The organism is Rhizobium sp. TRM95796 (assembly GCF_025779995.1).
Lineage (GTDB): Bacteria > Pseudomonadota > Alphaproteobacteria > Rhizobiales > Rhizobiaceae > Rhizobium_E.
Genome location: NZ_JAOXHE010000002.1, coordinates 284840 through 395643, shown reverse-complemented (window position 1 = coordinate 395643; position 110804 = coordinate 284840). Strand labels below are relative to the sequence as shown.

118 protein-coding genes and 1 tRNA gene (1 of these 119 cut by a window edge) are annotated in these 110804 nt (G+C 62.3%); 62 read left to right on the top strand and 57 right to left on the bottom strand.

What is annotated here, in order from left to right:
• From OCK01_RS08030 to OCK01_RS08015, 4 genes are all read right to left on the bottom strand, one after another.
• Window positions 1–1096: the 5' portion of a calcium:proton antiporter gene (locus OCK01_RS08030; RefSeq protein WP_263823295.1), read on the bottom strand. It extends 5 nt beyond the left edge of the window; the window shows 1096 of its 1101 coding nt (coding positions 1–1096); it begins with the start codon at window positions 1094–1096; the stop codon falls past the left edge of the window.
• A 106-nt stretch (window positions 1097–1202) separates the two neighbouring features.
• Window positions 1203–3011, bottom strand: a complete 1809-nt coding sequence (locus tag OCK01_RS08025; protein WP_263823294.1) for an EAL domain-containing protein — start codon at window positions 3009–3011, stop codon at window positions 1203–1205.
• Between the two features lie 337 nt (window positions 3012–3348).
• The gene (locus OCK01_RS08020; protein WP_263823293.1) at window positions 3349–4413 is read right to left on the bottom strand and encodes an AI-2E family transporter; all 1065 of its coding nucleotides are present in this window, start codon (window positions 4411–4413) and stop codon (window positions 3349–3351) included.
• 149 nt (window positions 4414–4562) lie between these two features.
• Window positions 4563–4652: transfer RNA gene (locus tag OCK01_RS08015), tRNA-Ser, on the bottom strand.
• A gap of 610 nt (window positions 4653–5262) precedes the next feature.
• Here OCK01_RS08015 and OCK01_RS08010 point away from each other — a divergent pair.
• Complete coding sequence (locus OCK01_RS08010; RefSeq protein ID WP_182826771.1) at window positions 5263–6318, top strand: porin; 1056 nt, start codon at window positions 5263–5265, stop codon at window positions 6316–6318.
• Between the two features lie 365 nt (window positions 6319–6683).
• On the opposite strand, the gene OCK01_RS08005 is transcribed toward OCK01_RS08010, so the two are convergent.
• Window positions 6684–8807: a lytic transglycosylase domain-containing protein gene (locus OCK01_RS08005; protein ID WP_263823292.1), complete on the bottom strand. Its 2124-nt coding sequence runs from the start codon at window positions 8805–8807 to the stop codon at window positions 6684–6686.
• Between the two features lie 234 nt (window positions 8808–9041).
• Here OCK01_RS08005 and dapA point away from each other — a divergent pair, with 234 nt between their 5' ends.
• Together dapA and smpB are read left to right on the top strand one after the other, a co-directional pair.
• A complete protein-coding gene (gene dapA, locus OCK01_RS08000) occupies window positions 9042–9926 on the top strand; it encodes a 4-hydroxy-tetrahydrodipicolinate synthase (protein ID WP_263823291.1) in 885 nt (294 codons plus the stop codon).
• Window position 9927: 1 nt separating this feature from the next.
• On the top strand, window positions 9928–10407 hold the full coding sequence (smpB, locus tag OCK01_RS07995) for an SsrA-binding protein SmpB (protein WP_182826768.1): 480 nt from the start codon (window positions 9928–9930) through the stop codon (window positions 10405–10407).
• Window positions 10408–10503: 96 nt separating this feature from the next.
• Here smpB and OCK01_RS07990 read toward each other — a convergent pair whose 3' ends face one another.
• Window positions 10504–11085, bottom strand: coding sequence for an NYN domain-containing protein (locus tag OCK01_RS07990; protein ID WP_182826767.1), 582 nt, complete (start codon window positions 11083–11085; stop codon window positions 10504–10506).
• 656 nt (window positions 11086–11741) lie between these two features.
• Between OCK01_RS07990 and rpoZ the strand changes: the two genes are divergently transcribed.
• The 9 genes from rpoZ (at window position 11742) to OCK01_RS07945 (ending at window position 19719) form a co-directional block, all read left to right on the top strand.
• Window positions 11742–12143, top strand: a complete 402-nt coding sequence (gene rpoZ / locus OCK01_RS07985) for a DNA-directed RNA polymerase subunit omega (RefSeq protein ID WP_182826766.1) — start codon at window positions 11742–11744, stop codon at window positions 12141–12143.
• Between the two features lie 116 nt (window positions 12144–12259).
• Entirely contained in the window at window positions 12260–14485 is a 2226-nt protein-coding gene (locus OCK01_RS07980; RefSeq protein WP_263823290.1) for a RelA/SpoT family protein, read from the top strand.
• Between the two features lie 194 nt (window positions 14486–14679).
• Entirely contained in the window at window positions 14680–14844 is a 165-nt protein-coding gene (locus OCK01_RS07975) for a DUF3563 family protein (RefSeq protein ID WP_182826765.1), read from the top strand.
• A gap of 192 nt (window positions 14845–15036) precedes the next feature.
• Window positions 15037–15441, top strand: a complete 405-nt coding sequence (acpS, locus tag OCK01_RS07970; protein WP_263823289.1) for a holo-ACP synthase — start codon at window positions 15037–15039, stop codon at window positions 15439–15441.
• 102 nt (window positions 15442–15543) lie between these two features.
• Complete coding sequence (gene lepB, locus OCK01_RS07965) at window positions 15544–16326, top strand: signal peptidase I (RefSeq protein ID WP_263823288.1); 783 nt, start codon at window positions 15544–15546, stop codon at window positions 16324–16326.
• Window positions 16323–17054 (top strand): ribonuclease III, encoded by a 732-nt coding sequence (gene rnc, locus OCK01_RS07960; protein ID WP_182826763.1) that lies wholly within the window; start codon window positions 16323–16325, stop codon window positions 17052–17054. Before lepB ends, rnc begins: the two co-directional genes overlap by 4 nt.
• Entirely contained in the window at window positions 17054–17980 is a 927-nt protein-coding gene (gene era, locus OCK01_RS07955; RefSeq protein WP_263823287.1) for a GTPase Era, read from the top strand. Before rnc ends, era begins: the two co-directional genes overlap by 1 nt.
• Before the next feature lie 72 nt (window positions 17981–18052).
• Window positions 18053–18307, top strand: a complete 255-nt coding sequence (locus tag OCK01_RS07950; RefSeq protein ID WP_263823286.1) for a hypothetical protein — start codon at window positions 18053–18055, stop codon at window positions 18305–18307.
• Window positions 18308–18720: 413 nt separating this feature from the next.
• Window positions 18721–19719 (top strand): glutathione S-transferase family protein, encoded by a 999-nt coding sequence (locus OCK01_RS07945; protein WP_263823285.1) that lies wholly within the window; start codon window positions 18721–18723, stop codon window positions 19717–19719.
• A gap of 67 nt (window positions 19720–19786) precedes the next feature.
• On the opposite strand, the gene OCK01_RS07940 is transcribed toward OCK01_RS07945, so the two are convergent.
• Both OCK01_RS07940 and OCK01_RS07935 read right to left on the bottom strand, forming a co-directional pair.
• On the bottom strand, window positions 19787–20695 hold the full coding sequence (locus OCK01_RS07940; RefSeq protein ID WP_263823284.1) for a PhnA-like protein: 909 nt from the start codon (window positions 20693–20695) through the stop codon (window positions 19787–19789).
• 178 nt (window positions 20696–20873) lie between these two features.
• Window positions 20874–23180, bottom strand: a complete 2307-nt coding sequence (locus OCK01_RS07935) for a Tex family protein (RefSeq protein WP_263823283.1) — start codon at window positions 23178–23180, stop codon at window positions 20874–20876.
• A gap of 208 nt (window positions 23181–23388) precedes the next feature.
• Here OCK01_RS07935 and OCK01_RS07930 point away from each other — a divergent pair, with 208 nt between their 5' ends.
• Both OCK01_RS07930 and OCK01_RS07925 read left to right on the top strand, forming a co-directional pair.
• Window positions 23389–24354 carry a flagellin gene (locus OCK01_RS07930; protein ID WP_263823282.1) on the top strand — a complete coding sequence of 322 codons (966 nt, stop codon included), beginning with the start codon at window positions 23389–23391 and terminating at the stop codon, window positions 24352–24354.
• A gap of 199 nt (window positions 24355–24553) precedes the next feature.
• Entirely contained in the window at window positions 24554–25039 is a 486-nt protein-coding gene (locus OCK01_RS07925; RefSeq protein ID WP_263823281.1) for a hypothetical protein, read from the top strand.
• Window positions 25040–25153: 114 nt separating this feature from the next.
• Here OCK01_RS07925 and OCK01_RS07920 read toward each other — a convergent pair whose 3' ends face one another.
• From OCK01_RS07920 to OCK01_RS07880, 9 genes are all read right to left on the bottom strand, one after another.
• A complete protein-coding gene (locus OCK01_RS07920) occupies window positions 25154–25849 on the bottom strand; it encodes a hypothetical protein (protein ID WP_263823280.1) in 696 nt (231 codons plus the stop codon).
• A complete protein-coding gene (locus tag OCK01_RS07915) occupies window positions 25846–26898 on the bottom strand; it encodes a GSCFA domain-containing protein (protein ID WP_263823279.1) in 1053 nt (350 codons plus the stop codon). Before OCK01_RS07915 ends, OCK01_RS07920 begins: the two co-directional genes overlap by 4 nt.
• A gap of 53 nt (window positions 26899–26951) precedes the next feature.
• The gene (locus OCK01_RS07910) at window positions 26952–27473 is read right to left on the bottom strand and encodes a tyrosine phosphatase family protein (protein ID WP_263823278.1); all 522 of its coding nucleotides are present in this window, start codon (window positions 27471–27473) and stop codon (window positions 26952–26954) included.
• Window positions 27473–28084 (bottom strand): HD domain-containing protein, encoded by a 612-nt coding sequence (locus OCK01_RS07905; RefSeq protein WP_263823277.1) that lies wholly within the window; start codon window positions 28082–28084, stop codon window positions 27473–27475. Before OCK01_RS07905 ends, OCK01_RS07910 begins: the two co-directional genes overlap by 1 nt.
• Window positions 28081–28920, bottom strand: a complete 840-nt coding sequence (locus OCK01_RS07900) for a YgfZ/GcvT domain-containing protein (protein ID WP_263823276.1) — start codon at window positions 28918–28920, stop codon at window positions 28081–28083. Before OCK01_RS07900 ends, OCK01_RS07905 begins: the two co-directional genes overlap by 4 nt.
• A 71-nt stretch (window positions 28921–28991) precedes the next feature.
• The gene (locus tag OCK01_RS07895) at window positions 28992–29726 is read right to left on the bottom strand and encodes a hypothetical protein (protein WP_263823275.1); all 735 of its coding nucleotides are present in this window, start codon (window positions 29724–29726) and stop codon (window positions 28992–28994) included.
• A gap of 10 nt (window positions 29727–29736) precedes the next feature.
• Window positions 29737–29994 (bottom strand): hypothetical protein, encoded by a 258-nt coding sequence (locus OCK01_RS07890; RefSeq protein ID WP_182826749.1) that lies wholly within the window; start codon window positions 29992–29994, stop codon window positions 29737–29739.
• Between the two features lie 104 nt (window positions 29995–30098).
• The gene (locus OCK01_RS07885) at window positions 30099–30512 is read right to left on the bottom strand and encodes a TIGR02301 family protein (RefSeq protein WP_263823274.1); all 414 of its coding nucleotides are present in this window, start codon (window positions 30510–30512) and stop codon (window positions 30099–30101) included.
• Between the two features lie 35 nt (window positions 30513–30547).
• Complete coding sequence (locus tag OCK01_RS07880; RefSeq protein WP_263823542.1) at window positions 30548–30955, bottom strand: NUDIX hydrolase; 408 nt, start codon at window positions 30953–30955, stop codon at window positions 30548–30550.
• 67 nt (window positions 30956–31022) lie between these two features.
• Here OCK01_RS07880 and OCK01_RS07875 point away from each other — a divergent pair, with 67 nt between their 5' ends.
• The 3 genes from OCK01_RS07875 to OCK01_RS07865 are packed head-to-tail and all read left to right on the top strand — an operon-like array spanning window position 31023 to window position 32402.
• A complete protein-coding gene (locus tag OCK01_RS07875; RefSeq protein ID WP_263823273.1) occupies window positions 31023–31805 on the top strand; it encodes an SOS response-associated peptidase in 783 nt (260 codons plus the stop codon).
• Between the two features lie 41 nt (window positions 31806–31846).
• Window positions 31847–32125, top strand: a complete 279-nt coding sequence (locus OCK01_RS07870) for a type II toxin-antitoxin system ParD family antitoxin (RefSeq protein ID WP_263823272.1) — start codon at window positions 31847–31849, stop codon at window positions 32123–32125.
• Between the two features lie 40 nt (window positions 32126–32165).
• Window positions 32166–32402 carry a type II toxin-antitoxin system RelE/ParE family toxin gene (locus OCK01_RS07865; protein WP_263823271.1) on the top strand — a complete coding sequence of 79 codons (237 nt, stop codon included), beginning with the start codon at window positions 32166–32168 and terminating at the stop codon, window positions 32400–32402.
• Window positions 32403–32442: 40 nt separating this feature from the next.
• On the opposite strand, the gene OCK01_RS07860 is transcribed toward OCK01_RS07865, so the two are convergent.
• Window positions 32443–32598, bottom strand: coding sequence for a hypothetical protein (locus OCK01_RS07860; RefSeq protein WP_263823270.1), 156 nt, complete (start codon window positions 32596–32598; stop codon window positions 32443–32445).
• A 323-nt stretch (window positions 32599–32921) separates the two neighbouring features.
• Between OCK01_RS07860 and cysS the strand changes: the two genes are divergently transcribed.
• The 9 genes from cysS to OCK01_RS07815 all read left to right on the top strand — a co-directional run bounded on the left by cysS (window position 32922) and on the right by OCK01_RS07815 (window position 39858).
• A complete protein-coding gene (gene cysS, locus OCK01_RS07855; protein WP_263823269.1) occupies window positions 32922–34358 on the top strand; it encodes a cysteine--tRNA ligase in 1437 nt (478 codons plus the stop codon).
• Between the two features lie 60 nt (window positions 34359–34418).
• The gene (locus tag OCK01_RS07850) at window positions 34419–34661 is read left to right on the top strand and encodes an antitoxin (RefSeq protein ID WP_263823268.1); all 243 of its coding nucleotides are present in this window, start codon (window positions 34419–34421) and stop codon (window positions 34659–34661) included.
• Between the two features lie 14 nt (window positions 34662–34675).
• A complete protein-coding gene (locus OCK01_RS07845; RefSeq protein WP_263823267.1) occupies window positions 34676–35077 on the top strand; it encodes a type II toxin-antitoxin system VapC family toxin in 402 nt (133 codons plus the stop codon).
• The gene (locus tag OCK01_RS07840; protein ID WP_263823266.1) at window positions 35074–35538 is read left to right on the top strand and encodes a GFA family protein; all 465 of its coding nucleotides are present in this window, start codon (window positions 35074–35076) and stop codon (window positions 35536–35538) included. The genes OCK01_RS07845 and OCK01_RS07840 overlap by 4 nt, the downstream gene beginning before the upstream one ends.
• Window positions 35523–35660, top strand: a complete 138-nt coding sequence (locus OCK01_RS07835) for a hypothetical protein (RefSeq protein WP_263823265.1) — start codon at window positions 35523–35525, stop codon at window positions 35658–35660. Before OCK01_RS07840 ends, OCK01_RS07835 begins: the two co-directional genes overlap by 16 nt.
• Window positions 35657–36169, top strand: coding sequence for a GFA family protein (locus OCK01_RS07830; protein WP_263823264.1), 513 nt, complete (start codon window positions 35657–35659; stop codon window positions 36167–36169). Before OCK01_RS07835 ends, OCK01_RS07830 begins: the two co-directional genes overlap by 4 nt.
• Before the next feature lie 235 nt (window positions 36170–36404).
• A complete protein-coding gene (gene pip / locus OCK01_RS07825; protein WP_263823263.1) occupies window positions 36405–37355 on the top strand; it encodes a prolyl aminopeptidase in 951 nt (316 codons plus the stop codon).
• Between the two features lie 219 nt (window positions 37356–37574).
• On the top strand, window positions 37575–39191 hold the full coding sequence (gene cimA / locus OCK01_RS07820) for a citramalate synthase (RefSeq protein ID WP_263823262.1): 1617 nt from the start codon (window positions 37575–37577) through the stop codon (window positions 39189–39191).
• Window positions 39192–39195: 4 nt separating this feature from the next.
• Window positions 39196–39858 (top strand): hypothetical protein, encoded by a 663-nt coding sequence (locus OCK01_RS07815; RefSeq protein WP_263823261.1) that lies wholly within the window; start codon window positions 39196–39198, stop codon window positions 39856–39858.
• 102 nt (window positions 39859–39960) lie between these two features.
• Here OCK01_RS07815 and OCK01_RS07810 read toward each other — a convergent pair whose 3' ends face one another.
• From OCK01_RS07810 to OCK01_RS07795, 4 genes are read right to left on the bottom strand one after another with little or no spacing between them, the layout of a single operon-like run.
• Window positions 39961–40533, bottom strand: coding sequence for a DUF2076 domain-containing protein (locus OCK01_RS07810; protein WP_263823260.1), 573 nt, complete (start codon window positions 40531–40533; stop codon window positions 39961–39963).
• A gap of 39 nt (window positions 40534–40572) precedes the next feature.
• Window positions 40573–41289: a Bax inhibitor-1/YccA family protein gene (locus OCK01_RS07805; protein ID WP_182826732.1), complete on the bottom strand. Its 717-nt coding sequence runs from the start codon at window positions 41287–41289 to the stop codon at window positions 40573–40575.
• A gap of 23 nt (window positions 41290–41312) precedes the next feature.
• Window positions 41313–42080, bottom strand: a complete 768-nt coding sequence (locus OCK01_RS07800) for an anti-sigma factor family protein (RefSeq protein ID WP_182826731.1) — start codon at window positions 42078–42080, stop codon at window positions 41313–41315.
• Window positions 42073–42609, bottom strand: coding sequence for a sigma-70 family RNA polymerase sigma factor (locus tag OCK01_RS07795; RefSeq protein WP_263823259.1), 537 nt, complete (start codon window positions 42607–42609; stop codon window positions 42073–42075). Before OCK01_RS07795 ends, OCK01_RS07800 begins: the two co-directional genes overlap by 8 nt.
• Before the next feature lie 117 nt (window positions 42610–42726).
• Between OCK01_RS07795 and OCK01_RS07790 the strand changes: the two genes are divergently transcribed.
• The gene (locus OCK01_RS07790) at window positions 42727–43047 is read left to right on the top strand and encodes a YnfA family protein (protein WP_263823258.1); all 321 of its coding nucleotides are present in this window, start codon (window positions 42727–42729) and stop codon (window positions 43045–43047) included.
• Window positions 43048–43152: 105 nt separating this feature from the next.
• Window positions 43153–44073 (top strand): EamA family transporter RarD, encoded by a 921-nt coding sequence (gene rarD, locus OCK01_RS07785; protein ID WP_263823257.1) that lies wholly within the window; start codon window positions 43153–43155, stop codon window positions 44071–44073.
• 21 nt (window positions 44074–44094) lie between these two features.
• Here rarD and OCK01_RS07780 read toward each other — a convergent pair whose 3' ends face one another.
• Window positions 44095–44895, bottom strand: coding sequence for an endonuclease/exonuclease/phosphatase family protein (locus OCK01_RS07780; RefSeq protein ID WP_263823256.1), 801 nt, complete (start codon window positions 44893–44895; stop codon window positions 44095–44097).
• 68 nt (window positions 44896–44963) lie between these two features.
• Window positions 44964–45578, bottom strand: a complete 615-nt coding sequence (locus tag OCK01_RS07775; protein WP_263823255.1) for a TIGR00730 family Rossman fold protein — start codon at window positions 45576–45578, stop codon at window positions 44964–44966.
• Between the two features lie 161 nt (window positions 45579–45739).
• Here OCK01_RS07775 and OCK01_RS07770 point away from each other — a divergent pair, with 161 nt between their 5' ends.
• The 9 genes from OCK01_RS07770 (at window position 45740) to OCK01_RS07730 (ending at window position 57151) form a co-directional block, all read left to right on the top strand.
• On the top strand, window positions 45740–47656 hold the full coding sequence (locus OCK01_RS07770; protein WP_263823254.1) for a LysM peptidoglycan-binding domain-containing protein: 1917 nt from the start codon (window positions 45740–45742) through the stop codon (window positions 47654–47656).
• A 108-nt stretch (window positions 47657–47764) separates the two neighbouring features.
• Window positions 47765–49654, top strand: a complete 1890-nt coding sequence (locus OCK01_RS07765; protein WP_263823253.1) for an ABCB family ABC transporter ATP-binding protein/permease — start codon at window positions 47765–47767, stop codon at window positions 49652–49654.
• Window positions 49655–49710: 56 nt separating this feature from the next.
• A complete protein-coding gene (locus tag OCK01_RS07760) occupies window positions 49711–49974 on the top strand; it encodes a type II toxin-antitoxin system ParD family antitoxin (RefSeq protein ID WP_263823252.1) in 264 nt (87 codons plus the stop codon).
• Window positions 49971–50291, top strand: a complete 321-nt coding sequence (locus OCK01_RS07755; protein ID WP_182826725.1) for a type II toxin-antitoxin system RelE/ParE family toxin — start codon at window positions 49971–49973, stop codon at window positions 50289–50291. Before OCK01_RS07760 ends, OCK01_RS07755 begins: the two co-directional genes overlap by 4 nt.
• Entirely contained in the window at window positions 50291–51694 is a 1404-nt protein-coding gene (gene radA / locus OCK01_RS07750; RefSeq protein ID WP_182826724.1) for a DNA repair protein RadA, read from the top strand. Before OCK01_RS07755 ends, radA begins: the two co-directional genes overlap by 1 nt.
• A gap of 85 nt (window positions 51695–51779) precedes the next feature.
• A complete protein-coding gene (locus tag OCK01_RS07745) occupies window positions 51780–52397 on the top strand; it encodes a CvpA family protein (protein ID WP_263823251.1) in 618 nt (205 codons plus the stop codon).
• A gap of 225 nt (window positions 52398–52622) precedes the next feature.
• Window positions 52623–54113, top strand: a complete 1491-nt coding sequence (gene purF, locus OCK01_RS07740) for an amidophosphoribosyltransferase (protein ID WP_263823250.1) — start codon at window positions 52623–52625, stop codon at window positions 54111–54113.
• 62 nt (window positions 54114–54175) lie between these two features.
• Complete coding sequence (locus OCK01_RS07735; RefSeq protein ID WP_263823249.1) at window positions 54176–54913, top strand: SDR family NAD(P)-dependent oxidoreductase; 738 nt, start codon at window positions 54176–54178, stop codon at window positions 54911–54913.
• Window positions 54914–54997: 84 nt separating this feature from the next.
• Window positions 54998–57151, top strand: a complete 2154-nt coding sequence (locus OCK01_RS07730) for an AMP-binding protein (RefSeq protein ID WP_263823248.1) — start codon at window positions 54998–55000, stop codon at window positions 57149–57151.
• Here OCK01_RS07730 and pssA read toward each other — a convergent pair whose 3' ends face one another.
• The 3 genes from pssA to alr form a co-directional block, all read right to left on the bottom strand.
• Complete coding sequence (pssA, locus tag OCK01_RS07725) at window positions 57152–58048, bottom strand: CDP-diacylglycerol--serine O-phosphatidyltransferase (protein ID WP_263823247.1); 897 nt, start codon at window positions 58046–58048, stop codon at window positions 57152–57154.
• A gap of 11 nt (window positions 58049–58059) precedes the next feature.
• Window positions 58060–58758 (bottom strand): phosphatidylserine decarboxylase, encoded by a 699-nt coding sequence (locus tag OCK01_RS07720; protein WP_182826720.1) that lies wholly within the window; start codon window positions 58756–58758, stop codon window positions 58060–58062.
• Between the two features lie 130 nt (window positions 58759–58888).
• Entirely contained in the window at window positions 58889–60001 is a 1113-nt protein-coding gene (gene alr, locus OCK01_RS07715) for an alanine racemase (protein ID WP_263823246.1), read from the bottom strand.
• A gap of 103 nt (window positions 60002–60104) precedes the next feature.
• On the opposite strand from alr, the gene OCK01_RS07710 reads away from it, so the two are divergent.
• The 5 genes from OCK01_RS07710 to OCK01_RS07690 all read left to right on the top strand — a co-directional run bounded on the left by OCK01_RS07710 (window position 60105) and on the right by OCK01_RS07690 (window position 62652).
• Window positions 60105–60965 (top strand): AraC family transcriptional regulator, encoded by an 861-nt coding sequence (locus OCK01_RS07710; RefSeq protein ID WP_263823245.1) that lies wholly within the window; start codon window positions 60105–60107, stop codon window positions 60963–60965.
• Between the two features lie 64 nt (window positions 60966–61029).
• The gene (locus OCK01_RS07705) at window positions 61030–61722 is read left to right on the top strand and encodes an AzlC family ABC transporter permease (RefSeq protein WP_263823244.1); all 693 of its coding nucleotides are present in this window, start codon (window positions 61030–61032) and stop codon (window positions 61720–61722) included.
• The gene (locus OCK01_RS07700) at window positions 61719–62021 is read left to right on the top strand and encodes an AzlD family protein (protein ID WP_263823243.1); all 303 of its coding nucleotides are present in this window, start codon (window positions 61719–61721) and stop codon (window positions 62019–62021) included. Before OCK01_RS07705 ends, OCK01_RS07700 begins: the two co-directional genes overlap by 4 nt.
• Window positions 62022–62171: 150 nt before the next feature.
• Window positions 62172–62399, top strand: a complete 228-nt coding sequence (locus tag OCK01_RS07695; protein WP_263823242.1) for a hypothetical protein — start codon at window positions 62172–62174, stop codon at window positions 62397–62399.
• Window positions 62383–62652, top strand: coding sequence for a type II toxin-antitoxin system RelE family toxin (locus OCK01_RS07690; RefSeq protein ID WP_263823241.1), 270 nt, complete (start codon window positions 62383–62385; stop codon window positions 62650–62652). Before OCK01_RS07695 ends, OCK01_RS07690 begins: the two co-directional genes overlap by 17 nt.
• A 29-nt stretch (window positions 62653–62681) precedes the next feature.
• On the opposite strand, the gene OCK01_RS07685 is transcribed toward OCK01_RS07690, so the two are convergent.
• The 8 genes from OCK01_RS07685 to OCK01_RS07650 all read right to left on the bottom strand — a co-directional run bounded on the left by OCK01_RS07685 (window position 62682) and on the right by OCK01_RS07650 (window position 71666).
• Window positions 62682–64184, bottom strand: coding sequence for a replicative DNA helicase (locus tag OCK01_RS07685; protein WP_263823541.1), 1503 nt, complete (start codon window positions 64182–64184; stop codon window positions 62682–62684).
• Window positions 64185–64414: 230 nt separating this feature from the next.
• Window positions 64415–65692, bottom strand: coding sequence for an SAM-dependent methyltransferase (locus OCK01_RS07680; protein ID WP_263823540.1), 1278 nt, complete (start codon window positions 65690–65692; stop codon window positions 64415–64417).
• 266 nt (window positions 65693–65958) lie between these two features.
• On the bottom strand, window positions 65959–66534 hold the full coding sequence (rplI, locus tag OCK01_RS07675) for a 50S ribosomal protein L9 (protein WP_182826712.1): 576 nt from the start codon (window positions 66532–66534) through the stop codon (window positions 65959–65961).
• A gap of 18 nt (window positions 66535–66552) precedes the next feature.
• Window positions 66553–67527, bottom strand: a complete 975-nt coding sequence (locus OCK01_RS07670; RefSeq protein ID WP_263823240.1) for a YybS family protein — start codon at window positions 67525–67527, stop codon at window positions 66553–66555.
• A gap of 191 nt (window positions 67528–67718) precedes the next feature.
• The gene (gene rpsR / locus OCK01_RS07665; RefSeq protein WP_137154006.1) at window positions 67719–67967 is read right to left on the bottom strand and encodes a 30S ribosomal protein S18; all 249 of its coding nucleotides are present in this window, start codon (window positions 67965–67967) and stop codon (window positions 67719–67721) included.
• A gap of 12 nt (window positions 67968–67979) precedes the next feature.
• A complete protein-coding gene (rpsF, locus tag OCK01_RS07660; protein ID WP_182826710.1) occupies window positions 67980–68420 on the bottom strand; it encodes a 30S ribosomal protein S6 in 441 nt (146 codons plus the stop codon).
• A 266-nt stretch (window positions 68421–68686) separates the two neighbouring features.
• Entirely contained in the window at window positions 68687–70114 is a 1428-nt protein-coding gene (locus OCK01_RS07655) for an ArnT family glycosyltransferase (protein ID WP_263823239.1), read from the bottom strand.
• Window positions 70115–70157: 43 nt separating this feature from the next.
• Window positions 70158–71666, bottom strand: a complete 1509-nt coding sequence (locus OCK01_RS07650; RefSeq protein WP_263823238.1) for a hypothetical protein — start codon at window positions 71664–71666, stop codon at window positions 70158–70160.
• Window positions 71667–71898: 232 nt separating this feature from the next.
• Here OCK01_RS07650 and OCK01_RS07645 point away from each other — a divergent pair, with 232 nt between their 5' ends.
• Window positions 71899–72366 (top strand): TspO/MBR family protein, encoded by a 468-nt coding sequence (locus OCK01_RS07645; RefSeq protein WP_263823237.1) that lies wholly within the window; start codon window positions 71899–71901, stop codon window positions 72364–72366.
• Window positions 72367–72381: 15 nt separating this feature from the next.
• Complete coding sequence (locus OCK01_RS07640) at window positions 72382–72798, top strand: hypothetical protein (protein ID WP_263823236.1); 417 nt, start codon at window positions 72382–72384, stop codon at window positions 72796–72798.
• Here OCK01_RS07640 and OCK01_RS07635 read toward each other — a convergent pair.
• Together OCK01_RS07635 and OCK01_RS07630 are read right to left on the bottom strand one after the other, a co-directional pair.
• Window positions 72788–74032, bottom strand: a complete 1245-nt coding sequence (locus OCK01_RS07635; protein ID WP_263823235.1) for a TadE/TadG family type IV pilus assembly protein — start codon at window positions 74030–74032, stop codon at window positions 72788–72790. The two genes, OCK01_RS07640 and OCK01_RS07635, sit on opposite strands and share 11 nt — an antisense overlap.
• Window positions 74033–74133: 101 nt before the next feature.
• A complete protein-coding gene (locus OCK01_RS07630; RefSeq protein ID WP_263823234.1) occupies window positions 74134–75183 on the bottom strand; it encodes an aldo/keto reductase in 1050 nt (349 codons plus the stop codon).
• 173 nt (window positions 75184–75356) lie between these two features.
• Between OCK01_RS07630 and fabD the strand changes: the two genes are divergently transcribed.
• The 7 genes from fabD to gmk all read left to right on the top strand — a co-directional run bounded on the left by fabD (window position 75357) and on the right by gmk (window position 81826).
• The gene (gene fabD, locus OCK01_RS07625) at window positions 75357–76304 is read left to right on the top strand and encodes an ACP S-malonyltransferase (RefSeq protein ID WP_263823233.1); all 948 of its coding nucleotides are present in this window, start codon (window positions 75357–75359) and stop codon (window positions 76302–76304) included.
• A gap of 29 nt (window positions 76305–76333) precedes the next feature.
• Window positions 76334–77071: a 3-oxoacyl-[acyl-carrier-protein] reductase gene (fabG, locus tag OCK01_RS07620; RefSeq protein WP_263823232.1), complete on the top strand. Its 738-nt coding sequence runs from the start codon at window positions 76334–76336 to the stop codon at window positions 77069–77071.
• 285 nt (window positions 77072–77356) lie between these two features.
• The gene (locus tag OCK01_RS07615; RefSeq protein ID WP_137153999.1) at window positions 77357–77593 is read left to right on the top strand and encodes an acyl carrier protein; all 237 of its coding nucleotides are present in this window, start codon (window positions 77357–77359) and stop codon (window positions 77591–77593) included.
• Window positions 77594–77691: 98 nt separating this feature from the next.
• On the top strand, window positions 77692–78954 hold the full coding sequence (gene fabF, locus OCK01_RS07610) for a beta-ketoacyl-ACP synthase II (RefSeq protein WP_263823231.1): 1263 nt from the start codon (window positions 77692–77694) through the stop codon (window positions 78952–78954).
• A gap of 113 nt (window positions 78955–79067) precedes the next feature.
• The gene (gene mltG, locus OCK01_RS07605; RefSeq protein WP_263823230.1) at window positions 79068–80267 is read left to right on the top strand and encodes an endolytic transglycosylase MltG; all 1200 of its coding nucleotides are present in this window, start codon (window positions 79068–79070) and stop codon (window positions 80265–80267) included.
• A 20-nt stretch (window positions 80268–80287) separates the two neighbouring features.
• Window positions 80288–81175, top strand: coding sequence for a YicC/YloC family endoribonuclease (locus OCK01_RS07600; RefSeq protein ID WP_263823229.1), 888 nt, complete (start codon window positions 80288–80290; stop codon window positions 81173–81175).
• Window positions 81176–81178: 3 nt separating this feature from the next.
• Window positions 81179–81826, top strand: coding sequence for a guanylate kinase (gene gmk, locus OCK01_RS07595; protein WP_182826698.1), 648 nt, complete (start codon window positions 81179–81181; stop codon window positions 81824–81826).
• Between the two features lie 150 nt (window positions 81827–81976).
• Here the strand turns inward: gmk and OCK01_RS07590 are convergent, their stop codons facing one another.
• The 8 genes from OCK01_RS07590 to OCK01_RS07555 all read right to left on the bottom strand — a co-directional run bounded on the left by OCK01_RS07590 (window position 81977) and on the right by OCK01_RS07555 (window position 91394).
• On the bottom strand, window positions 81977–82798 hold the full coding sequence (locus OCK01_RS07590) for an LON peptidase substrate-binding domain-containing protein (protein WP_263823228.1): 822 nt from the start codon (window positions 82796–82798) through the stop codon (window positions 81977–81979).
• Window positions 82799–83117: 319 nt separating this feature from the next.
• A complete protein-coding gene (rsmA, locus tag OCK01_RS07585; protein ID WP_263823227.1) occupies window positions 83118–83945 on the bottom strand; it encodes a 16S rRNA (adenine(1518)-N(6)/adenine(1519)-N(6))-dimethyltransferase RsmA in 828 nt (275 codons plus the stop codon).
• On the bottom strand, window positions 83932–84963 hold the full coding sequence (pdxA, locus tag OCK01_RS07580; protein WP_263823226.1) for a 4-hydroxythreonine-4-phosphate dehydrogenase PdxA: 1032 nt from the start codon (window positions 84961–84963) through the stop codon (window positions 83932–83934). The genes rsmA and pdxA overlap by 14 nt, the downstream gene beginning before the upstream one ends.
• A 1-nt stretch (window position 84964) precedes the next feature.
• The gene (locus OCK01_RS07575; protein ID WP_412178980.1) at window positions 84965–85909 is read right to left on the bottom strand and encodes a peptidylprolyl isomerase; all 945 of its coding nucleotides are present in this window, start codon (window positions 85907–85909) and stop codon (window positions 84965–84967) included.
• Between the two features lie 83 nt (window positions 85910–85992).
• Window positions 85993–88320 carry an LPS-assembly protein LptD gene (locus OCK01_RS07570; protein ID WP_412178979.1) on the bottom strand — a complete coding sequence of 776 codons (2328 nt, stop codon included), beginning with the start codon at window positions 88318–88320 and terminating at the stop codon, window positions 85993–85995.
• Window positions 88320–89408, bottom strand: coding sequence for an LPS export ABC transporter permease LptG (gene lptG, locus OCK01_RS07565; protein WP_263823224.1), 1089 nt, complete (start codon window positions 89406–89408; stop codon window positions 88320–88322). Before lptG ends, OCK01_RS07570 begins: the two co-directional genes overlap by 1 nt.
• Complete coding sequence (locus tag OCK01_RS07560; RefSeq protein ID WP_263823223.1) at window positions 89405–90568, bottom strand: LptF/LptG family permease; 1164 nt, start codon at window positions 90566–90568, stop codon at window positions 89405–89407. Before OCK01_RS07560 ends, lptG begins: the two co-directional genes overlap by 4 nt.
• Window positions 90569–90644: 76 nt before the next feature.
• Entirely contained in the window at window positions 90645–91394 is a 750-nt protein-coding gene (locus OCK01_RS07555) for a phosphatase PAP2 family protein (protein ID WP_263823222.1), read from the bottom strand.
• 138 nt (window positions 91395–91532) lie between these two features.
• On the opposite strand from OCK01_RS07555, the gene OCK01_RS07550 reads away from it, so the two are divergent.
• Together OCK01_RS07550 and OCK01_RS07545 are read left to right on the top strand one after the other, a co-directional pair.
• On the top strand, window positions 91533–93032 hold the full coding sequence (locus OCK01_RS07550) for a leucyl aminopeptidase (RefSeq protein ID WP_263823221.1): 1500 nt from the start codon (window positions 91533–91535) through the stop codon (window positions 93030–93032).
• A gap of 59 nt (window positions 93033–93091) precedes the next feature.
• The gene (locus tag OCK01_RS07545) at window positions 93092–93502 is read left to right on the top strand and encodes a DNA polymerase III subunit chi (RefSeq protein WP_263823538.1); all 411 of its coding nucleotides are present in this window, start codon (window positions 93092–93094) and stop codon (window positions 93500–93502) included.
• A 12-nt stretch (window positions 93503–93514) separates the two neighbouring features.
• On the opposite strand, the gene OCK01_RS07540 is transcribed toward OCK01_RS07545, so the two are convergent.
• The 4 genes from OCK01_RS07540 to OCK01_RS07525 form a co-directional block, all read right to left on the bottom strand.
• A complete protein-coding gene (locus OCK01_RS07540) occupies window positions 93515–94090 on the bottom strand; it encodes a TadE/TadG family type IV pilus assembly protein (protein ID WP_182826693.1) in 576 nt (191 codons plus the stop codon).
• On the bottom strand, window positions 94090–94599 hold the full coding sequence (locus tag OCK01_RS07535) for a TadE/TadG family type IV pilus assembly protein (protein WP_182826692.1): 510 nt from the start codon (window positions 94597–94599) through the stop codon (window positions 94090–94092). Before OCK01_RS07535 ends, OCK01_RS07540 begins: the two co-directional genes overlap by 1 nt.
• A 7-nt stretch (window positions 94600–94606) precedes the next feature.
• On the bottom strand, window positions 94607–95938 hold the full coding sequence (locus tag OCK01_RS07530; RefSeq protein WP_263823220.1) for a hypothetical protein: 1332 nt from the start codon (window positions 95936–95938) through the stop codon (window positions 94607–94609).
• Window positions 95939–96155: 217 nt separating this feature from the next.
• Window positions 96156–97082, bottom strand: a complete 927-nt coding sequence (locus tag OCK01_RS07525; protein ID WP_263823219.1) for a Gfo/Idh/MocA family protein — start codon at window positions 97080–97082, stop codon at window positions 96156–96158.
• Window positions 97083–97231: 149 nt separating this feature from the next.
• On the opposite strand from OCK01_RS07525, the gene OCK01_RS07520 reads away from it, so the two are divergent.
• Complete coding sequence (locus OCK01_RS07520; protein WP_263823218.1) at window positions 97232–98077, top strand: GNAT family N-acetyltransferase; 846 nt, start codon at window positions 97232–97234, stop codon at window positions 98075–98077.
• A 96-nt stretch (window positions 98078–98173) separates the two neighbouring features.
• Window positions 98174–98734 carry a DUF1269 domain-containing protein gene (locus OCK01_RS07515; RefSeq protein ID WP_263823217.1) on the top strand — a complete coding sequence of 187 codons (561 nt, stop codon included), beginning with the start codon at window positions 98174–98176 and terminating at the stop codon, window positions 98732–98734.
• A gap of 15 nt (window positions 98735–98749) precedes the next feature.
• On the opposite strand, the gene OCK01_RS07510 is transcribed toward OCK01_RS07515, so the two are convergent.
• Entirely contained in the window at window positions 98750–100618 is a 1869-nt protein-coding gene (locus OCK01_RS07510) for an ABC-F family ATP-binding cassette domain-containing protein (protein ID WP_263823216.1), read from the bottom strand.
• Between the two features lie 274 nt (window positions 100619–100892).
• On the opposite strand from OCK01_RS07510, the gene OCK01_RS07505 reads away from it, so the two are divergent.
• Window positions 100893–101210 (top strand): hypothetical protein, encoded by a 318-nt coding sequence (locus tag OCK01_RS07505; RefSeq protein ID WP_263823215.1) that lies wholly within the window; start codon window positions 100893–100895, stop codon window positions 101208–101210.
• A gap of 1 nt (window position 101211) precedes the next feature.
• Window positions 101212–102807: a methyl-accepting chemotaxis protein gene (locus OCK01_RS07500; RefSeq protein WP_263823214.1), complete on the top strand. Its 1596-nt coding sequence runs from the start codon at window positions 101212–101214 to the stop codon at window positions 102805–102807.
• Between the two features lie 30 nt (window positions 102808–102837).
• On the opposite strand, the gene OCK01_RS07495 is transcribed toward OCK01_RS07500, so the two are convergent.
• Window positions 102838–103353 carry a DinB family protein gene (locus OCK01_RS07495; protein ID WP_263823213.1) on the bottom strand — a complete coding sequence of 172 codons (516 nt, stop codon included), beginning with the start codon at window positions 103351–103353 and terminating at the stop codon, window positions 102838–102840.
• A 135-nt stretch (window positions 103354–103488) separates the two neighbouring features.
• Here OCK01_RS07495 and OCK01_RS07490 point away from each other — a divergent pair, with 135 nt between their 5' ends.
• From OCK01_RS07490 to OCK01_RS07475, 4 genes are all read left to right on the top strand, one after another.
• Window positions 103489–104175, top strand: a complete 687-nt coding sequence (locus OCK01_RS07490) for a glutathione S-transferase family protein (protein WP_263823212.1) — start codon at window positions 103489–103491, stop codon at window positions 104173–104175.
• A gap of 82 nt (window positions 104176–104257) precedes the next feature.
• Window positions 104258–105481, top strand: a complete 1224-nt coding sequence (locus OCK01_RS07485; RefSeq protein ID WP_263823211.1) for a hypothetical protein — start codon at window positions 104258–104260, stop codon at window positions 105479–105481.
• Between the two features lie 90 nt (window positions 105482–105571).
• Window positions 105572–105994: a nucleoside-diphosphate kinase gene (gene ndk, locus OCK01_RS07480; RefSeq protein WP_137153977.1), complete on the top strand. Its 423-nt coding sequence runs from the start codon at window positions 105572–105574 to the stop codon at window positions 105992–105994.
• 148 nt (window positions 105995–106142) lie between these two features.
• Window positions 106143–106850 (top strand): cysteine hydrolase family protein, encoded by a 708-nt coding sequence (locus tag OCK01_RS07475; protein ID WP_263823210.1) that lies wholly within the window; start codon window positions 106143–106145, stop codon window positions 106848–106850.
• Here the strand turns inward: OCK01_RS07475 and OCK01_RS07470 are convergent.
• Both OCK01_RS07470 and OCK01_RS07465 read right to left on the bottom strand, forming a co-directional pair.
• Window positions 106822–107319, bottom strand: coding sequence for a hypothetical protein (locus tag OCK01_RS07470; RefSeq protein ID WP_263823209.1), 498 nt, complete (start codon window positions 107317–107319; stop codon window positions 106822–106824). The two genes, OCK01_RS07475 and OCK01_RS07470, sit on opposite strands and share 29 nt — an antisense overlap.
• Window positions 107316–107876, bottom strand: coding sequence for a CGNR zinc finger domain-containing protein (locus OCK01_RS07465; protein ID WP_263823208.1), 561 nt, complete (start codon window positions 107874–107876; stop codon window positions 107316–107318). Before OCK01_RS07465 ends, OCK01_RS07470 begins: the two co-directional genes overlap by 4 nt.
• Window positions 107877–107942: 66 nt before the next feature.
• On the opposite strand from OCK01_RS07465, the gene OCK01_RS07460 reads away from it, so the two are divergent.
• Window positions 107943–108836: a branched-chain amino acid ABC transporter permease gene (locus OCK01_RS07460; RefSeq protein ID WP_263823537.1), complete on the top strand. Its 894-nt coding sequence runs from the start codon at window positions 107943–107945 to the stop codon at window positions 108834–108836.
• Here the strand turns inward: OCK01_RS07460 and OCK01_RS07455 are convergent.
• The 4 genes from OCK01_RS07455 to pgsA are packed head-to-tail and all read right to left on the bottom strand — an operon-like array spanning window position 108831 to window position 110577.
• Window positions 108831–109208, bottom strand: a complete 378-nt coding sequence (locus OCK01_RS07455) for a GFA family protein (protein ID WP_263823207.1) — start codon at window positions 109206–109208, stop codon at window positions 108831–108833. The genes OCK01_RS07460 and OCK01_RS07455 overlap by 6 nt on opposite strands.
• A gap of 58 nt (window positions 109209–109266) precedes the next feature.
• Window positions 109267–109734, bottom strand: coding sequence for a molybdenum cofactor biosynthesis protein MoaE (locus OCK01_RS07450; protein ID WP_263823206.1), 468 nt, complete (start codon window positions 109732–109734; stop codon window positions 109267–109269).
• Window position 109735: 1 nt separating this feature from the next.
• Window positions 109736–109993, bottom strand: a complete 258-nt coding sequence (moaD, locus tag OCK01_RS07445) for a molybdopterin converting factor subunit 1 (RefSeq protein WP_263823205.1) — start codon at window positions 109991–109993, stop codon at window positions 109736–109738.
• Window positions 109990–110577, bottom strand: a complete 588-nt coding sequence (pgsA, locus tag OCK01_RS07440) for a CDP-diacylglycerol--glycerol-3-phosphate 3-phosphatidyltransferase (protein ID WP_263823204.1) — start codon at window positions 110575–110577, stop codon at window positions 109990–109992. The genes moaD and pgsA overlap by 4 nt, the downstream gene beginning before the upstream one ends.
• Window positions 110578–110804 lie beyond the last annotated feature (227 nt).

Below are 110804 nucleotides of genomic sequence, written 5' to 3'. Positions count from 1 at the left end.
GCCCCAGCATGGTCAGCATCACGAAAGCGCCGAACAGCACGAAATGCGTCATGCCCTCGATGGCGTTGGTCTCGCCGTCATTGAGATTGATGGCGGCGGCGATCAGCGTGATCGCCACCATCACCGTCTGCACCGGCGTCATCGCCATGGTCAGCGGCTGGCCGTTGATGAGCGCGATCGCTTCCATGACCGGGACGGTGAGAATGACGGTGGAGAGCGAGGCGCCCATGGCGATGTTCACCACCGCCTGCATCCGGTTGCGCAGCGCCGCCCGCAGCGCGGTGAGGATTTCCGGCGCCGCCGAGATCGCCGCAACCAGCACCGCCATCAGCGCCGGCGGCGCGCCTGTGCCTTCGAGACCATGATCTAGGAAGGCCGACATGATCTCGGCCAGTCCGCCGATCAGCACCACGCCGAGAATGATGACGCCGATGGAAAACGCCATCGGCACGCCGTCGCCATCGTGCTCTTCTTCGTGGGGCTGCGCCTGCTTGCGGTCCGACGAGGTATAAGCGTAGCTGAAGAAATAGGAATGCTGGCCGACCTGCATGCGCAGGAACAGTGCATAGAGCGTCACCATCGCGAAGATGGTGAAGGCGGAATAATAATGCCATTTCGCCGCCGGGATGAATTCGGGCACGATCATGGAAATGCCCATGGCGGTCAGGATCATCACGCCATAGGTGCGGCCGGAATCATTGTTGTAGGGTTGTTCGCCGTAGCGCAACCCGCCGAGCAGCGCCGCCAGCCCGAGAATGCCGTTGATATCGAGCATGACCGCCGAATAAATCGTGTCGCGCACCAGCGTCTTGGAGCCGGAATCGAGCATGAGAATCGCAAGGATGATGACTTCGACCGCCACGGCGGACAAAGTCAGGATCATCGTGCCATAGGGATCACCGACGCGGACGGCGAGGTGTTCGGCATGTTTGGCGACGCGCACCGAGGCCATGACGATCGCCGCCACCAGCAGCGCCGCCGTGACGAGGTTTGCCGCCTGGCCGAGCCCGAGAAACCAGCTCTCTCCGGCGAACGCGACGACCGCGGCGAGCGCCGGCACGATGAGGATGAATTCTTCGCGGGCGTAGGCTTTCATGATGCTCCTCGGATCTCGCTCGATCGGCGCGTTGCAGACGGTTATGAGCGCCGCCGACTCGCTTGCGATGGGTAACCCGCAGGATGAGGAATTGTCGCGAAATTTTTTACGCGCTGCGCTGTAGCAGCGACAGATCGAAGGCGCGTCGACGGATCATCTCCGTGACGATCGCGAAAGGCGCGGCGCGGGCATAGAGATATCCTTGACCGTAACGGCAGCCGATCTCGACGCATTGCTCCGCCTGTTCGACCGTTTCCACGCCCTCGGCGACCACTCTCAGCCCCAAACGCTGCGCGATCTGCACCAGCCCTTCGGTGATGACGCGGCTCGGCCCGGGTTCGGTGACGCCGCGGGTGAAGGACTTGTCGATTTTGATCGTGTCGATGGGGATCGACATCAGATGCGTCAGCGAGGCGAAACCTGTTCCGAAATCATCGAGGGCGACTTTGACGCCATCGCTCCGCAACCGGCCGATTTCGTCGGCGATGGCGCGATCGCGTTGGTCGAGATAGACGGATTCGGTGATTTCGATCACCAGCCGCTCGCGAGAGGCTCCGGGCCGGGCGAAAGCCTCGTTCAATCCGTTGCGCAGATTGCCGTTGTGAAAGTCGGCGCTGGATATGTTGACCCCGACATTGAAGCCGTTCAATCCCATGCCGCTCCAGTTCGCCATGTCCGCGGCGACCTTGTCGAGCATGACGCGGGTGAGTTTAGCCGCCACCCGCGCATCCTTGGTCGCCTCGTGAAAGGCTGCGGCCGGGGTGATCGAGCCGTCGGGGTTGCGCATGCGGCACAGCGCTTCGAGCCCGGCCACCAAGCCGGTCTTCATGTCGACGACCGGCTGGTAGAATGCTTCGATGCGTTGTTCCGCCAGGGCTGCCGTCACCTCGCGCACGGCGCGGTAACGCTCGCTGATCGCGGTGCCCATCCCGTCCTGGAAGGTGATGAAGCCGCCCCGCGCTCTCTCCTTGGCGTGATAGAGCGCGAGATCGGCATTCTGCCGGATAGTCTCCGGGGATTGGCCTGGCGCGATCAGTGCGCCGCCCATCGTGGCCGAGGGATGGACGACATGGCCGGCGCAATCGCAGGGCGCCTCCATGGCGTTGATGATGGCATGGGCCGAGGTATGCAGGCCGCCCTCGTCGTCGAGCGACGCGATCACCGCGAATTCGTCGCCGCCGAGCCGGAAGAGCTTGCCGTCGCCCACGATCGGGGTGGTGCGCGAGGCCACTGCGCGGATCAACGCATCGCCGGCCGAATGGCCGAACGTATCGTTGACGAGCTTGAGATTGTCGAGATCGACGAGGATGAGGCCCCAATCGCGATCGCATTGCGCCAGCATGTCGTCGAAGCGCGCATTGAAACAGGCTCGGTTGGGCAGGCCCGTCAGCGCGTCGGTGAAGGCCAGACGCTGACGCTCGCGCACTCGCGCTTCGCGCTCCAGCGCGATGGCCGTGAGATGCGTGCAGGCGGTGACGATCTTGATTTCGAAATCGGTCGGCCCTCTCGTGTCTCGAAAGTAGAAGCCGAATGAGCCGACCACCTCGCCTTGACTGAAGATCGGCGAAGACCAGCACGCTTTCAGGCCGAGCGGCAGGGGCAGAGCCCTGTAATCCTCCCACAGCGGGTCGGTGGCGATGTCTGTGACGATGACCGGCTTCTTGCGATAGACGGCGGTGCCGCAGGAGCCCACTTTGGGGCCGGACTGAATGCCTTCGAGGGCTTGCGAATAGTGATCGGGCAGCGACGGCGCCGACAGCGGATGGAGGCGTCCCTGCGCATCCGCCTCCACGACCGAACACACCACCTCGGGAACCATGTCCTCGACCATCACGCACAGCCGATCGATCGTCGGCTTCAGCGGCGCTCCGGTCGCGATGAGTTCCAGGATCGTGTTTTGCAGCGTCTGTAGCATGCAGGCTCCCGACGAAAGGTAACTGGATAATGCATCAGGGGGACTAAAAGGGCATTAAGAAAAACGGCGAAAGTCTGTATTTCCACCGCTTGCCGCGCCGCGAACGGCCGAGCGGCGCTGGCTATGACGGTGGATAGGCGCAAATCCATCCCTCCAGGCAATCCGTCCCGGCGGGCATGCCGAAGGCGTTGTCGCGCTCGAGCCAACTCCAGGAGGCCTGCGACGCAGCGATCAAGGCATTTAACGGGGTCCACGCCATAAACATCCATGCCCGCCGTCTCCGTGTTTCGCGACGTCTTTTACAGAAGAGGGGACGAAAGAGATTACGCGCGCTCAATCAGCGCCGCGCGTCGCGGACCGGCGCGTGACGCGCCAAGGCGGCGGGCCGGTCGTCTTCCCCCCGTTTTGGCGCGGGCTCTCGCTCTAGGTACCGCTTTATATAGAGCTCCTGTGTGAGCGTCTTGACGAGTGCGGCGAAAGGCGTGGCGATAGCGAGGCCCATCAGTCCGAACAGTGATCCGAACAGGATCTGCGTGGAAATCACGAAGGCCGGCTGCAACTTGACGCGCCGTCGCTGAATGAGCGGGGTGACGACATAGCTTTCCAGCGCCTGCACTCCGGCATAGATGCCGATCGCCAAAAACGCCTTGTTCATGCCGTCTGGCAGCGCGATCAATATGCCCGGGATAGCCGCGAGCACGGGCCCGATATTGGGCACGAAGGCGAAAAAGGCGGCGATCAGCCCGAGCAACAGAGCAAGGGGCATGTCGATCAGCCACAAGCCGAGCCCGGTCAGGAGGCCGATCAGCGCCATGGCGATCAATTGACCGACGAGCCAGTTGCGCAGGGCGTCCACCGACCGGTCGAGCACCTCTTCGGCGTCGGGCCGAATAGATGGCGCAAACATCAGGATCAGTCCGGCTCGATAGCGCTGCGGATCGAAGGCCCCGTAGAGCCCGATGAACAGAATGATCACGAGGTCGCCCAAGGCTCCGAACGTCGTGGACAGCACGCCGGTGGTGACATTGGTGGCTGCGGGCCAGCGAATCGCTTCGGTAAAGTCGCGATCGAGCAGCCTTTCGCCCCAGCCGAAGCCGTCGATCCGCTCCTTGAGCTTGGCCAGACCCTTCGGCAGGGCTTCGGTGATGGCGGCAGTCTGTTCGGAAATCGCCGGCGCGGCGGATATGACGGCAAGCGCCAGCGCAGCGAGCAGCAGCACGAAGAAGACGACGAGGCCGAAGATCGGCGCGATCCGCGCCGCGCCGGCCAACGCATCGCCGCAGGCGCGAAACAGAATGGCGAGCAGGACGCCCGCGAAAACCACGAACAACGCTCCAGGCGCCAGAATTGTCAAGATCGCGATGCCCAGACCGAACACCAGAAGTGAAACCCGCTTTTCCATCCGACCTCGCGCTCTCGCCTCTCCGAAGAACGGCAATGACGGCTAAACGCCATCGCGCGAGGCGTGTTCCTGACGGATGCGATAAGACTGATCGCGCGAAGGCGATAAACGACCTGGGCTTTGATCTGGTGGAATTGGGTGAGGTCATATGGCGGAGAAGATGGGATTCGAACCCACGATACCCTTCCGGGTATACTCCCTTAGCAGGGGAGCGCCTTCGACCACTCGGCCACCTCTCCGTTGAGGGCGTGGATACTCACAATGATGGGGCTGATCAAGCCGTATTCCGCCTTGCCGCACATTTTTTTCAGATTTCGAATTTTTGAGATTTCGACGCGCAGCGCGAAGGGCGATGACTAAGCGCGTGACGAACGACCCAAGCCGAGCTCTCGAATCGTTTGATCGATTCTGCTCCAAAATGCTCTCGAACCGACCGGGAAGGCGCGGCTGTCGTGTAGCCGGAGGCAAGTCCGCTCCTCCATATAAGGCCCGCAGGCCGCCATTTTCACGCCGGAAACGGGGAAAGCACACCGGCTTCAGCTTCGTTAAAGACTATTGCACAGCTTCTATGTGCCTGACTTTGTTAAGGTTTGGGTAAGGTTTGTTAAAATTCTATGGAATTATGACGGGCTCGCTGTCGATTGTGTGTCTTTTCTGTAACAACGGAATTTGAACGCGACCGATTAAACCTGTCGGGGGGCGTTTCCCGATTGCGTCGGCTGCGCCTGTCACTATGATCACCTTCGAAGCGGCGGGGATGCCCGATGTCTTCTGAATGGGAGTGGGGCAGGGAACGCCTCAGGCGATAGAACCCACACCCGAATGAAACATTTTGACTGGAGGTCAGAAATGAACATTAAGAGCCTTCTTCTCGGCTCCGCAGCTGCTCTGGCAGTTGTTTCCGGCGCTCAGGCTGCCGACGCTGTCGTCGCCGCCGAACCGGAACCCATGGAATACGTGAAGGTCTGCGATGCTTACGGCACCGGCTACTTCTACATCCCCGGCACCGAAACCTGCCTCAAGATCGGCGGCCGCGTCCGCTTCGACCTTCAGGCTGCCAACTCCTACGCTCTGAACAGCGACAAGGGCTGGCGCACCCGTTCGCGCGGCGAAATCTACATGGATTCCGCTTCGGACACCGAATACGGCCCGCTCAAGACCCAGTTCGTTGGTCGCCTCGACTTCGACGGCACCTACAATGACGGCGTCGGCACCAACACCAGCCTCGTTGCCGCCAACATCTCGATCGCCGGCTTCACCGTCGGTCTGGCTGACTCGCTCTTCACGACGATGACCGGCTACGCTGGCGACATCATCAACGACGACGTGGTCTCCTACGGCCAGTTCGAAGTCAACCAGATCAACTACGTCTACGACAACGGCGCTGGCCTCAAGGTCGGCCTCGGTCTCGAAGCCGACGACATCCTGGTTGGCGCTCGCGTTCGCAACGGCGAAGACTACATCCCGAACGTCACCGGCGGCGTCGGCTACTCGGCTGGCTCCTTCGGCGTCACCGTGGTCGGCGGTTACGACGAGCGTCGTGACGAAGGTGCGATCAAGGGTCGTGTCGACGGCAACTTCGGCGCCTTCTCTGCCTTCGTGATGGCCGCCTGGTCGTCTTCGGGCAAGAACGTCAACAACTACGCTCCTGGCGACGCTTCCGGCGCTTCTTGGGGTGACTGGGCTGCCTGGGCCGGCGTCGGCTACAAGGTTTCCGACGACCTCGGCTTCAACGCCCAGGTTGCTGGCACCGACAAGGACACCCTGGCGATCGCCGCCAACGTCAAGTGGAACCCGGTTGCTGGTCTCCTGATCCAGCCGGAAGTCACCTACACGTCCTTCGACAACCGTCTCGCCGACGGCGACCAGTGGAACGGCATGATCCGCTTCCAGCGCACGTTCTAATCCTTCTGGGATTGGACTTTCAGGCCGGCCGCAAGGTCGGTCTCGAAACCCTCGGCTCACGCCGGGGGTTTTTGTTTTTTTGAATGGGCGGAGCGGTGAGGCCGCGGTCGTGCGCGTCATGCATCCGGAACCGAATTCGAGATAGGTCCGAGGCGCTGTGGATGCCGATATGCTGCAAGAGGATGGCAGCCTCCGCAAAGAGGCGATCAGCCGGCCTCCACCTGACCTGCTTTGATACGAGTCTGAAGCGTGTTTCGTATGAAGACCATCGCCGAGGACGATGGCCCGTTGTTCATGCAGGCCAGAAGCTGTTGGTCGAGAGAGAAACGCGAGAGTTTAGCCGGGCGCCACGGTTGGCGATGGCCCTATTTTCGACCCGCCGTGAGGTCGCTTCCGATATCCCCCGGCTGGTTAAGCAGCGCCTTGTAAACCTGATAGTTCTCCATCACCTTCTGCACGTAATCGCGCGTCTCCTGAAATGGAATCGCTTCGATCCAGTCGACGACCTCGTCCAGCTTCATCTTCCGCGGGTCGCCGTAACGCTTGATCCATTGCGGAATTCGCCCCGGGCCGGCGTTGTATGCGGCAAAAGTGAGAATGTAGGATCCCCTGAACTTGTCGATCTGCTCGCCGAGATAATGCGAGCCGAGCGTCGCGTTATAGCCTGCGTCTTCGGTCAGTTTCTCCTCCGCCCAGGCGAGTTGGTGCCGGGCGGCGAGCGTCTTGGCGGTGGACGGAAGGATTTGCAACAGTCCGCGCGCGTCGGCAGGCGAGACGGCCTTGGGGTTGAAGGCGCTTTCCTGGCGGGCGATCGCATAGGCAAGCGCCTTTCCGGCCCCGGAAATATCGGCGCTGTCGGGAATGGCGCCGAGCGGGAAGGCGGCCATTCCCGGATCGTGCCCCTGATTGAGCGCCGCCTTGCCGATCGCCAGCGCCAAGACCGGCCCCTGCGCGCTCAATGCCGAGTCGGCCAACGCCTGCAATTCGGTCGGGCTTTCGAGCGTCCGGGCCAAGGCGAGATAGAGCCGGCGCGCCCTCCCGTCCTGCCCGCATTGCAGCATGAGGTCGATCGCCTGCATTTCGGGCCGACTTTTCATCAGGGACACGATGTCCGCCAGCGGACGATACCGCTGCTGGGGATGTATGGCGACGCCGATGCGTGAGGCGGCCAACTGACCGTAAAAAGTTGCCGGATAGTCGGACGCCTTTGCGAACAGGGTTTTGGCGTCGCTGTCGCCGGCGGTTTCCGCGGCGCGTCCGAGCCAGTAATAGGCCCGCGCCTGATCATGCGCTCTCGGGCTGGCGGCGAGAATGGCGTTGAAGTGCGGCTTTGCCTTCCGGGCGTCCTTCAGTCCCCGTAGGGCGTACCAGCCTGCATGAAATTCCGCCTCGACGATATCGGTTGGCTGTACGGACGGATGCGTCGCGGCGAGTTCATAGGCGTCCGCCGGCCGGCCCTGTTCGAACAGCATGCGGCTGACGATGCGCCTCTCCACCCACCATGCGCCGGGATCGACCAGGCGAGCCTGATCCTTCGGCGCGGTGGACAAAAGGCGGGCCGCCTCGCGGAAGCGGCGTTCGAACCGAGCCTGCTTGGCGGCCACGAACAGAAACGCTGGCTCTTTGTCGAAGCCGCCGCGCGCCTGTTCGAGCAGGTCGCCCGCTTTCTTGTCGCGCCGGATCACGGCGATAAACGCCTTGGCGAGCGGCTCCGCTTTTCCCAAGGTGGCGAAGCGGGCGGACTGGCCGAATTTTTCCGCATAGAGCAGCCTGACCAGCCTGGCCTTGTGATCCCCGACGTTCAAACGGTCGCCGAATTCGCTGAGAAGTCGATCCTCCGTCTCGACATCGAAAACACGGCCGCTCCATAAGGCCTGCAGCCGTGTCCGTGCTCCTGCCTCGTCGTCGGCCTCGATCCGGGCTCGGATCACCAGAATGTCGCCCTCGATACTCTTTGGACCTTCCGCGCCGATCATCTCGGCCGCCCGTCGAGGCGGAGCATTCTCGCGAAACAACGCCTTTTCGAGGTTTTCTTCGATGTCGTCCAGCGCCGGCCATCCCTTCAGCGCAGACTTCGCCATGACCAGTTCCGAACTCGGCGTCGCCGTCTGGCCGGACACCGCAATGGCCCATGTCAGCGTCTTCCACTCGACGCCGCCGGTGGCCAGGCGGTCGCGAAAAGCGATGGCCGAAAGCGTGTCGCGCGTTTGCAGGGCGCGAAAGCCCGCGCGCAACGTGTCGCTGGCCGACCCCACGAACAGGTCCGGAGCCGTCGCGCTTGCTGGTTCATCGATCTGCTGGAGAGGGTTTGCCGGTGCGATGCGTTCGGATTTCACCGCCGGCGGAGTTGTCTTGGGATGGGGGATCGAAAGCGTCGTCGAAATCTCGTCGGGCGGCGCGGCCCCTGGTTTCACCCGCCCGCCGATGAGGCCGGCCACGGCGCCGGCGCCGGCCGTGCAAACGAGAATGGCGATGAAGGCGCGCTTCATGTCACTGGCTCCGCCGCGTCCGACGTCCGTATCGGACTTGCTGAGATCTATCAGCCGTCAGTCTGGTAAATCCTTGGTTAATGCCGATGAAATCAACTTTCTGCGACATCAAAAGCCGGTTATGGCGCGCCTATTCGTCTTGCTGCGATGTGCCGGCTTCTATATGGTCCGACAACCCGTAAAAAGCGATTGCGGCTAAAGAATGGGCCGGTCGGCCGATGAGGAGTTCAGTAGATGTTCAAGGGTTCCATTCCCGCACTTTTGACGCCGTTCGCTGAGGATGGCGGCGTCGATGAAGCCAGTTTCGCAGCGCATGTCGAATGGCAGATCGCCGAGGGCAGCGCCGGCCTCGTGCCGGTAGGCACGACGGGCGAATCGCCGACGCTCAGCCATGCGGAACACAAGCGCGTGGTCGAACTCTGCGTGGAACTCGCCAGAGGCCGCGTTCCGGTGATCGCAGGCGCGGGATCGAACAACACCACCGAGGCGATCGAACTCGCGCGTCATGCCGAAAAGGCCGGCGCCGACGCGCTTCTCGTCGTCACGCCCTATTACAACAAGCCCACCCAGAAAGGCTTGATCGCGCATTATTCCGCGATCGCCGAAGCGGTGAGCCTGCCGATCTTTATCTACAATATTCCCGGCCGCTCGGTGATCGACATGACGCCCGAGACCATGGGCCATCTCGCTGGCGCCTATGACAACATCGTCGGCGTCAAGGACGCGACCGGCAAGATCGAACGCGTGTCCGAGCAGCGCATCTCCTGCGGCAAGGAATTCATCCAACTGTCCGGAGAAGACGCGACCGCGCTCGGCTTCAACGCCCATGGCGGCGTCGGCTGTATTTCCGTCACCGCCAATGTCGCGCCGAAGCTCTGCGCCGAATTCCAGGCGGCGACGCTGGCCGGTGATTATGCCCGCGCGCTCGAGCTTCAGGACAGGCTGATGCCGCTGCACAAGGCCATCTTCATGGAGCCCGGTGTCTGCGGCGCAAAATATGCGCTGTCCAAGATGGGCCGCATGAGCCGCGCCGTGCGCTCGCCATTGGTGCCGATGCTCGAGCCCGCTACCGAAGCCGCCCTTGACAATGCGCTTCGCCATGCCGATCTGATGGCGTGAGATGACACACAAAGGCAGACCCACGCCGATCAAGAAGATCGTGGCGGAGAACCGTAAGGCCCGCTTCAATTTCGAGATCGTCAATACCTATGAAGCGGGCTTGATGCTGACCGGCACCGAGGTCAAGTCTTTGCGCGAGGGCAAGGCGAATATCGCCGAATCCTACGCCAGCGACGAGAATGGCGAGATCTGGCTGATCAATTCCTACGTTCCAGAATATCTGCAGGCCAATCGCTTCAATCACGCGCCGCGCCGGCCGCGCAAACTCCTGCTGTCTGGCAAGGAGATCAACCGGCTCCGCATCGCCATTACCCGCGAGGGCATGACGCTTGTTCCGTTGAAGGTCTATTTCAACGACAAGGGCAGGGCGAAGCTGGAACTGGCGCTGGCCAAGGGTAAGAAACTTCACGACAAGCGCGAAACCGAAAAGCAGCGGGATTGGGACCGTCAGAAGGGCCGTCTGCTGCGCGATCACGGCTGATCGGGTGAGCTTCCCGTCGCCGTATCGTCGCGCCTGGGATAGGAATGGAAAAGGGCGCCTCGGCGCCCTTTCGTCATGACACGGTGTGTCCGAGGTTTAGAGGTCGACATCCTCGTTGACCGGCTCCGGAGCCGGACGCGGCGCGCGTTCGGAGGGGTCGCGGCCCACTTCGGCCTTCAGCGTCACAAGATCGATGAAATGATCGGCCTGGCGGCGAAGATCGTCGGCGATCATCGGCGGTTGGGTGGACATGGTCGAAACGACCGAAACTTTGCGGCCCTTGCGCTGAAGGGCTTCGACCAGCGTGGTGAAATCGCCGTCGCCGGAAAAAATCACCAGGTGATCGACGACTTCGGATTGCTCCATGGCGTCGATCGCCAGTTCGATATCCATGTTTCCCTTGATCTTGCGTCGGCCGAGCGAGTCGGTGAATTCCTTGGCCGGCTTCGTGATCACTTTATAGCCATTGTAATCGAGCCAGTCGATCAGTGGGCGAATAGAGGAATATTCCTGATCCTCGATCAGAGCTGTATAATAATAGGCCCGTAAGAGGTAACCGCGTTTCTGAAAAGCCTTGAGGAGTTTCCGATAATCGATATCAAATCCGAGACTTTTGGAGGCGGCGTAAAGGTTGGCTCCATCGATAAATAACGCAATTTTTTCGCGCGGATCAAACATGTTTATTCCTGTTCGGTTGCAGCATCGCAACGATCTACCTGATAGACCGCAGCCCTATAGCTTCCTCTGAATAATTCAAGTATTTTATGAATCATTCATATAAGAGTCTTTTTAATTTATTAACAGTCGCTTTCCAAGGATTATTTGGCGTTGGGGAACTGGGTTCGATAAACTTTTGGCCTACGCCGGGCCGAGAGCATCCTTTCTTTTGCTCTTGGCGCGCGAAATCCGGAAGACGCAGTTTTGTGAACTGCGCGAGCTGAGAAAAACGGCAGACCCACAAGTCGTGTCTCTTTCACAATACTCCATCGCAAATCAGATAGGAACTAAAATATAGAGGCCTCCGGGTTATGAAATCATCATTGTTTCGAGAGTAAGGGTGGTGGTTCATTCTCCGTTATATTGGTATTTTTTTCCGGTGGAGACGACGGCGTCGGCGTATCGGGCGAAAAGAGATTTCTCGTCGGGGCGCTGAAGATCTCCTGCAGGTCTAAAAACACGAGATCTACCTGACCTGAACCTAGATTGCGCTGGAATCGAGCTTTTTTAGGATTTCACAAAATATGCGGCGTCCTCAACCGGCCATCTTGAAATCGCCGCGTAAAAACTGTAACGCCACGGGCTTGACATCTGTGGAAAACGAATAAGGACAGGCAATGGCCCGCGTCACGGTAGAAGATTGCATCGACAAGGTCGACAATCGTTTCGAGTTGGTTTTGTTGGCGAGCCATCGCGCCCGCCTCATTTCTCAGGGCGCGCCGATCACCATCGATCGCGACAACGACAAGAATCCTGTGGTGGCTCTGCGTGAAATCGCCGACGAGATGCTTTCTCCGGGCGATCTGAAGGAAGATCTCATCCATTCGCTTCAGAAGCATGTGGAAGTCGACGAGCCGGAACCCGATGCGTCGTCGCTGCTGTCGACCGAGAGCGCCGCCGATGTCGGTGATGAGGACGAGGATCAGCCCGATACGCTGAATTTCGACCAGATGTCGGAAGAAGAGCTGCTCGCCGGCATCGAAGGTCTCGTCCCGCCGGAGAAGAACGACGACTATTAATCCTTCGCTAGCCATCGGCCTGCAATAAAGGCCCGTGCGACATGCGTTGTGTTTATAGAATCAGGCGCCGGTCTCGAGATCGGCGCTATCTTTGTTTTTGCGGGAGCCGCCCCTTCATGATGCGCCAATACGAGCTCGTCGAGCGCGTCCAGAAATACAAGCCGGATGTGAACGAAGCGCTTCTGAACAAGGCTTATGTCTACGCCATGCAGAAGCATGGCCTGCAGAAGCGCGCCAGCGGCGATCCCTATATCTCGCATCCGCTTGAAGTGGCCGCCATCCTGACCGACATGCATCTGGACGAATCGACCATCGCGGTCGCGCTTCTGCATGACACGATCGAAGACACTTCGGCGACCCGTGACGAAATCGATCGCATGTTCGGCGAGGACATCGGTCGTCTGGTCGAGGGACTAACCAAGATCAAGAAACTCGATCTCGTGTCCCGCAAGGCCAAGCAGGCGGAAAATCTGCGCAAGCTGTTGCTCGCGATTTCCGACGACGTGCGCGTTCTGCTGGTCAAACTGGCCGACCGCCTGCACAATATGCGCACGCTCGACCATATGACCCAGGAAAAGCGAGCCCGCATTTCCGAGGAGACGATGGACATCTATGCGCCGCTGGCCGGCCGCATGGGTATGCAGGACATGCGCGAAGAGCTCGAAGAGCTGTCCTTCCGCCATATCAATCCGGAAGCGCATGCGACGATCTCGCGGCGACTGGAGGAACTGTCGGAACGCAATGCCGATCTCGTCCAGCGCATCGAACAGGAGCTGACGGAACTTCTCAACGTCAACGGCCTCGGCAAGGCCTACGTCAAGGGTCGTCAGAAGAAGGCCTATTCGGTCTTTCGCAAGATGCAGTCGAAGTCCCTGTCTTTCGAGCAGCTTTCTGATGTCTACGGCTTCAGGGTCATCGTCGATCAGGTGCCGGACTGCTACAAGGCGCTGGGCATCGTCCATACGCGCTGGCGCGTCGTGCCGGGCCGGTTCAAGGATTATATTTCGACGCCCAAACAGAACGACTATCAGTCGATCCATACGACCATCGTCGGCCCCGCCCGCCAGCGTATCGAACTGCAGATCCGCACGATGCGGATGCATGAGATCGCCGAATACGGCATCGCCGCGCACACGCTCTACAAGGACGGAGCCAACGGCCAGGGCGGGGAGGGCGCCAATCGCCAGTCCAACGCCTATTCCTGGCTGCGCCTGACGATCGAATCGCTGGCGGAAGGCGACAATCCCGAAGAGTTCCTCGAGCACACCAAGCTCGAACTGTTCCAGGATCAGGTATTCTGCTTTACGCCGAAGGGCAAGCTCATCGCCCTGCCGCGCGGCGCGACGCCCATCGATTTCGCCTATGCCGTCCACACCAATATCGGCGACACCTGCGTGGGCGCCAAGATCAACGGCCGCATCATGCCGCTGGTGACGAGGCTCGCCAATGGCGACGAGGTCGAGATCATCCGCTCGGGCGTACAGGTTCCTCCCGCCGCCTGGGAGGAGATCGTCGTCACCGGCAAGGCGCGCTCGGCCATCCGCCGCGCGACGCGTCTTGCCATTCGCAAGCAATATGCGGGTCTCGGCCAGCGCATCCTGGAGCGCACGTTCGAGCGCGCCGGCAAGGTCTTCTCGCGCGACGTGATGAAGCCGTCGCTGCATCGCCTCGGCCATAAGGAGGTCGAGGACGCCATCGCCGCCGTCGGCCGCGGCGAGATGTCGTCGCTCGACGTGCTCAAGGCCTGTTTCCCGGATTATCAGGACGAACGCGTCACCGTCAAAAGCAACGAAGAAGGCTGGTTCAACGTTCGCAGCGCCCAGGGCATGATCTTCAAGATCCCGGAGGGCCAGAAGAAGCGCGTAGACGCCGCATCCGACGGCAACGAGCCGGGTCCGGAACTGTTTCGGGGTCTGTCGCGTGACATCGAAGTGCATTTTGCGCCATCCGGCGCGGTGCCCGGCGACAGAATCGTCGGCATTCACGACGGCGATCACGCCATCACCGTCTATCCCATCCAGTCGCCTGCGCTTCAGAAGTTCGACGAACTGCCCGAGCGCTGGATCGACATCCGCTGGGATCTCGACGAAGCCAACAAGGCGCGCTTCGTCGCCCGCATCCTGATCAACGCCATCAACGAGCCCGGCACGCTGGCGACCATCGCCCAAGCGATCGGCACGGCGGATGTCAATATCCGCACCATGTCCATGGTCCGCGTCGCCTCCGACTTCACCGAAATGGCGATCGACGTCGAGGTCTGGGATCTGCGACAGCTCAGCCATCTCCTGGCGCAGCTCAAGGATCTTCAATGCGTCTCGACCGTCAAACGGGTCTTCGACTGAGATACGGGACGGAGCGCCGGAAAAACCGGCATTCTGCCCCGTTGTCGAGCGGCTATCGCGCGTATTTTAATCAGTTTTAACCAGGCATGCTTTTGTTGCATGGCAGCGTCAATGAAAGGAAACTTGTGCGCTGCAGCAGATGAACTATCTTAGTCTTCGATAGGGAGGAACAACGGAAAGCAAAGGAGTTTCCAATGTTCGGCTATATGTCTAAGATTGCCAATCGTCTGCGTGGTCCCTCGGTGGAAGATCGCGAAATGGCTTACCTGAATGCTGCGGCGGACCGCATCGATCTCGAATATCGCCAGCGCCAGGTGGATCGCGGCATGTTCCGCAACCGCGCCGTCAACTTCCTCTGAGTGAAGTTCGAGGCTGGGAGCAAGTCTCCCGACGACATCAGGCTGGCGCCCGCGCCGGCCTTATTTTTTGTCCGATCGGCTGTCGCGTGAGGAATTTCGCCGTCCGAAATTGCCGGCGCGTTGCATGCGCCCCGTTCCGCGCCTATGTCCTGTCGCGAGGAAACACCGCGCGAACGGCAAGAAGGACGGACAATGATCATCGGCATCGGCAGCGACCTGATCGACATCAGGCGGGTGGAGAAGACGCTCGAACGATTTGGAGAGCGGTTCGTCAAACGGTGTTTCACCGATATCGAGCGGGCGAAATCGGATGGCCGCAAGAATCGCGCCGCGTCCTACGCCAAGCGTTTCGCCGCCAAGGAGGCCTGCTCGAAAGCGCTCGGCACCGGCCTCGCCCAGGGTGTTCTCTGGAAAGACATGGGGGTCATCAACCTTCCGGGCGGCAAGCCGACCATGAAGCTGACCGGCGGAGCGGCCGAACGACTTGCGACGCTTGTGCCGAATGGACACACACCGGTCATCCACATCACCATCACCGACGATTTTCCCCTGGCTCAAGCCTTCGTGATCATCGAAGCCGTGCCGGAAGCAGCCTGAACGCGCCGCCATCGGGTGCAAAGCTTGCCGCCGCCGGGGGAAAGAGCTAGACAGAGCAAAAACCGACGCCAGGTTTGGGCGGGCGGATGTCAAGAGGAATGAATGAGCGTGACCGAACATCGCAAGCCGGAAGAGAAAAACGCCTTCTGGGAAACCATTGTCGTCCTGTTCCAGGCGTTTCTGCTGGCCGGCGTCATCCGTACGGTTCTGCTCCAGCCTTTCACCATCCCCTCCGGCTCGATGATGCCGACCCTGCTGATCGGCGACTACCTGCTGGTGAACAAATTTTCCTATGGTTATTCGCGCTACTCCTTGCCGCTCTATAACCCGGATTGGTTCGAGGGGCGACTGTTCGGCAGCGAGCCGGCGCGCGGCGACGTCGTCGTCTTCCGCCTGCCGAGCGATCCGTCGATCGACTATATCAAGCGCGTCGTCGGCCTGCCCGGCGACCGTATCCAGGTCAAGGGCGATGTGCTCTTCATCAACGACAAGCCGGTGGAGCGCAAGGAAGACGGCACCTTCACCACCGACGAGGAAGACACCGAAGGCGTGGGCGTGCAGTATAGTCGCGATTATCAGGGCGTGCCGGTGTTCCGTGAAACATTCGACAACGGCGTGAGCTTCGATACGCTCGACTTGACGCCGACCGGCGAGGGCGACAACACCCAGGTCTTCACCGTTCCCGCCAAGCATTATTTCATGATGGGCGACAACCGCGACAACTCCGCCGACAGCCGTTTCGGCGTCGGCTACGTGCCGGAAGAAAATCTGGTCGGTCGCGCGAGCTTCATCATCTTCTCCATCGCCAACCGCACGCCGTTCCTGCATGTCTGGAAATGGCCGGCCAATCTCCGTTACGAACGTTTCTTCAAGGCGATCAAATGAGCCGGAAGTCGGTCATCTCGCCTGACGAACGCGACAGGCTGGAAGCCCTCATCGGCTATAGCTTCAACGACAAGAACCGGCTGGAGCGGGCGATGACCCACTCCAGCGCCCGCGTCGCCAAGGGCGGCAATTACGAGCGGCTGGAATTTCTCGGCGATCGCGTGCTCGGCCTGTGCATCGCCGAATTGCTGTTCACCACCTACAAGACTGCCGCCGAGGGTGAATTGTCGGTCAGGCTGAACAAACTCGTCTCCGCCGAAGCCTGCGCCGAAATCGCCGATCTCATGGAGTTGCACCGCTATATCCGCACCGGCGCCGACCTCAAGAAGATCACCGGGGAGCGGATGAAGAACGTCCGCGCCGACGTGGTGGAGAGCCTGATCGCCGCCATCTATCTCGATGGAGGACTGGAGGCCGCGCGCGGCTTCGTCCTGCGGCAATGGAGCGACCGGGCGACGCGCGCCGAGCCGATGCGCCGCGATCCCAAGACCGAATTGCAGGAATGGGCGCATCAGAAATTCGGCTTCGCCCCTACCTATCGGATCGAGGACCGCAGCGGTCCCGATCATGCCCCCGAATTCACAGTGCTCGTCGAAATCGGCGATCTCGCTCCCGAAAAAGGCGTGGATCGCTCCAAGCGCGCCGCCGAACAGGTCGCCGCGCGCAAAATGCTGGAGCGTGAAGGCGTCTGGGCTCCGGAGCCCGCTCTCAACGGATTGGAAAAATAATGGAAGACTCTGAACGCGCTGCGGAGACCGCCGCCCCGACCCGCTCCGGCTTCGTCGCCCTGATCGGCGCCACCAATGCCGGCAAGTCGACTCTCGTCAACCGCCTGGTGGGCGCCAAAGTGTCGATCGTGTCGCACAAGGTCCAAACCACCCGCGCCATCATCCGCGGGATCGCCATCCATGACAATGCCCAGATCGTCTTCATGGACACGCCCGGCATCTTCAAGCCGCGTCGTCGGCTGGACCGCGCCATGGTGACCACCGCCTGGGGCGGCGCAAAGGACGCCGATATCATCGTGCTCCTGATCGACGCCGAACGCGGCATCAAGGGCGACGCTGAGAAGATCCTGGAAGCGTTGAAGGACGTCAAACAGCCGAAAATCCTGCTGCTCAACAAGATCGACCAGGTCCGCCATGAGGCCCTTCTCGAGCTTACCCAGACCGCCAATGAAATGGTCGATTTCGAAGCCACCTTCATGATCTCGGCGCTCAAGGGCGCCGGCTGCGACGACCTGATGAACTATCTCTCCGCGGCGCTGCCGGAGGGCCCCTGGTACTATCCTGAAGACCAGATCTCCGACCTGCCGATGCGGCAGCTGGCGGCGGAAATCACCCGCGAAAAGCTCTTCCTGCGCCTGCATCAGGAGCTGCCCTACGCCTCGCATGTCGAGACGGAGAAGTGGGAAGAGCGCAAGGATGGCTCGGTGCGCATCGAGCAGGTCATCTATGTCGAGCGCGACAGCCAGAAGAAGATCGCGCTGGGCAAGGGCGGCGAGGCCATCAAGGCCATCTCGACGGCGGCGCGCAAGGAGATTTCCGAAATCCTCGAACAGCCCGTGCATCTCTTCCTGTTCGTCAAGGTGCGTGAGAACTGGGGCGACGACCCCGAACGCTTCCGCGAAATGGGCCTCGACTTCACCAAATAGGCGGGAATGTAAGCATGGCGTGAAGCGTGCTTGAGGTGCATGACGGCGAATGCCGACTGACAGGAAGCGCCAATGCGTGATCCCGATGGTTTCAACCAAGATCCGCACTCGCCTCTCGCCGTCGACGGAAACGACGAGGTCCGGGGCGAGGCTATCTGGGGGGCGAAGAAGGCGCTGACGGCCGAGGTACAGGCGGAGTATGACGCCTGGTTCCGGCGCAAGGTGCAGGAGAGGCTGGATGAGGCCCGTAACCCGGCTGCGGTCTTCTATACCCAGGAAGACGCCGAGGCGATGATGGAAGCTCGACTCGAAGAGCCCATTGCTTAGGCGCGCAGGCCTGCGGATTGAATGACCGACACGAGCGAAGAATCATGCGCTCGTCCTCCTAGACTATCTTGCCATCGACAATCCGGTTGCGGTTCGCTGTGCTCTGAAGCGGATAACCACTCGGCTCCGAATATCAGTCTCATATCCCTTTGCCGGACGATCAGGCCGGTTCATCGGTACACGCGAATTGGTCATAACGGTTTGACCCTTCATCGCCGTTTACACGGTGGAAAGTGGCGTTTGCAGGATCGAGAGCCTCCTCCACGCCGCCCAGCTCTACCCTCCCGATACCCCATAAGCCTCACTTTTCGCAACGAAGCGTCAACCGTCCGCCGGCTTGTCCGCCGGTGCATTTGCGTCCATTGCAGGCTGGTATCATCAACGGCGCCGTGCGCCGATGCGAGGATTGGAACATGCCGCAGCTGATCGACGGAAAATGGGTCAATGACGACGTCGCCGCCAACGAGATGAAAAACGGCGTCTTTCATCGCGAACCGACCAAATTTCGGGACTGGTTGACCGCGGATGGCGGACCGGGGCCGGAAGGGCAGCGTGGCGTAAAAGCCGAGCCGGGCCGGTTTCAGCTGTTCATCTCCCGGCTTTGCCCCTGGGCGTCGCGCACCTTCATGATGCGCAATCTCAAAGGTCTCGGGCAACTGATGCCGGTCTCGATCGCCGCAGGCGCGATGACCGACAATGGCTGGGAATATCCCGAACCGCAGGATACGGGCGAGGGCAGCCCCGCTATCTCCTATCAGCACCAGCTGTATACACTTTCCGATCCCCATTATTCCGGCAAGGTCTCGGTGCCGGCGCTCTGGGACCGCAAGGAAGGCCGGATCGTCAACAACGAATCCGCCGACATCATCCGCATGCTGAACACCGCATTCGACGGGCTGACCGGCAATCGCCTCGATTTCTATCCGGAACCGCTCAGGGCCGAGATCGACCGCTGGAACGCGCTCATCTACGACACCGTCAACAACGGCGTCTACAAGGCGGGATTCGCCAAGACGCAGAGCGCCTACGACGCCGCCGTCACGGCGCTGTTCGAGACGCTGGACAGTCTGGAAGCGCATCTCGGCGAACATCGTTACGTGGCCGGAGAGTTTATGACCGAGGCCGACATTCGGCTGTTCGTGACGCTGATCCGTTTTGATGTCGCCTATGTCGGCGCGTTCAAGTGCAATCTGCGCCGGATCGAGGACTATCCCAACCTCGCCGCCTATGCCCGCGAACTCTATCAATGGGACGGCATTGCCGAGACCGTGTCGATAACGGACATCAAGGCTGGCTATTATTCCATCGCCCACGTCAATCCGACGCGGATAGTGCCGAAGGGCCCGCTGATTGACTTTACCCGACTGCATGACCGCGTCAGGCTTTCCGGCAAAGGCGTCTGGCGGCGCTGATCTGCATATCTTCCATATAAAGAGAAAGGCCGCGACGAGCGCGGCCTCCCTCATCAGGACAGGTTTCTCAGCGAACCACGACCATGTCGTTTTCCAGCCGACGATTGGCGCCGGCGCCGATGAACCCGCCAAACCAGCTGGCGAGGGCGCCGAGGGCGAGCGCGATCACCGAGAGCACCGCTCCGGCCGAAATCGCCTTGGTCGCCGTCTGGGCTGCGTCCGCGGCCTGTTGCTTGGCGGCCGCCATGGCGTCCCGGTACTGGGTTTCATAGGTCTGCACCTGCTGGCGGGCCTGTTCGACCGGGATGTTCTGGGCGCGGGCCAAGGCATTCGCCGCCTGTTCGCGGGCTTCCGCGGCCTTGGCCTGATCACCCGTCAACAGCGCCTGCATGGAGGTCACCGCCATGTCGCGTAGCGCTGCGGGATCGTTGCCGCCGCTCGCCTCGCGGATGCGCTGCTCGATCGCGGCCATCGGATTGGCGATCGTATCGAGCGCTGCCGGAGCCGCGGCCCCTGCCGCCGCCGACACGGTGGAGCCGGCGCCCGACACGATCGAGCTCAGCCCGGTGAAGGCGCCGCCGATCAAGGCGCCGACCGAGGTCGTCAGCAGATAGACGATCACCAGCGTCGTCACGGCCCAGCTCGTCAAGGCATGCAGGCCTCCGATCGAGCGGAGCGAGCGTCCGGACATGCGGCTTGCGACATAACCGCCGAGGAAGGAGGCGATCAGGCCGCTGGCGACAAACCAGACGGCCGCGCCGGTCGAGAATGCGCCGGCGCCGGGATTGTCCGTCGTCGCGGGGTCGATGATCGCCGCCCCGACGCCGGCTCCCAGGAGATTGATCAGCAACTGCACGGTCAGGGCAATCGCCACGCCTGCGAAAACCGCGCCCCAGGAAACCTTGTTGATTGCGGGCTGAGCGGCGACAATGCCGTCTCCGTCCCTATATGTGTGCAGGGTCATCGTGTCCGCCATGGAAAAATCTCCTCTTAAGTGTCCGCTAATGGACGGCGAGGAAACGCACGACGTCGGCTGATCGTTCCGCAGCGAGGACGACGATTCGCCAATTATTCGGAACATTTACGGCCCCGTGTAGGTGCGCGCGGCCGGCAACTTTCCGGGGTGGGCGGCGCGGCCGCCGCCCGCTCCGGCATCATTTTCTCTTCATCGCTTCCATCAACGCAGCGCCGAAGGCGCCCTGGCTCGGCTGCGGCTGCTTCGGCGCAGCCTGCCGGTAATTGGCGCCGGCCGAACCGCCGCGATTACGGTCTTCGCGCGGTTCGCGCGGGCCGCTCGCCTCTTTCTTCATCGACAGTGCGATGCGTTTGCGTTTGGCGTCGACCTCCACCACCCGCACCTTGACAATGTCGCCGGCTTTTACGACCTCATGCGGATCCTTGATGAAACGGTCGGCGAGTTCGGACACATGCACCAGCCCGTCCTGGTGCACGCCGATATCGACGAAGGCGCCGAAGGCGGCGACATTGGTGACCGTGCCTTCCAGCATCATGCCCGGCCGGAGATCGCTGATTTCCTCGATACCGTCGGCGAATGTCGCGGTCTTGAATTCCGGGCGCGGGTCGCGACCCGGCTTTTCCAGTTCGGCGATGATGTCCTTGACGGTGGGAAGGCCGAATTTGTCGTCGATGAACTGGCGCGGATCGAGCTTTTTCAGCGTTGCGCTGTCGCCCATGATGCTGCGCAGATCACGGCCGCAGGCGGCGACGATCCTGCGGGCGACGTCATAGGCTTCCGGGTGCACGGAGGAGGCGTCGAGCGGCTCCTTGCCGTTGGCGATGCGGAGAAAGCCCGCGCATTGCTCGAACGTGCGGGCGCCGAGCCGCGGCACCTTCATCAACTCCTTACGGCTTTTGAACGCGCCGTTCTCGTCGCGATGGGCGACGATCAGCGTCGCAAGCGTCTGGTTCAGGCCGGATACACGCGAGAGCAGAGGGGCCGATGCGGTGTTGAGATCGACGCCCACGGCGTTCACCGCGTCTTCGACGACGCCGTCCAGCGATCGACCGAGCTTGCCCTGGTCGACGTCATGCTGGTACTGGCCGACGCCGATCGATTTCGGCTCGATCTTGACCAGCTCCGCGAGCGGATCCTGCAGGCGCCGCGCGATGGAGACCGCGCCGCGCAGCGACACGTCGAGCTGCGGAAATTCCTTTGCCGCCAGTTCCGACGCCGAATAGACCGACGCGCCGGCCTCCGAAACGATCACCTTGGTCGGCTTGGGCGCCGGCAATTTTCCCAGCAGGTCGGCCACCAGCTTTTCGGTCTCGCGACTTGCCGTTCCGTTGCCGATGGCGATGAGGTCGACCTTGTGCTTGCGGATTAGGCTGGCGATCTCGGTCTGCGCGCCCATCAGGTCGTTGCGTGGCTGGAACGGGTAGACGGTGGATGTGTCGAGCAGCTTGCCCGTCTCGTCGACCACCGCCACCTTCACGCCGGTGCGGATGCCCGGATCGAGCCCGATGGCGCGGCGCATGCCTGCGGGCGCAGCCAGCAGCAAATCCTTGAGATTGCGGGCGAAGACGTGGATGGCCTCTTCCTCGGCGCGCTCGCGCATGTCCCGGATGAGTTCGAGCGACAGCGAGGAGAAGAGCTTCACGCGCCAGGTCCAGCCCGCGGCGTCGCGAAGCCATTGGTCGCCTGGGCCGCTGCCGCGCGTGTCGAGCGCCGCCGCCACGATCGCTTCAGCCGGCTTGATCGGCGAGAGATCGTCGGCGTCGACCTCGAGCGTCACGGACAAGACTTCCTCATTCCAGCCGCGCAGCATGGCGAGCACGCGATGGCTGGGCGCCTTGGCCCAGGGTTCCTTGTGGTCGAAATAGTCGGAGAATTTTTCCGCATTATCCTTCTTGGCGTCGGCGACTTTGGACACCAGCACGGCGCGGGCCTGCATATGGCCCCTGAGCCGGCCGATGAGTTCGGCGTTTTCCGACAGGTCTTCGGCGATGATGTCTCGCGCGCCTTCGAGCGCCAATTTCACATCCGTCACCTCGTCCTTGACGAAGGCTTCGGCAAGCTTGGCGGGCGTCGCCGCGCGATCGGCGAGGATCGCTTCCGCCAATGCGCCGAGGCCGCGCTCCCGGGCGATCTGGGCGCGGGTGCGGCGCTTGGGCTTGTAGGGAAGATAGATGTCCTCGAGCACCGCCTTGGTGTCCGCCTGCAGGATCTTGAGCCGGAGTTCGTCCGTCATCTTGCCCTGGGTTTGGATGGAGTCGAGGATCGTGTCGCGTCGGGCCTCCATTTCCCTCAGATAGACCAGCCGTTCGGAAAGCGTGCGGAGCTGGGTATCGTCCAGCCCGCCCGTCACTTCCTTGCGATAGCGGGCGATGAAGGGAATGGTCGACCCTTCGTCGATCAGACCCACGGCTGCCTGCACCTGTTGCGGCCTTGCGTTGATCTCGGAAGCGATCGTGGCGGCTAGGCGGTTCATGTCTGCGGGCATGGCGTGTTCTCGTCCTTATTTGGGATGGGCGGACCATAGTCATGAACGGGCAAAATGGAAGCGTCGGGGCAAAATTCCCACAATTCACGCATTTTGCGGCGCAATCGGCCAATGGATATGATTAATCGCAATCCACCGTTAAGACGGTATTCACGATAAAAATTTACTACGAGCATAATGTATTTCGTCGCCATTATTTGAGTAAAACATGTATAGCTTACATACGAATACTGTCGCCATCGGCGCGCAGCGGGCGCTGAGAACCAATGATGTCGACCTGGCGCGAGCGCAGTCGCAAACCAGCGGCGGTTTGAGAATCTCGACGTCGTCCGACAATGCCGCATACTGGTCGATCGCCACCACGATCAAGTCGGACAACCGCGCCTTGACGGCTGTGCAGGAGGGACTGGGTTTCGGTTCGGCGGTGATCGATACGGCGTCCGTGGGGTTTGCGCAGGCCATAGAGGTGATGGACGTCATCAAACAGAAGCTCGTCGCAGCGCGAGAACCGGGCGTCGATCGCGACAAGGTGAATGCGGAACTGTCCGAATTGCGCGCCCAGATTCGCAGCATCGCGGAAGCATCCTCCTTCGCCGGCGAAAACTGGCTGCACATGACCCAAGCGGGGCAAGACGAGCCGCAAGAGGTGATCGCATCGCTGACCCGCAGCCTGAATACGGGTCTTTCGGTCAACACCATCGACTACGACATGACGTCTGCGCCCGATACGGAACAGGTGTTCTACATCGTCGACGACGTCACGGGCGAGAGTGGCATCGTCACCAATTCGGCATTCGCCGACAGCCTGGGCCTCGCGACGGATTGGGTGTTGTTCAACGGCGTCAACAGCGCGGGCCATGCCGAAATCGAGATATCCAATGCGACGGACGACGCCGACATTGACGATATGATTTCGGTCGTCGACGCGATGACCAAAAAGATGATCGGCCGCGCCGCGACGCTGGGCGCGCTTCAACAGCGAATCGATCTGCAGACGGAATTCAACGCCGATCTCGGCCAGGCGATGGACCGCGGCGTCGGCAAACTGGTCGACGCGGATATGAATGCAGTCTCGGCGCGGCTGAGCGCGCTGCAGACGCGGCAGCAACTGGGGCAGTCCGCTCTGTCGATCGCCAACGAGCAACCACAGAACATTCTTCGCCTGTACAGCTGACGGGACGCATGAGGGTTCTGGTAGCCGTTGGCTTGAAGGACCGCTGTCCCGCCGCGGCCGAAACAAAATGAGATTTGAGGCCAGTGCACAGGCCTGGCGCAGGATTGATCGAGGATTGTCAACGAACACCGCCAGTTGTCATAAATTCATCAAGCTCGAACGAGCGAATCATGACGGGCGTGGCGAAAGGAGTGATCACTTGTCGACCTTCCTATTGAAGGATGTGGAATTCGCCGCCTGCGTCTACAAAGGCCTTGTGGACGATTTCGCCCAGCATTCGGTCAAGACCATTGCCGGCAAGGTGATCAAAATGGGCCGCAAGCGTTTCTCTCGCATGACGATCCATGCCGGTGAACGACAGATCAGCGCTTGGGATTATTATTGCTACGGCATGCTTAAAGGCGACACCGCCTACGGCGACAAGTTCATCCACGACTTCCTGCGTCTCGCGCTTCTGAAACGGATCGAGCGGCTGCCGGACGAACACCTGCGTCTGGTCAGCGTCTCGCAACTACGCTTCGAGGAGATCAACGACAACGCCGTGATCGGTCCCGAACTCGCCGTGCGGATGATCGAACGCGAAATCCGCCTGATGCTGCTGGATCATGGGAGGATCGTGCAGCAATTGCTGGCCAACGGGCCGAGGTTGCTCCCCATCGTGGCCGTCGAGGCCGTGCCTGCATGACGCATTGGCCATGACGAAAAGCCTGATCTCATGCTTAGCCTGAGTTCAGTGCCGCTTTCGCGTAAAACCATGCAAACGTCCTGCATATGATGCGATTGACGGCGGCGCGTCGCGTCATATTTGGCGGAAGAATTGAGTGAGCCAGAGCTTTCCAAAATCTACGTTCATATGACGACGATCTGTCTCGCGATGTTGCGTGTTGTCCCAATTGTCGCCGATCGCGAGGCTGGTCGAATTCTGCTTGTAGCGGCGTTCTGTGTTTACGCCGTTGACGATTGTTTCAAGCGGCTGAAGCGCCAGTTTGGCGTCGAACGTAGAATATATCACCTGCTCGAGCAGCGCCATGCCGTTGACGAAGGGAACCGTGCTCTGATCGTCCGTCATGTCCGCCGCGACGGGAAGCGGCATATGCCCGATAAAGATGGGTTTTGTCGAAAGCGATCGAATGAGGCTGACGATTTTCACGGCAGGCGCCTTTTTCCCGATCAAATTCGCAGCGTCGAAAAGAAATTTCTTGGTGAAAAATTGACCCTCGGGGAGGAAGAACGCCTCCACGCCGACACCGTGCACGAGGAAAACATCGTATTCGTTCGGATCGATCGATCCCAGTCCGCCGGACGTGAATTTCATCGCCTTGCGGAGGCCCGGGTCTTTTCCGACGATCCGCGCATCTTTTTCGATCAGATTCGCGATCTTGTTGCCGCGATGACCGAAGAAAACGATCTGGTGCTGCGGATAGTCGGCCGCGATTTCCGTCCACGCCAGTTTGAGCGCGGCAATGTGACTGTTGCCGATGATCGCGATCTTCATTGTCCGCCTCCGAACGCGCCCAGGAGTTCTTCCTCGCACACGACGTCCGCAGATGCTTGCGCCGCTTTTGCGTCGACGTCTTCGACGATCAAGTCGCCATATTTTTCCTTCAACGACTGGAAGAACGTGTCCATGACGAAACGAACGCCATAGGCGCTGACGCTGCGCATATTGGGTTCGAAGAACGCGCCCTTGAACACCGGGCTGTTGATGATTTCATACGACGGGAAATAGTCGATAAACCTGCGCGTTTGCTCCATCAGGCCGGCAACTGCTCGCAGCACCGACTTGGAATACATGGTCGCCAGCACGACGTGCTCGCCGGACGCTGTCGCTGTCAGCGGCACTGGCGACACGGTAAGGATGAAGCGCAACCGCGGATTCAACGATCTCATCGCCAGGATCGCATTTTGCAGATTGTTGCGAACCGTGGGGAAATCCTGGTTGACGAACACATGTTTCGCCGGGTCGAACTCGCCCTGTACGGTGCCCGGGCAGAGCGGATATTCATATCCGCCTTCGATATTCACCCAGCTTTCAGTCAAGCCCAGCGTGAAAACGAAGAAGTCGGACTCGACGATCGATTGTTTGAACCGCTTGATTGTTTCCTCGCGCGCCATGCGCATTTCTTCGATCGACTCGAAACCTTCGGGCTCCACCGTCGGCCTGAATGGATCGAATATCCGTCCGTTTGCTTCCCAATATTCGTCCGGCGGAGTCGCTTCCCCACTCGCCCATGAAACCCACTGTTTCAGGATTGACGTCGTGTAAATATTGCCGGTCCTCGACGTGAAAATATTGTAGTTGTATTTCTTTGTGAATTCCGGGGGCAAGCCGACAATAGGTTGTTCGGTGATGAACCAGTTGAAGCCCCTATCTTGCAGGGCGTTGCCGATATGCTGAGCAAAGCAGGAGCCATAAGTGGCGACTTTGCTGTCCGGCTTGATCTTAAATTTAGGAGACCAAAGATTATTGACCTCAAAAGCATTCAATTCAGCAACGGAGGGTCGCCAAAACGCTTTGTCCGGAAGGCTTTTATAGGGATGCATAACCAACACTCACCAGTAATTCTCTGCTCGTCTACTGCAAAAAAGTTTACAATTCAATTGTGCTCCCACAGTAAGGAGAACGGCGCATCGCCGACATAATCGGCGCCGCGCCCGATCGCTTTCACCGCCGAAACTAGTCGACCTCGGCGTCCGAGCACCAAATCGCCGATCTCGATCAATCGCGTGTTCGGCGTCGCCTGTGGCGAAGCGTTCCTGAGTTGCCGGGCCAGCGCGTCGTCGTCCAGGCTGGGCGAAACGGCCAACGCCGCGATCAGGGCGGCCGCGGGCGAGCGCGACACGCCCATCCAGCAATGAACGAGCAACGGCGCAGACTGTTCCCATCCCCGCGCGAAGTCGATGATCGCCTCGACATGGCTTTCTTGCGGCGCGATCAGCCCGTCTTTGCCGGCGAAGGCGATGTCGTTCATCGCAAGCTTCAAATGGCGAGACGCCTGCACGATGCCCGGACGGTGAAAATCCTGTTTTTCCGCGATCAGGCTGATCATTTCCGTCGCCTGATGCCGTGCGGCCATTTCGGCGATCGTCTTGAGCGGAGAGACGATGATGGTGGGCATTATCCGTTCCTCGACGAATCGATTTCGGCGAAGCGCGCGATGAAGGCGGCTTGCGCCTCGAAGGCGGGCAGGGGATCGATCGGCAGCATGTCGGCGGTGAGGCCGCGGGGCTGGCCGAAGAATTTTCGCGCCTCCGCCGCCGTGAAGCCAGCGAGTTGCGTTGCCTCGAAATAGGCCGATACTTTGTCCGCTTTCTTGATCTCGGCTTTCAACGTGGCGGAGGGATGCGGAGGCAGGCCGAAACGAATGTGAATCGCCGCTTCCAGCCGCTTTTCCACCGACTTGTAGCCGCCCCCCACCACGGCCTTGAAGGGGGAAATCATGTCGCCGATCACATATTCCGGCGCATCGTGCAGCAGAACCATCAGCAGTTCGGCCGGCTTGGCGTCGGGATGCGCATGCCGGTAGATGACCTCCACCATGAGGCTGTGCTGCGCTACGGAAAAGGCGTGGTCGCCATGCGTCTGGCCGTTCCAGCGGGCGACGCGCGCCAGGCCATGGGCGATGTCGACGATTTCGACATCGAGCGGCGAGGGGTCGAGCAGGTCGAGCCTGCGGCCCGACAGCATCCGCTGCCAGGCGCGTTGCGAAGGAGAAAGCGCCTCGATCATGACTGGACGTCTTCGGCCTCGGCGGGCCAGTCCAGTCCGCTCCAGTCAGGCAGGGACACGGCGACTGCCTGTCCGCCCACTGTCGGCTGCTGCTGCGACGCCAGCGCTGCGCCGACTTTGTCGATCCGAGCCACCGCGAGACCCTGCGCGCCGGAGACGGCGATCAGCGTTCCGACATCGCGCTCGCCGATTGTCAAAGACGCGCCGATTTCGCCGAGCGACGACCGCCCCGTCACGATCACCACACGTCGTCGCGCCGTCGACCGATGCTGGATGCGCGACACCACCTCCTGGCCGACATAGCATCCCTTCTTGAAGGACAGGCCGTCGTTCTTGTCCAGCATCAGGTCATGCGGGAAATAGTCGCCGACCTCTCTGTCTTCTGCGCCGCCGGTGACGCCGAGCGACAGCCGAAGGGCGTGATAGTCGTCCGTCGCATCCGCGGCAGGCGCGTCGTCGGGACGGCGCGTCAATATGAGCCCGGCTTTGGCGAAGCGATGATCTTTCGCGCCGTCGCCCGCCGGATCCCACGAGATCAGCGCATGGCTTTCCGGCAGGCGCGTGAATTGCGCCTTGGCGCGCAGCCTGTAGAGGATCAGCCGCTTGGCGAAAGGATCAGCCTGTTCGGCGGATGTTTCGAGCAGCAAGCCGCGCTCTGTGCGGCTGACCAGGAAATCGAACAGGATCTTGCCCTGCGGGGTCAACAGCGCTCCCGGCCGGCATTCGCCCTCGGGCAAAGCCTTGATATCCGTGGTGACGATGCTCTGCAGGAAATCTTCGGCGTCGTCGCCGGTGACCGAGATGAAGGCGCGATCGGGCAATGAAACGGCTGGCATGGCGGATGAGTCCCTTCTGATCACGCTGAGGTAGTCGCAAGCGTGGTCGGAGGCAAGATCCTGAGACGCGCTCAGTCGCCCGCCACGAAGAACTTCCATTTGCCTTCGGGCGTGATGCCGATGCGATAGAAATTATAGCCGCCGAATTCCTTCATGTCGGCCACATCCGACGCCGTCACGATCCGGTACAATTCGACCTGTTCCGGCGGCGACAGTTTGTCGAGCGATTTTTCGGCGAAATAGGGCCAGACATACTGCGCATCCGGCGTGCCCTTGTCGACCAGCGCAGCGCCCGTCGAGAGTATGTCTAGAATGATCGCCAGGATTTCTCGTCCGTCAGGATCGCCCGATACGCTCTTGAGCGCCACGATCGGATCCTCCGGGCTGTCGCCGACGGCGACTTGCGTCCCTTCTTCCCCAAGCGTCAGAAGCGGCCGCAATCGTTCGATGTCGCCGCTGGCGGCGGCTTCCACCAGCGCCACCCGCATGCGCTGGACTTGCTGAGGCAGCAGCTTGGCGTCCAGAATCATTTCGACCGGCGGGGAAACGTCGTCCTTGTCGTCGGCGGCCTGCGGGCGCACGGCGTTCTTGTCGATCAGGCCGTCGGGCATCGGTAGGCCGGGCTTGATCGTATCGCCGGCGTTTTCCGCCGGCGCGTCCGTCGACGGCTGATCCTGCAGCGCCAGCTGATCCGGACGGGCGGTCAGCGCGAAGACGGGCGCCGATGTCGAGGCCGCAAAGGCGACGCAACCCAAAAGAACGACGGCGGTATAGCGGAGCAGTGGAAGCAATCCCGGCTCAGGCATCGCGACATCCTTACTGAATCGTGCGGTTCGGCGAAAACTCTCCCGAAGCGATGCGCTCCTTCAGTGATTCGAGCAAGGCTTCGGCGCCTTCTTCGCCATGCAGCCTGATCGTCTCCTGCATGGCGAATGCGATCGCCGCCTCCGCGATGATCTCCGGCTCGATACCGTCCGCGCGGCCCTCGGCCCATGCTTCCCCCTGGCTTTCCCAGGCGGCCTGCATCTTTTCATGGACGATCATGTCGTCGAGGTCTTTGGCGGTGGCTTCCATACTCATACTTCCCTGACGGCGGTCGTCATTACCGATCCGTTAAAACTCATAGCAAGGTTTTCCCAAAACGGCATCGGGCGCAATGAAAAGAGGTTAACTTATGCTTAATTTCCGAAGCGGGCGGTAATTTCTGCTGCGAGTGTTGCCCCTTCGGCACGGTAGCGGCTTTCGGCCTCCACCGCTTGCGGCGTGCATCTGGCATAGGTGGCGGCAAAGGAACGGTAGCCGCGATTGAAGGCCGCCGTCAATTGCGCCGCCCGTTTCGGCTCGCCCTTGGTTTCATCGTCGAGCAGCGCAGCCATCGCCTGGCGCCAGGAGGGATCATGCTCGGCGCAAAGATTGCGCAGATAATGCACAGACCCAAGGATTTCCGCGAAACGCTGCAACTTGACGTCATAGGGCGCGGGCTTTTCAACGGGCTGCGGGGGCGGGGCGGTCTGATCCGTCTCTCCGGCGGGCCAGGCGACCGACGGCGCAACGGCGAGCGCGCAGATGAGGATAAAGCGAAAAATCGACATGGCCTTTCCTAGCAAAAGAGGCGCCGGCTCGCAAATCACCCGAGTCCGAGGCTCCGTTCCAACCTGTCGACGCAGTCGAGGACGGAGGCGGGGCAGTTCATAGCCTTGATTTCGTCGGGGGTGAACCAGCCGGCGTCGGCTGCGTCGTCACGCGCTTCGGCTATGGCCTCCGCATCGGCCTGGACGAGAAATACGCTCAGATGAAAATGCCTCCCGGGGTTCTCCGAATGAAGGTCGTAGGTCGCAAACAGCGTGGGATCGCGCGCGGCGATGCCCGTCTCCTCCTCGAATTCCCTGAGCGCTGTCTGATCCGGCGATTCGCCCGGCTCGGCGCGTCCGCCGGGAAAGGCGAACATGTCGAGCGAGGGCGGATTCTTGCGGCGGATCAGCAGCATGCGGCCATTGCGGATCAGGATGGCGGAGGAGGCGAGTTCTGTCTTCATCGGCACGCCTGTTTTATCGATCGCCGCGACATTGACCTGATGGGGGCGCGATGCCAAATGATTTCCCATGTGCGGACGATTTTCACTGACGGCGACGCCCGAAGAGGTGCGCGAATTCCTGGCGCTGCTGGAGCTGGAGGATTTCCCTGCGCGCTACAATATCGCGCCGACCCAGCCGATTCTCGCGGTCATCGCCGGCGAGCAGGGTGCGCCGGGCTCGAACCTTCCCGAGCGACGCGCAATGCTCATCCGCTGGGGCCTGACGCCGGGATGGGTCAAGGATCCGCGCGACTTTCCGCTGCTCGTCAATGCGCGCGCCGAGACGGCGGCGGAAAAGGCCTCCTTCCGCGCCGCCATGCGCCATCGCCGTATTCTCATACCCGCCTCGGGCTTCTACGAATGGCGCCGCCCGCCCAAGGAGAGCGGCGAGAAAAGCCAGGCCTATTGGGTGCGGCCGCGTCATGGCCGCATCGTCGCATTCGCCGGGCTGATGGAGACCTGGGCCTCGGCCGACGGCTCCGAAGTCGACACCGGCGCGATCCTGACGGCCGCCGCCAATCCCGCCTTCGCGCCGATCCATAATCGCATGCCGGTGGTGATCGCGCCCGAGGATTTCGACCGCTGGCTCGATTGCAAGACCCAAGAGCCGCGCCATGTCACTGAGCTCCTTCGCTCGCCGCCCGAGGATCTGTTCGAGGCGATCCCGGTCTCCGATCTGGTCAACAAGGTCGCCAATGTCGGGCCCGAGGTTCAGACGCCCGCCGATCCCTCTGTCGTCGTGGAAAAACCTAAGCCGAAAGCCGCCAAACCCAAGGCGGATGGCGGCGGCGGGCAGATGAGCTTGTTCTGAGTGCGGTTGTCGCCTTCGGGCCCGAGTGGTAGATTGAGCCTATGAACGAACACGCGCGCACCACCATTACGCTTTCACTGACGCCCGAGGATGTCGAGCGGCTGGATCTGGCCGTGCGCGAAGGCGGCTATGCGTCGCGGGAAGAAGTTGTGATGTTGGGTGTCGAGACGGCTCAGGGACACGTTCATTTCGACAGCCATCAGATCGAGCATCTTCGGCGCGTCTATCGAGATGGTCGCGATAGCGGCCAGGCTGCCCCCTTTGCGGCAGAAGACTTTCTTGCCGACCTGAAGCGAGAAAAGGCCAACGACAATCGCTGAACTCGTTTTCACCAACCGGGCGAAAAGAGATCTACGCCGAATGTGGCAGACGATCGCGCGGCACAACAACACGGCAGCCGACAGGCTTTACCAGCGCATGATGGCAAAGCTGCAGCGCGCATCAGCGTATCCCTTGATCGGTCCAGCCCGACCTAAAATCGCCGAACGGGCCAGAGTCATGGTTGAAGGGAACTACATCGCCATTTATGAGCCGACGAACACGGGAATTCTCGTCGTCGGCATAGTTGACGGTAGACGTGATCCGGAAACATGGTGATGCGCGTTGGCGCGATCGCATGGAGAACAGTCAGAGGGCCTCAGGCCGCCTGCACATCCTTCGGCACGACTGCCTTCTTCTCGTCGCGCGGTCGCTGCATCATCAGCGCTGCAGCGAGCAGATGACGCGGGCCGACGGGGCCGTATTTCGTCAGAAGGTCGTTAATGTTTTGTTTACCAGTTTCAATGCGTTGCATGATGTCCCTCATCCCATTTGGGAAATGCGTTCGTGTCTTGCTTATGCCGTGTCGATTGGGACAAAAGCATGGCGGTTTTCCTCCCCGCGAACATTTCCCACGCCTGAGTACCATATTTCTCGATTCTGTATGCAACGGAAAAATTGCGCCGACCTTGACCGCATCGCTTGACTGGGCGATATAGCGGCCATGAAAACGATGAACTGCATCATCTGCCGGATTATTATTCGCTAGCGCAAACGCTGGCCCGGCCGTTTTCGTCTCCTGACACCCCAAGAGCAAAACGCCCCGGCCAGCCGGGCAAACAGTCTATGGGGACACGCATGGCCGACACGCCGGAACTCAGGCTCTACAACACGCTGACGCGCGAAAAGGCGCCGTTTCAGCCCATCGATCCCAGCCATGTGCGCATGTATGTCTGCGGCCCGACCGTCTATGACTTCGCTCATATCGGCAATGCCCGCCCGGTCATCGTCTTCGACGTGCTCTACCGGCTGCTGAAGCATCTGGCTGATAAGGGCGCCTGGGACGGCGGCAAGGGCCAGACGAAGGTCACCTATGCCCGCAACATCACCGATGTCGATGACAAGATCAATGCGCGGGCGCTGCGCGACTACCCCGGCATGGAGCTCAACGCCGCCATTCGCCTGGTGACGGAAAAGACCGAAACGCAGTTCCATGAAGATGTGAAGGCGCTCGGCTGCCTGGAGCCCGATGTCGAGCCGCGCGCCACCGACAATATCTCCCAGATGATCGACATCATCCAGAAGCTGCTCGACCGCGGCCATGCCTATGTGGCTGATGGCGCGGAAGGCCGCGAAGTGCTGTTTTCCACCGGCTCCATGGCCGATTATGGTCAGCTCTCCAAGCGTAAGCTGGAGGATCAGCAGGCCGGCGCACGCGTGGCGGTCGAAGCCCACAAGCGCAATCCCGCCGATTTCGTGCTGTGGAAACACTCCGACGCCGATCAGCCAGGCTGGCCGGCCCGCTTCACCGTCGATGGCGCGGATGTCGACATCTATGGCCGTCCGGGCTGGCATATCGAATGCTCGGCCATGTCGGGCCGCTATCTCGGCAATGTCTTCGACATTCATGGCGGCGGCCTCGATCTCATCTTCCCGCATCATGAAAACGAGATCGCCCAGTCCCGCTGCGCCCATGGCACGCACGCCATGGCCAATGTTTGGATGCATAACGGCTTCCTGCAGGTCGAGGGCAAGAAGATGTCCAAGTCCGAGGGCAACTTCTTCACCATCAACGAGCTGATGACCACGGAGAATTTCGGCGGCCGCAAATGGCCGGGCGAAGTGCTGCGTCTGGCCATGCTGATGACGCATTACCGCGAACCGATCGATTTCAGCGTCAAGCGGCTGGAAGAGGCGGAACGCTTGTTTGCCAAATGGCCCGCCGGCGGCGAGCCTGTCGGTCCGGTCAACCCCGCGGTGATCAATGCGCTGCTTGATGATATGAACACGGTGGCGGCCGTGCAGGCGCTTCACACGCTCGCGTCCACCAATGCCGCGGATTTTGCCGCAAGTGCGGAGCTGCTGGGCGTTCTGCCGAAGAAGGTTGCGATCGATCAGCATCTCGCAGACGGCGTTGAGGCCATCGTCCAGATGCGTCTCGAGCTCCTGAAAGCCAAGAATTTTGCCGAAGCCGACAAGATCCGCGACGACCTGCTCGTCAAGGGCATCCAGTTGAAGGACGGCAAGGATCCGGCGACCGGCGAGCGCATCACGATCTGGGAGATCAAGCGGTAGGAATTGGAGTTTTCAGCGGTCTGGCCTATGCTTGCCGCAAGGCCATCGGAGGCGCCGAGCATGAACGACATCCGGCATGTGAAAATCGTCCTGAAAGACGGCCATCGCGCCGTCGAGATCCCCGAGGAGTTCGATTTCCCCGGGGATGAGATCACCATGCGCAAGGAGGGTGATCGGATCATTCTGGAGCCGAAGCGTGAGGATCGCGATTTATTTGAATGGCTTCGATCGCTTGAGCCGCTCGACGAAGAGTTTCCAGATGTTGATGAAGGGCTCTTGCCGGTGGAAGACGTCGATCTATGACAGACTTTCGCTTCATGCTGGACACAAACATCGTTTCGGACATGCTCCGCAATCCGCAAGGACACGCAGTGCAACGAGGCGAGGCCGAGGGAAAAAGCGCGCTCTGTCTGAGCGTGATAACCGCCTGCGAACTCAAATACGGGATCTATAAGAGAGCGTCGCAGGCGCTGAAATCGCGCATCTCAGTATTCCTCGAGGACATTTCCATTCTCGCTCTCGAGCCCGAGGTTGATGAGACCTATGCCCTTTTGCGGCTCGATCTAGAACGTCGTGGCAAGCCAATCGGCCCCAACGACCTCTTCATCGCCGCCCACGCCAAATCCCTCGACATCACCCTCGTCACCGACAACATCCGAGAATTCTCCCGCATCGACGGGCTGAAGCTCGAAAACTGGATCGAAAGGCCCGCCGCATGAGCACGAGCGAAATCCTCTCCGGCGGTTGCCAGTGCGGCGCGGTGCGCTTTCGCGCCAGCCATCTCGGCCGCCCGTCGATCTGCCATTGCCGCATGTGCCAGAAGGCGTTCGGCGGCTTTTTCGGGCCGCTGGTGACGGCCGATCACGCCCATCTCGAATGGACGCGCGGCCAGCCCTCGCTCTATCGCTCGTCCAAAAAGGTCCGGCGCGGCTTCTGCAACAAATGCGGCACGCCTTTGACCTATCACCATGGCGACGGGATCGAACTCGCGATCGGCGCCTTTGATCATCCCGAAAAGCTCGAGCCGCAGATCCAGGTCAATCACAAGAAGCGGCTGCCCTGGATTGATCATTTGTTCGAACAGCCGGTTCTGGATGATCCCGAGGTGGACGCCATGTTCGCCGCCATCGAAAGCTGGCAGCATCCTGATCACGACACCGACACATGGCCGGAGGATTGATCGTGGCCGGCAATCCCAACACCCAGATGCCTAAATGGCTTATCTATGCGCTGATCGGCAAGGCCGTGGCGCTGGTGGTCATCGTGGGCGTGGTCCTCTATTTCGTGGGAGCCTTCAAATGAGCGATGTCCATACCGGCGGCTGCCAATGCGGCGCCATCCGCTTCCGGCTCGAAGGCCGCTATCAGGACGCCTCGATCTGCCATTGCCGCATGTGCCAGAAGGCGTTCGGCAATTATTTCGCGCCGCTTGTGTCTGTCGGCGAGGCTCAGCTCACCTGGACGCGCGGCAAGCCCAAATTTTTCCGCTCCTCCAACTATGTCCGCCGCGGCTTCTGCGGCGATTGCGGCACGCCGCTCTGCTACGAGGCCCCCGACGGCGTCGGCCTCGCCATCGGCACGTTCGACGAGCCCGGCCGCATCGCGCCAACAGTGCAATTCGGCGTCGAAGGCAAGGTCGCTTATGTGGATCATCTGCACGAACTTCCGGAGCGGGTGACCGAGGACGATCTTGAGGCGGCGCCCTTCCTTGCGCATATCGTCAATTATCAGCATCCCGACCACGACACGACCGAATGGTCGCCGCGCAGTGAGCCTGCGGACCATTGGCGGCCGACGGAGGAGGGGGTGTGAGGACCGCCGAGTTCTGTGGCCACCCCCCTCTGTCCTGCCGGACATCTCCCCCTCAAGGGGGGAGATTGGCTGGGCGCGCCATCTCCGCCCATCTTAGGCGTCGAGGTGAACTAGAGCAGCGTGAATTGTCTTGCGCCGGCCGTCGCCACGGATCGATCTCCCCCCTTGAGGGGGAGATGTCCGGCAGGACAGAGGGGGGTAACCGCACCACAAAATCATATCTGGAGCCTACCGCATGACCTTCCGCACCCTCTACCCCGAAATCACCCCCTTCGACAGCGGCACTCTCGACACCGGCGACGGCCATTCCATCTATTGGGAGCGGGTTGGAACAAAGGGCGCAAAACCCGCCGTCTTCCTGCATGGCGGGCCCGGCGGCGCCTTCTCGCCCAGCCACCGGCGGTTGTTCGATCCCGCGCTCTATGACGTGATCCTGTTTGACCAGCGCGGCTGCGGCAAATCCACGCCTCATGCCAGCCTGGACAACAACACGACCTGGCATCTCGTATCCGACATCGAGACGCTGCGCGAGATGATCGGCGCGGAAAAGTGGCTGGTGTTCGGCGGCTCCTGGGGCTCGACCTTGGCGCTGGCTTACGCCGAGACGCATCCGACACGCGTCTCCGAGCTCGTGGTGCGCGGCATCTACACGCTCACCAAAGCCGAGCTCGATTGGTATTATCAGTTCGGCGTCTCGGAAATGTTTCCCGACAAATGGGAGACGTTCCTCGCGCCTATCCCCGAGGACGAACGTCACGAGATGATGGCCGCCTATCGCAAGCGGCTGGTGGGCGACGACAAGCGGGCGCAGATCGAGGCGGCGCGGGCCTGGAGCCAGTGGGAAGGCCAGACGATCACGCTTCTGCCCGAGCCCGAAACCAGCGCCAAATTCGGCGACGATGAATTCGCGCTCGCCTTTGCGCGCATCGAAAACCATTACTTTATTCACGCCGGCTGGATGGACGAGGCGCAATTGCTGCGCGATGCGCATAAACTTCAAGACATCGACGGCGTCATCGTCCACGGCCGCTACGACATGCCGTGCCCGGCGAAATACGCCTGGGCGCTGCACAAGGCATGGCCGCGGGCGGAATTTCACTTGATCGAGGGGGCGGGACACGCTTATTCCGAGCCAGGAATTCTCGACCAGCTGATCCGCGCGACGGACCGGTTTGCGGGGAAGTGAATGAGATGATGGCGTGCGCGGCCACCCCCTTCTGGCCTGCCGGCCATCCCCCCCTCAAGGGGGGAGATAAGCTGGGGGCGCCCGCTCGCCTCTACAACACCGCCCAATAGCAGGGCGATCGGTTGCCTCCTTCAATCTCCCCCCTTGAGGGGGAGATGCCCGGCAGGGCAGAGGGGGTAGCCACAGAACGCACGCCAGACGACTGGCGGGAGGATATGCATGACCAGGGACCGCATCTATCTCTTCGACACCACGCTGCGCGACGGCCAGCAGACGCCGGGCGTGGATTTTTCCGTCGAGGACAAGATCTCCATCGCCACGATGCTCGATAATTTCGGCTTCGATTATGTCGAGGGCGGCTATCCCGGCGCCAATCCCACCGACACCAAATTCTTCGAGAAGAAGCGCACGGCGCGGTCGAAATTCGTCGCTTTCGGCATGACCAAGCGCGCCGGAATCTCCGTCTCAAACGATCCCGGCATGTCGCTGCTTCTGCAGGCGAAATCGGATGCGATCTGTCTCGTGGCCAAGAGCTGGGATTATCACGTCAAGGTCGCGCTCGGCTGCACCAATGACGAGAACCTCGAATGCATCGCCCAGTCCGTCGAGGCCGTCATCGCGAGCGGCAAAGAGGCGATGATTGATTGCGAGCATTTCTTCGACGGCTACAAGGCCAATCCCGACTACGCGCTCGCCTGCGCCACGACCGCCTATGAGGCCGGCGCGCGCTGGGTGGTGCTGTGCGACACCAATGGCGGCACGCAGCCGTCGGAAATCCGCGACATCGTCACAGCCGTCATCGCCGCGGGCGTGCCGGGCGACCGGCTCGGCATCCATGCGCATAACGACACCGGACAGGCGGTCGCCAATTCTCTCGCCGCCATCGAAGCCGGCGTGCGCCAGGTGCAGGGCACGCTCAATGGTATCGGCGAGCGCTGCGGCAACGCCAATCTCGTCACCATCCTGCCGACGCTGGTGCTGAAACCCGCTTACGCCGACCGCTTCGACACGGGTGTGGATGCGGACAAGCTGCAAGGGCTCACCAGCCTCAGCCACGCTTTTGATGAGATGCTCAACCGCTCGCCCGATCACCAGGCCCCCTATGTCGGCGCCTCCGCCTTCGCCACCAAGGCCGGCATTCACGCATCCGCGCTGCTCAAGGACCCGCGCACCTATGAACATGTGCCGCCGGAAAGCGTCGGCAATCTGCGCAAGGTCATGGTGTCGGATCAGGGTGGCAAGTCCAACTTCCTCAACGCCCTGAAGCGTCGCGGCATCGTGGTGCCCAAGGACGATCCGCGGCTGGACCAACTGATATCAGAGGTCAAGGAGCGCGAAGCCTCCGGTTATGCCTATGAGGGCGCCGATGCGAGCTTTGAAATGCTGGCGCGCCGCATTCTCGGCTCGGTGCCGGATTTCTTCAAGGTCGAGAGTTTCCGCGTCATGGTCGAGCGCCGCTTCGACGCCAACGGTCAGCTGAAGACGGTGTCCGAAGCCGTGGTCAAGCTGATCATCGACGGGCTGGAAACCATGTCGGTGGCCGAAGGCCATGGTCCGGTCAATGCGCTCGATGTGGCGCTGCGCAAGGATCTCGGCAAATACCAGTCGGAAATCGCCGATCTCGAACTGGTGGATTACAAGGTCCGCATCCTCAATGGCGGCACCGAAGCCATCACCCGCGTGCTGATCGAATCCGCCGATGGCGCGGGGGCGCGGTGGTGGACGGTCGGCGTCTCCGACAACATCATCGACGCCTCCTTCCAGGCGCTGATGGATTCCATCGTCTACAAGCTGATGAAGAATAGGGAACAGGCTGGGCAGGCGGCGGCGGAGTGAAGCGGTGATCGATCGCGACGAGGCGGGCGTTTATCGCATCCCCGGAACGCCCACCTTATGGGTCTCCGCGCCGCCCGCGCTGGAGTTTCGCCTGCCGGCGGAGTTTTATCGCCGCCGTCAGAACAGGCTTCACCTGGTTCTCTCCGTGGGTGTGATCGCCATGCTGGGGGGCGTGGTCTGGTGGTGGACCACAACGGCGAGCGGAGCCTGCGAGGGTCTGGCGCCTGACTATTCGTCTGTGTTGCTAAGCATCCCCTTCTTGATCTTGATCCTCGGCCTTTTCGCGTTTTCCTTCTTGCACATCATCAACCGGATTGTGGCGGACCAATATGTCCAGCTGTTCGAAGGCGGCGCAAAGCTCTCGCTCAACGAGGATCATGTCACCGACAATCGCGTTAGCCGCGCGCCGATCGCCTGGCGCGACGTCGCGTCTGCGTCGATCGAGGCAGGAAAAGCCGGGGCGCTCGTCTCGCTGAGATTGAAGCCGGGCGTGAACATCCGCTTCAGATGGTTCAGGCCCGATCACTGGATTTTCAATCGCATCCTCAGGCCCTTCGGCGGCAAGACCGTCGAGATCTCGACGGGCGATTTCGGCGTGGATGAAACCGCGCTAGCGAAATTGATCAAGGCGGTTGCCGAGGAAAACAAGACGGACGTATCAACGTAATCTGAGAAAAATGTCCGCTGGTCCTGTCGCATGAAAAAGCCCGGCCGCTTTCGCGGGCCGGGCCAAGTCGCCGAAGACTTGGGGACACCTTCGGCGGGCGTCTCAGAAGAAGCTGTCGTCGCCGCCGTCGTCGCCGCCATCATCCTGGCTGCTGTCGTCGTTTTCTGCGGCTTGAGCCTCGTCGCCGCCCAGCATGCCGGCGATGGCGTTGCCGAGCAGCATGCCGCCGGCCACGCCCATCGCGGTCTGCGCCGCGCCGGCGAGGAAGCCGCCGCCGGCCGGACGGCCATGGGCGGATTGTTGACCCCAGGGACCGGCCTGTGCGCCGGACTGAGGTTGCTGGCCATAAGCCTGGCCCATCATGGGCGCGGGCTGGCGCGGCGGCATGGAACGCTGCGGCTGGCTGGAGCCGAACAGCGAGGAGAAAAAGCCGCCGCCCTGCGCGGGGCGCGAGGCGAGCTGATATTCGAGCTCCTCGATGCGCTGTTGGGCCGCTTCCAGCGCCTGCTCCTGCACCACGATGGTCTGCGCCATGAAATAGGGCGCGCCGGGCTGGCTGGACATCCGCTCGCGGATGAAGGCGTCGGCCTGGGCGTCGCGCTGCGGCGCCTGGCGTTCGACCTCGGCGAGTTTGCCGAACAGGCCCTCGATGGCGTAACGGTCATTCTGGTCCATGATGTCATGCACTCCTTTGCATCACGCGCGGTCGGCGCCTTATTCGCGCTCGCCGGTGAAGTTGAGCAGAAGCTGGAAGATATTGACGAAATTCAGGTAGAGCGACAGCGCGCCGAACACCGCCAGCTTCTGCTGGGATTCCTGGTCGAAATTCTCGGCATACTGTTCCTTGATGTTCTGCGTGTCCCAGGCGGTGAGGCCGACGAACACCACGATGCCGATCACCGAGATCGCGAACTGCAGGGCGCTTGAGCCGAGGAAGATGTTGACGATCGAAGCGATCACCACGCCGATCAGGCCCATCATCAGGAAAGAGCCGAAATTGGCGAGGTTACGCTTGGTCGTGTAGCCGTAAAGGCTGGTCGCGCCGAACATGGTGGCGGCGATGAAGAAGGTCTGCGCGATCGAAGCGCCGGTGAACACCAGGAAGATCGAGGCCAGCGACAGGCCCATCACCGCGGAGAACGCCCAGAACATCGCCTGCGCCGTTCCCGCCGACATCGACTGGATGCGGAAGGAGAAGAACAGCACGAAGCCGAGCGGGGCCAGCATCACCACCCATTTCAGCGGCGTCTGGAAGATCGGCACATAGAGCGCCGGCGTGGTGCCGACGACATAGGCCACGATGCCGGTGATCACCAGGCCCAGGCCCATATAGTTGTAGACGCGCAGCATGTGCTGGCGCAGGCCTTCGTCGAACAGGGCGCCGGATTGGGCCTGGCTCGCATAGCCATATCTGTCGTTCATAGGGTTCATCATCGGGTCTCCTCGTTTGATGATCAGTAGAGAGTTTCCGCCAGCTTGCGGGCGGTCGCGTCGAGCGAGCCCGCCTCGGACCGGTCTGCGACGAGCGCATAAGCGACGTCGCCGATCTGCCAGTAGGCGGCGCGCGCCTCGGCCGTATGCGTTTCCTGCACCGGCTCGACGGCGAAGTTTCCTGGGCGCTCGGCGAAAAGCGACAGCAGTCGTCCTTTCTCGGTGGCGAGCGCCACTTCCACGCTCGGCCCATTGGCCGAAGGGAAAATCTGCGCGTCCACCACCCGCCAGCCCTTGGGCAGGTCGGGCAGGGTGATCGCGGTGGCCGCGCGCAGCGCCGCGGCGTCGAATTTCCGGCTCGGCGTCTGCCAGGCCGCGGTCTGGCGCAACTGCGCCGTTTCATGCGCGGCGATCGCCTCGGACACGTAAGCCGGCGCCTGCGTCGAGGCGGCCACCTTGGTGGCGCCCAGGGGACCGATCTGTTCATGCGCGAACCAGCCGGCGCCGATGAACAGCGTCACCACCGCCGCCCGCTGAAAGAAGGCGTAGACGCGACGCCGGGCCAGGGAGCCTTCTAGGCGCCGCGCGGCTTCCCGTGTTCCAGGGCGCGGGGCGCTGTCGGCGCCGGCGAGCGCGAGGCGCAATTCGTCCTTCACCCTGAGATCGGCCATGACCTGCGCGGCCACGACGGGATTTTCCGACAGATAGGCTTCGACCTGGATGCGCCTGGAGACGTCGAGCTGGTCGTCGACATAGGCGTTGAGATCGGCGTCAACGATCGGGTCAGTCATCTGCGCCTCCTATCAGTCTCAGACGCGGCCTGCGGTCACCCTCGGCCCCGTCTTCGAGATTTCTCAATCGGGCCCGCGCGCGAGAGATCCGCGACATCAGCGTGCCCATGGGAATGTTCAGCACGTCGGCGGCTTCCTGGTAGGACAGCTCCTCGATCGCCACGAGATGCAGCGCCTCGCGCTGGTCTTCCGGCAGGTCCTGGAACGCCGCCTGGATCTGCGCGAGCCTGACCGACAGTTCCTGCGACGCCGGCGCCGACTGCTCGGCCATTTCGGCCGCGCTGTCATGCTTGCGCTCGACGCTGCGCTTGCGGCGCAGCCGGTCGATATGCGTGTTGTGTAGGATCGACATCAGCCAGTTGCGGATATTGCCGTCGGTGCGGAACGTGGCCTGTTTCTCATAGGCGCGCAGCAGCGCATCCTGCACGAGATCCTCGGCCTCGTCGCCATTGCGCGACAGGGAGCGCGCGTAACGCCGGAGCGCCGCGAGCTGATTCACAACATTGAAGCCGTGCTTCTTTCCCATCATGCCCAGTATACGCCGGCCATATTCATCCTATTCCATGCGCCTTGCGATTTTTTTGAAGATTCTGTTCGAGGCGCATTCGGTCTTTCGCCATGCCGCTGCCCATGGCACTCTCAGACGATGATCTATTCCGTCTATATAGCCGCCGCCTTCGCCGAAATCGCCGGCTGCTTTTCCTTCTGGGCCTGGCTCAAGCTCGGCCGCTCCGCTCTCTGGCTGGCGCCGGGAATGCTCTCGCTGGCGCTGTTCGCCTGGCTCCTGACGCTGGTCCCGTCTGAGGCGGCGGGTCGGGCCTACGCCGCCTATGGGGGCGTCTATGTCGCCGCCTCGCTCGTCTGGCTGTGGGTGGTGGAGGCGCAGCGGCCGGATCGCTGGGATGTCATGGGCGCTATGGTCTGCCTCGCGGGCGCCGCCATCATTCTCCTGCCGTCGCGCGGCTGAAGCGCCGCCGAGGCTTTCATAAAGCTGATCCTATCATCAACTTTATGAATTGGTCGCCGCGGGCGCCTTCGGTTAGCTGCATGTGACGCATCGGGAAACGCCACCATGAGCACTGACAACAAGGCCGCCCAGGGCGGCGACACGCTGGCCGGATTCGGCTATGCGCTGTCGGCCTATCTCCTCTGGGGCTTCCTGCCTCTCTATATGAAGGCGGTGTCGCATATTCCGCCGCTCGAAGTGGTCGCGCATCGCGTGCTCTGGTCGCTGCCGGTGGCGGGGTTCGTGCTTCTGCTGCGCGGACGCACCGAAGATCTCAAGGTCGCGCTGCGCACGCCGCGCATGCTCGGCATGGCCTGCGTCACCGCCTGCTTCATCACCGTCAACTGGTTGATTTACGTCTGGTCGATCGGGGCGGGCAGGGCGCTCGAATCGGCGCTCGGCTATTACATCAATCCGCTGATCAGCGTGGCGCTGGGCGCGATCCTGCTCAAGGAGCGGATGAACAAGACTCAATATGTGGCGATCGGCCTCGCGGTCATCGCCGTCGGCATTCTCACCCACGAAGCCGGCGGCCTGCCTTGGGTGTCGCTCAGTCTGGCGATCACCTGGGGTTTCTACGCCTATTGCCGTAAGACGCTGCCCGTCGGGCCCAATCAGGGATTCTTCCTCGAGGTGCTGATCCTGTCGCTACCGGCCATCGGCTATCTCGTCTACGCGTCGAGCGAGGGGACCGGCCATTTCGGCCCGACTGGAACTGCAGACATGGTGTTGCTGATGGCCTCGGGCCTGGTCACCGCGGTGCCGCTGATGCTCTACGCCAACGGAGCCAAGCTGCTGAGGCTCTCCACCATCGGCATCATGCAGTATATCGCGCCCACGATGATCTTCCTCACCGCCGTCTTCGTGTTCAAGGAACATTTCTCGACCGAAAAGCTGGTGGCCTTCTGCTTCATCTGGTCGGCGCTGGTGGTTTATTCCTGGCCGATGCTGCGTGGGATGATGAAGAAGAATGCGGCGCAGGGCTGAACGTCTCGACCTCAACGCGGGTCAGATCTTCACGATCAGAGGGCAGTGGTCAGACACTTCCGGATGTCGAACGACATCGAAGTTGAGCACCTTTTCGGGCCGGTCGACGAGCAAATAATCGGCGAAGCGGCCGGGCTTCTGATAGAGCGACGTCCGGGTTCCCTGAGGCGCATGCCGCGTCACGAGCTCGGTGAAGCCTCGCTGGCGCATGAGGGCGAGCGTTTCGCTGTCGGGCTCGACGTTGAAGTCGCCGCACAGCACCCGGATGTCGTCCGTATCCGAGACCTGATCCGAGAGCGCGAGAAACCGTTGGGCCTGCACGAGCCTTTCCGGCGTGTCCATCTTGCCGCGCAGATCGCGCAGACCATGCATATGGGCGATGCTGACGGTCCGGTCTAGCGCGGCGTCGTACAGCCTCACGGCGTGCGCGTTGCGTGGGCGCGGGTGGTCGCCGTAGCCATGCGGCGAGAAATCCCCATGCACGAAACCCTGAGCCTGTCCGATCACGGTGATGGAAGTCCGCACGAAAGTCGCCAAACCCCAGAACGACGCGACTTCCGTTGCGTCATCCCAGAGCGCGCCGCGCGCCGCAGGACAGAAATACGCCGCGTGACGAGGCAGCGCGCGGCAGACCTCGTCGAAAAAATTGGCGCGTTGGTCGAGAACATGATCGCCGTCGCGATAGACCAGCCAGTCGCGTTCCGCGTCGGGCGTCCGGATCACTTCCTGCAGACAGAGGACATCGGGATCGGCTTCGCCGAGAAAGGCGACGAGTTCGTCGTGCAACACACCGCCCCAGGCGTTCAGGCTCATGATCTTCATGCAAGACGCCTTTCCGCAAGTCTGCCCCCGAGCCGCCTCGACGGCTTTCGTGGCCGATGCAGCCGGCGTCACATCCGCGACAGCAGGGCCGGATCGCCTTCCGCATGTGTCTTGGCCGCATCGACGATCGACGGGATGATGTCCTCGATCCGGTCTATGACCAGCGGCTTGACCAGATGCGAGGTATGGATGAAACCCTGGCCCGACATATGGTTCAACAGCTCCAGCATCGGATCCCAGAATTGGTTGACATTGGCGAAGACCATCGGCTTGCGATGGCGGCCGAGCTGGCCCCAGGTCATGATCTCGACGATCTCTTCCAGCGTGCCGATGCCGCCCGGCAGCGTCACGAAGGCGTCGGCTTCCTCGAACATGCGGTGCTTGCGCTGGTGCATGTCCTCGGTCACCACGAGTTCGGTCAGCGAGCCCAGAGAATGGCGGGACGCCTCCTTGTCCATCAGGAATTCCGGAATGATGCCGATCACCTTGCCGCCATGCGACAGCACGCCTGAGGCGACCGCGCCCATGATGCCGCGCGTGCCGCCGCCATAGACGAGACGCATGCCATGCTCGGCGATGGATTTGCCCAGCGCGCGGCCGGCTTCCATGTAGGAGGGGTCGCGGCCGGGCTGCGAGCCGCAATAAACACAAATGGATCGAATCGGAACATTTTCTGCTATCATGGCCTCGGAAAAGACTATGCGGGACCCCTCCCGTCAAGAAAAATGAAGGAAAAGCGCTCCGCCGGGGCCGCGCCTTCCGCCGAACCGCTTGAGAATACTGAGGGAACCGGCTAGCAATTTTCAAGGCTGCGAAAATGCTCGCGCCGTCTGGAGAAAGAGTGATGAAAAGAAGCCGCGCCATTCTGGTCGCACTGATTGTTCTGGTGGTCGCCAGCCTTCTGATGTTCCTCGTCGTCTTGCCGAATTCCTCGGCCAAGAAAGACGCCGAACAACTTGCGGAGACCGCCAAGAGCGCGGCTGAACAGGTGGTCGCTTCGGCGAAGACGAGCATGAACGACATTTCGGGCGGCGCGACCACGGAGCCGCCCGCAACCGAAGCCGCCAAGACCGAGGCTCCGGCGGAGCCGGCCAAGACCGCGCCGCAAAACCCCGATACGCCGTCTTTCGACGTGTTGCGCGTCGAGCCGGACGGGTCGACCGTGATCGCCGGCCGCGCCGCTCCGAATGCAGACGTCGCCGTGTCCGACGGCGAGAAGGTCATCTCCACCGTCAAGGCCGGCGCGACGGGCGATTTCGCCGTCGTGCTCGACGAGCCTTTGCCCGCCGGCGACCATCAACTCGTGCTGCAGGCCAAGGGGACCAACGGCAAAGCCGTGACCTCCCAGGAAGTCGCAACCATCTCCGTGCCGAAGGACAACAAGGGCGAGTTGCTCGCCATGGTCTCCAAGCCGGGCGAAGCCTCCCGCATCATGACCATGCCCGAAGCCGCGCCCCCAGAAGCGAAGGTCGATGCGCCCGCCGCGACGGAGACCAAGCCGGCGCAACAGACACAGACCGCCGCCGCCGAAACTCCGTCCGCCGTGATCGTGCAGAAGAACGCCACGGCGTCCGCTTCGGCCGCGCTCGATCCCGAGGTGCAGGTCTCCGCAGTCGAAATCGAGGGCGACAAGCTGTTCGTGGCCGGCAAGGCTCCGAAAAGCCGCTCGGTCCGCGTCTACGCCGACGACAAGCTTGTGGCGGAGGTCAAGGTCAACGAGAAGGGCCGCTTCGTCGCCGACAACACCATGCCTCTGTCGGTCGGCGATCACACGATCCGCGCCGATGTGCTGAGCGCCGACGGCGCCCGCGTCGAATTCCGCGCTTCCGTGCCGTTCTTCCGTCCGGAAGGCGCGCAGATGGCGGCGGTGGCCGGCGAATCCGGCGGCGCTGCGACCAGCCCGATGCAGCCGCTCGCCTTCGGCGTCTATGACAAGGCGCGCGAAGAGGCCGGCAAGGCGATCGACCTTCTCAAGGGCCAGTTCGCCAATGGCCGGACGCCCAGCGCCGAGGAACTGGCCGCCGCTCGCTCCGCCACCGAAATTGCGCTCAAGTCGCTTGCGGACATCAAGACGCCAGACAATGTCGACCCGGTCGCCCAGGAAATGGCCGCCAAGACCGCAGGCGAGGCGGCGAAGGCGCTCGCGCTCCTGAAGGCGCTGCCGCAGAACGCGACGGATGTGCAGGCCGCGCTCGACAAGATCGACGACGCCGTGACCTCGGCCACCGGCCCGGCGATCGAAACGGCGGCGGCCCAACCGGCGAAGGCCGTCGAGCAGAAGACCCCGCCTGCCGTCGAAGCGGCGTCCGCCGATCCCAAGCAGGCGATCGCAACGGCCGAAAAGCCCGCGCCTACGGCCGAGCAGGACGGTGAGCCCACAGCGAACGCCGCCGAAGCCGCAGCCAAAACGGCGCAAGCGCCCGCCGCGACGGAGACGAAGCCGGCCTCCATCGAGACGGCCGCACAGCCGGCAGTGACGCCGGAGACCAAGACGGCCGCCGCCGAAGGCGAACCGAAGGTCATCCAGCAGGCGCCGCTGCAGCACAGCGAGTCGTCGGTGATCATCCGCCGCGGCGATACGCTGTGGCAGATCTCGCGCCGCGTCTATGGCCAGGGCGTGCGCTACACGACGATCTATCTCGCCAACGAGGCGCAGATCGAGGACCCCGATCGCATTCTGCCCGGCCAGATTTTCGGCGTGCCGGACAAGCCGCTCGACAATGCCGAGGAAATCCATCGCAAGCGGCTGGGCCTGCAATAAATTCATCGTCGCGTCGTTGCAGATCTCGCGGCGCGACCCTATGTGACGACTGTGGCGGCGGTCCAATCTCGGGCCGCCGTTCTGTTTCTTTCGGAATACTGGTGGCGCATGGCGGGCAAGACAAAAACTGTATCGGCGGAATCTGGCAAGACGCTGCAGACGATCGTCAATCTCTGGCCCTATATGTGGCCGGCCGATCGCCCCGATCTCAAGATGCGCGTCGTGTGGGCCACCGCGATCCTGCTGGTCGCCAAGGTCGTGCTGATCTCGGTGCCTTACTTCTTCAAATGGTCGACAGATGCGCTGAACGGCAAGATCGACGCGATCGGCATTCTGCCGCTGTTCATGCTGGGCGCGGTGACCCTGGTCGTCGCCTACAACGTCGCCCGTCTGCTACAGCTCGCGCTCAATCAGCTGCGCGACGCGATGTTTGCCAGCGTCGGCCAATACGCCGTGCGCCAGCTCGCCTTCAAGACCTTCGTGCACCTGCATCGCCTGTCGCTGCGCTTTCACCTGGAGCGGCGCACCGGCGGCCTGTCGCGCGTCATCGAGCGCGGCACCAAGGGCATCGAAACGATCGTCCGCTTCACCATCCTCAACACATTCCCGACGCTGATCGAATTCATCCTGACTGCGGCGATCTTCTGGTGGGGCTATGGTTTCTCCTACCTGTTCGTCACTGCCGTCACCGTCTGGCTCTATATCTGGTTTACGGTGCGGGCCAGCGACTGGCGCATGAACATTCGCCGGACCATGAACGACTCCGACACGGAGGCCAACACCAAGGCGATCGACTCGCTCCTCAATTTCGAAACGGTCAAATATTTCGGCAACGAGGACATGGAGGCGAAACGCTTCGACGTCTCCATGGAGCGCTATGAGAAATCCGCCACCCAGGTCTGGACCTCGCTCGGCTGGTTGAACTTCGGCCAGGGCGTGATCTTCGGCGCGGGAACGCTGGTGATGATGGTGATGTCGGCGATGGCCGTGCAGCGCGGCGAGCAGACGCTCGGCGATTTCGTATTTATCAACACAATGCTGATGCAGCTGTCGATCCCGCTCAATTTCATCGGCTTCGTCTATCGCGAAATCCGCCAGGGCCTCACCGATATCGAGCAGATGTTCGACCTGCTCGAAGTCGACGCCGAAATCGAGGATGCGCCGGACGCCAAGCCGCTGGCCATCGCGCAGGGGGCAATCTCCTTCAAGGACGTGCATTTTGCCTATGACGCCGCCCGGCCGATTCTCAAGGGCGTGTCCTTCGATGTGCCGGCCGGCAAGACGGTCGCCATCGTCGGTCCGTCGGGCGCCGGCAAGTCGACCATCTCGCGTCTGCTCTATCGCTTCTACGACGTGCAGCAGGGCTCCGTGACGATCGACGGTCAGGATGTGCGCGGCGTCACGCAGAAGTCGCTGCGCGCCGCCATCGGCATGGTGCCGCAGGACACGGTGCTGTTCAACGACACGATCGCCTACAACATCCGCTATGGCCGTCCTTCGGCATCCGAAGAAGAAGTGACCCGCGCCGCCGAGATCGCCCAGATCGACCACTTCATCCGCACGCTGCCGGAAGGCTACAAGTCCATGGTGGGCGAGCGTGGATTGAAGCTCTCGGGCGGTGAAAAGCAGCGCGTGGCGATCGCCCGCACAATTCTCAAATCTCCGCCGATCCTGATTCTGGACGAGGCGACTTCGGCGCTCGACACCCGCACCGAACAGGAAATTCAGGCAGCGCTCGACATCGTCTCGAAGAATCGCACGACGCTGGTGATCGCCCACCGCCTGTCCACGGTGGTCAACGCCGATGAGATCATCGTGCTGAAGGACGGCGGCATCGCCGAGCGCGGCCGGCACGGCGATCTGCTGGCCGAGAACGGTCTTTACGCCCAGATGTGGAGCCGCCAGCTCGAAGCCACCCAGGTCGAGGAACAGCTGAAGAAGGTTCGGGAAACCGACGATCTCGGCGTGATCGTGCGGGGCAAGCCGGCGGCGGAGTAGTTGCTATTTTGTTCTCGTTTTGCTAAGGTCGGTAAAAGTTGGGGAACAGGCACGCCATGACCGACAGGATTATTTCCGTGACCGTGACGAATGAGGAGCAGGCGTTCATCGATGAGCAGCTTGCTTCTGGCCGCTTTGCTGATGAGGCGGAGGTTTTGCGAGCTGGGTTGGCGCGACTGGAGCATGAAGAAAAGGTTGCGGCGCTCAGGGCGGTGATCGCTGAGGCGGATGCTCAGTTCGATCGGGGCGAGTACGTGACCTTCGACAGTGCAGATGCTGCCGCAGACTTCATTATCGAACAGGCTCAGACGCTGCGGTGAACCGGCCGCTTCGCTTTTCTTTATCGCCTGGGGCGCAACGTGATCTCGCACTTATTTATGCGCACCTGGAGGCGCGAGGAGAAGCCGCCGTCGGCAGAGACTTGATCAAGTCTCTGTTGGTAAAGATCCAGGCGCTGGCGTCATCTGGAAATCATGGAGTTCCCAGGGATTGGATTTCTCCTGGTCTGCGCGCCTTTCCCTATAAAAACCGCTGCATCTATTTTCGAACCGTCGAAGGCCGACTACGCGTTCTGCGAATCCTTCACGGGCGACAGGACGTAAAGAGAGAGATGTTCTCTCCCGCTGCCGAGGATTAATGGCCAAGAATCGCACCAACTTCATCTGCCAGAATTGCGGCGCCGTGCATTCCCGTTGGGTCGGCAAATGCGACGGTTGCGGCGCCTGGAACACGATCGTCGAGGAAGACCCGACGGGCGGCATCGGCGGCGGCCCCGGCAAGGCGCCGAAGAAGGGCCGGCCGGTGACGCTGACCACGCTGTCGGGCGAGATCGAAGAAGCGCCGCGCATCGAAAGCGGCATATCAGAACTCGATCGGGTTACCGGCGGCGGCTTCGTGCGCGGCTCGGCCGTGCTGATCGGCGGCGACCCCGGCATCGGCAAGTCGACGCTTCTGATGCAGGCCGCCGCGGCTCTCGCCCGGCGCGGCAATCGCGTCATCTATGTTTCGGGCGAAGAGGCGGTGGCTCAGGTGCGCCTGCGCGCCCAGCGCCTGCATGCGGCGGACGCCGGCGTGCTTCTGGCGGCCGAGACCAATGTCGAGGATATCCTCGCGACGCTGTCGGAGGACAAACGGCCGGACCTGGTGATCATCGATTCCATTCAGACGCTATGGAGCGATGTCGCCGAAGCCGCGCCCGGCACGGTGACGCAGGTCCGCGTCGGCGCGCAGGCCATGATCCGGTTCGCCAAGCAGACCGGCGCCACCGTTGTGCTGGTCGGGCATGTGACGAAGGACGGCCAGATCGCCGGGCCTCGCGTGGTCGAGCATATGGTCGATGCGGTCATGTATTTCGAAGGCGACCGGGGTCACCACTACCGCATCATGCGTACCGTGAAGAACCGCTTCGGGCCGACCGATGAGATCGGCGTGTTCGAAATGTCCGATCGGGGCCTGCGCGAGGTCGCCAACCCATCCGAACTCTTCCTCGGCGAGCGCAATGAGAAAGCGCCCGGCGCCGCCGTCTTCGCCGGCATCGAGGGCACGCGGCCCGTTCTGGTCGAAGTGCAGGCGCTGGTTGCGCCGACGTCTCTCGGCACCCCGCGCCGCGCCGTGGTCGGCTGGGACTCCTCGCGTCTGGCGATGATTCTCGCCGTGCTCGAAGCGCATTGCCGCGTCCGGCTGGGAAATTACGACGTCTATCTCAATGTCGCGGGCGGGTATCGCATCTCCGAGCCGGCCGCCGATGTGGCGGTGGCGGCGGCGCTGGTGTCCTCGCTCGCAGGGCAGGCGTTGCCGAAGGAATGTGTGTATTTCGGCGAAATCAGCCTGTCTGGAGCCATCCGTCCTGTCAGCCATACCGGCCTCCGCCTTAAAGAAGCCGAGAAATTGGGTTTTCAGGCCGCTGTGTTGCCCTCGGGCTCCGCGGAGATTCCAAAATCTTCCAACGGCTCCTGGAACAGCATCGAAAGCCTGATGGATCTGGTGGTGCGCATTGCGGGCTCGAAACATGTGGGTCCGACAGAGCCGGATGAGGAATGAGGCTTTTGTTTTAAACTGTTGCAATGCTATAGGTGCCGCCGTCTGGCGATGAGCGGTGAACGGACCGCCGTATCGGAGAATATTTATGCCCATTACTGGTTTTGACGGTATCGTTCTCGGCGTCGCGCTGTTTTCCGCCGTGCTCGCCATGGTCCGCGGCTTCTCGCGCGAAGTCCTGTCGGTGGTCAGCTGGGTCGGTTCGGCCTATGCCGCCTACAAGCTCTATCCGCTCGGTCTGCCCTACGCCAAGAATTTCATCGCCGAAGACAAGTTCGCCATCATCGCCTCGGCGGCGGCGATATTCCTCATCGCGCTGATCGTCATTTCCTTCATCACCATGCGCATCGCCGACATGATCATCGACAGCCGTATCGGCGCTCTCGATCGCACGCTCGGCTTCATCTTCGGCGCGGCGCGCGGCATCCTGATCATCGTGGTCGCCGTGCAGTTCTTCAATGAATGGGTGCCGGTCGAGAAGCATCCGGCCTGGATCCGCGACGCCAAGTCCAAGCCGGCCCTCGACGGTCTCGGCGAGAGGCTGAAGGAAGCGCTGCCGGAAGACGTCGCGGCCCTGCTGCGCAAGAAGATCGAGGAAAAGATGAACAAGCCGGGCCAGGATGGCGCAGCCCCGGCCGAAGGGGCCACGGAACCCGCGCCGGCCGACGACGCGGGCGGAACTGCGCCCGCCGCGCCCGCGCAGTAACAGTTTTCGTCATTGACCCCTGCCGGTCTGAAGACGCCGGCCGGGCGAGGGCCGGCCGAAGCGGCTGCGCCAGGACCGAGAGTGTCTTCATTGATCGAACGCAGAGAAACCTTTGCACATGCGCCGGCGCGATTGAAAAAGATCGTGTCCTCGCACATATACCGGCTTTCTCGCATCCGCGATCGGCGCTAGTGAGACTGGAAAGAGCCAAAGGCTGCAAAACCGATGAACGAGCACGTTTCTGCCATGGATATGGATTTTCTCGACGGTGACACCCTTCACGAAGAGTGCGGGGTGTTCGGCATTTTGGGCCATCCGGATGCGGCGACGCTGACGGCGCTGGGTCTGCATGCGCTTCAGCATCGCGGTCAGGAAGCCGCCGGCATCGTCTCTTTCGACGGCCGCCAGTTCCATACCGAAAAACATATGGGCCTGGTCGGCGACCACTACACCAATCCGGCGACACTCGCGAAACTGCCGGGAACCATCGCCATCGGCCACACCCGTTATTCGACCACGGGTGAAGTGGCGCTGCGCAATGTGCAGCCGCTGTTCGCCGAATTGGAAGAGGGCGGCATCGCCATCGCCCATAACGGCAATTTCACCAACGGCCTGACGATGCGCCGCCAGATCATCGCCACCGGCGCCATCTGTCAATCGACCTCCGACACCGAAGTCGTGCTGCATCTCATCGCCCGCTCGCGCCACGCCTCCACGACCGATCGGTTCATCGACGCCATCAGGCAGATGGAAGGCGGCTATTCGATGCTGGCGATGACGCGCACCAAACTGATTGCCGCCCGCGACCCCATCGGCATTCGCCCGCTGGTGATGGGCGAGCTCGACGGCAAGCCGATCTTCTGCTCGGAGACATGCGCGCTCGACATCATCGGCGCGAAATATATCCGCGACGTCAAGAATGGCGAAGTGATCATCTGCGAATTGCAGCCGGATGGTTCGATCTCGATCGACGCCCGCCCGCCGGTGCGCCCGCAGCCCGAACGTCTCTGCATGTTCGAATATGTCTATTTCGCCCGGCCGGATTCGGTCGTCGGCGGCCGCAACGTCTACCAGACCCGCAAGGCCGCCGGCGCCAATCTCGCCGCCGAAGCGCCCTGCGACGGCGACGTCGTGGTTCCGGTGCCGGATGGCGGCACGCCCGCCGCGCTCGGTTACGCCCAGGCGAGCGGCATCCCGTTCGAATACGGCATCATCCGCAATCACTATGTCGGCCGCACCTTCATCGAGCCGACCCAGCAGATCCGTGCTTTCGGCGTCAAGCTCAAGCATTCCGCCAATCGCGCCATGATCGAGGGCAAGCGGGTCATTCTCGTCGACGATTCGATCGTGCGCGGCACGACCTCCCTCAAGATCGTGCAGATGATCCGCGACGCCGGCGCCAAGGAAGTGCATATCCGCGTCGCCAGCCCGATGATCTTCCATCCGGATTTCTACGGCATCGACACGCCGGACGCCGACAAGCTGCTCGCCAATCAATATGCCGACGAAAAGGCGATGGCGAAATATATCGGCGCAGATTCGCTCGCCTTCCTGTCGATCGACGGACTCTACCGCGCCGTCGGCGGCGAACCGCGCAATGCGGCCAATCCGCAATTTACCGATCACTACTTCACGGGCGATTATCCGACTCGTCTTCTCGACCGCGAGGCCGAGAATTTCGCCACGCGCGCAGCGGCGCGGGCAGCCAAGGTCTGATCGGAATCTCGAGGGGGGACGGGAGAGCCAAGCGCTCTCCCGCAAGCATATTGGGAGAGAGCATGAATTTCGACTTGAACGGCCGCGTCGCCCTTGTCACCGGCGCCTCGCGCGGCATCGGTTATTTCACGGCGCTCGAATTGGCGAGAAAGGGCGCGCATGTCATCGCCTGCGCCCGCACTGTCGGCGGCCTCGAAGAACTGGATGACGCGATCAAGGCGGAGGGCGGAAGCGCCACGCTCGTTCCTTTCGACCTCGCCGACATGGCGGCGATCGACGCGCTGGGCGGCGCGATCTTCGAGCGCTGGGGCAAGCTCGACATTCTCGTCGCCAATGCCGGCCTGCTCGGCGTCATCTCGCCGATCGGCCATGTCGAAGGCAAAGTGTTCGAAAAGGTCATGACGGTCAATGTCACCGCCACTTGGCGCCTCATTCGCTCGGTCGATCCGCTGATGCAGAAATCCGATCAGGGCCGGGCCTTGATACTGTCCTCGAGCCTCGCGCACAAATGCAAACCGTTCTGGGCGCCCTATTCGGCGTCCAAAGCGGCGGTCGAAGCTTTGGCGCGCACATGGGCCGCCGAAAGCGAGCGCTTGCCGTTGAAGGTCAACTCGGTCGATCCCGGCGGCACGCGCACCGCCATGCGCGCCCAGGCCTATCCGGGCGAAGATCCCACGATGCTTCCGCATCCGAGCGAGGTGGCCAAGGTCATTGCGGAACTAACCGGACCAGACGTCACGGAAACCGGAAAACTCTATCTCGTGCGGGAAAAACGGTTCGCCGATTATAAATTGCCATAATTTTTTCGCTTAGCGGCTCAATGGGCCGTGAACTCGAAGGCGGCCTCGCACATTCTGTCGTTTTGCGCATGATGGGGAGGACCCGTGAACCTCGTAAACGCTGTTATCGCCGTCATGGGCGGCGCACTCGTCACATGGCTGGTCACGGCATGGCGCGAAAAGTCCGGCTCTGCGCTCACCTATGGTCAAGCGCTGTCGCTGACCCTGATGAAGTTCGCGCTCGGGGCGCACTATCGCGGCTTTCGCGAGTCGTCCGAGCTCGTGGGGCCGGTGATTTACGTCGTCGCCGAGCAGAGCCGGCTGGATCGGCTTCTGCTGAAGGCCTTTCTCCCGGTTGGCGTCTTTCATGTCAGGCTCGAAGGCGACGCCTCGCTCTATATGCCGCTTGTCCGTTCGGTCCTGGCGGGTCAGGGTCGACTGTGCATCTATGCGCCGAAAGAGGTCGAGCCGTCCGAGGCGACCATGGCGCGCTTCGCCGAGATCGGCGAGGCGGCCAAGCAGGCGACCGCCCGCATCGTGCCGCTTCACATCTCCGGCGCACGCCATAGCGTCGGTTCCTTCTGGTCGCGCGAGAAGGCGCCCCGCAAAGCCTGGCCGCAGATCTCGGTCGTCGCCGCGCCGCCATTCGCCATGAACGACGCGATGGGGCACGCGCTGGCCGACCACATGGCCGATGGCCTCGCCGCGGCCAAGCTGCGCGCCGCCGAACTCGACCGCACGCTGTTTCAGGCGATGGTCGAGGCCGCCAAGCTCTACGGGCCGTCGCGCGATATCCTCGAGGATTCGCTCGGAGGACGCCTGACCTATCGCCAGGCGTTGATCGGCGTCCGGGTGCTGTCGCGGCGCTTCGCCGAATTTGCGCCGCGCGGTAAACCCGTCGGCGTGATGCTGCCCAATTCCAATGGCGCGGTGCTGACCGTGCTCGCGCTCGCCTCTGCGGGCGCCCCCGCGGCCATGCTCAATTACACCGCCGGCGCGGCCGCGATCGCCAGCGCCGCCTCCACCGCCGCGATCAAGACCGTGTTGACCTCGCGCGCGTTCATCGAGCGCGCGGAGCTCGAAAAACAGGTCGAACGCCTGATCGAAAGCGGTGTCCGGCTCGTCTATCTCGAAGACATCCAGAAAGAGATCGGCTGGTGGGAAAAGGTGCTGGGCGTGGCCCTATGGCGTTGGCCGGCCCGGCGCTCTGAGCCTACCGACGTGGCGATCGTGCTGTTCACCTCGGGCTCCGAGGGCGCCCCGAAAGGTGTCGCGCTGTCGTCGATCAACCTGCTTTCCAACGCCGCGCAGGCGGACTGCCGCATCGACATTTCACAGGAAGATACCCTGTTCAATGTCCTGCCGCTCTTCCATTCCTTCGGCCTGTTGGGCGGCATGGTGCTGCCGTTGGCCTATGGGGTCAGGCTGGCGCTCTATCCGTCGCCGCTCCACTACAAGATTATTCCCGGCGTCGCCCGCAAGGTGCGCCCGACCATCATGTTCGGCACGGACACGTTTCTCATGGGCTATGGTCGCTCCGCCAAAGAAGGCGATTTCGAAAGCCTGCGCATGATCGTCGCCGGGGCCGAGCCTGTCAGGCCGGAGACCCGCCGCATCTTTCTGGACCGCTTCGGAGTCCTCATTCTCGAAGGCTACGGGATGACCGAGGCGTCGCCGGTCGTCGCGGTCAATTCGACGAGTTTTTCCAAGGATGGCTCGGTCGGTCGGCTGCTGCCGGGCATGGATATGACTCTCGAACCCGTCGAGGGCATGGAGGACGGCAAGCGTCTCTCGATCGCCGGTCCCAACGTGATGATGGGTTATTATCTGCCGGAAGCGCCGGGCGTGCTGAGCCCACTGCATGGCAAATGGCACGACACCGGCGATATCGTGGAGATCGACGCGCGCGGCTTCATCACCATTCGTGGTCGCGCCAAGCGCTTCGCCAAGATCGCCGGCGAGATGGTGTCGCTCGGCGCTTTGGAAAAACTCGCCAATCAGGTCTGGCCCGAGGCCGATCACGCGGCGGTGGCCTTGGCCGATCCCCGGCGCGGCGAGAAGCTGGTGCTGCTCACCACGCATCGTCCGGCCGGCAAGAGCGACCTGATCGCCGGCGCCAGAAGCCTCGGACTGTCAGAGCTGCTGATCCCCGACAGCATCATGGAGGTTGAGGCCATTCCCCGTCTCGGTTCGGGCAAGACGGACTATCCCGAAATCAACCGCCGGGCGATTGCGGGGCGCGCCGACGCATCTGTGTGATCAGTCTGTCGCCTCGGCTGCGCGGATCGTCTTGTCGTCGGGCACCACGCCTTCTTCCAGAGCCGTTTCATGCGGCGGCAGGCCGCCATATTTCTTCTGCCAGGCGCGCGCGCCGAAGGGCAGGGTGCAGAGATAGGCAATCGAGGTGACGGCGAGCACCTGCCAGGTGAAGCTCATCAGCAACGCTACATAGAGAACGACGACGAGAATAAAGGGCAGGGCGTTCTCGCGGCGGATCATGCCTTGCGCCTTGCCCGACCAGACCGGGACGCGCGACACCAGCAGATAGCCGATCAGCACCGTATAGGCCGCCGTCGCATAGGCGAGGTAGCGTCGCATGTCGGGGCCGATATAAGAGGCGATGTCGAAGCCGAGAAAGCCGAGATAGACAGGGGTCAGCACCAGAAGCGCACCGGCGGGCGCAGGGACGCCGACGAAATATTCCGACAGCCATTTCGGCTTGTTCGGCCTGTCGACCATGACGTTGAACCGCGCCAGCCGCAATCCGGCCGAGATGGCGTAGATCAGCGCCGCGATCCAACCGATCGAGCGCGCGTCGTCGAGAATATAGACATAGAGCACCAGCGCCGGCGCGACGCCGAAATTGATGATGTCGGCGAGCGAATCCATCTGCACGCCGAAATTCGACGTCGCCCGCATCATCCTGGCGACGCGGCCGTCGATGCCGTCGAGAAACGCCGCCAGCAGCACCATGCTGACGGCGAGTTCGAAGCGGTTCTCGAAGGCGAGGCGGATGCCGGTGAGGCCGGCGCAGATGGCGAGCACCGTGATGAGGTTGGGCACCATCATCCGAAGCGGAATCTCGCGAAGGCGCGGCCCGCGCCCGCTGTCTTCTTCGACGTCCGCGCTGTCGGGCGGCAGGGCTGCGTTGTCCATGTGTCTCTCCGTCAGATGCGGCGCGTCAGCACCGGGCCTTTGTCGGAACCGAATTCGGCGAGCAAAGTTTCACCGGCGATCGCCGTCTGACCGATCGAGACCCGCGGCGTAAAGCCTTCGGGCAGATACACGTCGAGGCGCGAGCCGAAGCGGATCAGGCCGAAACGCTCACCGGCGTCGATGGCCTGGCCTGCATGGGACCAGCAGACGATGCGCCGCGCCACCAGCCCCGCAACCTGCACGACGCCGATCTTTCCGCGAACCGTGTCGATCACCAGCCCGTTGCGTTCATTCTCGTCGCTCGCCTTGTCGAGGTCGGCGCTGAGGAACTTGCCTTCGCGATAGGCGATCTGGCTGATCGAGCCGCGCATGGGCGCGCGGTTCACATGGCAGTTGAACACATTCATGAACACCGAAATCTTCAGCATCGGCTCGTCGCCGAGGCCGAGTTCGGCCGGGGGCGGGCAAACGGAGATCAGCGACACCTTGCCGTCGGCCGGGCTGATCACCCAGTCCTCGTCCTGCGGCACAGACCGCTCGGGATCGCGGAAGAAATAGGCGCACCATGCCGTCAGCACCATGCCGACCCAGAACAGCGGATACCAGATGAGGCCCAGCACCACGGAGGCCACGAAAAAGGCCAGGATGAACTTGTGTCCCTCGCGGTGAATGGGAACAAGGGTGCTCTTGATCGTGTCGACCAGGCTCATGGTGGGAAAAACTCCTGTTTTCGTCAGGCTTTGGCCTAGCGCGAAATGGGCGCCCCTTCAACCATGTTCAAGATGCGGGTGGGGATAGTTCGCGTCTTGGACCCGAAGAAGGACGCAAATGGGCCGCGCGTCAGACGATGCGTCTCACATAGCGTTTGCCGAGACTGGTCAGCAATTCATAGCTGATCGTGCCGGCGGCGCGGGCGGCGTCTTCGATGGGAACATTGGGCCCGAAGAATTCGGCGTAATCGCCGGCTCGGACGAGACCTTCGGGTATTTCGGTGACGTCGACCATGGTCAGGTCCATGGTGATGCGCCCGAGGATAGGGGCGCGATGGCCGGAGATCATGACCCCGCCGGATTTGAGGCCCGTATCCCGCAAGGGGGCGCCGGCGCCGGACGCCGCGCGATGCCAGCCGTCCGCGTAACCCGCGCCGAGGATGGCGATGCGGCTGTCGCGGTCGAGTTTTTCGCGCGCGCCATAGCTCACGGTCTCGCCGGCTTTGGCGGTGCGGATCTGGATGATCCGCGCCTCGGCGGTGGCCACCGGGCGCGGCAAGAATCCGTCCAGCGTCAGCCCGCCATAGAGAGCGATGCCGGGTCGGGTGAGATCATAGTGATAGTCCGGCCCCAGCAGAATTCCAGCGGAACTCGAAAGGCTTGACTCGGCCTCTTCGAAAAGCGCGGCAAGCGGTTGAAAAGACTCGTTTTGCCGCGCATTCAGAGCGTTGTCGGCTTCATCGGCGCAGGCGAGGTGGCTCATCACCACGACAGGCTCGCCTCCCGATTGCGCATAGGCCGAAGCCTGTGAGGGCGTCAGCCCGAGGCGGTTCATGCCGGTGTCGATGAACAAGGCATGGTCCAGCGCTCCGCCCAAGCCGGCGATCAGATCCAATTGTTCGGGCGAAGCGGCGACCGGAATGATCCTGCGGCTGATTGCGAGGGCTTCCTGGCCGGACCAGAGGCCGGAGACGGAGAAGATGCGGGCGTCCGGCGCAAGCGCGCGCAGGCATGCGCCTTCCTCGATCGTCGCAACGAAGAAGTTCTTGCATCCGGCGCGCACGAGCGCCGGCGCGATAGCCTCGACGCCGAGTCCATAGGCGTCGGCTTTCACTGCGGCGCCAGTCTGCGCCTTGGAGCGCGCCGCGATGTCGCGCCAATTGGCGACGCAGGCGCCGACGTCGATGGTGAGGCGGCTGGCGGCGACGGTGAAATCGGGCGGCGGGAGAGGATCATGGCGCATGCGGGCTGGAATAAGGGCAAACGCCGCGCGGGGCAACGGCGGCGGCAGGGGCCCCGCGCATTTTGTTCAAGACCCTCGGCGCGGCGTCTGATAAGACGGGCGCATGCATAACATTTCCCAGCGGCAGGCCTCCGACGCCATGCCGACCGATAAATCCGAACATGCGCGGTTCTGGCGGGACGCCCGCTTCAGGGATATGGAATGCATGCGGGCCACCTTCATCACCCACGAATTCTCGCCGCATTCCCACGACACGTTTTCGATCGGTTCGATCGAAGCCGGCTGCCAGATGGCTATGATCCGCGGCGCACGGGAAATGACCGGTCCGGGCGCTCTCTACCTCATCAATCCCGGCGAAACCCATGACGGCCAACCGGGGGCCGAAGACGGCTATCGCTACCGCATGATCTATCCGGACACGCAGGTGTTCACGGAAATCCTGGAGGATGTCAGCGGAAAGGTTCTCCACGGCGCGCCGAGCTTCCAACGGCAACTGATCTCCGATCCGCATCTGGCCGAGCGCTTCTGCCGCGCCCATCGCGCCATCGAGGAAGGCGCAAGCGCGCTCGAGGGCGAGGAGAGCATGTATACGGTGCTGCTCGAAATATTCTCCCGGCACGGCGCTCAGATCGTCGCACCGCCTGACCGTGCGGAGCCGTTGGGCGTGCGCCGCGCCCGCGACTACATCGACGCCCATTATGAGGAGGAGATCTCGCTGGACTTGCTGGCGCGCATCGTTGGTCTGAGCCGCGCCCATCTCATCCGCGCTTTCCGCAAGCACTATTTCATCACGCCGCATGCCTATCAAACCGATCTGCGCATCCGCCGGGCGAGGCGGCTTCTGCGGCGAGGCGCAGCGCCGTCGGAAACGGCGATGCTGTGCGGTTTCGCCGATCAGGCGCATCTGACGCGGCATTTCAAGGCGCGCACCGGGGTGACGCCCGCTGTTTTCCGCGCCGGCTGATCAATTTCCTTCAAGACGTTTCCGCCCCGCTCGCGTTATGCGGCGAGCGATTGAAGGAAACGCCATGACTGAGACCCGATCCGACATGCTCCTCGGAGCCCGCACCATCTTCCCCATCATCATCGCCGCCTTTCCCATCGGCCTCGTCTTCGGCGCGGTTGCGGTAGGCAAGGGCCTGTCGCCGCTCGAAGTCGGCCTGATGAGCGCGCTCGTCTTTGCCGGCGGCTCGCAATTCGTCGCCATGGATCTCTGGACGCATCCGGCGTCCTGGAGCGCTCTGGGTTTTGCGGCGCTGCTGGTCAATATGCGGCATGTGCTGATGGGCGCGTCGCTCGACCGCGCGCTGTCAGCCTTTCGCGGGCCGCAGAAGCCGCTGGCGCTGATGGTGATGGCCGATGAGAACTGGGCGCTGGCCGAAGCGCGCGCCCGCGCTGCACCGCTCACGCCCGCTTACTATTTCGGCATGGCAGCGCCCTTCTATCTCAACTGGATCGTTTCGAGCCTGATCGGCGCCGGCCTCGGCGCGCTTCTCGGCGATCCCGCGGTCACGGGTTTGGATTTCGCTTTTCCGGCTTTGTTCATCGTGCTGGTGATGGGCTTCTGGAAGGGCCGCGCCACCGCGCTCGTGCTTCTGGCAAGCGGCGCGGCTGCCGTTGTCACCCATCAGACCGTCGGCGGCGCCTGGCACATCGTTGCGGGCGCGTTGGCCGGCCTCGTCGCCGCCACCGCGCTTGCGCTCAAGGGAGACGCCGCATGAGCCTCGATCCCGCCACGCTCCTCGCCATCATCGCCATGGCGTCCGCCACCATCCTTACCCGGCTCGCCGGCCCCATGCTCATCCGCGTCGTGCCGATCGGCCCGATCGCCCGCCAGGCCCTCGACGCCATTCCGCCCGCCGTACTCATGGCCGTCATCGCGCCCACCGCCTTCGCCACCGGCTGGGCCGAAACCATCGCCTGCGCGCTCACCGCTCTCTCCGCCCGCCGCCTGCCGCTGCTCGCCAGCATCGCGATTGGCGTGGCGGCGGTGTTCGTGCTGCGGCGGGTGGGGTTGTAAGATGTTCTTCACCAACAGTCTGACACGGCAATTGACCAAGGCTTTGTCATTTTCGGAGTGAAGCCGCATCTATGGCTTCAGTTGAGAAAATTTTCAGAGTGTGCATTAGTTGAGAGGGCTTGCATGGCCCGTACCTCAACGAGGTGATCTATGAACCTGGTTCTACGCCTGCCAAATGATCTACAGGAGAAGCTCGACGCAGCCGCCCAGCGCGAGGGGGTTACCCCTGACACGCTGGTAATTTCCGCGCTGCGGGAGCACTTGGCCGAGATGGAAGATATAATCATCGCGGAAGAGCGGCTGGCGGATCTTGAAGCTGGCCGCTCGAAAACGGTGCCGCTGGAAGAACTGGTGGCGATTTATGGCGTGGAAGATTGAGTTCGACGAGCGCGCCGGGAAAGACCTATCAAAGCTCGACCGCCTCCAAAGCCGAAGAATCATCACCTTCTTGTATCGGAGGCTCGCTTTGTTGGAGGATCCTAGGTCCATCGGCGAGGCATTGAAGGGTAAGCGCTTTTTCGGCATGTGGAAATACCGGGTCGGCGACTACCGATTGATCGCGCGTATCCACGACCAGAAAATAACAATTGTCATATTGCGAGTTGGGCATCGCAGCCAAGTCTACGATTGAAAAGGCCGGGCTTTCGCCCGACCCATCCCTCAATGCTCTTCATATTGGGCGAAGCTCGGGTCCGCCAGATCCGCGAAGCGGGTGAATTCGGACTGGAAGGCGAGCTTGACGGTGCCGGTCGGTCCGTGGCGCTGCTTGGCGATGATGACGTCGGCCGTGCCCTTGACCTTGTCGAACAGCTGTTCCCATTCGTTGTATTTGGGATCGTCGGGATCGCGGGGCTCGAGGTTCTTGACGTAATATTCCTCGCGGAACACGAACAGCACCACGTCGGCGTCCTGTTCGATCGAACCGGACTCGCGAAGGTCCGAGAGCTGCGGGCGCTTGTCTTCGCGGCTTTCCACCTGACGCGACAGCTGCGACAGCGCGATGATGGGAACATTGAGCTCCTTGCCGAGCGCCTTGAGGCCGGTGGTGATCTGGGTGATTTCCTGCACGCGGTTCTCACCCGATTTTCCGGAACCGGTCATCAGCTGGATATAGTCGACCACCATGCAATCCAGGCCGCGCTGGCGCTTCAGGCGACGGGCGCGGGCCGATAGCTGGGCGATGGAGATGCCGCCGGTCTGGTCGATGAACAGCGGGATCTTCTGCATCATCTGCGAACAGGCGACCAGCTTTTCGAAATCAGCTTCGGTGATGTCGCCGCGACGGATCTTGGAGGATGAGACTTCCGTCTGCTCCGAGATGATGCGGGTGGCCAGCTGTTCGGCCGACATTTCGAGCGAATAGAAGGCGACGACGCCGCCGTTGCGCGCCTTGAAAGATCCATCGGGCAGCACTTCCGGCTCGTAGGATGCGGCGATGTTGTAGGCGATGTTGGTGGCGAGCGAGGTCTTGCCCATGCCGGGACGTCCGGCGAGAACGATCAAGTCCGAACGCTGCAGACCGCCCATGCGGGCGTCGAGCGAGTGGATGCCGGTGGAAATGCCCGACAGGCTGCCGTCGCGCTCGAAGGCGGCGCCGGCCATATCGATCGCTTGCGACACCGCGTCGGCGAAGGACTGGAAGCCGCCGTCGTAGCGGCCGGTTTCGGCGAGTTCGAACAGGCGGCGCTCGGTGTCCTCGATCTGCGTCTGCGGCGGCATGTCCAGCGGCGCGTCATAGGCGATATTGACCATATCCTCGCCGATGGTGATCAGCGAGCGGCGGAGCGCGAGATCGTAGATCGCGCGGCCGTAATCCTCGGCGTTGATGATGGTGACGGCGTTTGCGGCGAGTTGGGCGAGATATTGCGCCACCGTCATGTCGCCGACTTTTTCTTCGGCCGGCAGGAAGGTCTTGATCGTCACCGGATGGGCGGTCTTGCCCATGCGGATGATGTCGGCGGCGACCTCGTAGATGCGGCGATGCAGCGGCTCGTAGAAATGCACCGGCTTCAGGAAATCCGACACGCGGTAATAGGCGTCGTTGTTGACCAGGATCGCGCCGAGCAGCGCCTGTTCGGCCTCGATATTGTTCGGAGCCTCACGGTGATGCGGGGTCGCTTCGGTATTGCTGATGGCGCTTAGTCGGCGCGCGGCGTCCTTCATGGTCATCTGCCTGTCATGAATATGTTGTCGGCCATCTATAGGGGGCAAAGTCGCCCGGGAGTCGATTGCCGCCGCTTTTTCCGATTCTTTTGTCCGATGTCCACAGGACGTCGGGCATGGTGGATAACTTTTCCCTTGAACCGGTCCGGAATTGACCAGGCCGAATCGGAAAAAGCCTGATCGACTATAGATCAGGCCCTTGAAATTCAAAAGAGAATCGCGCGCCGGAGCTACTCCGCCGCCGCCTGCGGAAAGCGCGCCACGCCTTCGCCCTGGCGCTGCTCGATCGCGCGCAGACAGGCCTCCGCCTCGTGGATGTAATCGCGCGTCAGCGGCACGGCTTGCTGGTCATGGGCGAGCTGTATCTGGAAGATCACCAGGTTCTGCCAGCGGAAGGCGCTTTCGGAGCCGGCGAGATAGAATTCCCACATCCGGCAGAACCGTTCGTCATACAGCCCCTTCGCCTCGTCGCGCCGCGCCATGAATCGCTCGCGCCACGCCTTCAGCGTCTCGGCGTAATGCAGGCGCAGGATCTCGATGTCGGTGATCTTCAGGCCGGAGCGCTCGATCGCCGGCATCACTTCCGACAGCGCCGGGATATAGCCGCCGGGGAAGATGTATTTCTCGATGAAAGCGTTGGTGGTTGCGGGCACATCGGTGCGGCCGATCGTGTGCAGCAGCATCACGCCATCCTTCTTGAGAAGCTTGGCGCATTGCTGAAAATACTGGTCGTAGAAAGGGCGTCCGACATGTTCGAACATGCCCACCGACACCAACCGGTCAAACTGCTCCTGCACATGCCGGTAGTCTTCGAGTTCAAAGCGAACGCGCTCGGCGAAGCCGACATCCTCGGCGCGCTTGCGGGCGATCGTGAGCTGTTCGTCCGACAGCGTCACGCCCTTGACCGAGGCGCCGAGGAAACGGGCGAGATAAAGCGCCATGCCGCCCCAGCCGCAGCCGATGTCGAGCACGGAGAGGCCGGGCCGCGTCATCGCCATCTTGGCGGCGATGTGCCGCTTTTTGGCGAGTTGCGCCTCTTCGAGATCGGCGTCTTTGGTCTCGAAATAGGCGCAGGAATATTGTCGATCCTTGTCGAGGAACAGATCGTAGAGCGCGCCGGTCAGGTCGTAGTGATGCTGGACGTTCCTGCGCGACCGGTCCGCGACGTTGAACTCCTTGAAATGCCGCAGCTTGTAGCGCAGCGCGGCGATCGCCTTCATCCAGGGGCGTTGCTGGAACTCCCCGCCGGGATCGCCGGTGAACACCGCCTCCAGAAAATCATACATGTCGCCCTGGACGAGATCGATCTCACCTTCGGCATAATAGTGTCCGAGGTAGAATTCCGGATTGCCGAGAATGCCGCGCTCGGCGCGTTTGGTGTTGAAGCGGATATGGACCGGTTTTCCGTGGCCGCCGCCGTAATGTCGGGACTTGCCGTTCGAGAAGGTAACGGTGAGGTTGCCACGGCGGATGATGGTCGAAATGAATTTATGCAGAAGAGCATGCAACATGGGTGTCACCACGCGACAGAGTCTGACTGCGGCCGGGGCGGTAACGATGACGCGACGGTAGCAGCACCTTACGAAACGTTAATTATTCTTTAAGCTACCAAAAAAAGTCGCGTTTTCAATAGGAAAATTGCCCCTGTTGAAGCAGGCTCCGGCTGGCGATGAAATAAGCGGCATTTATGGTAAATTTCAAAAGAGAAACGCCTCCGGTTTTCACCGGAGGCGTTGTCTTTGAGGCGTGTCTGGAAAGTTTCCAAATGGCCGGATCAGATTTCGTCGTCTTCCTCGACGGAATTCGGATCGAAGAAGTCTTCCGGACGCAGCGCGTCTTCGTCGACGCCGTAGATGGCTTCGGCGGAGGTGAGGTCTTCACCCTTGGCCTGGCGACCGGCTTCATCAGCCGAGCGGGCGACGTTGAGCTCGATCTCGATCTCGACTTCCGCATGCAGGTGCAGAACAACCTTGTGCAGGCCGATGGCCTTGATCGGGGTGTTCAGGTCGACCTGGTTGCGGCCGATGTTGAAGCCTTCGGCGGCGAGCACGTCGACGATGTCGCGCGCGGCGACCGAGCCGTAGAGCTGGCCGGTTTCGCCGGCGGAGCGAACCACGATGAAGGACTTGCCTTCGAGCTGGTCGGCGACCTTCTGCGCTTCCGAACGGCGCTCGAGGTTACGGGCTTCGAGCGTGGCGCGCTCGGATTCGAAGCGAGCCTTGTTGCCGGCGTTGGCGCGCAGCGCCTTGCCCATCGGCAGCAGGAAGTTACGGGCGTAGCCGTCGCGAACCTTCACGGTTTCGCCCATCTGGCCGAGTTTGTTGACGCGTTCGAGAAGAATGACTTCCATTGTCTTGTCCTTTCAGAGTTAGGTGTTGGCGTCGTTTGCGGGTTTGTTCTGCGTCAGCGGGATGGCGCGACGCGGATTGGCGAGCCCGCCAGCGATGACCAGCAGGAAGCCGATCACGGGCAGGAAGAAGAAAGTCAGCAGATAGACCAGCACGAGGCCGGGAAAGCCCCAGCTCTTGCCGCGCAGATAGGCGTGGATCACCGCGAAACCGGCGAGCAGGAAACCGCCGGCGCAGGCGCCGACCAGGCTCGCGCCGATCATGCCGATCTTGCCGCCGACGAACATCGCCGCCAGGCCGGCGATCAAGACGACGATGGCCACCCGGTTCATGCGCAGGCTGGTCGCCATGTCCTCGCGCGGGCGGAGGTTGCGACCGGCGGCGGAGAGGAAGCGCATCGCGAAATAAAAGCCGGCGAACAGCGCGATCATCATCTGCATCGCCTGGGCGAAGGGCCAGATCACCCGGATCAACGCGATCATTTCGTCGCGGGGCAGCGTGTCCATCTGGGCGCCGGCGCCGCTCATATCCGCCATCATCTGCTGCATGGCGTCGGCGAGCGCAGCATAGAGCGCCTCGATATGCGGCGAGGCGAGCGTGGTGTAGACCGAGGCGATCGCCGTCAGCACGGCGCCCGCGAACAGCACGTCCGAGAGCGGATACCATGCGGTGGCGGTATCGGGGCCGCCGATCTCGCTCGCGGGGCGAGACATGTTGGCGAGATGGCTCATCACCGCTGCGGGAACCAGCGGAGCCGCGGTCATCAGGAAAGCGAGCGGGGAAGACAGAAGAACGGCGTTAGCGAGCGCCGCCGTGCCGATCGCGACGATGCAGGCGAGAAGACCGAAACCGAGGCCGGCGGCGAAGATCGCGGCCATCGACAGGAAAATAAGGATGATCGAAAGCGCGACGAAATACCCGCCCGCAGCCATCAGAACGGCGGCGGCCAATCCGGCGATCACGCCGATCAGGATCGGGTTCATGGTTTTCGTCATCAAACTCTCGCTGTCCTGCGCCCGAGGGGTTCGCAGTTAGGGGAGGCGTTTCCGCAAGGTCCCCAACATGGGATTTCAAAGTTCCGATCCGCGCCCATCGCGGAAGGGAAAGGGGAGGGCGAAGCCGCCATCCCCTCAAGTCATGACGCAGAGTCAGATGACGCTGAGTCTTGCCGCAGAGTCAGCCGCGATTAAGCGACGACGTAGGGCAGCAGGCCGAGGAAGCGGGCGCGCTTGATGGCCTGGGCCAGTTCGCGCTGCTTCTTCTGGGAAACCGCGGTGATGCGCGAAGGAACGATCTTGCCGCGCTCGGAAATGTAGCGGGACAGGAGCTTGACGTCCTTGTAGTCGATGCGCGGCGCATTGGCGCCCGAGAACGGGCAGGTCTTGCGACGACGATGGAACGGACGGCGCGCCGGAGCGGAGGAAGTGTCAGCCATTACAGGATCTCCTTAGGATTCGCGCGGACGGAACGGACGGTCGCCATCGCGACGCGGCGGACGATCGCCGTCTTCGCGGCGCGGACGGAACGGACGGTCGCCATCTTCGCGGCGCGGACGGTCGTCGCGGTCGCGCTTCTGCATCATGGCGGAGGGGCCTTCCTCGTGAGCTTCGACCTTGACGGTCATGAAGCGGAGGATGTCTTCGTTGTAGCGCTCCTGGCGCTCGACTTCCTGCATCGCAGCAGCCGGGGCGTCAACGTCCATGAGAACGTAGAAGGCCTTGCGGTTCTTCTTGATGCGGTAGGTCAGGCCCTTGAGGCCCCAGTTTTCGATGCGACCAACTTTGCCGCCAGCGGCTTCGATCACGCCCTTGTAGGTTTCGACGATAGCGTCGACCTGCGGGGCTGCGAGATCCTGGCGGGCAAGGAGAATGTGTTCATAGAGAGCCATGAAACTCTTTGCCTTTCTTGCGTTTCATCAATCCCATCCGGTTTGGCGCCAAGCCTCAACGACTGATCTCTGGGTGCGAGGCGGACCTCGCGGGCAAGAAAAGCGTCTTTACGGTTCACGGTCGAGAGCGGAGACACGGGAAGCCGGAACCCTCTGGCTCCAAGCGGTTTCATTCTCGAAACCGGCCTTCCGTACAGCCACCAGCCAATAAGACCGGATGTTTGATGAAGCGGGCTTATACACGGAAAGCCGGGGATTGCAACCCCTCAGCCGCGCGGCTGCAGGCAGCCAGCTTGCGTTTCATAGGCGTAGATCGTCCGCCCGCGATAATAGCCTGTCTCCGGCGTCCAACTGACCAGCAGTTTCGGCGTCGCTGCCGCGCAGTCCAGCGGCTTGCGGGTCAGGAAAAGGGCCTTCTGGCCGGGTTCGGCGCCATCCTGGAGCGCATAGGGGAATGTCTGTTCATAGTAGTTTTCAGGAAAACCTTCCGGAGCCTGCGCTTTGAGCGTGAGCTTGGAATCGCGCAGCGTATGGAAGAGGTCGGCGAGCATGTCGCGGTTGTCGGAGACGATGATGGTAAGTCCCGCGGCGCGCGCCAGTTCCGCCGCCTTGAGGCTCACTTCGGCGCGGCCCGTGTTGCGCTTGACCAGACCGAAGGGGATTGCCTCGGGAAAAGCGGGCAGGATCGGGAAGGCCAGCGCAATCGCCCCCGTCAGCGCCAGCGACAGCGTCAGCCCGCGCGGCCAGAGCCGGGCGAGCAGCATGACGGCGACGATGGCGCCGGCGGCATAGGCGGAGGCCGCCCAATTGGCCTCGGCCTTGGCGATCAAGGCCTGCAACGTGATCAGCCCCACCACCGGCAGAGACAGCCAGAGAAGGATGCGTTCATGCGGCTCCGCCCGCCGGCGGATCGTCAGAAAGCCCGCATAAAGCAGCGCCGCAAACAGGATTGGCCCCATCACCGCCAATTGCGCGCCGAAGAATTCCAGCGCCTTGAGCGGCTTCAGCGCCATCTGGTTCCATCTGGCTATGTCTTCCGTATGCTTCACCGTCGCGCCGCCATGGGTGAGGTTCCAGAGAAGATTGGGCGCGGCGACGAGGGCCGCGACGACGACCGAGATCGCGAAATCGCGGATGGCGATCCGCGCCTGCGGGATGAGCAGAAGCGCCAGCGCGCCGCCCGGCAGCAGGAACAGCAACGCATATTTGGACAGGAAGGCGCAGCCGACGCCGAGGCCCATGACGAGCGCGAGCGTGACAGACCGTTTTTCGGTGAGGCCGAGATAGGCCCACAGCGTCAGCGCGATGAAGAAGATCAGCGGCACGTCGGTGGAGAACATATAGGCCGACAGCGTGACGGCGGGGATGGCGATATAGCTCGCGCCCACCCAGGCGGCGTTTTCCGGCGAAGTCACGCGCCGGGCCGCCGCCATCAGCATCAGCGCATTGGCGGCGTGCAGGAGCGGGCCGCACAGCCTGATCCAGACAATGTCGCTCGAACCGGCCGCGCCCGTGACCGCCGCGATGATCCAGGCGATCATCGGCGGCTTGGAGTAATAGCCGAAATCGAGATGCTGCGACCACAGCCAGTATTGCGCTTCGTCGACAAACAGGTCGGTGCGATCGAAGGCGAGCCAGACGATCCGCCAGACGGTGACGGCGAGGATGATGACGAGGCTGGCGCGGACGGTCATTGCGGGCTCACTCTGCGGCGGGGCCGCGACAACGGCCGGGTGCTCACCGGTTGCGGACATGGAGCTCGACGACGATGTCGCCGTCACGGGCGGAAAAGGCGATGGCGCGTCCCTTTGATACGACCTGCCTGACCACGCCGCCGGGATCGAAGAGCTCGGCTTTGCGCTCGATTAGCCAGACGCGATCGGCTCCGTCAATCGCCTTTTGCAGCGCGGGAGCATCCGAGGTCTCGATCGCCGGAGCGCCGAGATTGGTGATGTAGCGGCGCGCCGCATCCCGCACTGGAAACGGCCCCGGCGCAAAGAGGATGGGGGGCAGGTCTGTCTGGCCGGGGGCGTAAAAGGCGAACGGCGCGAAGACTTCGTTGGGCGAGGCGACAATGCGGTCGCCCGGCCGGCTCTCGCGCGCGATCGTCGCGACGATCTCGCGCCACGGCTCCTTCACCGGCTTGCCGCCGATGATCGTCGCCGCATTGCTCAGGACGATGAGCAGCACGGTCGCGATGGCGAGCCCGCGCCGTCGCGCCGCCAGATCGGCAAGGCCGATCGCCGCGACGACGAGGCAAGCCGGCGTCATCCAGGCGAAGAGGCGGTCGATGAAGATCGGTTTTGCGATGAAATGTGTGGCCAGGACGAGAGCGAGCGGCAGAAAGACCGTGGTTGCCGCAAAGATCGCCACCGGCCTGTCGAACGCCCATAGCCGCCGGAAGCCGAGCGCCATTCCGACGACGACGGGCGCAACGGCGAAGCCTCCGCCTGAAATCAGCGGCAAGACCGCGAACGCATCGGCGGCCTTGGCCTGCGTCCAGAACGGCATCGCCGCCATCGCGCGGCCCTGTTCGAGAAAGATCGGCAGAGCCGGCGACCAGATGATCAGCGCCCCGAGCCCGGACGCGACGATTCCCGCCAGGCTGCCAAACATGTTGGGCGGACGGACCATGATGACGGCGACGGCGAGACCGGACCACAGACCGAGGCAGATGAAGAAGCCGGTGTTGTGAAGCCAGAGGATGAGGCCTCCGGCGACCGAGAGCAGCGCGAGATCGGCCAGGACCGGCGTCGATCGCCCGGCGCGGTTATCGCCGAGGCGCTTGATCAGCCGCAGGGCGGCGAACATCGCCACAGTCACGAAAAGCGTCATCAGCGCATAGGGACGCGCATCGGCGGCCCTGTTGACCATGTCGCCATGCGCGGCCAGCAACAGCGCCGCCCCCAAGGCGATTGCGTCGCCTCGTTTGGGCAGGTCGAGGAGACGCGACGAACAGGCGACGAGGCCGATGGCGGCCAGATCGGCGACGAGCGAGAGGCTGCGCAACCCGGCCTCGCTCCGTCCGAACACCGCCGACCAAGCTTTCAATAGCGAATAGAAGAAAGGTGGATGGGTTTCATAGGAGGGCGCGTCGCCCCAGAGCTCGGACAGCGATTTGGCGGAAAAAAGAGCGCTATAGGCTTCGTCGAGCCAGAACGATTCCCGTGTCAGACCCGGTAGCCGGATGGCGGCCGCCAGCGCCAGGACGGCGAGGCAGGCCAGGCCGAAACGTTTGATGTCCATCGCCGAGCTTGCCTTCCTGAAAGCGAGAGCCGTCGCTTTTGCGTTGGCGTCCTCACTATCGAGCGAACAGGGTTAGCAATATCTGAACGACGCCTGTTCTTTGTAGCGGGCGGCCGTCGGCGGCTACTTCGCCACTTCATCGCGTCGAGCCTGGTCGGAGGAGCGAGCCAACGGGCCGGCGCAGACGTAACAAGGACAACCGAGCCCGAAGCGGGGCCGCAAGGAGACGCAAATGTCGCAGACTTCCCGTTCCACCGTCACCCTGATCGCGTTCGTCGCCGGGGTTCTTGGCGTGGGGATCTATATCGGAATGTCCAATCCACCCGGCGATTGGTACGCCAACCTGAACAAGCCGCCTTTCAATCCGCCCGCTTGGGTTTTCGCGCCGGCCTGGACCATCCTCTACATCCTGATCGGCATCGCCGGCTGGCGCGTGTTCATGCAGGATCTTCATGGCCCGGAGATGAAGCTCTGGGTGGCGCAGATGGCGCTAAACTGGGCCTGGTCGCCGGCCTGGTTCACACTGCATTGGCGTTGGGGATCGGTCGCCATCATCCTGGCTCTGTGGGCCGCCATCGCCGGCTTCATCGCCACGACCTGGCGTCGCGATCGCCTCGCGGCGCTGCTGTTTGCGCCCTATCTCGCCTGGGTCAGCTTCGCCACGCTTCTGAATGTTTCGCTCGTGCTTCTCAATCCGTGAGGAAAAGGATCGTTCATGCCCTATGTCAGCATCACCGGCATGCGGGTGCGCAGCGTTTGGCGTCTTCCGCGCTTCGCCTTCCACGCCGTCCACAGCATGTCGCAGGCGCGGCGCGCGGAAGGCAATCTCTTCGCCGATGCGCGCAAGATCGACGGCGTCCATCACACGCTGACGGTCTGGACCGACCGCACCGCGATGCTCGCCTATCTACGCGTCGGCGCCCATCGCCGCGCTATGAAGGCCTTTCTGATGCTTGGAACGGGTTATGCGTTCGGCTTCGAGGCCGCAATCCGGCCCGATTGGACGGCGGTGCATGCGCTCTGGCTGGCTGAAGGCGTGCGTCGGGTCGATCCGCGGTCGCAGGGCGCGCCCGATGAGGAGCGCGCATCAGGGTTGCCGCCACAAGGCGGACGGCCTTTCGTCACTCCGTAAGCCGCGCCCCCTCGCTGCCGGAGGATCCGCCATAGGCTGAAATCTTCCAGTTCGCCGAATTGATGATCATCTGGTTGACCACCATCGAGATCTTCTCGGTGACATTGGTGGTGGAGTTGTAGGTTACGTTGCGGTTGGGCAGATAGATGATGCCCTCGAGGTTTTCGCCGTTCGAGCCGTTGAAGATATATTGGGTCTTGTTGGCGTTGTTGGAGGCGTTCGAGGTCTTTTCGAACATCAGCACGCCTTTATAGGTCCCGCTGGTGGGCGCCGACGCCGTGAAGGTCAGGCCGCCATTGGCGCGGATTTCGCTGTTCACGTCCGGGAAATAGAAGGTGACGCCCGTCGCGTTCACCGTCGCGCCGGAGTTGATGATCATCCGGCCCTTGATGATGTGCAGGCCCGGCTTGAAGGTGATGGTCGGGCTGCCGTTGAAGCCCGTGTCGCAATGGACGCCCGGCTCCATCGTCACCGTATTGCTGTTGAAATATCCACTGGTGGTGCATGTCGAGGGCACCGTCGGTTCCGTGAAAGCGCTCGCATAGGGATCGGTCTGCGCCGCGCAGCCCGTCTTGAGATTGGCGAGCGTGCCGCCGTTCTTGATATAGTTGACGCCCTTGACGCAGAATTCGGCCAGGTTGATCGTCGAGCCGCTGTTCATGATGAACGCCGGATTGGCGGTCGACCGCACATGCATCTTGCAATCACTCGAAGTCACGTTCGCGCCGGAATTGATGAGCACATCCTGTCCCGAACTGCCGAGCACGGTGATGCAGGGGCCCGATTGCGACATGGCCGCCGTTGATTTCACCCTAAGCGTGAGCGTCTTGAAGCCGAAGAGACCCATGAAGCTGGTGTTGTAGGATCGGGTGAATGTCGCCGTCAGCGAATTGTCCGAATTGGTCTTGAGCGAGAGTTGGGTGGTGTAATCGATCGTCTCGAGCTCACGCGGCTTGCCGTCCGGCGCCAGCGTCGCACCGAGAAAATTGGCCGACATGTATTTTTCGATGATGCTGCGGCGCGACGCATCGGTGGTTTCGCGCACGGCCGCCAGCACGCCCGCATCGAGCGACGACTGCATCAGCTGCCGTTGATCCGACGCCATGCCGTAGTCTATCGCCGCGCCGACGCCTCCGACAACAACCGGCATCGCCAGGGCTGCAACCAGAGCCACATTGCCTTTTATATCGTGGAAAAACGCCCGAAGGACATCGAGCGTTGGTAAATTTCTCATGCCGCAGGCTCCAGATGAAAAGCTCATCTGTATCCTAGCGGAACATGAGTGAAGATCAGGTTTATCCGATCGTTACGATTGTCCCGAAAATCAGGCTTCTCTCAAATAGGCATCGGATATCGCCTGATCACGCCGGCAATTTCCTGCTGAATTTCGGGGGAAAGCGCCAGATCGGCAGCAGAGAGATTGATCTTCAGCTGCTCCATCGTCGTCGCGCCGATGATCACCGAGGTCATGAAAGGCCGCGTCAGGCACCAGGCCAGCGCCATGGCCGACGGGTCGAGCCCATACCGGCGGGCGACGTCGACATAGGCCGCAACCGCCGGCTCTTGCAGCGGCTGGAAGCGGCCGCCGAGATCGCCGTTGATGGCGGCGCGACTGCCTCCGGGCTTTTGGCCGTTGAGATATTTTCCGCTGAGCAGACCGGCGGCGAGCGGAGAATAGGAGAGGAGGCCGACCTGTTCGTGATGGGTGAGTTCGGCATAGTCGAAATCATGGGCGCGATAGAGCAGGTTATATTCGTTCTGTACCGAAGCCATGCGCGGCAGCCCATGCTTTTCGGCGAGGTCGAGGAACTGCATCGTGCCCCAGGCGGTTTCGTTGGAGAGGCCGACGGCGCGGATCTTGCCGGCCTTCACCGCTTCATCCAGCGTTTCCAGGCATTCGAGCATATTGTCGAGGATTTCGGCCTTGGGCGGCTGCTTCTCCGGATGGTAGTTCCAGATCTGGCGGAAATGATAGTGGCCGCGATTAGGCCAGTGCAGCTGGTAGAGATCGATGTAATCGGTCCTGAGGCGCTTCAGCGACTGCTCCAGCGCATCCTCGATCTCCTTGCGGTTGATCGGCGCGCCGCCGCGGATATAGCTGCGGCCCGGGCCGGAAATCTTGGTCGCCACGACGATCTTGTCACGATTGCCTCGCGCCTTCATCCATTCGCCGATGATGGATTCGGTCGCGCCTTGCGTTTCCGCCGATAGCGGCGTGACCGGATAGAGTTCGGCGGTGTCGAAGAAGTTGACGCCGGCCTCGACCGCATGGTCCATCTGTTCGAAACCGTCGGCCTGGTCGTTCTGGTCGCCGCCCCAGGTCATGGTGCCCAGGCAGATTTCTGACACGGAAATACCGGTCCGGCCGAGAGAATGGAATTTCATGGGAAATGGCTCCGATGTGAAAATCGGGCGAAATGTAGGCCAATTTTGTTGCGCCGCAAGATGGCGGAACGGGAGAATATGGCGGGAAAAGCCTGATTATCTCGGAGCGCGAAGCTTGACAGGCTGCAACATTGTGTGAATTGGAAGACAAAAACCATAAAGGGAGACACCCAATGGCGGTCGCATTCACCTTTCCTGGCCAGGGCAGCCAGGCCGTCGGCATGGGCAAGGACCTCGCCGAGGCTTTCCCGGAAGCCCGCGCCGTGTTCGATGAAGTCGACGAGGCTCTCGGCGAAAAGCTGACATCGACGATGTGGGACGGCCCCGAGGAAAAGCTGACGCTGACGGCCAACGCCCAGCCGGCGCTCATGGCCGTGTCGCTCGCCGCCATCCGCGTGCTCGAAGCCCGCGGCCTCGATCTCGAGAGCAAGGTCGCCTATGTCGCCGGCCATTCGCTCGGCGAATATTCGGCGCTCGCCGCCGCCGGCGCTTTCTCCATCGGCGACGCAGCGCGTCTGCTGCGCATTCGCGGCAACGCCATGCAGGCCGCGGTCCCCGCCGGCAAGGGCGCCATGGCCGCCATCATCGGGCTGGAACAGGCGGATGTCGAAGCCGTCTGCGCCGAAGCCTCTGAGGCTGACGGTGGTTGCCAGATCGCCAATGACAATGGCGGCGGCCAGCTGGTGATCTCGGGCGAGAAGGGCGCGGTCGATCGCGCCTGCGCGCTCGCCACGGCGAAGGGCGCCAAGCGCGCCATTCTCCTGCCGGTGTCGGCGCCGTTCCATTCGTCGCTGATGGCGCCCGCCGCCGATGCGATGGCGGACGCGTTGTCCAAGGTCACGATCAACAGCCCGGTCGTTCCGGTGATCGCCAATGTCGCGGTCGCCCCGGTGACCGATCCCGCCGAGATCGCCTCGCTCCTCGTCAAGCAGGTGACCGGCCAGGTGCGTTGGCGCGAGACTGTGGAGTGGTTTGCCGCCAACGGCGTGACCACGCTTTATGAAATCGGCGCGGGCAAGGTGCTGACCGGGCTCGCCCGCCGCATCGACAAGACCGTGACAGGCGTGGCCGTCAACGGCCCGCAGGACATCGAAGCCGCGCTTTCCGCCCTCAACGGCTGATCCGGCGCCAACAGAAGAGAGGAAGTCTCATGTTCGATCTTTCCAGCCGCAAGGCGTTGGTGACCGGCGCTTCGGGCGGCATCGGCGAAGAAATCGCCCGCGCGCTCTACGCGCAGGGCGCCATCGTCGGCCTGCACGGCACCCGCCGCGAAAAGCTCGAGGCGCTGGCCGCCGAGCTCGGCGAACGCGCCCATATCTTCACGGCCAATCTCAGCGACCGCGCCTCGATCAAGCCCTTCGCGGCCGAAGTCGAGGCCGGCCTCGGCGGCGTCGACATCCTCGTCAACAATGCCGGCATCACCCGCGACGGCCTGATGATGCGCATGAGCGACGACGACTGGGACGCGGTGATCGCCGTCAACCTCACCGCCGCCTTCACGCTGACACGCGAACTCACGAGCCCGATGCTGAAGCGCCGCTACGGCCGCGTCATCAACATCAGCTCGGTGGTGGGAACGACCGGCAATCCCGGCCAGGCCAATTACTGCGCGTCCAAGGCGGGCATGGAAGGCTTCACCAAGTCCTTCGCCGCCGAAGTCGCCAGCCGCAACATCACCGCCAATTGCATTTCGCCCGGCTTCATCGAAAGCGCCATGACAGAAAAGCTCAATGAAAAGCAGCAGGAAGTCATCTCCGCCAAGATCCCGATGAAGCGCATGGGCAAGGGCGCGGAAATCGCCGCCGCGGTGGTTTTCCTGGCGTCTTCCGAGGCGTCCTATGTCACCGGCCAGACCATTCACGTCAATGGCGGCATGGCGATGATCTGAGAATGGGGGATGAGTCGCAGGCCTTGTCGCAAGCCCTTGATATTGGGTGTTGAACAGGCGCGGGCGGCTCATTTTCTGGCTTTGCGCGGGAATTAAACCGTGTTAAGCCGCAAGAGACTGAGTGCAGTCCTTGTCTGCCAGGTTCGCGATAAAATCGGTTTAGACCGGATTTGGACGCGAACGGCTGAACGGAACCGCTAAAGACCCGACAAGGGCGCGCGGTTTAAAAAATGGTTAACGGCGTCATAACGGCGCACGACATGAACGAAGGTCGAGGAATCCGACATGAGCGATATCGCTGAACGCGTGAAGAAAATTGTGATTGACCATCTCGGCGTCGAAGCCGAAAAGGTCACCGAAGCCGCCAGCTTCATCGACGACCTGGGCGCCGACTCGCTCGACACCGTCGAACTCGTCATGGCCTTCGAAGAAGAATTCGGCGTGGAAATCCCTGACGACGCCGCCGATTCGATCCTCACGGTCGGCGACGCCGTGAAGTTCATCGAAAAGGCTCAGGCTTAAGCCTCATCGAGTTGAGCGCTTGCCGTCGCGGTTTTGGCCGCACGGCAAGCGTTTTTTCTATTGTCTAATGATAAAACGCATAGGGTGGAGGGCAAACCATGAGACGTGTCGTGATTACGGGTCTCGGCATGGTGACCCCGCTCGGCTGTGGCGTCGACGCCACCTGGGCGAACCTGCTCGCAGGCAAGAACGGCGCGCGCAAGGTCACTGAATTCGAAGTCGAGGATCTGCCGGCCAAGATCGCCTGCCGGATTCCGCTCGGCGACTACAAGGACGGCGCGTATAATCCCGACGAGTGGATGGAGCCGAAGGAACAGCGCAAGGTCGATGCGTTCATCGTCTACGGCATGGCAGCCGCCGACATGGCGCTGGCCGATGCGGGCTGGAAGCCCGAGACCGACGAAGACCAGATCCAGACCGGCGTCCTGATCGGCTCAGGCATCGGCGGCATCGAAGGCATCGTCGAGGCCGGCTATACGCTGCGCGACAAGGGTCCGCGCCGGGTCTCTCCCTTCTTCATTCCCGGTCGCCTGATCAATCTGGTTTCCGGCCAGGTGTCGATCCGCCACAAGCTGCGCGGCCCGAACCATTCGGTCGTCACCGCCTGCTCGACCGGCGCGCACGCCATTGGCGACGCCGCCCGTCTCATCGGGCTCGGCGATGCGGACGTGATGGTCGCCGGCGGCACGGAATCGCCCGTCAGCCGCATTTCGCTCGCCGGCTTTGCCGCCTGCAAGGCGCTGTCGACCGCCTATAACGACGAGCCCCATCGCGCATCACGCCCCTATGACAAGGACCGCGACGGCTTCGTCATGGGCGAGGGCGCAGGCATCGTCGTTCTGGAAGAACTGGAACACGCGCTGGCGCGGGGCGCCAAGATCTATGCCGAAGTGGTCGGCTACGGCCTTTCCGGCGACGCCTATCACATCACGGCCCCGTCGGAAAACGGCGAAGGCGCTGAGCGTTGCATGCGCATGGCGCTGAAGCGCGCAGGCCTCGAGCCCTCCGACATCGACTATATCAACGCCCACGGCACCTCGACGATGGCCGACACGATCGAACTCGGCGCCGTCGAGCGACTTCTGGGCGAACACGCGGCCAAAGTATCGATGTCGTCGACCAAGTCGGCCACCGGCCATCTGCTCGGCGCCGCCGGCGCGATCGAGGCGATCTTCGCGACGCTGGCGATCCGCGACAATATCGCGCCGCCGACGCTGAACCTCGACAATCCCGAGGTGGAGACGCAGGTGGATCTGGTGCCGAAGACCGCGCGCAAGCGCAAGATCGACGTGGCGCTGTCCAACTCCTTCGGCTTCGGCGGCACCAACGCCTCGCTGGTGTTGAAGCGCTACGCGGCCTGAGGCCCTAGCGGCTCCGCTTGCGCGGGGCCGCCGCATGACTTTCCTGTTTCTGCCGCAATGCCGCTTTAGGAAAAGCCGGTTCTGCGTCGTGAATCAGTTTTCGAGGACTTCAGGTGACCGAACCCAACCAGACAACCAATGGTCAGTTTGGCCGCCAGGACAATGGCGAGGCAGGCGGGCGTTTCATACCTCAGTCGGCCAACGAGGCTCTGAGGCCGGAAAAGGTGCCGTCGCCGCCGAAGCGCTCGCGCGAGGCGCGCAGCCAACTGGTGATCTTTCTGAATTTCGTCATGAGCATGATCACCTTGGCGACCGTCGGCGCGGTCGCCCTGGTCTACTATGCCTTCCACGAGTATCAGGCTCCGGGACCGCTCGAAACCAACACGACCTTTCTGGTGCGCGAAGGCGCGGGCGTGAAGGAAATCGCCAGCGCGCTCGAACGCCGCAACATCATTTCGCAGGCGCGGATCTTCTCGAGCGTCACGAGTTTCCTCGGCGCTGGCGAGGCCATGCGCCACGGCGAATACGAGATCAAGGCCGGCGCCTCAATGGAAGAGGTGATGGAGCTGTTTCGCTCCGGCAAATCGATCCAGTATTCGATCACCTTTCCGGAAGGTCTGACGGTCAAGCAGATCTTCAAGCGTCTGGCCGCCGATCCCGTGCTCGAAGGCGAACTGCCTGTCGATCTGCCGCCGGAAGGAAGCCTGAGGCCCGACACCTACAAATTTACCCGCGGCAGCGATCGCAAGGCCATCGTCGAACAGATGAAGGCCAGCCAGTCCAAGCTCATCGAACAGGTTTGGAATCATCGCGACAGCGATTTACCGATCGAGAGCAAGGAAGATCTGGTCGTTCTCGCTTCCATCGTCGAGAAGGAAACCGGCAAGCCGGACGAACGGCCCCAGGTCGCCTCGGTCTTCCTCAACCGCATCCGCAAGAATATGCGGCTGCAGTCGGATCCGACCATCATTTACGGCATCTACGGCGGTGACGGCAAGCCGGCCGACAAGCCGATCACCCAGTCCGACAAGACCAAGGAAACGCCCTACAACACCTATGTGATCAAGGGCCTGCCGCCGACGCCGATCGCCAATCCCGGCCGGGCCGCGCTCGAAGCGGTCGCCAATCCCTCCAAGACGGATTATTTCTACTTCGTCGCGGATGGCAGCGGCGGTCACGCCTTCGCCAAGACGCTGGACGAGCATAACGGCAATGTGCGTCGCTGGCGCCAGATCGAGGCGGAAGCCGCCAAGCAAAAGGCGGCGGGCGGCGAGACGGATGCAGAGGCAGGGGCGGCGCAGGACGCCAACTAAGCGGGGCGGGGCTTGAAATCATGACATTGCAATCCATGACCGGTTTCGCCCGGTTGGATGGACAGATCGGTCGTTACCAGTGGGCGTGGGAATTGCGCTCGGTCAATGGCAAGGGGCTGGATATCCGCCTGCGGCTGCCGCCCGGCCTCGATCGGCTGGAGGCGGAGGCGCGCCGCCGGCTCGGGCAGGTTTTCGCCCGCGGCAATATACAGGCGTCGCTGTCTTTGCAGGCCGGGGTCGGCAAGGTCGAAGCCGTCATCAATGACGCCGCTCTCGACGCCGTGATGACGCTTCGCGAGCGCCTCGGCGATCGCATCGATCCTGCTCCCTTGAGGCTCGACACGCTTCTGTCGATCCGCGGCGTGGTCGACTTTAAAGAAGAAGACGAGGATGACGGCGCAAAAGATGCGCTGGACCGGGCGGTGTTCGAGGGACTGGATAAGGCATCGGCCTCGATGAAGGCCATGCGCGAACGCGAGGGCGCGGCGCTCGGAGGCGTGCTCGGCGGCCAGGTCGACGTCATCGAACGACTGGCGGCCGTCGTCGAACTCGATCCGTCGCGCAGTCCGGACCAGATCCGCTCCCGTCTGGAAAACCAGATCGCAGCTCTCCTCGACAGCCCGCAAGGCTTCGATCGCGACAGGCTCTATGCCGAAGTCGCGCTGATGGCGACCAAGGCCGATGTGCGCGAGGAAATCGATCGTCTCAAGGCGCATGTCGCCGCCGCCCGCGATCTTCTCGCCAAGGGTGGGCCGGTAGGGCGTAAGCTCGATTTCATCGCCCAAGAATTCAATCGCGAATCGAACACGATCTGTTCTAAATCCAACAGCGCGGCGGTCACGGCGGCAGGCATCGAACTGAAAGTCGTGATCGATCAATTCCGCGAACAAGTCCAGAATCTGGAGTGATAGATGGTCAAGACTGCCGGCACGGTCGTCAATATTGCGCGACGCGGTTTGATGCTCGCGATCTCCTCTCCTTCCGGCGCCGGTAAATCGACCATCGCCCGCAATGTGCTGGAAGCCGATCCGACCATGTCGATGTCGGTGAGCGTCACCACACGCCAGCGTCGCCCCTCCGAGATCGAGGGCGTGCATTACCATTTCATCAGCCACAAGGAATTCGAGCGGCTCAAGCAGAGCGACTCCTTGCTGGAATGGGCCGAAGTGCATGGCAATTTCTACGGCACGCCGCGCGAGGCCGCCGAAAACGCCATGGCCGAGGGCCGCGACATGCTGTTCGATATCGACTGGCAGGGCGCGCAGCAATTGCAGGAAAAAGTGCCGGCCGACGTCGTCTCTATCTTCATCCTGCCTCCGACCATGGATGAGTTGCAGAGCCGCCTCAACCGTCGCGCCGAAGACAGCGCCGAGGTGATCGCCACCCGCCTGGCCAATGCCCGCGCAGAAATCGCTCATTGGCGCGAATATGACTATGTGGTGGTCAATGACGACCTCAACCGCGCTTTCACCTCGGTGAAGGCGATCGTGGAAGCCGAACGGCTCCGCCGCGACCGCCGCCACGGTCTCTTCGACTTCGTGCAGACATTGGTGGAATGATACCGGGGGCCGCGATGCCCGACGCGCACTGGAACGGCAAAACGTTTCTGCCGCAAATCGCTTTATCGAAAACGAGCCTTTCGTTGGAGCGTTCTGCGGCAGGTACTTTTTTGCGAGACGGCGACGGCGTCGCGTCGATTGCCTTGAGATTTATGCGACAGCTTTGGGTCGGCCAGCGCTCATTAGTTCGATCAGGCTTCTGAGACGCGCCGTCACGTCATGGGTTTCCAGCAATTTCTGCTTCTCCTCAAGGCTCGTCGAGAGCAAGGGCGCGACGGTGTCGGCCAACAGACTGGGATCGCCGATCGAAGGCAGGCCGAGGCGGACCTTGGATGCGTGCGGGAGCGCTGAAAAATCGACATTCGCGTAAGTCTGATAGGCGTCGAGAACCGCACTCGACAGAGCCGTCGCGTCGGTCGACTGTCCTTCCAACTCTTCTAAAGGCGCAACATCCGCCGCCAGGTGCTCGCCATCGGTCAGGTGAACAATGTTTGTTCGCTGAAGTCCGCAGACGGTAACCTTGAGCGCGCCATCCACCTGTGTCTGTCGATCGACCAGGTCTGCGATCACGCCCGTGGAATAGAGAGCTTCGAGAGTGCTGGGGCGATCCTCGGCGCCGCGTCTCTGAGCGACAACGACGACCCGTCGATCACCGGTAAGCGCCTGTTCAACAGCCTTGCGGGTTTGTTCGCGCGCCACGAAAATCCGTGAGATCATATGTGGAAATAGCACCATGTCCCGCAGGGGAACGACAGGTAGGTGTGTCCTATCGGCATTTGGCATGTTCGCCTGCGCCGAAGGAGCAGGCAACCGGGTCGCCTGAATCCTTGCGGCCAGCACGTTCCAGTCTCTAAGGCCAAGAATTTGAGCAACAAGCTCCTGGCTCTCGCTGTTTGTTAAGGCGACAGATCTGTTCTGAAGCGCTTCACGGAGTGTTTTCGCCATAGCTTTGGCATCGCGGAAATCGCGCATGATATATCCTTTGCTGAAACGAACGGAGAGCGTCAGGGGCTTGCATTGCTGACCCGTTCGTTCGGGCAAAGGGAGCCATCAGCGGCTCGATACATTCACCATACCCGGCAGGGGCGCAAGCAGCAGGCTGTATCAACCTGATTGCAATTGTGCGCAGAACCCTGTCGGCTGTCAATGGCAGACTGACGACCGTAGGAAGCCTGAAGCCTCCACCCCGAAATGCATGATGTTCTGCGGGCGGCTGGCGGGCATCGCCTTTTTCAAACCCATCAGACAAGACGGTGTTACAGCAGCAGCGACTTCTTCCGCCATGCCTCTTCTACAGCAGATTGGCGATGGCGCAGAATTCTTCGACGCCCAGGGTCTCGGCGCGGCGCGAGGCGTCGATGCCGGCTTTCTGCAGCAGCGCCTCGCCGCCGAGCGGCCTGAGGCTCTGGCGCAGCATCTTGCGGCGCTGGCCGAAGGCGGCGGCCGTGACACGTTCGAGCTTGGCGAGTTCGCACGGGATTGTCTTTTTGCGCGGCTCCAGATGAACGACGGTCGAGGTGACCTTGGGCGGCGGCGAGAAGACCTGCGGCGGCAGGTCAAACATCATTTCGCAGTGGGTCAGCCAGCCGCAGAGCACGCCGAGGCGGCCGTAGTGATCGTCATCCGGGCCCGCCACGATGCGCTCGCCGACTTCCTTCTGGAACATCAGCGTCAGCGACGTCCAGACCGGCGGCCATCCCGCCGTCAGCCAGTTCACCAGCAATTGCGTGCCGATATTGTAGGGAAGATTCGCCACGACCTTCAGCACGAGGCCGTCTTCCGCAAACTGGGCGATATCGGTTTCGAGCGCGTCGCCCGACACCACGGTCAATCGGCCGGGATAGTGCGCGGCGATTTCGGCGAGCGCCGGCAGGCAACGTTCGTCGCGCTCCACGGCCACGACCTTGCGGGCGCCGAGCGCCAGCAACGCCCGGGTGAGGCCGCCGGGGCCGGGGCCGATTTCCACCACCACGGCGTCGTCGAGCTTGCCGGCGGCGCGGGCGACCTTCTGGGTGATGTTGAGATCGAGCAGGAAGTTCTGGCCGAGCGCCTTCTTGGCGTCGAGGCCGTGGCGCGCGATCACCTCGCGCAGCGGCGGCAATCCGTCAAGCGCTGCCATCGTCAAGTCCTTTTCGGGCCATGTCGGCAGCCATCTTCAGTGCGGCGATCAGGCTCGACGCCCGCGCCTTCCCTGTTCCGGCGAGCGAGAAGGCGGTGCCGTGATCGGGCGAGGTGCGAATGAAGGGCAGGCCGAGCGTCACATTGACGCCGTCGTCGAAGCCGAGCGCCTTGGCCGGAATCAGCGCCTGATCGTGATACATGCAGATCGCCACGTCATAGGCGTCGCGCGCCGCCCTGTGAAACATCGTGTCGGCCGGCAGGGGGCCGACGACGTCGATGCCCTCAGCCCTGAGACGGGCAACCGCCGGGGCGATGATGGCGGCGTCCTCAGCGCCCAGCGCGCCGTCTTCGCCCGCATGCGGGTTGAGGCCGGACAGCGCGAGCCGTGGGGAGGAGAGGCCGAACCGGATGGTCAGGTCGCGGGCGGTGATGCGGGCGGTCTCGTAGACCAGTTCTTCGGTCAGCGCCGCCGGCACGTCTTTCAGCGGAATATGAATGGTGACCGGCACGGTGCGCAGTTCCGGGCCGGCGATCATCATCACCGGCGTGACGGGATCGCCCAGCGCTTTGGACGCGAGATCGGCGAGGAACTCGGTATGGCCCGGAAAGGCGAAGCCGGCGTCGTAGAGCACAGACTTGGCGATCGGGCAGGTGACGACGGCGGATGTGCGGCCGGCAAGGGTCAATTCGACCGCTGCCTCGATAGCGCCGATCGTGCCGGAAGCGCTGCGGCTATCCGGTCTTCCCGCCGCCACGTCGCAGCCGGCGGCGATCGGCAGCACCGGCAAGGCTTCGTCGAAAAGAGAAGACGCGTCCTCGACGTCGCATTCGCGAAGGGGCGCATCCATTTCTAGAAGCGCCGCGCGCGCCGCAAGCGCGTCGGGATCGCCGATATAGATGAAGGGCGATAGTCCGGCGCTCCGGCGCTCGCGCCAGGCGGCGAGCGCGATATCGGGGCCTATGCCGGCGGGATCGCCCTGCGTCAGGGCGAGAAGAGGCGCTCCCGCTCGGATCATGTCAGCGCAGCTCGATCTGCGCGCGCTTGCGAAGCTCGTCGAGATATTTGACGCTGTTGGGGTCTTTGCCCTGCTTCTCTGCCTTTTCGAGGTCCTCGGCCTGATAGACCACCTGCGCGGCGAAGTCGTCCGAGACCTGCCGCTTCTTGCAGACCGCGATATATTCGACGCCGCGATCGGTGACCTGCGTCCGCGTGGTGCCGCCGACCGAAGCCTTGAGCAGGTCTTCCTTCCAGGCCGCCGGCAGTTGCGGCTCGAGCACCCGGCCGATGTCGCGGATCGAGACGTCATGCATGGTCGCTGCAAACGCCTTGCCGCCTTCGCAGCCGGGATACTGCTTGCGCGAGGCTTCCGCCTCGGACTTGCGCTTGCCGGTGATCTTGCCTTTCTTGGAGGCCGGTATCACGAAAATGACCTGCTGCAGGATATACTCGTTGGTGACCGGCTTCTTGCCGTTGTCCTTTTGCAGTCGGCCGATGAACTCCTGCGCGCTCATCTGGCCATTGGCGCCGTAGCGGGAGTTGACCGCGCGCGGCCAGCTCATCTGGATGCCGATATAGGACTTGAAATGTTCCGCAGTCACGCCCGCCTTGCTCAGGATCTGGGTCAACTGCGCAACGGACATCTTGTTGGAGTTGGCGAAGCGAGCAAAGGCGGCGTCGACGTCGTCGGTGCTCACCGAGGCGCCGACGCGAATGATCTCGGCGCGCATCAGCGCCTCGTTGACCAGCTCTTCACGGGCGCTTTTCGTGCCGGCGCCCGGGGCGCGACGAAGACGGAGGAATGCGGCGCGTTTGGCGACATCCGCGTCCGTGATCACCGTGGCGTTGACGATCGCCGCCACGCCGTCGCCCGCGGCCATTGCCGGTTCGGGCGCAAATGCGGCCGACAGGCTGAAAATCACGGCGCCCGCGACCAGCGAACGAAAACGCGTCAACGTCATCATCATCCTCCACCTCTCGAGCCACATGCTTTCGCGGCAATTCCTGCGGGAGGATGAAATTGCACATTCCATGAGGCAAAACAATGTCAATTGAACTTAGGAGCGTTGGAATCGCCGACATTGATGTCGCCCAGCGTCCGGAAGCTGAGCCGCGCGCCGATCGACCAGTCGTTCGCCGTCTTGTCCTGCGGATCTCGGGTCTGGCTGAAGCCGATCTCGAACACCGTGCAGCTGTCGTCATACGAGAAGCCGAAGGTGTTGCGGCTGATCACATTCGCCTTGAGATCCCAGGTGGCCGATCCATAGACGGACCAGAAATCCTTGAGCTTCACGGCGGTGGTCGACTGGATTTCCTGCCCCTCGGTCGGATATCCGTATTTCGGCTGTGCGGCGATCTGGGTGTATGTCAGCTCCGTCTGCAGCTTCTTGCTGTTGTAGCCGAGGGTGGAGTCCGTGCGCTGGATCTCGAGGCCCTTCTGATCGAAACGACCGCCGAAGGACGCCGTCACGCCCATGGGCGCTTCGACTCCGATGGCGCCGACGAGATCGGATGCGCGCGTCTCCAGACCTGAATTCGCCCCGGCGTTGACCAGATCGTCGGTCGCGAAAGAATTTTTTCCGGCCAACTGATACGATTGTCCGACGATGCCGCGGAACACATAGCCGCTGTCGAACGTTCCCGTATAGCGAAGGCCGTAATTGGCGCGCGTGCCGCCTTCGACACGGTCATAGCCGGAAAATTTGTCGCGCTCGAACAGGTTGGCGGCGTCGAAGACGAAGCTCTGCGAATCTTCGTTCGGAAGTCGTCCAGCAAGACGCTCGTCCGGGCGCGCATAGACCTGCGCGATGGGTTCGAACACATGGCTGGCGTTCGCCGTGGTGGCGAGAATTGGATAGCGGGCTTCAAGGCCGGCCGTCAGCATAGAGCGGCCCGCGTCGGATCCGTCGTAATAATTGCCGGGATAGCTCGAAGGAACATTGTTCGTGTCGAGATAGAACCCGTCGCCGCGCGCCGCCAGGAGCGGCGTCAGCAGCAGGCCGCCCGGAACGACGAAGGTGCGCTTCCATTCGGTTTCGCTGGTGAAGCGGTTCGACGTGCCCGCCACGCCCTGATAACGATCCGCCACGTCCACGCCGTCGAGCCAGCGCACGCGGTCGGTGTTCGTGCGGCTGAGGCTCTGGAGGTTGACGGTCGTCGACAACTGCCCGCCCAGTATCGGCTCTGGATGGATATAGGTGTAGTCGAGCACGGGGTGCACGACCGCCTGCTTCTTCTCATCCTTGCTGTCCGGATCGGCGTCCTGAACATCGAAATAGAAGGCGCGCATGTCGAACGAGTTGCGGCGTCCGAGGCCCGACAGATAGACCTGGTTGGTATGGGTGTTCTCGTCCGCGTCGAACAGGGAATAGGTGCGGGCGAAGTTGTTGTCCGACTGGATCAGGGCGTCCCACCCGAAAGCCCAGCGCGGATTGATTCTGAAATCGGCCTTGGAAGACACCGCCAGGCGCGTCTTTTCCTGCGCATCGCTCGTGCCGTCGGTGAACCGGCTTTTATTCATCTGGTCGATGCCGGCGATATGCAGCGTGTGCAGGCCGAGCTTGAACTGGTTGCGGATTTCGGCGTCGAGCAGCGCGCCTTGCGCGGTATAGCCCGTCACCGTCAGCGTCGCATCCATATGCGGCGTGATCGTCTGGTAATACGGGATGGACATGCCGAAGCCGAGATTCTGCGACGTGCTCATCCGCGGGAACAGGAAGCCGGATTTCCGCTTCACCGTGGGGTCGGGAAGTTCGAGCACCGGCGCCCAGGCGATCGGCTTGCCGAACAGCTCGAAGCGGGCGTTTTCAAGCCGCACCGTATGCGTCTTGCCGTTCTGGATGACGCGTTCGGCCTTGACCTGCCAGAGAGGCGGCTTCTCGGGATGATCCTTACAGGGCTGGCAGGCCGTGTAGACGCCCTTTTCCAGCACCAGTTCGTCGGCGTTGATGCGCCGTCCCTTGCGCGCCACAAGGCGCGTGTCGTCGGTCGTTTCGATGCGAATCGTATCGATGAAGCCGTTGGCGAAGTCGTCGGTGACGTCGAGATTGTCGGCATAGACGCGGTTTCCGGTCGGCTCGATCATTTCGATGTCGCCGATCGCCATCACGCGCTTGGTCTGCTGGTTGTATTCGACGCGCTTGGCGACCAGCTTATAGCCGCCGTAATCGATCTGCACGCCGCCGACGGCGATCACCTTGTTCTGGTCGCGGTCGTAGATGAGCTGATTCGCGGTCAAGAGAAGAGGCTTCTTGTCCTCTTCCGACGATTGCGCATAGGCGGGGGCCGCCGTGGGCAAGCCAAAGCACAGGCTCGCTACCCCGGACAGGAGGGCCGCTCCAAACCAACGCATAACCTTGCGGTCGACTGCCGCCACTAACCATCCTCCTGATGCATCAAAAGCGTTGTTCCAAGAAACAGCGCGACGACCACGGGCACCCAGGCCGCCACGAAAGGCGGCACGACGCCGCTGCTTCCAAACGCCTTCACAAGCACGGAGACGACATAAAGCACGAAGCCTGCCATCACGCCACCGAAAATCATGCTCTGGCTTTGGTTAAACCTAGAGAATTTCAGTGAAACTGTTGCCGAAATGAGCGTCATCGCCACCATGAGGAAAGGCAGGGAAAGCAGCGAATGAAACTGTGTTTCTAGCGCATTGGTTGAGACGCCGAAGGATTTCGCTGCCTCGATTTGGCGCGGAAGCCCAAGAAAACTAACGGTTTCCGGACGCGCCATGCGCTGCTGGATGAATTCCTGTTTCAAATTGGTATTGACCCGCGCCGTTTCGAGAACAACCGGTATTTGCCCCGGCCGGGTTTCCGAAACCTTGTTAAGCAGCCAGTAACCATCTTTCAATCTTGCGCTCGCAGCGTCCTGTCGAAGCACGATTCGCCGATCGGCGCCGAAGTGGATGAAGACCGGGTCGAGGAGCAGCGTGCCGCGCTCCTCCACCGTCACCGCGCCGATGATCACGTCGTCATCCGCCGTGATCTGCCGCAGCCAGGGAATGATCTGGGTCTTGCGGTTGAGATGCTTGGCGGCCTTGGCGGCCGATTCGATGTCTTCGGCCATGCGCATGCCGGCCGCCGCGATCGGATTGAGCGCGAAGATCGCCAGGAGCCCGGTGATCAAGGCGCCCGTGATGAAGGGCGTCATGAACTGCCAGACGGAGACGCCCGCGGCGCGGGTGACGACCATTTCCTGCCGGCGATTGAGCGCGACCAGCGTCGTCATGCCGGCGAGCAGCATTACGAAGGGGATGGTCTGCTGCAGGATGGAGGGCACGCGGATCAAGGTGAGGAACAGCGCGTCGATCAGCGTGAAGCCGGGGACAGCTCCCCTGAGGCCGGAATTCTCCACGAAATCCAGCAGGAAGACGAGGGCGGCGATGCCGAGCAGGAACCACATGATCGTGGCCAGATGCCGCTTCAGGAAATAGCGGAACAGGGTGCCGTTGGTCATGCCGATGTTCCCTCCGCGCCGCCGCGGCGGAAATGTTTGCGCATGACCGTTTCGCATCCGTCGATCAACGAGCCGCGGCGTCCGAGCCGGCGGCCGGAACGCATGATCACCAGAATCAGGATGACGGTGATCGAGCCGGCGAACGCATAGAGCTGCCAGGGCTCAGCGCCGTTTTCGATCCGGTTGGCGAAATAGAAGGCGCCCCATCGAAATGCGAAGGCGAAGACAAGCGCCGGCAGCAGCGGATGCACCTTGCGCTCGCGATGAGAATGGGCGCTGCCCGCCAGCGCCAGCGCCATCAGCGCGAAGGTGACCGGGTAGAACCAGTCCGTCAGCCGGCGATGCAGCTCGGCGCGATAGCTCAGAGGATCGTCCTTGTAGTCGGCGTCGTCGACGTCGGGGTTCAGCAGGTAGGGCAGATCGCGATCCGCAGCCCGCAGCTTGGCCTCGCCCTTGGATTCCGACAGGTCGGACAGATCGAAGGAATAGGAATCGAAATGGATGATCGAGACGCTTCCGGTCGGCGCTTTCCGGTGGATCTCGCCGTCCTTCATGATCAGCGTGCCGCCATTGGGATCGACCGCGCCTTCGCGCGCGTAATAGAGCATCTCGTAACGGGGATCGCGCGAGTCCGCCACGAACAGCCCGCGCAGCACACGGCCCTTCACGCGTTCGGAGATCTGCACATAGAGACCGTCGTCGATCTTGCGAAAGGCCTTTTCTTCGATGACCGACGACAGCAGGTCCGCATAGGTGGCGGCGATCGTCTTGCGCATGCCCAGTCGCGTGACCGGTTCGACGAAATTGTCGATTGAGAAGGAGACGAGGCAGAGAAGCGACGTCAACACCAGCACCGGTCGATAGAGATAGCGTCGCGGCATGCCGGCGGCGTCGAGAACCGGCAGTTCCGAATCATTGTTCATCGCGTGGAAAGTTTGCGCGACCGCGATGATCACGGCGAAAGGCAACACCACCGGGATGATGTTGGGGAGAATATAGGAGGCGAGCAGGGCGAAGGAGCCGATCGACTGGCCGCTGTCGGTGACGAGATTGATGCGTCCCAGCACCTGTGTGGCCCAGATGATGGCCAGAACGGGCGCAAGCGCGGACAGGAACATCCGAAACACTCGCCCGAAGATGTAGGTCTCGATCAGATACATCCAGGATCCGCATGACTGTTTTCTTGGGCTCCACGCGGACCCCGGCCCAGCGATTTCGCACTTTTGACAGGGCCGATCAAGTCCGGCTTTTGATCACTTGCACGAGAGCGCTCCGGATGGAGGCGTAGGCGAGGATCATCAGGGGCAGCGAGACGGCGCCGGAAAGCCAGCCGAGCAGCACGTCGGACAGGTAGTGACCGCCCATCGCCAGGCGGAAAATCGGCGTGATCAGCGATGCGGCGATCAATCCCCGGCACAGACGGGGACGGCGCGGCGCCAGGAGCAGGGCGACGCCCATCAGCCAGCCGGCGGCCGCAGCTTCGCCGGAGACGAAAGAACAGTTGCTGGAACAGGAGCCGGTGAAATCGGCCACCGGGACGAAATGCAGTTCGCCGCCGAACAGATTTGTTTCGTAGGGGCGCGGGCGGCCGGAATATTCCTTGAATATGCCGTTGACGATGGCGATGGGGCCGGCGAGATACGCCAGGACCGCCAGCGCCTCCCGCCTGAAGCCGCGACAGAGCCAGGGCGGCGTGACCGCCCAGCGATAGACGATGTCGAGCGCGAAGAGCGTGGCGATGAGTGGCGGAAGGTAGAACAGGATCTTGCGGATCACGATCACGCGCGCGTCGCCCTGAGCGGGGAAGCCGGGGCAGTAACGGCCATTCGCCGAAAGGTCCCCCGCCGCATAGGCGTGGCAGAAAAGCTTTGCGGTCGCGAGATCCAATTGGGGAAAAGCCTGGAAGACGCCGAGCGTCACCGTTGCCGCCACGAGGGCGAGCATGGTGTAGGACAGAGCGCTTCTTTCGTAGTCTTCAGCCGTCATGAGCCATGGAACCCGGTTCACGCACGAAGATCATGAAAATTAGTAACACGAATATGACAGGCGGGGGAGGGTTATGCTTGCATTGCGGATCGCCTTGTCCAAGATCAGAATCGATAATCGTCTTGAAAGGTGCTGCGAATGTCTTCGCGTTTCGAATTCTCCTTCTCCCGCTCGGCCAAGATCGCGGGCGGCGTCGCCGTCGTTCTGAGGTTTTCGGATGACGGGCCGACGTCCGCGCCTGAGGATCTCGACCCTTCCGGAGTGATCTCCAAGGCTTCCAGGACCGCGCGCTTCAAGGGCAAAAAATTCGGCAAGCTCGATCTGCTCGCGCCCGAAGGGTCGGCGGCCGACCGTCTCATGGTGATCGGCCTGGGCGCCAGGCAGGAATTCGGCGCGCAGGATTGGATGAAGGCCGGCGGCGTCGTCGCCGCGGCGCTTTCCGGCGTCGAGAAGGCGAGCGTCTTCCTCGACGTTCCCGATCACGATACGACGGCCAAGAACGCCGCCGATTTCGCGCTCGGCATGATGCTGCGCGCCTATCGTTTCGATCGTTACAAGACCAAGAAGGACGACTCCGAGGACAATGGCGACGGCGACAAGTCTGCCAAGGTCACGCTGGTGACGGCCGCGCATTCGGCCGCCAAGAAGGCCTTCGAGACGACCGAAGCCGTGGCCGGGGGCGTCATCCTCGCGCGCGACCTCGTCAACGAGCCCGCCAATGTGCTCGGGCCGGAGGAATTCGCCGCCAAGGCCGAAGAACTCGAAAAACTCGGCGTCGAGATCGAGATCCTCACCGAGAAGGACATGCGCAAGCTCGGCATGGGCGCGCTGCTCGGCGTGGCGCAGGGCTCGGTGCGTCCCCCGCGTCTGGTGGTGATGCAGTGGAAAGGCGCCAAGCCCAAAGACAAGACCTATGCCTTCATCGGCAAGGGCGTCGTCTTCGACACCGGCGGCATTTCCATCAAGCCGGCCGCCGGCATGGAGGACATGAAGGGCGACATGGGCGGCGCGGCCGCCGTCACCGGCCTGATGCATACGCTCGCCGCGCGGAAGGCCAAGGTGAATGTCGTCGGCGTCATCGGTCTCGTCGAGAATATGCCGGACGGCAACGCCCAGCGGCCCGGCGATATCGTCAAATCCATGTCGGGCCAGACGATCGAGGTGATCAACACCGACGCCGAAGGCCGCCTCGTGCTCTGCGACGCGCTCTGGTACGCCAATGAACGGTTCAAGCCGGCTTTCATGATCAACCTCGCGACCCTCACCGGCGCCATCGGCGTGGCGCTCGGGGCCCATCACGCCGGTCTGTTCTGCAACGACGACGCTCTGGCGGCCAATCTGCTGATCTCCGGGATCAATACCGGCGAACGCCTGTGGCGCATGCCGCTCGGCCGCGAATATGACAAGATGATCGACAGCCGTTTCGCCGACATGAAGAACACCGGCGGCAGCCGCCAGGCGGGAGCCATCACGGCGGCGCAGTTCCTGAAGCGCTTCGTCGGCTCCACGCCCTGGGCGCATCTCGACATCGCCTCGACCGCGATGGGCGCGCCGTCGGACGAAATCAACCAGTCCTGGGCGTCGGGCTACGGCGTGCGGTTGCTGGACGAACTCGTCAGGGCCTATTACGAAGCCTGATCGGTCAACAGCGGGGCGGGCGCGTGGATATTCTGTTCTATCATCTCACCGAGACCAGGATGGAGGACGCGCTTCCGCCTCTGCTCGAAAAAAGCCTCGAGCGCAAATGGCGCATCGCCGTGCAGACGACGGGCGCCGATCGGGAAGCGGCGCTCGACGCGCATCTCTGGACCTATCGCGCGGACAGTTTTCTGCCGCACGGCCTCGCATCGGAGGAGATGGCCGATGAACAGCCGATTCTCATCACCTCCAACGACGACAATCCGAACGGCGCCCATATCCGTTTCTATGTCGATGGCGCAGCGCCGGACGACATCGCCGGCTACGAAAGGCTGGTGCTGATGTTCGACGGCCATGACGAGGCGCAGCTCGTGCAGGCGCGCGCCCAGTGGAAGCGGCTGAAGGCCGGGGGCGGGCAACTGTCTTACTGGCAGCAGAACAACGATGGTCGCTGGGAAAAGAAGGCCTGACGCGACCGCCGGTCAATCCAGCGTAATCGTGTCTTTTACGCGCGGCCGCATGATGTAGGTCTTGCTGTAGTGATAGGTCGAAACGCCGGTCACGGGCTGCAACAGGGTGGAGAACGGCGTCGTCAGGTCATAACTGGCCACCACGGTCACCAGTTGAACGCCCGATTGGGCGATCGTTGACGGAACGGTCACCGGCGAGGCGCTGTTGGCGGCCGGCTTGGTGTCCTGATAAGCGAGACCCCAATTGACCTTGGTCGACAAATCCGAGGCGACGTCGACCACGGCAAGCTTGATCTTGAGGTTGGTGGTCGAAAACGGCAGGATGATCGTGGTCGTGCCGGTGATGATGGCGTTGGCTTCCGACGTCGTCCAGGCCGATTTCTGAGCGATCATGTCGCCCAGGGTCGAGACGATCTGGTTCATCTTGCGCGACACCATCAGCGCCTGGCCGAAATCGACGGTGCCGGCGAGCAATGCCACGAGAATCGGAAAGATGAGCACGAATTCGATCGCGGAGACGCCGGAGCGATCCTTGCCGAAGCGCCGGATCGACGAGCGGATTGTCTTCTTCGGTCGCGGATCCGTCATCAGAAGGGCTCGTTTTTGAACAGGTCGGCGGCGCCGAGCACGTAACGCCCGTCATTGAGGCGGCCGGACGCGAAGGTGTAGAGTTTGAGCGTGGGGTCCCAGGGCAGGAAGGCCTGCACCAGCACGTAATCGCCGGCATTGCCGATGTTGAAGGTTTCCGTGACGTTCAGCACGCCGCCCGAGGACGGGTTGACCTTCGACACGGAACTCATATTCGTGATGACCGACACGCGCACGAGCAGGTCTCTCGAGCACGAGAAGGAATAGGAAAGCTCCGAGCAGATCGCGGTCTTGAAATTGGCGATCTGCCAGTTTCCGGATTTCGCAGTGCCGACGCGCACCTGCCGGACGGCCTTGTGCACGGCCGAGTCCAGCGCCGAATCGACGAAGAACATCAGCGCGATTTCGATGATCGCCAGGATGATGACGATGAACGGCAGAGCAAGGATCGCGAATTCAATCGCGGCGCTGCCCTTTCTGTTGAGAAGATAATCGCGCAATCGTCTCATCCCGCCCTCACTGCGTCAGCCGGACAGAGCCGAGATATTGCTGGAAAATCTTCGCCAGCCCTGCCTCGATCTCATCGGGATCGTTTGCGGCAAGGAAGAGATCGGACGACGTGGCGCAGTCCGAGAGGGCGAGTGGGATATAGTTGCGCCGTGTGGTGGACGACGGCACTCCCGTTCTCATCTGGCCACTCCAGACCGATGTGAACCCGCTCGTCGCCATGGTTTCGCCGACAGTGCCGTTGTAGCCCCAGTCTTTATCTATCGACAGGTACTCCGTGTAGAGAACGCCGATAGTGACAGAGGAATCCTTCAAGCTCTTGCACCAGGCGGGATTGAGAGGAGATGTCTTGAGCTGGTCCGGAAAATGGGCCCTGTTGAATTTGATGCAGTTCGACCCGGACCAGGTTTTGCAGTCCCATGTATTGTGGGGGTTGTTGATAACCCAGCTGCGCTGCGAAATGACTCCGTCGGTCAACAGTAGAACGAGTTTGAGCGGCTTGGAGGCGGCTGATCCATCCCCGGCGCTGCCGACCATCGACGTCAACGCAGTAAGCGATTTGTCGAAATAGGAATATGGAATTGACGTGGCGCTGGTGAGGTCTGAATCGTTGATCAGGGCGTTGGTCGCCGCTGACATTGAATTTGTCAGAGCAAGCTCTTCGCTGGCTGTGGAGCCCAGCGAGTAAATCCCGACCTTGATGCGCGATCCCGTCGGGTCAGCGGCCTTGATGAGATCGATGACTTCCTGGGCGGCGGTGACCGAAACATCTGCACGGAGGGATACTCCTGCGGCCTTGGCAGCCGAATACAAGGTCGAGTAATTGGAAGAGCCGACCTTCCAGGGCCCCCCTTCGACCTCGTGGCAGGCGAACACGCAATTGCTCTTGTTGCCCGACGTGTCCTTGATGTTCGTCATCGTCGTCTGCCCGGCGCTTGTCGCCGCCAGCAGCATAGAGGCGGATTTATCGAGCGCAATATAGACGTTCAGATAGGACGTCGCGGGTCCCGCCACAGCTGCGGCGACTTGGACATCGACGTTTCTGACGCCGGAGATCTGCATCAGCGAGGTCGGAACCACGCCCTTGACGGTGGCTTGGATCGTGCGGTTCGATTTGCTGATTGAGATTGTGTTGGTGTCGATCGAATAAGCGATGCCGGTGGATTTTCCTTGCGCGTTGAACCAGACTTTGACGCGCTCTTTGATATTGTCTTCGGTCAGCGTGTCGACTTCGCGGACGGCGGCGATCAATGCGGCGTCGAGATCGGCCTGCATGCGAATACGAATATTGTAGGCGTGTACATAATCGATGGACGCGCCGACGCCGACAATGGTCGGCACGGCGACGAGCGCGAAGGTGAGCGCGAAATTGCCGCTGCGATCAGCGCTGAAAGCCGCCGCCGTGCGAGCGGCGGCGCTTTTGAAACGGCGCAACATGCTTGTCAGCAAAGGGCTCAAAACAAGACTCCGGGAATAAGTATTCCGGCGTGATCATGACGCCCAAGCCTTGCCATTCAGTTAAGACGCCCCGTTTCGAGCCGATCCGGGGCGCTTCCGATCAATCGTGAAAGGCGTCGACGATCTTGCGGCGGCCCAGCATGAAGGCGTCGGCGACATGGGTCAGCGGCGCGATATCGCAATCGCTGACGCCGACCTTGATGATCTCGGCGAAGCGCGCGTAGAGATTGGGATATTCCATGATCGGCCCTTCGAAGGCGAGCGCGCCGTCGATGAACAGCTTGCCGCCGCCGTCGGCCAGCCGCATCTTGCCGGCTTCGGTTTCGGCCTCGATGTCCCAGCTCTGAGGGCCGGTCTGGCGCCAGTCGAACTCGGCCGACACATCGGGCTTGTCGGCGTTGGAGAAGCGCATGCTGGCGGCGATGGGGGCGGCGCGATTTTCCGGAAATTCCAGCTCTGCCTCGGTGATGAACACCGGCTTCGGCAGGATGTGAGTCAGGATCGACAGCGCGTTGATGCCGGGATCGAAAACGCCGAGGCCGCCCGGCTCCCAGATCCAGGCCTGGCCCGGATGCCAATGGCGGACGTCTTCCTTCCAGTTGATGAACAACTTCTTCAGCGGCGAGGCGGCGAGGAACTCCTTCGCGGCTTCCACGGCCGGCGCATAGCGCGAATGCCAGCTGGCGAACAGCGATACGCCCTTTGCTTCGGCGATGCGCTTCAGATCTTCCACTTCGGAAATGGTCGCGCCCGGAGGCTTCTCGAGGAAGACGTGCTTGCCGGCGTTGAGCGCGGTCAGCGCCGCCTCGTAGCGAAACTGCGGCGGCATGCAGAGCGACACCGCCTCGATCTCCGGCATCGCCGCGAGCATTTCTTCGATCGATTTGTAAGACGGAACGCCGTCCACCGTCCCATGACGGCTGGCGGTGGCGACCAAAGCGAAGTCTGCGTTCCCGGCGACCGCCGGAAGATGCTGGTCGCGCACGATTTTACCGACGCCGACGATTGCGAGCTTGATGGGGGCCATCTGTCTGTTCCCGAACTGAGTGTTTCCTGGAATAGTATGATTATTCTTCGCTCTTATCAGAATGCCGCCGCCGGGCAAGCGCCGCGGCGAGGAAGCAACTGGTAAAACCGTGCTTTTTGTGATGCACTGCCAAAACGGGAGTGGCAAGCATGATCAGAAGGGCGACGAAAACCGATCTCGAAACGCTGGTGTCCTGGGCGGCGAAGGAAGGCTGGAATCCCGGTCTCGCCGATGTCGACGCCTTCTGGCGCGCCGATCCCGAAGGATATTGGGTGGACGAGATGGACGGCGAGATCGCCGCCGGCGTCTCTCTCGTCCACCATCATGCCGATTACGGTTTTCTCGGCTTCTACATCGTGGCTCCGCAGTTCCGAGGGCAGGGATTGGGCTTTAAATTGTGGAGCCAGGTCCTGGCGATGAGCCAGGCGAAGACGGTGGGTCTCGACGGCGTCGTCGCCCAGCAGGAAAACTACCGCAAATCCGGCTTCGCCTATGCCCACGCCAATGCCCGCTACGGCGCCCAACTCACATGCGAGGATCCACGAGATCCGCGCATCGTGCGTGCGAGCGAAGCGCCGCTGGAGGCGTTGCTGGCCTATGACGCCGGCTGCAATCCCGCGTCGCGCGCTCGGTTTCTCGCCGCCTGGCTTGATCCGACCGCCGATGGGCGACATGGTCGGCTCGCTCTGGCTTTCCGCGACGGCGGGGCGATCGCCGGCCTCGGCGCCATTCGCGCTTGCGGTTCGGGCTACAAGATAGGCCCGCTCTTCGCCGACAGTCCCGATATCGCCGACCGGCTGTTTCGCGCGCTGGTCGCCCGGGTCGGCGGCGGTCATATCTATCTCGACATTCCCATGCCCAATCCCGAGGCGAGGGCGCTCGCGCTGCGTTACGGCATGCATCCGGTGTTCGAGACGGCGCGAATGTATCGCGGCCATTACCCGGAACTGCCGTTGCGCCGCATTTACGGCGTTACGACCTTCGAACTCGGCTGATCGGGAATGTCGCCAGGATTTCATGGGGCTGCGCTTTAATCCTAGGCGCCGTACCCCATATCATATGAGAGAGGCGCTGAACCGCAAGGAACGCACATGTCCGAACTCATCGTCTTCGGCTATGACAGCCAAGCCCAGGCCGAGGAGGCCCGCAAGGGGCTCTTCAATCTCTCCCGCGATTATCTCGTCACCGTCAATGACGCCGTGGTCGCCACCGCCGAACCCGATGGCGAGATCAAGCTGCACCAGATGGTCAATCTCTGGGCGCTCGGAGCCTCCGGCGGCGCGTTCTGGGGTCTGCTGGCCGGTTTGCTGTTCTTCAATCCGCTGATGGGCGTGGCCGCAGGCGCGGCGTCGGGCGCTCTCGCCGGCGCGCTCACCGATTACGGCGTCAACGACAAATTCATGAAGGATGTCGCGGGCGTGTTGCAGCCGGGGCAGGCGGCTCTGTTCCTGCTCGCCGAACGCGCCTCGTCGGATCGCGTGATCGAGGCGATGAGCGCCCATGGCGGCCGCATCATCCGCACCAATCTCGACCGCAGCCAGGAAGCGCGGCTGATGGAGATCTTCGACAAGGCGCGCCGTGAAATCGCGTCGTCGCCTTTGGCGGCTTCGCCTCCGAGCGGCGTCGAGGATGGCGACCCGCAGGCGCTGTGATAAGATTCGGCGCCGTCAGGCGCCGAGCTCTTCCAGTTCGGTCGAGACGAGCAGCCATTCCTCTTCGGTGTCGGCGAGCTTCTTGGCGGCGTTGGCGCGCGCCTTGGTGAGTTCGCCGGCCCGCGCAGGATTTTTCGCGTAGAGCTGGGGATCGGCCAGTTCGGTGTCGATGCCCTGGATCAGGCGCTCGATCTTGCCGATCATGACCTGCAATTCCTCGACCTTCTTGCGCATGACCGCCGGATTGCCGCGCTTGGGCTGGGCGGCTGCCGCGGCTTGCGGGGCGGGCGCTTCTTCCTTCTCCTTGCGCGGCTTCCTGTTCGAGCCGACGACGATGTCGCGATACTCGTCCATGTCGCCCTCGAACGCCTTCACCGTGCCGTCACGCACGATCCAGAGTCGGTCGACGGTCGCCTCGATCAGATACCGATCATGCGAAATCAGGATCACGGCGCCGGAATAGTCGTTCAGCGCCTCGATCAGCGCGCGGCGGCTGTCGATGTCGAGATGGTTGGTCGGCTCGTCGAGAATGAGCAGATTGGGCGCCTCGAAAGCGGCGATGCCCATCAGAAGCCGCGCCTTTTCGCCGCCCGAGAGATCTTTCGCGGCCGTGTCCATCTTGGCGGTGGCCAGCCCCATCTGCGCCACGCGCGAGCGCACCTTGGCTTCCGGCTCCGTCGGCATCAGCCGGCGAATGTGATCGACGGCGCTCTGGTCCGGGATCAGGTCGTCGAGCTGATGCTGGGCGAAGAAGCCGACCTTGAGATTGGGCGCCGAGGTGACCCTGCCGCCCAGCGGCGCGAGCCGCCCTGAGATGAACTTGGCGAAGGTGGATTTGCCGTTGCCGTTCGAGCCGAGCAGGGCGATGCGATCATCCGTGTCGATCCGGACATTGATATTCTTCAGAATGGCATGGCCCGGCGTATACCCCGCCAGCCCGCCTTCCACCGCGATGATCGGCGATGCCGCCTCGCGCTTGGGGTCGGGGAAGGAGAAGCCCTGCACATGCTCATGCGCCACCGCCGCCACGGTGCCGAGCCGCTCCAGCGCCTTGATGCGGCTCTGCGCCTGCTTGGCCTTGGACGCCTTGGCCTTGAAGCGATCGATGAAGCTCTGCAGATGTTTGCGCTGCGCTTCGTTCTTGGCCTTGGCCTTGGTCTGCAATTCCTCGGCTTCCGCCTTTTGCCGCTCGAACTGGTCGTAAGGACCGCGATAGAAAGTCAGCTTCTGCTGGTCGAGATGCACGATCGAATTGACCGCCGAATTCAACAGATCGCGGTCGTGGCTGATGATGATGACCGTATGCGGATAGCGGCGGATATAATCTTCCAGCCACAGCGCCCCTTCGAGGTCGAGATAGTTGGTCGGCTCGTCGAGCAGCAGCAGGTCGGGCTCGGAGAACAGCACGGCCGCGAGCGCCACGCGCATCCGCCAGCCGCCGGAAAAGCTCTTGGCGGGCCGGTGCTGCGCCTCTTCGTCGAAGCCGAGGCCGGCGAGGATCGAGGCGGCGCGGGCTTCGGCCGAATAGGCGTCGATATCGGCGAGCCTCACCTGGATTTCGGCGATGCGGTGCGGATCGGTGGCCGTCTCGGCCTCCGCCAGCAGGCTGGCCCGCTCCTTGTCGGCGGCGAGCACGATGTCGATCAGCGGATCGTCGGTGCCGGGCGCTTCCTGCGCCACCTGGCCGATGCGCGCCCCTCGGGGCACCGAGACATCGCCGGATTCGGGGGCCATCTCGCCGGTGATGATCTTGAACAAAGTGGATTTGCCCGCGCCGTTGCGCCCCACCAGGCCGGCTTTAACGCCGGTGGGCAGGGAGACGCTGGCGTCGTCGAGAAGAAGTCGCCCGGCAATGCGGGCCGTCAGTCCTGAAATCGCGATCATGCAGTCGCTTTAGCCCAAAACATTTCGGAAGGAAACGCGGTTTTGGGCATGCGCGCCCAGCCGAAGCGGATCATGAGTAATATTGACATAAGTCAATAAAATTCGGCGTTGCAGCAGAAGTTACGACAATTATCGAAGTCTATATTGGCTTATATGCAATTCTCGGCGTGAAAATACCTCGAATTAACCTTTGTCGTCGATGGTGGGAAATAGCAAAATCAGTGAAGTGCGCGCCTCGTGAAGCGGGACGTCGCGACGATCGGAGCGTGAGGGCGTGGCTGACGATAACCGTGATCGGCTGGACAAGAGGGTTCTCCTGACGGGAGCCTGCTTCTGTTTCGTCGCGATGTTTGCGGCGGTCGCTTTTCCAAAAAGCGAGTTCGTCGTCGTCGTGACGCAGCCCGGCGCCGGTCCGGCGGCATTGCTGCGCGTCATCGGCGACGCCGGCGGCACGCTCGTATCGTCGACGCGGTTCGACTGGGTCGGGATCGCGCATTCCAACGACCGAAATTTTGCGGGACGTCTATTTGAAAGCGGCGCCGCGCTGGTTCTGGACCACGCTCTCGCAGCCGGGTGTAACGAAGGAAATTGACATGAATGCGCTTGACCAATTGCGCGCCAAGGCTTCCTACGGCGTTCTGACATTGATCTGGGCCAATGTGATGTTTTCATTGGCCGCATCGGTGTTCTTGCCCGAAGGCGGTTCCTATATCGGCGTCGTCGCCAGCGCGTCGATCGCGGCGCTGGTGACGTCCGTTTGGGTTCGCGACAAGTTCGGCCCGACGATACGGACGCTCTCTTCGATCGGTCTGGCTGCCGAGGTCGCGGTGCTCGTCTACCAGTTCAAGGGCGGCGCCTACCAGGTCGACATGCATATGTATTTCTTCGCTACCCTGGCGATCTGCGCAGCCTGGATCGATTGGCGGGCCATCATCGGCTTCGCCGCGGTGGTCGCCGTTCATCATCTGGTGCTCGACTTCCTTCTTCCGTCGGCGGTCTTCCCCGGCGAATTCGATTTCACCCGCGTTCTGTTGCACGCCGTCATCCTGATCCTGCAGTCCGGCGTTTTGATCGCGCTCACCGGCGCCGTCGTGGGCTCGGTGGAAGCCGCGAGCCGTTCGGCCGCTGACGCCCTGGCCGCTCACGCGGAGGCCGCCGAACGCGCCGAAGAGGCGCGCCGGGCCGATGCGGCGGTGTTTGAGGAAAGGACGCGCCGCGAGGCCGAGAAGACTGTCGAGGCTGAACAGACAGCCAAGGCGGTCGAGCAGATGGCCGCCGGGCTGACGGAACTGTCGCACGGCAACCTGGCCTACCGGCTCGAAACCAAGCTCTCCGGCCGCATGGACGTGCTGCGCCAAACCTTCAATCAGGTTATCGACCAGTTGGACAAGACCATGCGCGAGGTGAGCGTCGCCGCCACGCATGTCCGAAGCGGCGCCGAGTCGATCCGCGAAGCCAACAACGAATTGTCCAACCGGACCGAGCGCCAGGCAGCCGGGGTCGAGGAAACGGCCGCCGCGATCACGGAAATCTCCGAGACGGTCCAGAAGACCGCGACGCGGGCGGAGAATGTCAATCGGCTGGTCGAGAACGCCAAGCGTGGCGCGGAAAAGTCCGCCGAGATCGTTTCCAACGCCGTCGACGCGATGAGCAAGATCGAAGGGTCCTCGCAGCAGATCGGCCAGATCATCGGCGTTATCGACGAGATCGCTTTCCAGACCAATCTGCTGGCGCTCAACGCCGGCGTCGAAGCCGCGCGCGCCGGCGACGCCGGCAAGGGCTTCGCCGTGGTCGCCACGGAAGTGCGCGAACTCGCCCAGCGCTCGGCCAATGCGGCCAAGGAAATCAAGACGCTCATCAATGCGTCCGCCGACCAAGTGTCGCATGGCGTCGGACTGGTCGGCGAAACCGGTAAGGCGCTGAAGAATATCAGCGACGAGGTCCGGGCGATTTCCGAACATGTCGAGCAGATCGTCCATGCGACCCGGGAGCAGTCCGCCGGACTGTCGACGATCAGCGAGTCGGTGCATATGATCGATCAAGGCACCCAGCACAATGCGGCCATGGTCGAGGAATCGACGGCCGCGGTGCATGCGCTCGCCAGCGAGGCGGACGCGCTCGACCGCCTGATCGAGCAGTTCCGCGCTGGCGCCGCCGCGCGCCGCCATAACGGACGTCTCGCCGCCTGAGCGCGACGAGGAAACGCGTGGATCAGCCGCTCAGCAACCGAAGGCGCGGCCTTCGGGGCAGCGTTGGAAGTAGATGAGATCGAGCGCCAGGCTCGGTTTTCCGAGCGTCGTCAGCATCATGTGGCACTGGCCGCGATGATGGGTCTGGTGGTTGAACAGATGAGACAGCGCGCCGCCCAGCCGTTGCGTGACGGGTTGCGGCGACGTCACCGGCGTGTAGGTGAAAGTCCCCGCGATCTCGTCGTCGGTCAGACCGACGGTCCAGGCGACGATGCGTTCGTCTTCCGCGGCGCGCGCTCGGCGGAGCGCGGCGAGGTCGTCATGCAGGATCACGTCGAGACGGCTGGGCGCGGTCCCCACACCGGTGAACCGCTTCAGCCAGATCCGGTCGGCGACGAGGATATGGTTGAGCGTGGCGATAAGCGAACCGAAGAAAGCGCCCGTGGGCGCGCGCAACTCCTCCTCGCTCAACTCCGCCGCCGCATCATAGAGCGCCGTATTGGCCCAGCGGTTATAGGCGGCGAACATATGAAATGTTTCCCTCATGATATGTCTCTCCTTTCAGCCAGAACTAGCGCGACCATCCATCACGCTCCAGCGCCTCCAGATATGAAAAGTTTGAATTGGACGCCTGGATCTGCTTTCGCGCATGCTGTCCCGAACAAGTCGGCAGGTGGTTCCATGAAGCTCTACACTCTATGCGGCGCCAGCCGCGACACAAGATTTTCCCCGCATGCCTGGAAGACGGTGATGGCCCTGCATCACAAGGGATTGGCGTTCGAGGAAACCCCGACGCCTTTCACCGCAATTCCCGCGCTGGAGAACGGATTTTCTCCGACCGTGCCAGTCCTGAAGGACGGTGCGCGGCTGGTGCGCGACAGTTTCGACATCGCCGTCTATCTCGATGAAACCTATCCGGATCGTCCCTCGCTCTTCGGCGGCGGCGCAGGGGTCGCGCTCACCCGCGCGCTCGAAGGCTACAGCCAGTTCGTGATCCATCCGGCGCTGACGCGGATCATGCTGACCGACATCCATGATTGTTTGGCGCCGGAGGATCAGGCGTATTTCCGCACCAGCCGCGAAAGTCGGCTGGGCAGGACGCTGGAGCAGGTCGCGGCCGCGCGGGAGGGCGAGATCGAGACCTTCCCCGCCAAGCTCGAACCCGTCAGGCATGCGCTCAAGTATCAAACCTGGCTCGGCGGCGACAGGCCGCTCTTTGTCGATTACATCGTCTTCGGCGCGCTGCAATGGGCCCGCGTCGTCAGCCCTGTCAGCCTGTTGAAGACCGACGATCCGGTGGCGATGTGGTTCGAGCGCTGCCTCGATCTCCATGGCGGGGCGGGACGAGAGGTTGCTGCCGCAGAGTGATCGCCTGCGAGACGGCGATGTTTACAAATGCCGGAGCATGGCTTAGTCGACAGCAATGCCGAGGCTGGGAGAGGCGCCGTCCGTGAAGTTGATCCTCCATATCGGAACTGAGAAGTCCGGGACGACGACGATCCAGAAATATCTGCACCGGAATTCCGCTACGCTCGCGCAGCAGGGCATCGTCTACAGTTCCACGCTCGGACGTCCCAACAATATCGACATAGCCGTCTATGGTATGAACCTGAGGCGGAACGAACCGTTTTTCGATCAGCGCGCGATCTTCGACGAGGCCGGTCACGATGCGTATCGGAGAGCGCTTGCGAAAAGACTGGCCGCTGAAACGGACGAGGCCGTCGCGTCCGGCGCCAAGGTTTTCGTCATCAGCAATGAACACTGTCATAGCCGCCTGACCACATCGGATGAGGTTGGGCGGGTGCATGAACTGCTGAGCGCGCATTTCAACGATATCGAGATCATCTGCTATCTCCGTCCGCAGGTCGATCTCGCAGTCTCGCATGCTTCGACACTGGCGCGGCAGGCGAGGGTGACGGCGGAGCATTTCGCATCGATCGATGCGACAGACCCGTATTTCGACTATGAACAACTGCTTGATCGTTGGGCCGTTTGGTTCGGCTCCGCCGCCATCACGCCCGTCGCCTTCGTCGGCGTCGACAATCCCGCGGCCGATTTCGCCAGGCGGATTGGCGCCGATGGCTGGGAGCAGATCCCGAATGATCGCAGCAATTCGGCGCTCGACGTCAACGCCATCGCCTTGCTCAACGCCATGGAGGCGGCGCCGCATATTCTTCCGGGAAGGGTGGCGCGACATCCTCTGACTTTCGCAGAACGTCTGCCGGTGATCGACAAACTGCGCTTGCCGCAGGCGGCAGGCCGGGACTTGCAAGCCAAGTTCTCGCGGTCAAACGGGCGGCTCGTCGGCAAATGGCCAACGATCAGCGAGGATGATCTCGAGCCGGACTGGTCGCGTTATGACGAGATGGGCAATCTCGACAAACTCGTCCTGGATGATGCGGTCGCGCTGCAAGTCAAAGCGATGGTGAACGAATTCTGCCGCAAAAACTGGTTGTTGGAAGCCGAACTCAACCTCGCGAACAGCCAGCGCGCGCATGCCCGCGGCAATCTGGCCAACGCCCGCCAGTATAACGAGCTCGCAGCTTCGCTGGCCGATCTGGTTCGCCTGTCTTTCGGCGAAACGCCGGCGTCGACACGTCTGGCGAGGCAGATCAATAAGCAATCGGAGCTTTTGGCGCGCGATGCCGTCACGTCGGCGCCTGCGCCAAGATGACGATCTTGTAAAATTCCGGTCGCCCCCTTGTCTTCCTGCGATCCCGCAGATAGAAACCGCGCACTTTCCCCACACTATGAGGACCAAGACATGGCGATTGAACGCACCTTCTCGATGATCAAGCCGGACGCCACCAAGCGCAACCTGACGGGCGCCATCACCAAGATGCTCGAAGACGCCGGCCTGCGCGTCGTCGCCTCCAAGCGCGTCTGGATGAGCCGCCGCGAAGCCGAGGGCTTCTACGCCGTGCACAAGGAGCGTCCCTTCTTCGGCGAACTCGTCGAGGGCATGACCTCCGGTCCGACCGTGGTGCAGGTGCTGGAAGGCGAAAACGCAATCCTCAAGAACCGCGAAATCATGGGCGCCACCAATCCGGCCAACGCCGATGAAGGCACCATCCGCAAGACCCACGCTTTGTCGATCGGCGAAAACTCGGTCCACGGCTCCGACGCTCCGGAAACTGCCGCCCAGGAAATCAAGTACTGGTTCTCCGACACCGAAATCGTCGGCTGAATTCATTGACCGGAGCCTTCTCCGGTCTGAAGTTCGGAACCGCTCGCGAGGCGCCTCGCGGGCGGTTTTTCTTTGGCCGATTGAATGATGATGCGAGCTGTGGAACTGTGCGGCGCAACACATTCGCCGCCGTCGCCCAGGAACCGCCATGCCGACCATAGCAGCCAATCCCTATCCCTGGCCGCATGACCACGTGATCGACCCGCTGATGACGGCGTTGGTCGTCATCGACATGCAGCGCGATTTCTGCGAAGTCGGCGGCTATGTCAGCGCCATGGGCTATGACGTCGCCCCCGCCCGTGCGCTGATCCCGCGCATTCAGGCCGTCCTGGCGGCGGTGAGAGCCTGGGGCGGATTGGTGGTGCACACCCGCGAGGGCCATCGCCCCGATCTTTCCGATCTGCCATCACAGAAACGCTTCCGCTCGGCCAATGGCGGCGCTGAAATCGGAAGCCGGGGACCGCTGGGACGTCTGCTGGTGCGCGGCGAGGCCGGCTGGGATATCGTGCCGGAACTTGCGCCGGCGCCCGGCGAACCCATTATCGACAAGCCTGGTTTTTCCGCCTTTTACGCCACCGACCTCGACCGCATCCTGGCCGCCCGCGGCGTCCGCCGCCTGATCGTCTGCGGCGTCACGACAGACATCTGCGTGCACTCCACCATCCGCGACGCCACCGAGCGCGGCTACGAATGCCTGTTGCTGGAGGATTGCTGCGCCGCGACCGTGACCTCCAACCATGCGGCCGCGCTGGAAACGATCCGCTCGGAAGGCGGAATTTTCGGCGCGACGGCGCGGAGCATGGACGTGATCGGCGTCTTGAAGGCGGTTACCCCTGCGCCGCGCACGCCGTCCTGAATTTCACATGGCCCTCGGCGTCATAGGCGGCGGGGTTCTTGTCATAGGCGTTGCCGCGCACCAGCGCCTGTTCGGGCATCACGGTCTGGTCGAGCGTCGAGGCGAGCGTGGTCTCGATCTTCTGCATCTCCTTACCCGCGGGATCGCGTAGCGTGATGATGATCGCATAGGGCTTGTCGGCGACGATGCAGTCGAGATCCGGGCTTTGGAAATCGATGCGGGCCATGTTGGGGAACACCTTCCTGGTGACCGTGAGTGGCGGCCCGCCGGCCGGATTTTCAAACTCCGCCGTCACCTTGGCCCCATCCGGCACGCCGGCGAGCCGGTTGAGATTGAGCGCGTAATAAGCCTTGGAGAGCCGCACGTTGAAGATGAAGATCTTGCCGTTGATTGTGAGGTAATCCTTGTCCTCGCGCTGGCAACTGGCAAGCGCCAGAACGACGAGCGCCGATAGCCATAGGCGAGTCATCCGTCTTTCCCCTTTTTCCGTCGATAGTGGAGGCGGGCCTTGGCGCGATTGCCGCAGACGGCCATGTCGCACCATGCCCGGCTCTTGTTCTTGCTGCGGTCGAGGAACAGCCAGCCGCAATTCGGACAGATCTTCAGCCGCTCGGGCTCCGGCATGGCGATCAGCCGCAGGGCCGAGCGCGCCGTGGCGAGATCGACCGGTTCCGGCGTCGTCGCATGGGGATGGGCGCGCAGGATGCGGGCGATGGCGTCGAGCAGATCGGCGAGCAACGATGGATCGTCGCCGCCGTCACGCGCCTTCACGCGATAAAATGCGTCCGCCTTTTCCCGTAACTCCAGGAAAAGACTCTCGTTCTCCGGTCTCACCGCAGCGAGCTGAGAAAAGTCGTCCCGCTCGGCGCACATGATTTCGGCGGCCGCCGGAAAGGCGGCGAGGTGATCTGCCGTCGCGAAGCGATCGACCCGTTTCTCTGGGTCGGCGCGCAGGATGACGCTGTTGGCGACATCCAGCGCCAGTGCGCCGCCGGAAAAGCGGTGAGGTGTCCATTCGAAGCTCATAGGCTGAATAGTAACTAGTAAAACCGCATTTACAAGTTATAATTTATCATGCTCACTGCGTCCGACCTGGCCTTCTGCCTGCAGCAACTCATCAACGCCGCGCCGATCTCGGCGCTGTATGCGCTGCTAGCTTTCGGCTACTCCATCAGCTTCGCGCTGACGCGGCGGCCGGATTTCACCATGGGCGCGCTGTTCGCCTTCACAGGCCAGATCTTCATCTTCTTCACCGGTTTCGGCTGGACGGCATTGTGGTTGACTTATCCCGCCGCCCTCGGCTTCGGCGCGACGGTCGCGCTGATCTATGGCCTCCTGGCCGGCGGGGTCATCGGCTGGAAGATCACGGGGCCGCTTCAGGCGCACGCTCCGACCTCCGTGATTCCGGTGTCGCTGGCGCTGATGATCGTGCTGATGGAGCTCGTCCGCATCGCCGCCGACAGCCGCGATCTCTGGCTGTCGCCATTTCTCAACCACCGCAGCATCCTGTGGGACGGCGGCGGATTTCCCGTGTCGGTCACGTTGATCCAGGTGATCGAGCCCGCGTTCACCGCGGTCCTGCTGGCTGCCGGCGCGCTCTATTTGTCGAATAGTGCGGGCGGACGCGCCTGGCGGGCGGTCGCCGATGATCCCTTCGCCGCCGAACTCATGGGGATCAATGCGCGAAATGTCGTGGTGGTCGCGGGTCTGGCGACCGCGGTGGCGGCGGCGATCGCCGGGCTCTTCGCCTCCGCCTATTACGGCTCGATGGATTTCGGATCCGGGTTGATGTTCGGTTTGAAAGTGGTGATGATCGCCGCAATAGGCGAACAGACGTCGCCGGGCCACTGCGCGACCGGCGCTTTTCTGTTCGGATTGGCCGAGACCTTTTTCGGCGCCTATATCAGCTTCGAATGGCGCGATCTCGCCATGATGGCCCTGCTGGTGCTGCTGGCGGTGACCCTCCGACGAGAAAGTCGGTCATGATGGCCGGTCGCCATGATGCTGTTCGGTTCCGGGCAGGGGATGCAGCCAATTTTCGCGGCGGCGGATCCACAATTCGTAGCTCGGCGCGAGATCGGTCGGGGCGTCATTGAGGCTGCCGAAGCGGATTTCCGCTTCTTCCGTCGTCAACGTGAATAAACGACCGCCACAGACCGGGCAGAAGCTGCGGCCCTGATAAGTCTTGATTTCGCCCTCATACTTTACCGCGTCGGCTGGATAGATGGCGAAGCAGGCAAAAGCGGAGCCACTCTCCTTTCGGCAATCCAGGCAATGGCAAATGCCGACGCGCAGAGGTTCACCCTTGACGTCATATCGCGCTTGACCGCACAGGCATCCGCCGTGTCTCTCCGTCATGATCTTTCTCCTCGTTCTGCTTGAAAAATCGAGGATGGGGCAGATTTGTTCCCGAGCGTCAGCGCCGCCAGCGGGCGAAGGCCGCGTCGTCGGCGTCCTTGGCGCTCACCCAGTCGCCCGACTGTCCATCACGCCCATGTTCTTTTTTCCAGAAAGGCGCCGCGGTCTTGAGATAGTCCATCACGAAATTTGCGGCGTCGAAGGCGGCTTGGCGATGGGGCGAAGCGGCGATCACCAGCACGATCTGCTCGCCAGGCGCAATGCGGCCATAGCGATGGATGGCCGAAAGTCCCTGCAACGGCCAGCGTTCAGCGGCCTCCTGGCAAGCCTTGGCGATCTGCGCCTCGGCCATTCCCGGATAATGTTCCAGCTCCAGCGCCTCGAGCCGACCGCCTTCGTCGCGGCAGAGGCCGGTAAAACTCACCAGCGCGCCTATGTCGGCGCGGCCATCTGTGAGCCGCGCCATCTCCGTCGCGACGTCGAAATCCTCGGCCTGCACCCGGACATGAATGGGGCAGGGCGCCATGTCAGCCGCCCGTCATCGGCGGGAAGATGCCGATCTCGCGCGCGCCGAGAATGCTCTCGCCATGATCGGCATGCTCCTGGTCGATGGCGACGCGGATGACCCGGTCATGTTCGAGCGCCGCGTCATACTCTTCGCCCAGGCCCTTGAGATGATTGAGCAGTTCACCCACGGTTGTCACGGCGTCGGGCAGATCGAGCGTTTCGCCCGGCTTGCCGATCCGCTCCCTGACCCAGGCGAAATAGACGAGATCGACCTTCATTCCTCGTCCACCACATGTTTGAGGCCGGCGCGGAAATAGTCGTAGCCGGTGTAGATGGTCAGCAATGCCGACACCCACAGCAGAACGATCCCGGTCTCCGTCGTGTAGACGAAGATGTTGTCGCCGGCATGCCCGACGAGCAGGAAGCCGAGCGCCACCATCTGCGCCGTGGTCTTCCATTTGGCGATGCGGGTCACCGGCACCGACACTTTCAGCGCCGCCAGATATTCGCGCAGGCCCGAGACGAGGATTTCGCGGCAGAGGATGATGATCGCGGCCCAGAGCGTCCAGCCGGCGATGGTCTGGTCGGCGGCGAGCAGCAGCAGCACCGAGGAGACCAGCAGCTTGTCGGCGATCGGGTCCAGCATGCGGCCGATATTGGAGGTCTGTTTCCAGATCCGGGCGAGATAGCCGTCGAGGAAATCGGTGATGGAGGCCACGGCGAACAGCCAGAAAGCCGTCCACCGCGCGAAATCCGAACTCTGCAGTTCGCCGTTCACGAAGAAGCACACGACGATCAGCGGCACCGCCACGATCCGTGCATAGGTCAACATATTGGGAATATTGTATGCGCGCTTTGCCATGATGCCCGTCTGAGACTCGCCGATATCCACCATTGGATCTGTCGATTGCGCCAGGGTCAAGGCGACCACCGATCCAACGCCGTCGCCCGGAACATAAGTGAGGGGATGGGCCGGTTCAAATTCAATCGCGACATCAGGCGAAATAAATTCCGGCTCGCCTGCGTTAGCAAGGGTGAAACCAGTTGCGCGTAGACTCGATGCGGTAGACACGACACGGCGCGCGGGGG

Coding starts and splice junctions, on each gene's coding strand:
- OCK01_RS08025 (WP_263823294.1), bottom strand. CDS start 3,011: ATGCTACAGACGCTGCAAAACACGATCCTGGAACTCATCGCGACCGGA.
- OCK01_RS08020 (WP_263823293.1), bottom strand. CDS start 4,413: ATGGAAAAGCGGGTTTCACTTCTGGTGTTCGGTCTGGGCATCGCGATC.
- OCK01_RS08010 (WP_182826771.1), top strand. CDS start 5,263: ATGAACATTAAGAGCCTTCTTCTCGGCTCCGCAGCTGCTCTGGCAGTT.
- OCK01_RS08005 (WP_263823292.1), bottom strand. CDS start 8,807: ATGAAGCGCGCCTTCATCGCCATTCTCGTTTGCACGGCCGGCGCCGGC.
- dapA (WP_263823291.1), top strand. CDS start 9,042: ATGTTCAAGGGTTCCATTCCCGCACTTTTGACGCCGTTCGCTGAGGAT.
- smpB (WP_182826768.1), top strand. CDS start 9,928: ATGACACACAAAGGCAGACCCACGCCGATCAAGAAGATCGTGGCGGAG.
- OCK01_RS07990 (WP_182826767.1), bottom strand. CDS start 11,085: ATGTTTGATCCGCGCGAAAAAATTGCGTTATTTATCGATGGAGCCAAC.
- rpoZ (WP_182826766.1), top strand. CDS start 11,742: ATGGCCCGCGTCACGGTAGAAGATTGCATCGACAAGGTCGACAATCGT.
- OCK01_RS07980 (WP_263823290.1), top strand. CDS start 12,260: ATGATGCGCCAATACGAGCTCGTCGAGCGCGTCCAGAAATACAAGCCG.
- OCK01_RS07975 (WP_182826765.1), top strand. CDS start 14,680: ATGTTCGGCTATATGTCTAAGATTGCCAATCGTCTGCGTGGTCCCTCG.
- acpS (WP_263823289.1), top strand. CDS start 15,037: ATGATCATCGGCATCGGCAGCGACCTGATCGACATCAGGCGGGTGGAG.
- lepB (WP_263823288.1), top strand. CDS start 15,544: ATGAGCGTGACCGAACATCGCAAGCCGGAAGAGAAAAACGCCTTCTGG.
- rnc (WP_182826763.1), top strand. CDS start 16,323: ATGAGCCGGAAGTCGGTCATCTCGCCTGACGAACGCGACAGGCTGGAA.
- era (WP_263823287.1), top strand. CDS start 17,054: ATGGAAGACTCTGAACGCGCTGCGGAGACCGCCGCCCCGACCCGCTCC.
- OCK01_RS07950 (WP_263823286.1), top strand. CDS start 18,053: ATGCGTGATCCCGATGGTTTCAACCAAGATCCGCACTCGCCTCTCGCC.
- OCK01_RS07945 (WP_263823285.1), top strand. CDS start 18,721: ATGCCGCAGCTGATCGACGGAAAATGGGTCAATGACGACGTCGCCGCC.
- OCK01_RS07940 (WP_263823284.1), bottom strand. CDS start 20,695: ATGGCGGACACGATGACCCTGCACACATATAGGGACGGAGACGGCATT.
- OCK01_RS07935 (WP_263823283.1), bottom strand. CDS start 23,180: ATGCCCGCAGACATGAACCGCCTAGCCGCCACGATCGCTTCCGAGATC.
- OCK01_RS07930 (WP_263823282.1), top strand. CDS start 23,389: ATGTATAGCTTACATACGAATACTGTCGCCATCGGCGCGCAGCGGGCG.
- OCK01_RS07920 (WP_263823280.1), bottom strand. CDS start 25,849: ATGAAGATCGCGATCATCGGCAACAGTCACATTGCCGCGCTCAAACTG.
- OCK01_RS07915 (WP_263823279.1), bottom strand. CDS start 26,898: ATGCATCCCTATAAAAGCCTTCCGGACAAAGCGTTTTGGCGACCCTCC.
- OCK01_RS07910 (WP_263823278.1), bottom strand. CDS start 27,473: ATGCCCACCATCATCGTCTCTCCGCTCAAGACGATCGCCGAAATGGCC.
- OCK01_RS07905 (WP_263823277.1), bottom strand. CDS start 28,084: ATGATCGAGGCGCTTTCTCCTTCGCAACGCGCCTGGCAGCGGATGCTG.
- OCK01_RS07900 (WP_263823276.1), bottom strand. CDS start 28,920: ATGCCAGCCGTTTCATTGCCCGATCGCGCCTTCATCTCGGTCACCGGC.
- OCK01_RS07895 (WP_263823275.1), bottom strand. CDS start 29,726: ATGCCTGAGCCGGGATTGCTTCCACTGCTCCGCTATACCGCCGTCGTT.
- OCK01_RS07890 (WP_182826749.1), bottom strand. CDS start 29,994: ATGGAAGCCACCGCCAAAGACCTCGACGACATGATCGTCCATGAAAAG.
- OCK01_RS07885 (WP_263823274.1), bottom strand. CDS start 30,512: ATGTCGATTTTTCGCTTTATCCTCATCTGCGCGCTCGCCGTTGCGCCG.
- OCK01_RS07880 (WP_263823542.1), bottom strand. CDS start 30,955: ATGAAGACAGAACTCGCCTCCTCCGCCATCCTGATCCGCAATGGCCGC.
- OCK01_RS07875 (WP_263823273.1), top strand. CDS start 31,023: ATGTGCGGACGATTTTCACTGACGGCGACGCCCGAAGAGGTGCGCGAA.
- OCK01_RS07870 (WP_263823272.1), top strand. CDS start 31,847: ATGAACGAACACGCGCGCACCACCATTACGCTTTCACTGACGCCCGAG.
- OCK01_RS07865 (WP_263823271.1), top strand. CDS start 32,166: ATGTGGCAGACGATCGCGCGGCACAACAACACGGCAGCCGACAGGCTT.
- OCK01_RS07860 (WP_263823270.1), bottom strand. CDS start 32,598: ATGCAACGCATTGAAACTGGTAAACAAAACATTAACGACCTTCTGACG.
- cysS (WP_263823269.1), top strand. CDS start 32,922: ATGGCCGACACGCCGGAACTCAGGCTCTACAACACGCTGACGCGCGAA.
- OCK01_RS07850 (WP_263823268.1), top strand. CDS start 34,419: ATGAACGACATCCGGCATGTGAAAATCGTCCTGAAAGACGGCCATCGC.
- OCK01_RS07845 (WP_263823267.1), top strand. CDS start 34,676: ATGCTGGACACAAACATCGTTTCGGACATGCTCCGCAATCCGCAAGGA.
- OCK01_RS07840 (WP_263823266.1), top strand. CDS start 35,074: ATGAGCACGAGCGAAATCCTCTCCGGCGGTTGCCAGTGCGGCGCGGTG.
- OCK01_RS07835 (WP_263823265.1), top strand. CDS start 35,523: ATGGCCGGAGGATTGATCGTGGCCGGCAATCCCAACACCCAGATGCCT.
- OCK01_RS07830 (WP_263823264.1), top strand. CDS start 35,657: ATGAGCGATGTCCATACCGGCGGCTGCCAATGCGGCGCCATCCGCTTC.
- pip (WP_263823263.1), top strand. CDS start 36,405: ATGACCTTCCGCACCCTCTACCCCGAAATCACCCCCTTCGACAGCGGC.
- cimA (WP_263823262.1), top strand. CDS start 37,575: ATGACCAGGGACCGCATCTATCTCTTCGACACCACGCTGCGCGACGGC.
- OCK01_RS07810 (WP_263823260.1), bottom strand. CDS start 40,533: ATGGACCAGAATGACCGTTACGCCATCGAGGGCCTGTTCGGCAAACTC.
- OCK01_RS07805 (WP_182826732.1), bottom strand. CDS start 41,289: ATGAACCCTATGAACGACAGATATGGCTATGCGAGCCAGGCCCAATCC.
- OCK01_RS07800 (WP_182826731.1), bottom strand. CDS start 42,080: ATGACTGACCCGATCGTTGACGCCGATCTCAACGCCTATGTCGACGAC.
- OCK01_RS07795 (WP_263823259.1), bottom strand. CDS start 42,609: ATGATGGGAAAGAAGCACGGCTTCAATGTTGTGAATCAGCTCGCGGCG.
- OCK01_RS07790 (WP_263823258.1), top strand. CDS start 42,727: ATGATCTATTCCGTCTATATAGCCGCCGCCTTCGCCGAAATCGCCGGC.
- rarD (WP_263823257.1), top strand. CDS start 43,153: ATGAGCACTGACAACAAGGCCGCCCAGGGCGGCGACACGCTGGCCGGA.
- OCK01_RS07780 (WP_263823256.1), bottom strand. CDS start 44,895: ATGAAGATCATGAGCCTGAACGCCTGGGGCGGTGTGTTGCACGACGAA.
- OCK01_RS07775 (WP_263823255.1), bottom strand. CDS start 45,578: ATGATAGCAGAAAATGTTCCGATTCGATCCATTTGTGTTTATTGCGGC.
- OCK01_RS07770 (WP_263823254.1), top strand. CDS start 45,740: ATGAAAAGAAGCCGCGCCATTCTGGTCGCACTGATTGTTCTGGTGGTC.
- OCK01_RS07765 (WP_263823253.1), top strand. CDS start 47,765: ATGGCGGGCAAGACAAAAACTGTATCGGCGGAATCTGGCAAGACGCTG.
- OCK01_RS07760 (WP_263823252.1), top strand. CDS start 49,711: ATGACCGACAGGATTATTTCCGTGACCGTGACGAATGAGGAGCAGGCG.
- radA (WP_182826724.1), top strand. CDS start 50,291: ATGGCCAAGAATCGCACCAACTTCATCTGCCAGAATTGCGGCGCCGTG.
- OCK01_RS07745 (WP_263823251.1), top strand. CDS start 51,780: ATGCCCATTACTGGTTTTGACGGTATCGTTCTCGGCGTCGCGCTGTTT.
- purF (WP_263823250.1), top strand. CDS start 52,623: ATGAACGAGCACGTTTCTGCCATGGATATGGATTTTCTCGACGGTGAC.
- OCK01_RS07735 (WP_263823249.1), top strand. CDS start 54,176: ATGAATTTCGACTTGAACGGCCGCGTCGCCCTTGTCACCGGCGCCTCG.
- pssA (WP_263823247.1), bottom strand. CDS start 58,048: ATGGACAACGCAGCCCTGCCGCCCGACAGCGCGGACGTCGAAGAAGAC.
- OCK01_RS07720 (WP_182826720.1), bottom strand. CDS start 58,758: ATGAGCCTGGTCGACACGATCAAGAGCACCCTTGTTCCCATTCACCGC.
- alr (WP_263823246.1), bottom strand. CDS start 60,001: ATGCGCCATGATCCTCTCCCGCCGCCCGATTTCACCGTCGCCGCCAGC.
- OCK01_RS07710 (WP_263823245.1), top strand. CDS start 60,105: ATGCATAACATTTCCCAGCGGCAGGCCTCCGACGCCATGCCGACCGAT.
- OCK01_RS07705 (WP_263823244.1), top strand. CDS start 61,030: ATGACTGAGACCCGATCCGACATGCTCCTCGGAGCCCGCACCATCTTC.
- OCK01_RS07700 (WP_263823243.1), top strand. CDS start 61,719: ATGAGCCTCGATCCCGCCACGCTCCTCGCCATCATCGCCATGGCGTCC.
- OCK01_RS07695 (WP_263823242.1), top strand. CDS start 62,172: ATGAACCTGGTTCTACGCCTGCCAAATGATCTACAGGAGAAGCTCGAC.
- OCK01_RS07690 (WP_263823241.1), top strand. CDS start 62,383: ATGGCGTGGAAGATTGAGTTCGACGAGCGCGCCGGGAAAGACCTATCA.
- OCK01_RS07685 (WP_263823541.1), bottom strand. CDS start 64,184: ATGAAGGACGCCGCGCGCCGACTAAGCGCCATCAGCAATACCGAAGCG.
- rplI (WP_182826712.1), bottom strand. CDS start 66,534: ATGGAAGTCATTCTTCTCGAACGCGTCAACAAACTCGGCCAGATGGGC.
- OCK01_RS07670 (WP_263823240.1), bottom strand. CDS start 67,527: ATGACGAAAACCATGAACCCGATCCTGATCGGCGTGATCGCCGGATTG.
- rpsR (WP_137154006.1), bottom strand. CDS start 67,967: ATGGCTGACACTTCCTCCGCTCCGGCGCGCCGTCCGTTCCATCGTCGT.
- rpsF (WP_182826710.1), bottom strand. CDS start 68,420: ATGGCTCTCTATGAACACATTCTCCTTGCCCGCCAGGATCTCGCAGCC.
- OCK01_RS07655 (WP_263823239.1), bottom strand. CDS start 70,114: ATGACCGTCCGCGCCAGCCTCGTCATCATCCTCGCCGTCACCGTCTGG.
- OCK01_RS07650 (WP_263823238.1), bottom strand. CDS start 71,666: ATGGACATCAAACGTTTCGGCCTGGCCTGCCTCGCCGTCCTGGCGCTG.
- OCK01_RS07645 (WP_263823237.1), top strand. CDS start 71,899: ATGTCGCAGACTTCCCGTTCCACCGTCACCCTGATCGCGTTCGTCGCC.
- OCK01_RS07640 (WP_263823236.1), top strand. CDS start 72,382: ATGCCCTATGTCAGCATCACCGGCATGCGGGTGCGCAGCGTTTGGCGT.
- OCK01_RS07635 (WP_263823235.1), bottom strand. CDS start 74,032: ATGAGAAATTTACCAACGCTCGATGTCCTTCGGGCGTTTTTCCACGAT.
- OCK01_RS07630 (WP_263823234.1), bottom strand. CDS start 75,183: ATGAAATTCCATTCTCTCGGCCGGACCGGTATTTCCGTGTCAGAAATC.
- fabD (WP_263823233.1), top strand. CDS start 75,357: ATGGCGGTCGCATTCACCTTTCCTGGCCAGGGCAGCCAGGCCGTCGGC.
- fabG (WP_263823232.1), top strand. CDS start 76,334: ATGTTCGATCTTTCCAGCCGCAAGGCGTTGGTGACCGGCGCTTCGGGC.
- OCK01_RS07615 (WP_137153999.1), top strand. CDS start 77,357: ATGAGCGATATCGCTGAACGCGTGAAGAAAATTGTGATTGACCATCTC.
- fabF (WP_263823231.1), top strand. CDS start 77,692: ATGAGACGTGTCGTGATTACGGGTCTCGGCATGGTGACCCCGCTCGGC.
- OCK01_RS07600 (WP_263823229.1), top strand. CDS start 80,288: ATGACATTGCAATCCATGACCGGTTTCGCCCGGTTGGATGGACAGATC.
- gmk (WP_182826698.1), top strand. CDS start 81,179: ATGGTCAAGACTGCCGGCACGGTCGTCAATATTGCGCGACGCGGTTTG.
- OCK01_RS07590 (WP_263823228.1), bottom strand. CDS start 82,798: ATGCGCGATTTCCGCGATGCCAAAGCTATGGCGAAAACACTCCGTGAA.
- rsmA (WP_263823227.1), bottom strand. CDS start 83,945: ATGGCAGCGCTTGACGGATTGCCGCCGCTGCGCGAGGTGATCGCGCGC.
- pdxA (WP_263823226.1), bottom strand. CDS start 84,963: ATGATCCGAGCGGGAGCGCCTCTTCTCGCCCTGACGCAGGGCGATCCC.
- OCK01_RS07575 (WP_412178980.1), bottom strand. CDS start 85,909: ATGATGACGTTGACGCGTTTTCGTTCGCTGGTCGCGGGCGCCGTGATT.
- lptG (WP_263823224.1), bottom strand. CDS start 89,408: ATGACCAACGGCACCCTGTTCCGCTATTTCCTGAAGCGGCATCTGGCC.
- OCK01_RS07560 (WP_263823223.1), bottom strand. CDS start 90,568: ATGTATCTGATCGAGACCTACATCTTCGGGCGAGTGTTTCGGATGTTC.
- OCK01_RS07555 (WP_263823222.1), bottom strand. CDS start 91,394: ATGACGGCTGAAGACTACGAAAGAAGCGCTCTGTCCTACACCATGCTC.
- OCK01_RS07550 (WP_263823221.1), top strand. CDS start 91,533: ATGTCTTCGCGTTTCGAATTCTCCTTCTCCCGCTCGGCCAAGATCGCG.
- OCK01_RS07545 (WP_263823538.1), top strand. CDS start 93,092: ATGGAGGACGCGCTTCCGCCTCTGCTCGAAAAAAGCCTCGAGCGCAAA.
- OCK01_RS07540 (WP_182826693.1), bottom strand. CDS start 94,090: ATGACGGATCCGCGACCGAAGAAGACAATCCGCTCGTCGATCCGGCGC.
- OCK01_RS07535 (WP_182826692.1), bottom strand. CDS start 94,599: ATGAGACGATTGCGCGATTATCTTCTCAACAGAAAGGGCAGCGCCGCG.
- OCK01_RS07525 (WP_263823219.1), bottom strand. CDS start 97,082: ATGGCCCCCATCAAGCTCGCAATCGTCGGCGTCGGTAAAATCGTGCGC.
- OCK01_RS07520 (WP_263823218.1), top strand. CDS start 97,232: ATGATCAGAAGGGCGACGAAAACCGATCTCGAAACGCTGGTGTCCTGG.
- OCK01_RS07515 (WP_263823217.1), top strand. CDS start 98,174: ATGTCCGAACTCATCGTCTTCGGCTATGACAGCCAAGCCCAGGCCGAG.
- OCK01_RS07510 (WP_263823216.1), bottom strand. CDS start 100,618: ATGATCGCGATTTCAGGACTGACGGCCCGCATTGCCGGGCGACTTCTT.
- OCK01_RS07500 (WP_263823214.1), top strand. CDS start 101,212: ATGAATGCGCTTGACCAATTGCGCGCCAAGGCTTCCTACGGCGTTCTG.
- OCK01_RS07495 (WP_263823213.1), bottom strand. CDS start 103,353: ATGAGGGAAACATTTCATATGTTCGCCGCCTATAACCGCTGGGCCAAT.
- OCK01_RS07490 (WP_263823212.1), top strand. CDS start 103,489: ATGAAGCTCTACACTCTATGCGGCGCCAGCCGCGACACAAGATTTTCC.
- ndk (WP_137153977.1), top strand. CDS start 105,572: ATGGCGATTGAACGCACCTTCTCGATGATCAAGCCGGACGCCACCAAG.
- OCK01_RS07475 (WP_263823210.1), top strand. CDS start 106,143: ATGCCGACCATAGCAGCCAATCCCTATCCCTGGCCGCATGACCACGTG.
- OCK01_RS07470 (WP_263823209.1), bottom strand. CDS start 107,319: ATGACTCGCCTATGGCTATCGGCGCTCGTCGTTCTGGCGCTTGCCAGT.
- OCK01_RS07465 (WP_263823208.1), bottom strand. CDS start 107,876: ATGAGCTTCGAATGGACACCTCACCGCTTTTCCGGCGGCGCACTGGCG.
- OCK01_RS07455 (WP_263823207.1), bottom strand. CDS start 109,208: ATGACGGAGAGACACGGCGGATGCCTGTGCGGTCAAGCGCGATATGAC.
- OCK01_RS07450 (WP_263823206.1), bottom strand. CDS start 109,734: ATGGCGCCCTGCCCCATTCATGTCCGGGTGCAGGCCGAGGATTTCGAC.
- moaD (WP_263823205.1), bottom strand. CDS start 109,993: ATGAAGGTCGATCTCGTCTATTTCGCCTGGGTCAGGGAGCGGATCGGC.
- pgsA (WP_263823204.1), bottom strand. CDS start 110,577: ATGGCAAAGCGCGCATACAATATTCCCAATATGTTGACCTATGCACGG.